General features: G+C 58.6%; 92 protein-coding genes and 7 pseudogenes (1 of these 99 running past the window's edge). 50 read left to right on the forward strand and 49 right to left on the reverse strand.

Annotated elements, in window-relative coordinates; all coding sequences use genetic code 11:
• Positions 1–57: 57 nt before the first annotated feature.
• The 4 genes from QK293_RS14350 to QK293_RS14365 all read right to left on the reverse strand — a co-directional run bounded on the left by QK293_RS14350 (position 58) and on the right by QK293_RS14365 (position 4,381).
• Positions 58–1,368 (reverse strand): sugar ABC transporter substrate-binding protein, encoded by a 1,311-nt coding sequence (locus QK293_RS14350; RefSeq protein WP_282377917.1) that lies wholly within the window; start codon positions 1,366–1,368, stop codon positions 58–60.
• A 228-nt stretch (positions 1,369–1,596) separates the two neighbouring features.
• A complete protein-coding gene (locus QK293_RS14355; protein WP_282377919.1) occupies positions 1,597–2,502 on the reverse strand; it encodes an AraC family transcriptional regulator in 906 nt (301 codons plus the stop codon).
• Between the two features lie 157 nt (positions 2,503–2,659).
• A complete protein-coding gene (locus tag QK293_RS14360) occupies positions 2,660–3,955 on the reverse strand; it encodes a glycosyltransferase (protein ID WP_282377923.1) in 1,296 nt (431 codons plus the stop codon).
• A 66-nt stretch (positions 3,956–4,021) separates the two neighbouring features.
• Entirely contained in the window at positions 4,022–4,381 is a 360-nt protein-coding gene (locus tag QK293_RS14365) for a response regulator (protein ID WP_282377925.1), read from the reverse strand.
• Between the two features lie 259 nt (positions 4,382–4,640).
• On the opposite strand from QK293_RS14365, the gene QK293_RS14370 reads away from it, so the two are divergent.
• The 5 genes and pseudogenes from QK293_RS14370 (at position 4,641) to QK293_RS14390 (ending at position 10,941) form a co-directional block, all read left to right on the forward strand.
• Entirely contained in the window at positions 4,641–8,132 is a 3,492-nt protein-coding gene (locus QK293_RS14370; protein ID WP_282377927.1) for a response regulator, read from the forward strand.
• Entirely contained in the window at positions 8,132–8,965 is an 834-nt protein-coding gene (locus QK293_RS14375; protein WP_282377929.1) for a protein-glutamate O-methyltransferase CheR, read from the forward strand. The genes QK293_RS14370 and QK293_RS14375 overlap by 1 nt, the downstream gene beginning before the upstream one ends.
• A pseudogene (locus QK293_RS14380) lies at positions 8,962–9,311 on the forward strand (chemotaxis protein CheB). The gene QK293_RS14375 and the pseudogene QK293_RS14380 overlap by 4 nt, the downstream one beginning before the upstream one ends.
• Complete coding sequence (locus QK293_RS14385) at positions 9,305–10,486, forward strand: hybrid sensor histidine kinase/response regulator (protein ID WP_282377931.1); 1,182 nt, start codon at positions 9,305–9,307, stop codon at positions 10,484–10,486. Before QK293_RS14380 ends, QK293_RS14385 begins: the two are co-directional and overlap by 7 nt.
• 77 nt (positions 10,487–10,563) lie before the next feature.
• Positions 10,564–10,941, forward strand: a complete 378-nt coding sequence (locus QK293_RS14390) for a response regulator (protein ID WP_008146959.1) — start codon at positions 10,564–10,566, stop codon at positions 10,939–10,941.
• Between the two features lie 35 nt (positions 10,942–10,976).
• On the opposite strand, the gene QK293_RS14395 is transcribed toward QK293_RS14390, so the two are convergent.
• The 7 genes from QK293_RS14395 to mexE form a co-directional block, all read right to left on the reverse strand.
• Complete coding sequence (locus tag QK293_RS14395) at positions 10,977–11,891, reverse strand: halovibrin HvnA (RefSeq protein WP_282377948.1); 915 nt, start codon at positions 11,889–11,891, stop codon at positions 10,977–10,979.
• A gap of 205 nt (positions 11,892–12,096) precedes the next feature.
• Positions 12,097–13,767 (reverse strand): ATP-binding protein, encoded by a 1,671-nt coding sequence (locus QK293_RS14400; RefSeq protein WP_282377949.1) that lies wholly within the window; start codon positions 13,765–13,767, stop codon positions 12,097–12,099.
• Positions 13,764–15,266 carry an ATPase domain-containing protein gene (locus tag QK293_RS14405; RefSeq protein WP_282377950.1) on the reverse strand — a complete coding sequence of 501 codons (1,503 nt, stop codon included), beginning with the start codon at positions 15,264–15,266 and terminating at the stop codon, positions 13,764–13,766. Before QK293_RS14405 ends, QK293_RS14400 begins: the two co-directional genes overlap by 4 nt.
• Positions 15,267–15,381: 115 nt before the next feature.
• The gene (locus tag QK293_RS14410; protein ID WP_282377952.1) at positions 15,382–16,437 is read right to left on the reverse strand and encodes a tetratricopeptide repeat protein; all 1,056 of its coding nucleotides are present in this window, start codon (positions 16,435–16,437) and stop codon (positions 15,382–15,384) included.
• A 179-nt stretch (positions 16,438–16,616) separates the two neighbouring features.
• Positions 16,617–18,038: an efflux transporter outer membrane subunit gene (locus QK293_RS14415; RefSeq protein ID WP_282377954.1), complete on the reverse strand. Its 1,422-nt coding sequence runs from the start codon at positions 18,036–18,038 to the stop codon at positions 16,617–16,619.
• Positions 18,035–21,214, reverse strand: a complete 3,180-nt coding sequence (locus QK293_RS14420; RefSeq protein ID WP_282377957.1) for an efflux RND transporter permease subunit — start codon at positions 21,212–21,214, stop codon at positions 18,035–18,037. Before QK293_RS14420 ends, QK293_RS14415 begins: the two co-directional genes overlap by 4 nt.
• A 15-nt stretch (positions 21,215–21,229) precedes the next feature.
• Positions 21,230–22,483, reverse strand: coding sequence for a multidrug efflux RND transporter periplasmic adaptor subunit MexE (gene mexE, locus QK293_RS14425; RefSeq protein ID WP_282377959.1), 1,254 nt, complete (start codon positions 22,481–22,483; stop codon positions 21,230–21,232).
• Between the two features lie 368 nt (positions 22,484–22,851).
• Here mexE and QK293_RS14430 point away from each other — a divergent pair, with 368 nt between their 5' ends.
• Positions 22,852–23,169: a helix-turn-helix transcriptional regulator gene (locus tag QK293_RS14430; protein ID WP_282377961.1), complete on the forward strand. Its 318-nt coding sequence runs from the start codon at positions 22,852–22,854 to the stop codon at positions 23,167–23,169.
• Positions 23,162–24,421 (forward strand): type II toxin-antitoxin system HipA family toxin, encoded by a 1,260-nt coding sequence (locus QK293_RS14435; RefSeq protein WP_282377963.1) that lies wholly within the window; start codon positions 23,162–23,164, stop codon positions 24,419–24,421. The genes QK293_RS14430 and QK293_RS14435 overlap by 8 nt, the downstream gene beginning before the upstream one ends.
• A 105-nt stretch (positions 24,422–24,526) precedes the next feature.
• On the opposite strand, the gene QK293_RS14440 is transcribed toward QK293_RS14435, so the two are convergent.
• Entirely contained in the window at positions 24,527–24,670 is a 144-nt protein-coding gene (locus tag QK293_RS14440) for a hypothetical protein (RefSeq protein WP_282377965.1), read from the reverse strand.
• 253 nt (positions 24,671–24,923) lie between these two features.
• On the opposite strand from QK293_RS14440, the pseudogene QK293_RS14445 reads away from it, so the two are divergent.
• Positions 24,924–25,055, forward strand: a pseudogene (locus QK293_RS14445) (Arm DNA-binding domain-containing protein); the annotation flags it as partial.
• 244 nt (positions 25,056–25,299) lie between these two features.
• Here the strand turns inward: QK293_RS14445 and QK293_RS14450 are convergent.
• A complete protein-coding gene (locus tag QK293_RS14450; RefSeq protein ID WP_282377967.1) occupies positions 25,300–26,214 on the reverse strand; it encodes a LysR family transcriptional regulator in 915 nt (304 codons plus the stop codon).
• Between the two features lie 267 nt (positions 26,215–26,481).
• Between QK293_RS14450 and QK293_RS14455 the strand changes: the two genes are divergently transcribed.
• The 4 genes from QK293_RS14455 to pgm all read left to right on the forward strand — a co-directional run bounded on the left by QK293_RS14455 (position 26,482) and on the right by pgm (position 32,797).
• A complete protein-coding gene (locus QK293_RS14455; protein WP_282377969.1) occupies positions 26,482–27,513 on the forward strand; it encodes a zinc-dependent alcohol dehydrogenase family protein in 1,032 nt (343 codons plus the stop codon).
• Positions 27,514–28,081: 568 nt separating this feature from the next.
• Positions 28,082–29,572, forward strand: a complete 1,491-nt coding sequence (locus QK293_RS14460; protein WP_282377971.1) for a hypothetical protein — start codon at positions 28,082–28,084, stop codon at positions 29,570–29,572.
• A gap of 67 nt (positions 29,573–29,639) precedes the next feature.
• Positions 29,640–31,040: a PLP-dependent aminotransferase family protein gene (locus QK293_RS14465; protein WP_282377972.1), complete on the forward strand. Its 1,401-nt coding sequence runs from the start codon at positions 29,640–29,642 to the stop codon at positions 31,038–31,040.
• A 110-nt stretch (positions 31,041–31,150) separates the two neighbouring features.
• Complete coding sequence (pgm, locus tag QK293_RS14470) at positions 31,151–32,797, forward strand: phosphoglucomutase (alpha-D-glucose-1,6-bisphosphate-dependent) (protein WP_282377975.1); 1,647 nt, start codon at positions 31,151–31,153, stop codon at positions 32,795–32,797.
• A gap of 69 nt (positions 32,798–32,866) precedes the next feature.
• Here the strand turns inward: pgm and QK293_RS14475 are convergent, their stop codons facing one another.
• Positions 32,867–33,562, reverse strand: coding sequence for a pirin family protein (locus QK293_RS14475; RefSeq protein ID WP_282377977.1), 696 nt, complete (start codon positions 33,560–33,562; stop codon positions 32,867–32,869).
• Between the two features lie 279 nt (positions 33,563–33,841).
• Between QK293_RS14475 and QK293_RS14480 the strand changes: the two genes are divergently transcribed.
• The gene (locus tag QK293_RS14480) at positions 33,842–36,316 is read left to right on the forward strand and encodes a UvrD-helicase domain-containing protein (RefSeq protein ID WP_282377979.1); all 2,475 of its coding nucleotides are present in this window, start codon (positions 33,842–33,844) and stop codon (positions 36,314–36,316) included.
• A gap of 64 nt (positions 36,317–36,380) precedes the next feature.
• Here the strand turns inward: QK293_RS14480 and QK293_RS14485 are convergent, their stop codons facing one another.
• Complete coding sequence (locus QK293_RS14485) at positions 36,381–36,653, reverse strand: DUF1652 domain-containing protein (RefSeq protein WP_033054957.1); 273 nt, start codon at positions 36,651–36,653, stop codon at positions 36,381–36,383.
• A gap of 264 nt (positions 36,654–36,917) precedes the next feature.
• Here QK293_RS14485 and QK293_RS14490 point away from each other — a divergent pair, with 264 nt between their 5' ends.
• The 14 genes from QK293_RS14490 to QK293_RS14555 all read left to right on the forward strand — a co-directional run bounded on the left by QK293_RS14490 (position 36,918) and on the right by QK293_RS14555 (position 58,436).
• A complete protein-coding gene (locus QK293_RS14490) occupies positions 36,918–37,733 on the forward strand; it encodes a helix-turn-helix domain-containing protein (RefSeq protein WP_282378179.1) in 816 nt (271 codons plus the stop codon).
• A gap of 50 nt (positions 37,734–37,783) precedes the next feature.
• Positions 37,784–39,187: an FAD-dependent oxidoreductase gene (locus QK293_RS14495; protein ID WP_282377988.1), complete on the forward strand. Its 1,404-nt coding sequence runs from the start codon at positions 37,784–37,786 to the stop codon at positions 39,185–39,187.
• A gap of 43 nt (positions 39,188–39,230) precedes the next feature.
• Positions 39,231–39,572: a cupin domain-containing protein gene (locus QK293_RS14500; RefSeq protein ID WP_282377990.1), complete on the forward strand. Its 342-nt coding sequence runs from the start codon at positions 39,231–39,233 to the stop codon at positions 39,570–39,572.
• Between the two features lie 60 nt (positions 39,573–39,632).
• Complete coding sequence (locus QK293_RS14505) at positions 39,633–40,718, forward strand: polyamine ABC transporter substrate-binding protein (RefSeq protein WP_282377992.1); 1,086 nt, start codon at positions 39,633–39,635, stop codon at positions 40,716–40,718.
• Between the two features lie 92 nt (positions 40,719–40,810).
• A complete protein-coding gene (locus tag QK293_RS14510; protein WP_282377994.1) occupies positions 40,811–41,269 on the forward strand; it encodes a transposase in 459 nt (152 codons plus the stop codon).
• 481 nt (positions 41,270–41,750) lie between these two features.
• Entirely contained in the window at positions 41,751–43,208 is a 1,458-nt protein-coding gene (locus QK293_RS14515) for a serralysin family metalloprotease (protein WP_282377996.1), read from the forward strand.
• A 68-nt stretch (positions 43,209–43,276) separates the two neighbouring features.
• A complete protein-coding gene (locus QK293_RS14520; RefSeq protein ID WP_282377998.1) occupies positions 43,277–43,699 on the forward strand; it encodes an AprI/Inh family metalloprotease inhibitor in 423 nt (140 codons plus the stop codon).
• Between the two features lie 157 nt (positions 43,700–43,856).
• A complete protein-coding gene (locus QK293_RS14525; RefSeq protein WP_282378000.1) occupies positions 43,857–45,632 on the forward strand; it encodes a type I secretion system permease/ATPase in 1,776 nt (591 codons plus the stop codon).
• Entirely contained in the window at positions 45,629–46,978 is a 1,350-nt protein-coding gene (locus tag QK293_RS14530) for an HlyD family type I secretion periplasmic adaptor subunit (RefSeq protein WP_282378002.1), read from the forward strand. Before QK293_RS14525 ends, QK293_RS14530 begins: the two co-directional genes overlap by 4 nt.
• A 2-nt stretch (positions 46,979–46,980) precedes the next feature.
• Positions 46,981–48,345: a TolC family outer membrane protein gene (locus QK293_RS14535; RefSeq protein ID WP_282378006.1), complete on the forward strand. Its 1,365-nt coding sequence runs from the start codon at positions 46,981–46,983 to the stop codon at positions 48,343–48,345.
• 195 nt (positions 48,346–48,540) lie between these two features.
• Positions 48,541–51,504, forward strand: coding sequence for an autotransporter serine protease (locus QK293_RS14540; RefSeq protein ID WP_282378008.1), 2,964 nt, complete (start codon positions 48,541–48,543; stop codon positions 51,502–51,504).
• Positions 51,505–51,726: 222 nt separating this feature from the next.
• Complete coding sequence (locus QK293_RS14545) at positions 51,727–54,774, forward strand: autotransporter serine protease (protein ID WP_282378010.1); 3,048 nt, start codon at positions 51,727–51,729, stop codon at positions 54,772–54,774.
• Positions 54,775–54,797: 23 nt separating this feature from the next.
• Entirely contained in the window at positions 54,798–56,486 is a 1,689-nt protein-coding gene (locus QK293_RS14550; protein WP_282378012.1) for a polyurethanase, read from the forward strand.
• Between the two features lie 96 nt (positions 56,487–56,582).
• On the forward strand, positions 56,583–58,436 hold the full coding sequence (locus tag QK293_RS14555; RefSeq protein ID WP_282378014.1) for a polyurethanase: 1,854 nt from the start codon (positions 56,583–56,585) through the stop codon (positions 58,434–58,436).
• A gap of 53 nt (positions 58,437–58,489) precedes the next feature.
• Here the strand turns inward: QK293_RS14555 and QK293_RS14560 are convergent, their stop codons facing one another.
• A complete protein-coding gene (locus tag QK293_RS14560; protein WP_282378016.1) occupies positions 58,490–58,714 on the reverse strand; it encodes a YgdI/YgdR family lipoprotein in 225 nt (74 codons plus the stop codon).
• A gap of 207 nt (positions 58,715–58,921) precedes the next feature.
• Between QK293_RS14560 and QK293_RS14565 the strand changes: the two genes are divergently transcribed.
• The 5 genes and pseudogenes from QK293_RS14565 to QK293_RS14585 all read left to right on the forward strand — a co-directional run.
• Positions 58,922–60,589, forward strand: a complete 1,668-nt coding sequence (locus QK293_RS14565; protein ID WP_282378018.1) for a VRR-NUC domain-containing protein — start codon at positions 58,922–58,924, stop codon at positions 60,587–60,589.
• Positions 60,586–62,865 carry an ATP-dependent DNA helicase gene (locus QK293_RS14570; protein ID WP_282378020.1) on the forward strand — a complete coding sequence of 760 codons (2,280 nt, stop codon included), beginning with the start codon at positions 60,586–60,588 and terminating at the stop codon, positions 62,863–62,865. The genes QK293_RS14565 and QK293_RS14570 overlap by 4 nt, the downstream gene beginning before the upstream one ends.
• Positions 62,866–62,991: 126 nt before the next feature.
• Positions 62,992–63,900 (forward strand): zeta toxin family protein, encoded by a 909-nt coding sequence (locus tag QK293_RS14575; RefSeq protein WP_282378024.1) that lies wholly within the window; start codon positions 62,992–62,994, stop codon positions 63,898–63,900.
• Positions 63,901–63,982: 82 nt separating this feature from the next.
• Positions 63,983–65,003, forward strand: a pseudogene (locus QK293_RS14580) (PAS domain S-box protein); the annotation flags it as partial.
• A 2-nt stretch (positions 65,004–65,005) separates the two neighbouring features.
• Positions 65,006–65,278, forward strand: a pseudogene (locus QK293_RS14585) (hypothetical protein); the annotation flags it as partial.
• A 58-nt stretch (positions 65,279–65,336) separates the two neighbouring features.
• On the opposite strand, the gene QK293_RS14590 reads toward QK293_RS14585, so the two are convergent.
• The 4 genes from QK293_RS14590 to QK293_RS14605 all read right to left on the reverse strand — a co-directional run bounded on the left by QK293_RS14590 (position 65,337) and on the right by QK293_RS14605 (position 68,554).
• Positions 65,337–65,813, reverse strand: a complete 477-nt coding sequence (locus tag QK293_RS14590; RefSeq protein WP_282378026.1) for a hemerythrin domain-containing protein — start codon at positions 65,811–65,813, stop codon at positions 65,337–65,339.
• A 254-nt stretch (positions 65,814–66,067) separates the two neighbouring features.
• Positions 66,068–66,364, reverse strand: a complete 297-nt coding sequence (locus QK293_RS14595) for a hypothetical protein (protein WP_282378182.1) — start codon at positions 66,362–66,364, stop codon at positions 66,068–66,070.
• A gap of 188 nt (positions 66,365–66,552) precedes the next feature.
• Complete coding sequence (locus QK293_RS14600) at positions 66,553–67,896, reverse strand: sodium:proton antiporter (protein WP_282378027.1); 1,344 nt, start codon at positions 67,894–67,896, stop codon at positions 66,553–66,555.
• Positions 67,897–67,942: 46 nt separating this feature from the next.
• Positions 67,943–68,554: a Yip1 family protein gene (locus tag QK293_RS14605; protein WP_282378029.1), complete on the reverse strand. Its 612-nt coding sequence runs from the start codon at positions 68,552–68,554 to the stop codon at positions 67,943–67,945.
• Positions 68,555–68,723: 169 nt separating this feature from the next.
• Between QK293_RS14605 and QK293_RS14610 the strand changes: the two genes are divergently transcribed.
• From QK293_RS14610 to QK293_RS14620, 3 genes are read left to right on the forward strand one after another with little or no spacing between them, the layout of a single operon-like run.
• On the forward strand, positions 68,724–68,876 hold the full coding sequence (locus QK293_RS14610; protein ID WP_282378031.1) for a CinA family protein: 153 nt from the start codon (positions 68,724–68,726) through the stop codon (positions 68,874–68,876).
• Positions 68,866–69,384 carry a hypothetical protein gene (locus tag QK293_RS14615; protein ID WP_282378033.1) on the forward strand — a complete coding sequence of 173 codons (519 nt, stop codon included), beginning with the start codon at positions 68,866–68,868 and terminating at the stop codon, positions 69,382–69,384. The genes QK293_RS14610 and QK293_RS14615 overlap by 11 nt, the downstream gene beginning before the upstream one ends.
• Positions 69,385–69,391: 7 nt before the next feature.
• Positions 69,392–69,841 (forward strand): YetF domain-containing protein, encoded by a 450-nt coding sequence (locus QK293_RS14620; protein WP_282378035.1) that lies wholly within the window; start codon positions 69,392–69,394, stop codon positions 69,839–69,841.
• Here QK293_RS14620 and QK293_RS14625 read toward each other — a convergent pair.
• From QK293_RS14625 to phbB, 7 genes and pseudogenes are all read right to left on the reverse strand, one after another.
• A pseudogene (locus tag QK293_RS14625) lies at positions 69,837–69,932 on the reverse strand (NAD(P)-dependent oxidoreductase); the annotation flags it as partial. The gene QK293_RS14620 and the pseudogene QK293_RS14625 sit on opposite strands and share 5 nt — an antisense overlap.
• Positions 69,933–69,973: 41 nt before the next feature.
• Positions 69,974–71,128: a PatB family C-S lyase gene (locus tag QK293_RS14630; RefSeq protein WP_282378037.1), complete on the reverse strand. Its 1,155-nt coding sequence runs from the start codon at positions 71,126–71,128 to the stop codon at positions 69,974–69,976.
• Positions 71,129–71,508: 380 nt separating this feature from the next.
• Positions 71,509–71,851, reverse strand: a pseudogene (locus QK293_RS14635) (RES family NAD+ phosphorylase); the annotation flags it as partial.
• The gene (locus QK293_RS14640) at positions 71,848–72,258 is read right to left on the reverse strand and encodes an antitoxin Xre/MbcA/ParS toxin-binding domain-containing protein (protein ID WP_282378185.1); all 411 of its coding nucleotides are present in this window, start codon (positions 72,256–72,258) and stop codon (positions 71,848–71,850) included. The gene QK293_RS14640 and the pseudogene QK293_RS14635, both read right to left, overlap by 4 nt.
• A 332-nt stretch (positions 72,259–72,590) precedes the next feature.
• Positions 72,591–74,294, reverse strand: coding sequence for a class I poly(R)-hydroxyalkanoic acid synthase (phaC, locus tag QK293_RS14645; RefSeq protein WP_282378039.1), 1,704 nt, complete (start codon positions 74,292–74,294; stop codon positions 72,591–72,593).
• Positions 74,295–74,389: 95 nt separating this feature from the next.
• Positions 74,390–75,568 carry an acetyl-CoA C-acetyltransferase gene (locus tag QK293_RS14650; RefSeq protein WP_282378041.1) on the reverse strand — a complete coding sequence of 393 codons (1,179 nt, stop codon included), beginning with the start codon at positions 75,566–75,568 and terminating at the stop codon, positions 74,390–74,392.
• Positions 75,569–75,632: 64 nt separating this feature from the next.
• A complete protein-coding gene (gene phbB, locus QK293_RS14655) occupies positions 75,633–76,379 on the reverse strand; it encodes an acetoacetyl-CoA reductase (RefSeq protein ID WP_282378043.1) in 747 nt (248 codons plus the stop codon).
• Positions 76,380–76,698: 319 nt separating this feature from the next.
• Between phbB and QK293_RS14660 the strand changes: the two genes are divergently transcribed.
• Positions 76,699–77,736, forward strand: coding sequence for an AraC family transcriptional regulator (locus QK293_RS14660; protein ID WP_348775352.1), 1,038 nt, complete (start codon positions 76,699–76,701; stop codon positions 77,734–77,736).
• Positions 77,737–77,759: 23 nt separating this feature from the next.
• On the opposite strand, the gene QK293_RS14665 is transcribed toward QK293_RS14660, so the two are convergent.
• Entirely contained in the window at positions 77,760–80,189 is a 2,430-nt protein-coding gene (locus QK293_RS14665; protein ID WP_282378047.1) for a DUF3141 domain-containing protein, read from the reverse strand.
• Positions 80,190–80,443: 254 nt separating this feature from the next.
• Between QK293_RS14665 and phaP the strand changes: the two genes are divergently transcribed.
• Complete coding sequence (phaP, locus tag QK293_RS14670; RefSeq protein ID WP_282378049.1) at positions 80,444–81,010, forward strand: TIGR01841 family phasin; 567 nt, start codon at positions 80,444–80,446, stop codon at positions 81,008–81,010.
• 93 nt (positions 81,011–81,103) lie between these two features.
• Here the strand turns inward: phaP and QK293_RS14675 are convergent, their stop codons facing one another.
• The 10 genes and pseudogenes from QK293_RS14675 to QK293_RS14720 all read right to left on the reverse strand — a co-directional run bounded on the left by QK293_RS14675 (position 81,104) and on the right by QK293_RS14720 (position 94,181).
• Positions 81,104–83,125: a VWA domain-containing protein gene (locus QK293_RS14675; RefSeq protein WP_282378052.1), complete on the reverse strand. Its 2,022-nt coding sequence runs from the start codon at positions 83,123–83,125 to the stop codon at positions 81,104–81,106.
• Entirely contained in the window at positions 83,126–83,941 is an 816-nt protein-coding gene (locus QK293_RS14680; RefSeq protein ID WP_282378054.1) for a CbbQ/NirQ/NorQ/GpvN family protein, read from the reverse strand. It lies immediately after the preceding gene.
• Positions 83,941–85,311: a cbb3-type cytochrome c oxidase subunit I gene (locus tag QK293_RS14685; protein WP_282378056.1), complete on the reverse strand. Its 1,371-nt coding sequence runs from the start codon at positions 85,309–85,311 to the stop codon at positions 83,941–83,943. Before QK293_RS14685 ends, QK293_RS14680 begins: the two co-directional genes overlap by 1 nt.
• Positions 85,312–85,326: 15 nt before the next feature.
• Positions 85,327–86,184, reverse strand: coding sequence for a cytochrome c (locus tag QK293_RS14690; protein WP_282378059.1), 858 nt, complete (start codon positions 86,182–86,184; stop codon positions 85,327–85,329).
• Positions 86,185–86,562: 378 nt separating this feature from the next.
• Positions 86,563–87,078, reverse strand: a complete 516-nt coding sequence (gene phaR / locus QK293_RS14695) for a polyhydroxyalkanoate synthesis repressor PhaR (protein WP_282378061.1) — start codon at positions 87,076–87,078, stop codon at positions 86,563–86,565.
• 112 nt (positions 87,079–87,190) lie between these two features.
• The gene (locus QK293_RS14700; protein WP_282378064.1) at positions 87,191–88,459 is read right to left on the reverse strand and encodes an OprD family porin; all 1,269 of its coding nucleotides are present in this window, start codon (positions 88,457–88,459) and stop codon (positions 87,191–87,193) included.
• Positions 88,460–88,587: 128 nt separating this feature from the next.
• Positions 88,588–90,360: an acyl-CoA dehydrogenase C-terminal domain-containing protein gene (locus tag QK293_RS14705; RefSeq protein WP_282378066.1), complete on the reverse strand. Its 1,773-nt coding sequence runs from the start codon at positions 90,358–90,360 to the stop codon at positions 88,588–88,590.
• A 70-nt stretch (positions 90,361–90,430) separates the two neighbouring features.
• Complete coding sequence (locus tag QK293_RS14710) at positions 90,431–92,101, reverse strand: cation acetate symporter (protein ID WP_282378071.1); 1,671 nt, start codon at positions 92,099–92,101, stop codon at positions 90,431–90,433.
• Positions 92,101–92,427 (reverse strand): annotated as a pseudogene (locus tag QK293_RS14715) (DUF485 domain-containing protein). Before QK293_RS14715 ends, QK293_RS14710 begins: the two are co-directional and overlap by 1 nt.
• A gap of 131 nt (positions 92,428–92,558) precedes the next feature.
• Positions 92,559–94,181, reverse strand: coding sequence for an acyl-CoA synthetase (locus QK293_RS14720; protein ID WP_282378074.1), 1,623 nt, complete (start codon positions 94,179–94,181; stop codon positions 92,559–92,561).
• A gap of 230 nt (positions 94,182–94,411) precedes the next feature.
• Here QK293_RS14720 and QK293_RS14725 point away from each other — a divergent pair, with 230 nt between their 5' ends.
• The 6 genes from QK293_RS14725 to QK293_RS14750 all read left to right on the forward strand — a co-directional run bounded on the left by QK293_RS14725 (position 94,412) and on the right by QK293_RS14750 (position 101,052).
• On the forward strand, positions 94,412–96,688 hold the full coding sequence (locus QK293_RS14725) for a PAS domain S-box protein (RefSeq protein ID WP_282378077.1): 2,277 nt from the start codon (positions 94,412–94,414) through the stop codon (positions 96,686–96,688).
• A gap of 4 nt (positions 96,689–96,692) precedes the next feature.
• Complete coding sequence (locus QK293_RS14730; protein WP_282378080.1) at positions 96,693–97,328, forward strand: response regulator transcription factor; 636 nt, start codon at positions 96,693–96,695, stop codon at positions 97,326–97,328.
• Between the two features lie 78 nt (positions 97,329–97,406).
• On the forward strand, positions 97,407–98,507 hold the full coding sequence (locus tag QK293_RS14735) for an AI-2E family transporter (RefSeq protein WP_282378082.1): 1,101 nt from the start codon (positions 97,407–97,409) through the stop codon (positions 98,505–98,507).
• A 66-nt stretch (positions 98,508–98,573) separates the two neighbouring features.
• The gene (locus tag QK293_RS14740; RefSeq protein WP_282378085.1) at positions 98,574–99,038 is read left to right on the forward strand and encodes a MaoC family dehydratase; all 465 of its coding nucleotides are present in this window, start codon (positions 98,574–98,576) and stop codon (positions 99,036–99,038) included.
• 102 nt (positions 99,039–99,140) lie between these two features.
• On the forward strand, positions 99,141–100,325 hold the full coding sequence (locus tag QK293_RS14745; protein WP_282378088.1) for a patatin-like phospholipase family protein: 1,185 nt from the start codon (positions 99,141–99,143) through the stop codon (positions 100,323–100,325).
• 130 nt (positions 100,326–100,455) lie between these two features.
• Positions 100,456–101,052 (forward strand): flavin reductase family protein, encoded by a 597-nt coding sequence (locus QK293_RS14750; protein ID WP_282378090.1) that lies wholly within the window; start codon positions 100,456–100,458, stop codon positions 101,050–101,052.
• Here the strand turns inward: QK293_RS14750 and QK293_RS14755 are convergent.
• Positions 101,036–101,905 (reverse strand): LysR substrate-binding domain-containing protein, encoded by an 870-nt coding sequence (locus tag QK293_RS14755; protein WP_282378094.1) that lies wholly within the window; start codon positions 101,903–101,905, stop codon positions 101,036–101,038. The two genes, QK293_RS14750 and QK293_RS14755, sit on opposite strands and share 17 nt — an antisense overlap.
• 132 nt (positions 101,906–102,037) lie before the next feature.
• On the opposite strand from QK293_RS14755, the gene QK293_RS14760 reads away from it, so the two are divergent.
• Both QK293_RS14760 and QK293_RS14765 read left to right on the forward strand, forming a co-directional pair.
• On the forward strand, positions 102,038–102,652 hold the full coding sequence (locus QK293_RS14760) for an urea carboxylase-associated family protein (protein ID WP_282378097.1): 615 nt from the start codon (positions 102,038–102,040) through the stop codon (positions 102,650–102,652).
• Positions 102,653–102,737: 85 nt separating this feature from the next.
• A complete protein-coding gene (locus QK293_RS14765; RefSeq protein ID WP_282378099.1) occupies positions 102,738–103,679 on the forward strand; it encodes a LysR family transcriptional regulator in 942 nt (313 codons plus the stop codon).
• On the opposite strand, the gene QK293_RS14770 is transcribed toward QK293_RS14765, so the two are convergent.
• Both QK293_RS14770 and QK293_RS14775 read right to left on the reverse strand, forming a co-directional pair.
• The gene (locus QK293_RS14770) at positions 103,650–105,011 is read right to left on the reverse strand and encodes an amidase family protein (protein WP_282378102.1); all 1,362 of its coding nucleotides are present in this window, start codon (positions 105,009–105,011) and stop codon (positions 103,650–103,652) included. The genes QK293_RS14765 and QK293_RS14770 overlap by 30 nt on opposite strands.
• A gap of 36 nt (positions 105,012–105,047) precedes the next feature.
• Positions 105,048–105,716, reverse strand: coding sequence for an NAD(P)H-dependent oxidoreductase (locus QK293_RS14775; RefSeq protein ID WP_282378104.1), 669 nt, complete (start codon positions 105,714–105,716; stop codon positions 105,048–105,050).
• A 332-nt stretch (positions 105,717–106,048) separates the two neighbouring features.
• Between QK293_RS14775 and QK293_RS14780 the strand changes: the two genes are divergently transcribed.
• From QK293_RS14780 to QK293_RS14790, 3 genes are all read left to right on the forward strand, one after another.
• The gene (locus QK293_RS14780) at positions 106,049–107,479 is read left to right on the forward strand and encodes a cytosine permease (protein ID WP_282378107.1); all 1,431 of its coding nucleotides are present in this window, start codon (positions 106,049–106,051) and stop codon (positions 107,477–107,479) included.
• A 52-nt stretch (positions 107,480–107,531) separates the two neighbouring features.
• Positions 107,532–108,083: a VOC family protein gene (locus QK293_RS14785; RefSeq protein ID WP_282378109.1), complete on the forward strand. Its 552-nt coding sequence runs from the start codon at positions 107,532–107,534 to the stop codon at positions 108,081–108,083.
• A gap of 89 nt (positions 108,084–108,172) precedes the next feature.
• On the forward strand, positions 108,173–108,952 hold the full coding sequence (locus QK293_RS14790) for a creatininase (protein ID WP_282378111.1): 780 nt from the start codon (positions 108,173–108,175) through the stop codon (positions 108,950–108,952).
• Positions 108,953–108,964: 12 nt separating this feature from the next.
• On the opposite strand, the gene QK293_RS14795 is transcribed toward QK293_RS14790, so the two are convergent.
• Positions 108,965–109,597 carry a LysR substrate-binding domain-containing protein gene (locus QK293_RS14795; RefSeq protein WP_282378113.1) on the reverse strand — a complete coding sequence of 211 codons (633 nt, stop codon included), beginning with the start codon at positions 109,595–109,597 and terminating at the stop codon, positions 108,965–108,967.
• A gap of 80 nt (positions 109,598–109,677) precedes the next feature.
• Complete coding sequence (locus QK293_RS14800) at positions 109,678–109,809, reverse strand: LysR family transcriptional regulator (protein ID WP_282378114.1); 132 nt, start codon at positions 109,807–109,809, stop codon at positions 109,678–109,680.
• A 106-nt stretch (positions 109,810–109,915) separates the two neighbouring features.
• Between QK293_RS14800 and QK293_RS14805 the strand changes: the two genes are divergently transcribed.
• Positions 109,916–110,743 carry a DMT family transporter gene (locus QK293_RS14805; RefSeq protein ID WP_282378116.1) on the forward strand — a complete coding sequence of 276 codons (828 nt, stop codon included), beginning with the start codon at positions 109,916–109,918 and terminating at the stop codon, positions 110,741–110,743.
• 1 nt (position 110,744) lies between these two features.
• Here QK293_RS14805 and QK293_RS14810 read toward each other — a convergent pair whose 3' ends face one another.
• A complete protein-coding gene (locus tag QK293_RS14810; RefSeq protein ID WP_282378118.1) occupies positions 110,745–111,158 on the reverse strand; it encodes a nuclear transport factor 2 family protein in 414 nt (137 codons plus the stop codon).
• A gap of 225 nt (positions 111,159–111,383) precedes the next feature.
• Between QK293_RS14810 and QK293_RS14815 the strand changes: the two genes are divergently transcribed.
• The gene (locus QK293_RS14815) at positions 111,384–111,656 is read left to right on the forward strand and encodes a hypothetical protein (protein ID WP_282378120.1); all 273 of its coding nucleotides are present in this window, start codon (positions 111,384–111,386) and stop codon (positions 111,654–111,656) included.
• Between the two features lie 36 nt (positions 111,657–111,692).
• Here QK293_RS14815 and QK293_RS14820 read toward each other — a convergent pair whose 3' ends face one another.
• From QK293_RS14820 to QK293_RS14840, 5 genes are all read right to left on the reverse strand, one after another.
• A complete protein-coding gene (locus QK293_RS14820; protein ID WP_282378122.1) occupies positions 111,693–112,340 on the reverse strand; it encodes an MliC family protein in 648 nt (215 codons plus the stop codon).
• A 130-nt stretch (positions 112,341–112,470) separates the two neighbouring features.
• Entirely contained in the window at positions 112,471–113,334 is an 864-nt protein-coding gene (locus tag QK293_RS14825; RefSeq protein WP_282378124.1) for a hypothetical protein, read from the reverse strand.
• Positions 113,331–114,320 (reverse strand): twin-arginine translocation pathway signal, encoded by a 990-nt coding sequence (locus QK293_RS14830; RefSeq protein ID WP_282378126.1) that lies wholly within the window; start codon positions 114,318–114,320, stop codon positions 113,331–113,333. The genes QK293_RS14825 and QK293_RS14830 overlap by 4 nt, the downstream gene beginning before the upstream one ends.
• Positions 114,317–114,970, reverse strand: coding sequence for an alginate O-acetyltransferase AlgF (locus QK293_RS14835; protein ID WP_282378128.1), 654 nt, complete (start codon positions 114,968–114,970; stop codon positions 114,317–114,319). The genes QK293_RS14830 and QK293_RS14835 overlap by 4 nt, the downstream gene beginning before the upstream one ends.
• Before the next feature lie 8 nt (positions 114,971–114,978).
• Positions 114,979–115,343, reverse strand: partial view of a bacteriophage N4 adsorption protein A gene (locus QK293_RS14840; protein WP_282378130.1) — the 3' end only. The gene runs 2,179 nt beyond the window's last position; 365 of the gene's 2,544 nt are visible here — the last part of the coding sequence; its start codon lies off the right edge, out of view — the gene reads right to left on this strand; it ends in the stop codon at positions 114,979–114,981.

Consider the following 115,343-nt stretch of genomic DNA (forward strand, 5'->3'; position numbering starts at 1 on the left):
AACACGCATCAAAAACAGTATTGCAGAAAAGGGGGTAACCATAGATGTGGGAGCGGGTTACTTGGGATAACCGGCGCGCTTCATTTCACGTTCGGTGGAGATCTGTGCGGCGGCGAGTGCTTGATCGACCGACATCTGTCCAGTAAGCGCCGCCGAAAACAGCTTCCCGACGGAAGTGCCGATCGCCTGGAACTCCGGAATGGTCACCAACTGGATGCCGATGTAGGGCACGGGTTTGAGGGTCGGTTTGCTCGGGTCCGCAGCTTTCAGCGACTCAAGGGTCACCTTGGCGAACGGCGCAGCCTTCATGTACTCATCGCTGTACGTCGAAGCGCGGGTACCTGGTGGTACGTTGGCAATGCCGTCTTTCTCTGCAACCAACGCTCCATACTCCTTGGAAGTGGCCCAGGCGCTGAAGGTTTTCGCGGCGTCCTTGGCCTTGGAACTGGTCGGAATCGCCAGCGCCCAGGAATACAACCAGGCTGAGCCCTTGTCGGTGGTTTCGTGCGGTGCGTAGGTGAAGCCGACGTGGTCGCTGACCTTGCTTTGGGTCTTGTCGGTGACTAAGGAGCCAGCGACGCTGGCATCCACCCAAATTGCGCATTTGCCACTGTTGAACAGCGCCAGGTTTTCGTTGAAACCGTTGCTGGAGGCGCCGGGTGGACCCGAGTCTTTCATGGTCTTGACGTAGAAGTTCAGCGCATTTTTCCACTCGGGGCCGGTGAATTCCGGTTGCCACTTCTCATCGAACCAGCGCGCACCATAGGCATTGGCGACGGTGGTGATCAGCGCCATGTTCTCGCCCCAGCCGGCCTTGCCGCGCAGGCAGATGCCGTACTGTTCTTTATCCTTATGGGTGAGTTTGCTGGCGAATTCGCTGATCTGGGTCCAGGTCGGGTGCTCGGGCATGGTCAGCCCGGCATCCTTGAACAGATCGGTGCGGTAATAGGTGATGGAACTTTCGGCGTAGAACGGCAACGCATACAGCGAACCCTTGACCGACAGGCCTTCACGCACCGACGGGAACACGTCGTCGAGGGCGTAGCTGGCCGGCAAGTCCTTCATCGGCTCCAGCCAACCCTTGGCACCCCAGAGTGCGGCTTCGTACATGCCGATGGTCAGCACATCGAACTGTCCGCCCTGAGTGGCGATGTCAGTGGTCAGGCGTTGGCGCAAGACATTTTCTTCCAGCACCACCCAATTGAGCTTGATGTCCGGATGCTCGGTCTCGAAGGTTTTCGAGAGTTTTTGCATGCGGATCATGTCGCTGTTGTTGACGGTGGCGATGGTCAGGGTTTGGGCGCCGAGGCTGACGCTGCTAAGGGTCATGCAGGTGAGGGCAAGCAGAGCTTTTACAGAAGGTTGCATCGTGCACTCCTTTTCTGCACCCCGCGGGTTACAGAAGGACAGTTATTGTTTTTGTGTCTTCCTGCGGAGGGAAGAATGTGCACTGATTACAGCCTTCTATTGATGACGTGACAAATCATCCATCGCACTTCGATCGATACTAATTTGCACTAATGTTTGGAGGGAGAGGTGCAGGGAACGGCTTTTCAGCAGTTGCACCCTATGGAATCCGTATAGGTTTTCAGGCGTTTAACCCAGGTTCTGCTCAGTCAGCCGCTGCACGGCCAATCGCCGGTAATGCGACGGCGTCATGCCCTTGAGCTGCTGAAAACGCCGATTGAAGTTGGAAATATTGTTGAAGCCCGATTCGAAACACACATCGGTCACCGGTTTGTCGCCATCGGCCAGCAGCTCACAGGATTTACTGATGCGCAGGCGATTGACGAACTCGATGAAACAGCGGCCGGTGGCTTGCTTGAACACTCGACTGAAATAAGTCGGCTTCATGCCAAGGTGCTCGGCGACTTCCTCCAGCGGCAGGTCCCGGGCGTAATGCGCGAAGATGTAATCCACCGCCCGATTGGTGCGATCGATGTTGTGCTCGTCGGCCAATTGCGGCGTCGTGGCCCCGGACAGCAGCTGATAGTCGTCAGAGGCCGCCAGCAACTCCAGCAAAATGAAAAAGTGCCCGAGGCGGGTCACGCCTTTGGTGTCGGCAATACGTTGCATCAACGTCATGGCCTGGCGAATGGTGCGCTTGCAGCGAAACTCGATACCGTACTGGGCGCGCTCCGACAGCGGCGCCAGCGTCTTGAGCTCGGCAAATACCAAGTGGCCGCTGTCGAACAACTCGTCCGTAAAGTTGACCAACATGTCGCGTTTGGGCACCACTTCGTTTTCGGCCACCTGGCTGATCCAGTTGTGGGGCAGGTTGGGGCCGGTGAGGAACAGCGTTTCAGGATAGAAGTTGCCGATGTAGTCGCCGATGAACACTTTGCCGGCGCTGGCGACGATCAGGTGCAGCTCGTATTCCTTGTGAAAATGCCAGCGCACCAACGGGCAGGGAAAACCGTGCTGACGATAGATGATGGACAACCCGTTATGGTCGTCCATCAGTTCGTAAGAGGGGTCTGTCACGCGGGCTGTTCGAGTCATGTCAGGGCGCTTTTCTTGTTTTCGCTATCGGATCATGCCTCTTTTGGCGACTGCTGTGCCAGCCTGCCACGATTTTCGCTTATGCCGTCTCATGCAATCTGCGCCCGTAAACCGCCTTCATGCTGGTGGCGCTCCAGCAGTAGCGGACTAGTCAGTTCTATAGCGGGTTTCGATTTTTAGCTTCAATCCATTGCGCCATGTATTGCGTACTTTTGTGGTGGTGATGACGCAACATGCTGCCGGTAAAGTTATCGCTTCTAAGGTGTGCCAAGTGTTGTTGGCAGTGCAGCAACTTTTCAATCAATGCCGGGCCATGTACAGACTGTCGATAACGATCGGCCAGCAACGTCTGTCCCAAGGATTGGGCGTCGGTCCAAAGTGCTTCATCCTTGTACAGCCGAACCGCGCAATCGGCGAACGCCTGTGCTGTCCGGGCCACGGCGCCGGGCCAGAGATGTTCGCCGTGCATCGCTTCGGCGCCGATGGGCGTTGTGATCGTGGGTGTGCCACACAACATGGCGTCGACAATCTTGCCTTTGATACCGGCACCGAAACGGAGAGGCGCCAGACAAATCCGCGCGCCAGACATGACGTCTAACGCATCTTCCGCCCAATTCATGACATGGAACCCCTGGCCGGGATTGTGCAATGCAGTCGCCTTGGGCGGTGTGTACGCGCCGTAAATGTGTAACTGAGCGTCGGGCAGTTGCGCACGGATCAGCGGCCAGATCGCGGTTTTCATCCAGAGCACCGCATCCCAGTTCGGCGCATGTCGAAAGTTACCGATACTGAGAAAGTGCGCCCGGTCTTCAAAAGCCGCCGGCGGCACGCTCGGTAGATCGACCATGAGTGGACACCAGTGCAGCAAATTACGCGGCAGCTTGAATTGTTCGACCAGCAATTCGATCTCCACTTCGGAGATCATCAGATTCAAGTCGCAACGATAAATCGCTGCGATTTCCCGTTTGGCCAGATCGGTCTCGGCCATGTGCTCAAACTCTTCACGCAACGCCGAGGCGAACACTTCATTGAAGTCATTGGCGTCGTCGCTGGCCTTCAAACGCTCCTTGAGGCGTTGATGGCGGGCATCTCGCAGGCTTCGCAGATCGGAGGTCTCAAGCACGCGCAAGGCAGCGGGGCAGTATTGTTCAACGCGCCAGCCGAACTGTTCTTCCATCATGAACTGATCGAACAGAACGATATCCGGGGCCAGTTCACTGATAAAGGTGTCGAAACGGCTGTTGTTCAATTCGATCGGGACTTCGCGAATGCCCAAAGTGCCGAGATCTGCCCGGTGTTCGCCGGTGCCGGCCGGGCTACTGAATGTAATGTCCCAGCCCTGCTGCAAAAAAGTCTCGAGAATTTGCATCATGTGCCCGCCGGCCGCAGAAGAGCGGGGCTCGGGCCAGACGTAACCAATAACCAGGACTTTGGTTGCGTGGGGCTGAGTCATGAACGGGTATTCCTTGGTGCGGGTAGAGGGCCGGGGGGAGAAAACGGGGGAGCGAAGATACCAGTCTCAGGCAAGCATGCCTTTGACCTTGTCGCGCAGCTGATCAATGGAAAACGGCTTGCCGATCACCTGCATGCCTTCAGGCACATCGATGCTCTCGGCATAGCCGCTGGCGAACAGGATCAGCAATTTAGGGCGAACCATTCGGGCCTGGGTGGCCAGTTCACGGCCATCCATCACCGGCAACCCGACGTCGGTCATCATCAGATCGATGTATTGATCCTCGTCGTTGAGAAACTCCAGCGCCTGCTCGCACCCGTCGGCCTCCAACACCTTGAATTCCAGCTCCTCAAGGACATCGACTATCAGCATACGCACGATGTCGTCGTCTTCGACTACCAGGATGATGGATTTTTCGGCGGACATAGTGGGCTCTCAAAGGTTGAATTCACGGTTGCCGGTCGATCGAAATCGCCGGGTTCTTGCTTGAGTAAGTGACGGAACCCGACAAGTTCCCACGCGGTAGAAAAAAGAATAGCCGCACGCGTGCCGGCAAGGATAACCGCTCCTTCGCGCCGGAGCAGTGGAATGTAGGATTTTGCGCGAAAAGGTGTCAGAAAATTGGATCAATGTGCCACTTTTGGGGCAAACTCCGTGGTTTTCGACAGTTCGACAAGGCTCCCCCATGACATCCGCGTCTTCGGTTGATGAGCAACGATTCCGTAAACTCCTGAGCCGCAACGTCAGCCTGCCGTTGGGTGTCGGCGTGCTCAGTGCAGTGTTCTTTGTCTCGCTGATCACTTACCTGTTGTCGGTGATCCAGTGGGTCGAGCACACCGACCGGGTGATCAATAACGCCAATGAAGCGATCAAGCTGACCGTCGATCTGGAAACCGGTATGCGCGGCTTCCTGCTCACAGGCAACGAGCAGTTCCTTGAACCTTACGAGACGGCCAAGCCGCGAATCATTGTCTCCCTCAACACCTTGCTCGAACTGACTGCGGACAACCCGGTGCAGACCGACCGCCTGCACCGACTCCAGGCCTTGCAGGATGAGTGGGCCACTTACGCAATAACAATGATCGATTTGCAACGTGCCAGCGGCGATTACCGCGGCGCGGTCAAGGCTGGGCGCGGCAAGCGGCTGACCGATGAGATCCGCAAGCAATTCGAAGACGTGATCGCCATGGAGCAGCAGTTGCGCACCACACGTAACGAGGACGTGCGCCGCACCACGATCTGGAGCATCAGCCTTTATCTGTTGTTCATCGCCGGTATCAGCGCATTGCTGGCCTACATTGGCCGTCGGGATTTGCTCAACCTTTCGCAGATTTACAGCGCCAACCTCACTGCGCAAGAGGCCAGCGCCCATCGTCTGGAACAGCAGGCCTGGTTGCGCAATGGCCAGACCGAACTGGCCGAGCAAGTGTTGGGGCAACTGTCGCTTAATCTGCTGGGCCGCAACATTTTGCAATTTTGTGCGCAGTACCTTGGCACGGCCGTGGCGGCTATGTATGTTCGTGAAGAACACGGTGGCCTCAAACGCATTGCATCCTACGGTTTCTCCCGCGAGCAGGAAGCACTTGATCAGCAGATTTACAGCGATGAAGGCATTGTCGGCCAGGTAGCGAGCCAGGCGCGCTTGATCCGTCTCGATAACGTACCGAGCGATTACTTCAAGGTCAGCTCCGGCCTGGGCGAAGGTCTGCCGCATAGCGTGCTGGTCGTGCCGACCAGTGACGACGATCGGGTCAACGGTGTGATCGAACTGGGCTTCTTGCGCCCGCTGACTGACCGCGATGTCGAATTGCTTGAACTGATTGCCGGCAACATCGGCACGTCCATCGAGGCCGCTCGCTATCGCCAGCGCTTACAGGAGGTGCTGGCCGAAACCCAGCAGCTCAATGAAGAGCTGCAAGTTCAGCAGGAAGAACTCAAGACCGCCAACGAAGAGCTGGAAGAACAGTCGCGGATTCTCAAGGAGTCCCAGGCGAATCTGGAAACCCAACAGGTAGAGCTTGAACAAACCAATGAACAGCTCGCCGAGCAGGCCGGGATCCTGGCCGAGCAGCGCGACGCGATGGACCTGAAGAACACCGAGCTCAATCAGGCCCAGACCCAGCTCGAAGAACGCGCCGAAGAGTTGCAGCGCTCGAGCAAGTACAAGTCTGAATTCCTCGCCAACATGTCCCACGAGTTGCGCACGCCGCTGAACAGCTCGTTGATCCTGGCCAAGTTACTGGCGGAAAACCCTCAGGAAAACCTCAGCGCCGAGCAGGTCAAGTTTGCCGAGTCGATCTACTCTGCCGGCAATGATTTGCTCAACTTGATCAACGACATTCTCGACATTTCCAAGGTCGAGGCCGGCAAGCTTGAGATACGACCGGAGAACACCAGTGTCGCGCGTCTGGTGGATGGCTTGCGCGGGATGTTCCAGCCATTGGCTGCCGACAAGAAGCTGGATTTCCAGGTCGAGGTGCAGGCCGGTGCGCCGATTATGATCTTCACCGACCGCCAGCGCCTGGAGCAGGTCATCAAGAACCTGCTGTCCAACGCGGTGAAATTCACCGAAAAAGGCACCGTCAGCCTGACAGTCGCCAGCCAGCCCGGCGACGGTATCGCTTTCATCATTCGCGATTCGGGGATTGGCATTGCCGAGGATCAGCAGGACAGCATTTTCGAAGCCTTCCGCCAGGCCGATGGCACCACCAATCGCCGTTACGGCGGTACCGGCCTGGGCTTGTCGATTTCCCGTGACTTGGCCACCTTGCTGGGCGGTTCCATCAGTGTCACCAGCGAGCCTGGGCAGGGCAGTGTGTTCACGCTGGTTTTGCCGCAGCAATACGTTGAACCGGGCGAAGAGCCGGTCGAGCCGATGAGAGCCACGCCGGTGGCCATTGCGCCGAGAATGCCGACCGCCGCGCGGGTGCCGCTGATTGCCGACGTTGATATCCCGCGTTTCGACGACGATCGCACCCAGGCGCCATTCGCCACTCGGTGCATTCTGGTGGTGGAAGACGAGCCGAACTTTGCGCATATCCTTTACGACCTGGCGCATGAACTGGGTTATCAGTGCCTGGTGGCCCACGGTGCCGACGAAGGCTACGACCTGGCCGTAGAGTTCATCCCCGACGCCATTCTGCTGGACATGCGTCTGCCGGATCATTCCGGGTTGACTGTGTTGCAACGCCTGAAGGAACACGCTGAAACCCGGCACATTCCGGTGCATGTGATTTCGGTGGAAGACCGGGTCGAGGCCGCGATGCACATGGGCGCCATCGGGTATGCAGTCAAGCCGACCACTCGCGAAGAACTCAAAGATGTGTTTGCCCGTCTTGAAGCCAAGCTGACCCAGAAGGTCAAACGCATCCTGCTGGTCGAAGACGATGATTTGCAGCGCGACAGCATTGCCCGGCTGATCGGCGACGATGATATCGAGATCACTGCCGTTGGCTTGGCACAGGATGCCCTGAACTTGCTGCGAACGACGATTTTCGACTGCATGATCATCGACTTGAAGCTGCCGGACATGCTCGGCAACGACCTGCTCAAGCGCATGTCCACCGAAGATATCTGCTCGTTCCCACCGGTGATCGTCTACACCGCACGCAACCTGACCCGAGACGAAGAGGCCGAGCTGCGCAAGTATTCGCGCTCGATCATCATCAAGGGGGCGCGCTCGCCCGAGCGTTTGCTGGATGAGGTGACACTCTTTCTGCACAAAGTCGAATCCAGGTTGTCCCATGAGCGGCAGAGGATGCTCAAGACCGCGCGCAGCCGCGACAAGGTTTTCGAGGGGCGCAAGGTATTGCTGGTGGACGACGATGTACGCAACATCTTCGCCCTCACCAGTGCCCTGGAGCAAAAGGGTGCAGTCGTGGTCATTGGTCGAAACGGCCGTGAAGCGATTGAAAAGCTTAATGAAGTCGAGGACATCGATCTGGTGTTGATGGACGTGATGATGCCGGAGATGGATGGCTACGAAGCCACCATCGAGATCCGCAAGGACCCGCGCTGGCGCAAGCTGCCGATCATTGCGGTGACGGCCAAGGCCATGAAGGACGATCAGGAGCGCTGCCTGCAAGCGGGCTCCAATGATTACCTGGCCAAGCCCATCGACCTGGATCGCCTGTTCTCGCTAATTCGCGTGTGGTTGCCGAAGATGGAACGCATTTAATGGAACGCATTTATTCAGTGGAGCGAAATAGCGAAATCGAATTGCGCTTGTTGATCGAGGCGATCTACCTCAAATACAGCTATGACTTTCGCGACTACTCCGGCGCTTCGATCAAGCGTCGTGTCAATCACGCGTTGAGCCAGTTCGAGTGCGCCACTATTTCGGCGTTGCAGGAAAAGGTCCTGCACGACCCGACGGCGTTCATGCAATTGCTGCAATTGCTGACGATCCCGGTCAGCGAAATGTTTCGCGACCCTTCGCATTTCCTGGCGATCCGTCAGGAAGTGGTGCCACTGCTCAAGACTTACCCCTCGATCAAGATCTGGATCGCCGGTTGCAGCACGGGGGAAGAGGTCTATTCGATGGCCATTCTGCTGCGCGAAGAAGGCTTGCTCGATCGCACCATCATCTACGCCACCGACATCAATCCACGCTCGCTGGATAAAGCCAAGCAAGGGATTTTCTCCATGGAGAATGTCCGCGCCTACACTCATAACTACCAGCAGGCAGGTGGCCAGCGTTCGTTCGCCGACTACTACACGGCGGCCTACGGTTACGCCATTTTCGACAAGACGTTGTGTGAGAACGTGACCTTCGCCGATCACAGCCTGGCGACCGACAGTGTTTTCTCAGAAACTCAATTAATTTCGTGTCGTAATGTTTTGATTTATTTCAATAAAAAGCTTCAGGATCGTGCTTTTGGTTTGTTCCGGGAATCCCTTTGCCATCGTGGAATTCTGGTGCTGGGCAGCAAGGAAACACCGGATTTTTCTGCCTACGGGAGCCAGTTCGAACCGTTGGTCAAACAAGAACGGATTTACCGCAAATCATGAACAGTGCAGCGGATTTGCCTTCTATAGAGGCTATCGTGATCGGCGCCTCGGCCGGCGGTGTAGAGGCGCTGCTGAATATTCTCAGCCCACTGCGAGAAGGCTTCACGCTGCCGATGCCTACGGTTCAGCCCTGGCCGCAGTGTTGTTGACCGGCGCCAACCGCGATGGCGCCAGCGGTCTGGCCCAGGTCAAATACCGTGGCGGCATGGCCATCGTCCAGGACCCGGACGAAGCTCAGGTTGCAACCATGCCCCAAGCTGCACTGGATATGCACCAGCCAGACCCTATCCTCCCTTTACGCGGCATCGGCCGTCTGCTTGTCGAGCTGGAACGAATCGCATGTTAAGTACTATCCAAGCCAAACTGCTGATCGTCGACGATCTGCCGGAGAACCTGTTGGCGCTCGAAGCGCTGATCAGGCGCGAAGACCGTATCGTCTACAAAGCCTTGTCCGCCGACGAAGCCTTGTCGCTGTTGCTGCAACACGAATTCGCCATGGCCATTCTCGACGTGCAGATGCCCGGGATGAACGGCTTTGAGCTGGCCGAGCTGATGCGCGGCACGGAAAAGACCAAGAACATCCCGATCGTGTTCGTCAGTGCGGCCGGCCGTGAGCTGAACTACTCGTTCAAGGGCTACGAAAGCGGTGCCGTGGATTTCCTCTACAAGCCGCTGGATATCCACGCGGTCAAGAGCAAGGTCAATGTGTTCGTCGAACTGTTTCGCCAAAGCAAGGCGATGAAACAGCAGGTCGAAGAGCTGGAGCAGAGTCGCCGTGAGCAGGAAGCGCTGCTCACGCAGTTACAAAGTACCCGGCTGGAACTGGAGCAAGCGGTGCGCATGCGCGATGACTTCATGTCCATCGTTGCTCATGAAGTCCGCACGCCGCTCAATGGCCTGATCCTCGAAACCCAGTTGCGCAAGATGCACCTGGCTCGGGATAACGCTGCGGCGTTCGCTCTGGACAAAATGCACGCGATGGTCGATCGCGACGAGCGGCAGATCAAAAGCCTGATTCGCCTGATCGAAGACATGCTCGATGTGTCGCGAATTCGTACCGGCAAGTTGTCGATACGACCGACGCGCTTCGATCTGTCGGCGCTGGTTCGCGGCTTGTTGCAGAACTTCGCCCCGCAGATCACTGCTGCCGAGTGCTCGGTAACGCTCGACGCCGAGCAACCGGTGGTGGGCAACTGGGACGAATTTCGCATTGAACAGGTGATCTCCAACTTGATGACCAATGCTCTACGATACGGCGCCAAGAGTCCGATCACCGTTAAGGTGTACAGTGAGAGCGGTCAGGGTCGGGTGGACGTGCGCGATCTTGGGATCGGCATCAGCGAAGAGAACCAGAAGCGTATTTTCCAGCAGTTCGAACGAGTCACGGCCAAACACGCTGTCGCGGGGTTGGGCCTTGGATTGTTTATTTCCGAGCAGATTGTGGCCGCCCATGCCGGTTCCATTACCGTCGAAAGCCGGATTGGCGAAGGCGCCTTGTTTCGCGTTTGTCTGCCGCTGTAGGAAAACAGCCCGATAAACGCAACCTCTGATCGACCCCACGGTCGTATCAGCAGCTATTGACCGAACAAAGGCTTCCCATGAGTGAAGATGCACAAGACGTCGTATTGATCGTCGAAGATGACCCCTCGATTTTGATGGTGCTGTCGGCCTATCTGTCGGGTGAGGGCTACCGGGTATTGCAAGCCGAAAACGGCGAGCAGGCCTTCGAAATTCTGTCGAGCAAACCCCACCTGGACATGATGATCACCGACTTCCGCCTGCCGGGCGGAATTTCTGGCGTCCAGATTGCTGAACCTGCCGTGAAGCTGCGACCGGAGCTCAAGGTGATCTTTATCAGCGGTTATCCGCAGGAGATCCGCGAGACGGACAGCCCGATCACCCGTAAGGCGCCGATCCTGGCCAAGCCGTTCGATCTGGATGTACTGCAAGAGCTTATGCAGGAAATGCTGTCTTGATTCTAGGCGTTGATCAACAGTCAACGTTCTCGCCGTCAGGGCACGACTTGATCTCCGGGTACATACGTGAACGTCGCATCGGCAGCAGGCTTCGCGGGCAGTATAAGCTGCACGATCGGTTTCACTATGCCGCCACTTTTATTGTAGAAATCCCTCTGATCATGTTGTGCACCTGCCAGGCCGCCCGGGGTGTAGAGATAGAAGAACGCCTCGATGGGCAATTCTTGAGGGATATTCTGCGGCCAGGTCGCCAGGATCAGTTCGTTTTGTTGAGGGAACCAACTTGCGCCGAGCATATTCCTCGTGCGTATGGATTGGTAAAAGGAGTCGGCCGCCAGGTGGTTCATGGCGTCACGCACGTCAAAACTGCATTGATAAGCCTGGGCATTCGACGGAACAGGGGCGCTTTTCCAATGTGCCATCCATCGTTCGGCCGTCGTGATGCTCAAAGTTTGGCAACGCCGGCTTTCCAAAGGGTAATAGGGGTGACCGCCGCACCCCGGCTTGTCTCGAAGCTGACTCCAGCCGTCGATGGGGTAGCTGCACAGCACCTCGATCTGCCGGATGCCAGGCGGGTAGGAAAGAACCGGATAGAAAATAAGCCCGTTGATCTGGCCCAACACCAGATCCCTGAATTTCGAATCCTTGCGCAGAAACGAGAACGACACACCACCACTCTGCTGCGAATGCGGGCTGGGATTCCAACTTGAGTATTGCGTGGATGGCACCGTCGAGCGCAGCACAATGCCTGAGCACAGAAACGCCGGCATCGAGGCCTGGCCGCAATCGGCGCGGGTGTCTTGATAACGTCTGGTCAGTTCGCCCGCAACCGCCGCGCCATTGGCGGTAGCGCTGCGGGTTGGCAAAGTGCTCCCCGCACCTTGTTGTTCCTCTCGAACCTGACAGCCAGCCAAAGCAACCATCAGTATCAGCGCGATGATTTCCTTCATTGCCTATCCCTCCCTTGTGACCTGCGCGTGGCAATCGGGCGCAGAGCACCTCAACAGAGGCCTTGCTGCGGACTTCAGAGGAGATTTAATCAAGGAAGAACTACACTGAATAGCTGACAGAGTTGACAGCTGACAGGCTTAAAGTCGCGGTCTATGCTGAGCGGTTGTGCCGTTTGGTCAGTAGCGTGATTTTCCGGATAACGCATTAGACCCGAATCATCTCCCTTACCTTCGCCGTCAACAGGTCGAAGGTGAAAGGCTTGGTAATCATCTGCATGCCTGGGTCAAGGAACCCGCCGCGCACCGCCGCGTGCTCGGCATACCCGGTGATGAACAACACCTTGAGCTCGGGCCGGTACTGCCGGCCGATTTCCGCCAGTTGCCGGCCATTCATGCCCGGTAACCCGACGTCGCTGATCAACAGATCAATACGCTGCGCGGAATCAAGAATCGGCACCGCGCTGTCGGCATCGCCTGCCTCGACGAGGGCATAACCCAGCTCACTCAAGACCGTGCTGACCAACACGCGCACCGCCGGATCATCCTCGACGATCAGCACCGTTTCGCCGTTCTGTGCGACGGGGGCGTGCTGAACGCCTATAGGGCTGTCCGGGGGCACGTCACCGCCGAAACGTGGCAGAAACAGACTCACCGTGGTGCCTTCGCCCACTTCACTGTGAATGGCGACGTGGCCGCGCGATTGTTTGCTGAAACCATAAATCATCGACAGTCCAAGGCCTGTGCCTTGACCGATTGGCTTGGTGGTAAAGAACGGGTCAAAGGCTCGGTTGATGGTGCTTTGCGGCATGCCACACCCGGTGTCCGTGACGCTCAGCACCACATAATCACCCGGTTGAAGGTTGCTCTGGGCCTCGGTGAACTCAATATCAAGATGTTGATTGCTGGTCTTTACCACCAGTTTGCCGCCGTCGGGCATCGCATCCCGGGCATTGATCACCAGATTGAGCAGGGCGCTTTCCAGTTGGTTGGGGTCGGCCTCGGCCACCCAGAGTTGCTCGTTCAGTTGCATGTCCAGCTGAATGCTTTCGTTGATGCTGCGTTGCAGCAGTTCGCCCATGGAAACCACCAGTGCGTTCATCTCCACGGGTTTGGAGTCCAGCGACTGACGCCGGGAAAACGCCAGCAGGCGGTGGGTCAGGCCTGCCGCGCGGTTGGCTGAAGTCACACCCAGGTCGATAAGGCTGTCCAGATCGTCGGTGCGCCCACGGGCCAGACGCCGGCGTAACAGCTCAAGGCTGCCGATGATGCCGGTCAGCATGTTGTTGAAGTCGTGGGCAATACCGCCGGTGAGCTGGCCGACCGCTTCCATTTTCTGCGATTGGCGCAGGGCTTCTTCATTGTGTCGTAGCTGGGCGGTGCGTTCCTCGACCTGCTGTTCAAGCGTTTCGAGGGTGTTTTGCAATCGCAGCTCGCTTTGACTCAAATCGATCAGCCGGTCCCTGGCTTCGTACTGTCGTCGGCGTCCGCGCAACGCGGTGGTCACCAGGCTGATCAATGTAACCGGGTGAAAAGGGCGCTCAAGAAAGGTCACGTTCCCCAACTGAGGGCCGTAGCGCGACGCCGGGTTTTGTTCCGGGCCGCCATGGTAGGTCATCAAAACAATGGGAAGGTCGGACCAGGCCGGCTGTTGCTCGATCAGACCGAACAGCGGTTCAAGATCACCGCCCGACAAGGCCTCGGAAGAGATCAGGAGCAATCCTGCTCCTTGCTCCAGTTCGCGGCACAACGCCACCAGATCTCGAGTAATCACCCCGTCGTAACCCGCTTCGTTGAGCATCATCAGCGCAATTTGGCTGTCGCGACCCAGCGGCGCGAGAATGATCGCGCGCTCGGACATTGCTTCCTTGGCAATCACGGGTTTTCTTCCTGAAGCAAGGGTTTGCTGGCACCCAGATAAGTAGGGACGCCGCTCAACACCCCCTGAAACGCATCCAGTGGTTCACCAATGGTGATGCCCTGAGCGCTGATGCGGTATTCACGAATGGTTGACTCATGGCTGCCCGTGCGTTTCTTGATGATCGAGATCGCCCGGCGAACCTTGCCCAGTGCCTCGAAGTAGCGCAACAGGATGACCGTATCGGCCAGATAAGTGATGTCGACGGGGGCTTGCATGTCACCGACCAGTCCATGCTGAGCGACCGTCATGAAGGTCGCGGCACCCTGGCGATTGAGGTACAGCAGTAGCTCGTGCATGTGCAGCACCAGCGCGCTTTCTTCGGGCATCGCCGCCTGATAGCCGTTGATGCTGTCGATCACCACGGTCTTGATATTGCCCTCATCGACGCAGCGACGAACCCGGTAGGAAAACTCTCCGGGAGACAACTCGGCCGCGTCGACTTGCTCGATCAGCAGGTTGCCAGTGTCTTGCAGCGCCTTGAGGTCGATGCCGATGTTCTTCATGCGCTCGATCAGTAACCCGAGCTCTTCGTCGAAAATGAACAGCGCGGCTTTTTCGCCACGGGCCACGGCGGCAGCGGCGAAGATCATCGAGATCAGCGATTTGCCGGTACCGGCCGGGCCAAGGATCAGCGTGCTGGACCCGGTCTCGATACCGCCGCCGAGCAGGGCGTCCATTGCTGTGATGCCGCTGGACAATTGCTGGCGGACATAGCAACCGCGATGTTCGGCGGCCACCAGGCGCGGAAATACATGCACGCCATCACCCATGATGGTGAAGTCGTGATAACCGCCACGGTATTTCTGGCCGCGGTATTTCAACACGCGCATCCGTCGACGCTCGGCGCCATAGTGGGGGGTCAGTTCCTCAAGGCGAATGACGCCGTGGGCCACACTGTGTACGGTTTTATCGAGGGATTCGGTGGTCAGGTCGTCCAGCAACACCACCGTGGCGTCATAGTGCACGAAGTAATGTTTGATCGCGAGGATCTGGCGACGGTAGCGCAGCGAGCTTTGGGCCAGCAGACGGATCTCGGAAAGACTGTCGAGCACCACGCGGGTAGGCTTGACCCGTTCGACCACTTCGAAAATCTGCTGGGTGGCTTCGCCCAGTTCAAGGTCCGAGGAATACAACAAACTCTGTTGATGCTCGGCATTGAGCAGGTTTTCCGGGGGTGTCAGTTCGAAGATGTGGATGTTCTCATCCAACTCCCAGCCGTGGGACAACGCTCCCTGCCGCAGCTCGCGCTCGGTTTCCGACAAGGTGATGTACAACGAGCGTTCGCCGGCACGAGCGCCGGCCAACAGGAAATGCAAAGCGACGGTGGTTTTGCCGGTTCCGGGCTCACCCTCCAGTAAAAACACATGGCCGCGGGACAATCCACCGGCCAGGATGTCATCCAGACCTTCGATGCCGGTGGCGGCTTTTGCACTGATCAACTCGTTAGATGTAGACAAAAAATGCCCTCTCATGACTAGGGGAAGCGAGGCAGCAGGCCGTAAGCCTGAATGGACTGCCTGCTCACTTGACCCTTGGCCGAGACGACGAGTTCAACGAGATTTTTTGCTGTTGTTAAAGCCCTTGCTGCAACGCAGGGTCGTCGGGATTGAGTTGTTCAAGTTGCGCCAACAGAATCTGCACGTTTTGCAGCTGTCCGCTTTCCTTCCAGTAGTTGATCAGCAATACCCGGGCCTTGCGGTCGGCCGGGTGGCGCTGGACGATCTCCTGCAACTGTTTTTGCGCCGCTTCCAGCTCCTGTTCATCGTGAAGCGTGGTAGCCAGGTCGTAACGGTATTCCTTGTTATCCGGCTCCAGCTCCACGGCTTTGGAAAGGCCGAGCAGGGCGAATTCACTTTGCCCGTGATGCAGCAACCAGAGCCCCAGGGCATGTTGCAGGTAGGCTGAATCGGGTTGAGCCTTCAGCTGCTTGGCCAACAGCTGCCGGGCGGCATCGTTTTGGCCCTGTCGATCCAGCACTTCGATCTGCATCACCAGCGCCGGCAGATTGCCGGGCGCAAGACGCAAGGTGTTCTCCAGTGCTTGCCGCGCCTCTTTCAATTCGGCGTTGTGCAGATGCAGTCGAGCCAATTGATAGTGGTTGTCGGCGCTCTCCGGCTGACGCTTCAGATCCTGTTCCCAGGCATCGATGGCTTGCTCCAGCGGCCCGAAATACAAACCGAGATCGTCCGGAGAAAGCCCCAACAAGGCGTTGACGGCGGCATAGCGGACGCGCTGTTCGCTGTCATCGAGTAACGGGCCCAGCAGCAGACTGCGTTGACCGCTGGGCACCAGACCGCTGATGCTTTTGATCGCCGCAATGCGCACGTCTGGCGATTCATGCTGCAAGTCCGCATCGGCCAGTTTCAGCGCCACGGAGCTGGGGTAGTTGGGCAGTTCGGCATGCAACCAGACGCGGCGTTTGGCCGATATATCAGAGCGGCCCAGTTGCTGGTAGAGAACCCGCGCTGCACCCGGTTGGCCTGCGCGCGCCTGGTTCAGCGCTTCGCTGTAGCCACGCTTGATCGCCTCCGGCACTGCGGGGGTGGTGCTGCGCAGGAAAAACCAGGCAAGGCCTATGGCAAACAGGACACAGAGGCTGATGAGCAGGTAGCGACGGGACTGGGGCATGCAGGAATCCAGGAGCTGGCAAGCTGTTGCAAGGTTGCCAGCTTCGGTCAGGCAGGGCTGTGAGTCAAACCCGGTGTTGGGGGGACGTGGCGAGCAGACAAAAAAAGCCCCGCGACCGAATGAGGCGCAGGGCAAAGGAATTGGTTGGTTGCGGCCAACCAAAGGAGCTCGTTAAAACATTACTGGCTGGCGACCGTCTCTGGTTGCCAGCCACCGCCGAGGGCTTTGTAAATCGCGACAATGCCGCGGAAAAGATCGACTTCGGCCTGGGCCTGGGTGTCTTCAGCCGCCAAACGCTCGCGCTGGGCGTCGAGCAGGACGAGGAAGTCCGCCGTGCCTTCGCGGTAGCGAATGTCGGCCAGGTCGGCCGCGGCGCGGCTGGATTCACTCTGACGAATCAGCGAGATCAGGCGTTGTTGACGTTTGCCGTAGTCGCTAAAGGCGTTTTCTGACTCTTCCAACGCCAACAGTACTTGTTGCTCGTAGGTCGCCAGGGCGCCTTCGGCATCAGCATCGGCGCCACGTAAACGGGCGCGCACGCTGCCAAGGTCAAACGCAGCCCAGGTAATACTTGGGCCCAGCGCCCAGGCGTTGGCCGCCGAGGAGCCGATTTGCGAACCGCGCCCGGCAGTGAAGCCAAGGAAGCCGCTGAGGCTAACCCGTGGGAACAAATCAGCCTTGGCCACGCCGATACGGGCAGTGGCGGAAGCCAGTTTGCGCTCGGCGCTGAGAATGTCCGGGCGACGTTGCAGCAGTTCACCCGGATCACCGATCGGCAGGGCCTTGGCGATCGCCGGCAACTCTTTTGGACTCAGGTCGACGGTCAGCCTGTCCGGACGTTCACCCAGCAGGGTGGCGATGCGGTTGCGTTGACGAACCTGTTCGGCCTGCAACTGCGGCACGCTGGCTTCGACGGAGGCCAGGCGTGCATCGGCGCGGACCACATCGAGCTGATCGCCGACGCCGGCATCACGCAGACTTTCGGTGATCTTGCGCGATTCCTGTTGGTTGTTCAGGTTGGCCAGGGCGATCTTTTCCCGCAGCTGCGCTCCGCGCAGTTGACCGTAGGCGTCCACCAGTTCGGCAATCATGGAGACTTGCAGCTGGTACAGATCGGCTTCGAGCGCCTGCTGTTCGGCGTCGGCGGACTCCAGGTTGCGCTGGATACGGCCAAACAGGTCGATCTCCCACGCCATGTCCAGGCCCAGGTCGTAGCGTTCGCTGTTAACCCGTTTCGTGGTCTGGCCCGGGATCTGACCCTTGGCCAGGTCACTGCTGGCCCGGCTGGTGATGGTCGGCATGGCGTCATTGCTGACGTCGTCGCGAATCGCCCGCGCCGCTTTCCAGCGGGCGAAGGCCACGCGCAAATCACGGTTGCCTTGCAACGATTGAGTCACCAAGTGGTTGAGCGTCGGGTCTTCAAACTGCTGCCACCAGATGCCTTCGAAACGCGCGCGGTCGAAGTTCTTCTGACCGGCGCTGCCATCGGTGGCGGTCGTGATGTTGGCCGGCTCAGTGGCTGGAGTCTTGTAGTCCGGGCCGACGGCACAGGCACTCAGGGCCAGTACCAGAAGGCTCGGCAGGAAGGCTTTCAGGCTCATTGTTGCGCCTCCAGTTTCAGGGCCTTGGCCGCTTTGCGCGCTTCACCGCGCTCCACAAAGTTACGAATCAATACGTAGAACACTGGCGTCAGCAACAGACCGAAGAAGGTCACCCCGAGCATCCCGGAGAACACCGCCACACCCATGGCATGACGCATTTCGGCACCGGCACCGCTGGAGAAGACCAGAGGCACAACACCCATGATGAACGCGAAGGAGGTCATCAGGATCGGCCGCAGACGCAGACGGCAAGCTTCGAGCACCGCCGCCAGCGGGCTCATGCCTTCTTCCTGTTTATCCTTGGCAAACTCGACGATCAGAATCGCGTTCTTACAGGCAAGTCCCACCAGTACGATCAAGCCGATCTGGGTGAAGATGTTGTTGTCGCCACCCGAGGCAATCACACCGGTGATGGCCGACAGCAGGGTCATCGGTACGATCAGAATCACCGCCAGTGGCAGGCTCCAGCTTTCGTACTGTGCCGCGAGTACCAGGAACGCCAGCAGTACGCAGAGCGGGAACACGAACAGTGCAGTGTTGCCGGACAGAATCTGCTGGTAGGTCAGGTCGGTCCACTCGTAGGTCATGCCGTTTGGAAGTTCTTCCTTGAGCAGTTTCTCGATGGCTTTTTCGGCCTGGCCGGAGCTGTAGCCGGGGGCGGCTGCACCGTTGATTTCAGCGGTGATGAAACCGTTGTAGTGCATCACGCGATCCGGGCCCGAGGTGTCGCTGACCTTGATGAAGGTCGCCAGCGGGATCATCTCGCCTTTGTTGTTACGCACTTTCAGCTGACCGATCTGGTCCGGTTCGAGACGGAACTGCTGCTCGGCCTGAACGTTGACCTGATAGGTACGACCAAAGCGGTTGAAGTCGTTGGCATACAGCGACCCCAGATAGATCTGCAGGGTGTCGAAGATGTCGCTGACGGCCACGCCGTGGGTCTTGGCTTTTTCCCGGTCGATTGCCGCATCGACCTGTGGCACGTTCACGGTGTAGCTGGTGAACAGGGCGGCCAGTTCCGGCACGTTGTGGCTTTTGTTAATGATGTTCATGGTTTCTTTGTACAGCTCGTCATAACCCAGGTTGCCCCGGTCTTCGATCTGCAGGCGGAAACCACCGATGGTGCCCAGGCCTTGTACGGGCGGCGGCGGGAAGATTGCCATGTAGGCTTCCTGAATCCCGGCGAACTGGCCGTTCAATGCACCGGCAATCGCACCGGCGGACATGCTCGGGTCTTTACGCTCATCGAACGGTTTGAGGGTCACGAAGACGATGCCGGCGTTAGGGCTGTTGGTGAAGCCGTTGATCGACAGGCCTGGGAACGCGACGGCACTGTCCACGCCAGGCTGTTTCAGGGCCAGGTCGGACATGCGTTTGATCACGTCTTCGGTACGGTCCAGGCTCGAGGCATCCGGCAGTTGAGCGAAGGCCACCAGGTATTGCTTGTCCTGGCCAGGTACGAAACCGGTCGGGGTGTTGGCGAAACCGAAGAAGGTCAACACCATCAGGCCTGCGTACACCAGCAGGGCGATACCGCTGCTGCGGATAACCCGGCCCACGGTGCCGACATAGCCGTGGCTGGCCTTGTCAAAGAAGCGGTTGAACGGGCGGAACAGCCAGACACCAAAGATCTTGTCGAGGACCTTGGAGAAACGGTCCTTCGGCGCGTCATGGCTTTTGAGCAACACAGCAGCCAGGGCAGGCGACAGGGTCAGCGAGTTGAACGCCGAGATCACGGTCGAGATCGCAATGGTCAGGGCGAATTGCTTGTAGAACTGCCCAGTCAAACCGGAGATGAAGGCCGCCGGGATAAACACCGCACACAGCACCAGCGCCGTCGCGATGATCGGGCCGGTCACTTCACGCATGGCTCGTTTGGTGGCTTCGACCGGTGTGAGCCCCAATCCGATATTTCGCTCGACGTTTTCCACCACCACGATGGCGTCGTCCACCACGATACCGATGGCCAACACCAGGCCGAACAGTGACAGGGCGTTCAGCGAGAAGCCAAACAGGTGCATCACGGCAAACGTACCGATCAGCGAAACCGGCACCGCCACCAACGGAATGATCGAGGCGCGCCAGGTCTGCAGGAACAGGATCACCACCAGAACTACGAGAATCAGCGCTTCGAAGAGGGTGTGAACCACCGCTTCGATGGAGCCGCGCACGAAAATCGTCGGGTCATAGACGATGCTGAAGTCCATGCCTTCCGGGAAGTTCTTCTTCAGCTCGGCCATCTTGCCGCGCACTTCGTTGGAGATTTCGATCGCGTTGGAGCCAGGGCGCTGGAAGATCGGGATCGCCACGGCCGGCTGGTTATTCAGCAGCGAGCGCAGGGCGTACTGGCTGGAACCCAATTCAATCCGAGCGATGTCTTTCAGGCGCGTGATTTCACCGTTGTCGCCGGAGCGAATGATGATGTTCTCGAACTCTTCTTCAGAAACCAGACGGCCTTGCGTGTTGACCGACAGCTGGAACGCGGTGGCATTCGGTGCAGGAGGTGCACCCAACGCACCGGCAGCCACCTGACGGTTCTGTTCACGGATGGCGGTCACGACGTCGGTGGCGGTCAGGTTACGCGAAGCAGTCTTGTTCGGATCGAGCCAGACACGCAACGAGTAATCGCCCATGCCGAACAACTGCACGTCACCGACACCGCCCAGTCGCGCCAGCTCATCTTTGATGTTGAGCAAGGCGTAGTTGGACAGGTAGAGCATGTCGTAGCGTTTGTCCGGCGAGGTCAAGTGCACAACCATCGTCAGGTCGGGCGAAGCCTTGTCCACGGTGATACCGATTCGCGTCACTTCTTCTGGAAGCTTCGGCTCGGTCCGGGTCACGCGGTTCTGAACTTGCACCTGAGCGTTGTCCAGGTCAGTGCCCAGCGCAAAGGTGATGGTCAGGGTGATCTTGCCGTCCGCTGTGGACTGCGAAGACATGTACAGCATGTTCTCGACGCCGGTGATGGCTTGCTCCAGCGGAGCTGCCACGGTTTCACCGATGACTTTTGGGTTGGCGCCCGGGAAGTTGGCACGGACCACAACGGTCGGCGGAACCACCTCCGGGTATTCGCTGATCGGCAACTGGAACAGCGAGATGGCGCCGGCGATCAGGATCAGCAACGAAAGCACCGCTGCGAAGATCGGTCGCGAAATGAAGAATTGGGAAAAATTCATCGGAGTTATCGTCCCTTAACCGCGTGGAGTCGCAGCAGCCAGTTTCACAACCGAACCCGGCGCGACCTTGGCAGGTGCGACTTGGGGCAGGTTGCTGGCTTCCAGCGCTTGTCGTTGTTGAGCCAGAGCGGCGAGGGTTTCCTTGGTGGCCATCGGGATCACTTCAGGGGTGACCGGCGAACCAGGACGAACCCGTTGCAGCCCCTTGACGATGACGGTGTCATCCTTGTTCAGGCCGCTGCGCACGATGCGTAGGCCTTCGATCTTCGGACCCAGCTCGACCGAGCGATACGCCGTCTTGTTGTCGGCATCCATCACCAGCACGAACTTTTTACCCAAATCGGTACCGACCGCTTCGTCGTTGATCAGCACGGCGGAATAGGTGCCGCTGCCGACCAGTTTCAGACGGGCATACAGGCCGGGGGTGTAGGTGCCGTCGCTGTTATCGAACACCGCACGACCGCGGATGGTGCCGGTTTTCGGGTTGACCTGGTTGTCGACGAAGTTCATCACGCCTTGGTGCGGGTTGCCGTCTTCATTGGACAGGCCAAGATAAACCGGGGTGGTTGCTCCGCGTTTGCCTTGGCGAGCGAGCGCGGTGTACTTGAGGAATACACGCTCGTCGGCGTCGAAGTAGGCGTAGACCTTGTCAGTGGAAACCACACTGGTCAGCGCGGTGGTGTCGGCGGTCACCAGATTGCCGGCGGTGATTTCCGCACGGCTGACACGGCCGCTAATTGGCGCAGTAACACGGGTGAAACTCAGGTTTAGTTTGGCCAGGTCCAGTTGCGCCTGGAGGGCACCAACCGCGGCGCGGGCTTCTTGCGAAGCGCTGGTGCGCGAATCGGCCAGTTCGGCGGAAATAGCATTGCTGGTGCGCAGACGCTCACCGCGCTGGGCTTCATTTTCGCTGCGGGTGGCGTTGGCGCGCGACTGGGCAACCAGGGCTTCGAGGCGGCGAACCTCGGCCTGGAATGGACGCGGGTCAATCTGGAACAGCAGGTCGCCTTTTTTGACCAATGCGCCTTCAGTGAAGGCCACTTCGTCGATCTGGCCGGAGACCCGTGGACGAATTTCTACGGTTTCCGGCGCTTCGAGGCGCCCGGTGAATTCGTCCCATTCATTGACCGGTTGTTCAATCACCTTGGCCACGCTGACTTTGGCTGCGGGCATAGTGGCGGCCGTGTCCGGAGTCTTGCCGCAGGCGCTCATCACCAGCACGGCCAACAGGGCCAACGGGAAGCGCAAATGTTTGAGTGATTGTTCCATGGATGCATCCGCCAATGTATTGAGAATGGACGGATGATGCTCGGCGAGGATGTATCGCACGAATCGAATGAGGCAAAGGTAACTATCATTCGGAATGATATAAGGCCCAAGCAGGCTCTCTAGCCTGCACCTTTCGTTAGGCGGCTATCAATTAGAGTGATCGGCCGCGGTTGCTCATCGTTTAGGCCGGAAAGGTGCTGCCAGCAGGGCGAATCTTCCCAAAAATAGAATTAATTCCAATAAGTTGTGGGTGCAACAGGAAATACCCAAATAAAGCACAAAATTAGGGAATTACGCGCCTTGAACAGAATTGTGGTTAATTCTATAATTTTGGGTATTAAGCGGTGTGCAGCGACGGGAGACACGTTATGTTGGATTTAAGTTTCAGTAAGCCGAGTGAGATCCTCAAGCGACTCTGCGATCGCCTGCGCACGGAGCGGCTGGCTCTGCAGATGACGCAAGCCGATGTGGCCGGTCGCGCCGGTGTCGGGACCAATACCGTGTCCAACCTCGAAGCTGGGCGCAATGTCGGGTTCGAGAATGTGGTCCGTGTGGCTATGGTTCTTGGACGAACCAAGGAGCTCGAAGGACTGTTCTTGCCAAAGCTGGACAGCCTCGAAGACATTCGCCGATACGAAAACAGTGTCAATCGTCATCGTACCAAGAGGAAGTCCGACAATGCTTGAGCAAGTTGACGTCTACTACGATGGTTGGGGTGAGCGTTGGCTGTGGGGCACGCTGGTGTCTACGACCGCCATCACCGGTCGTCCGCAGATTGTGTTTGAGTACAGCAATGAAGCAAAGAGTAGAGGCCTGGAGCTGTCGTCCTACACACTTCCATTGGAGGGACCCCAGTTACGTCGAGGCTTTCCGTCCCACCAGTTAGGCCTGCCAGGGCCTGTCTATGACTCGTTACCTGACGGTTGGGGCATGCTGCTGATGGACCGGTTGTTCAGGCGCCGCGGCCTCAACACAGCACGCATAGGACCTCTGGAGCGGCTGGCCTATATTGGCAACAATGCCATGGGGGCACTGTCGTTCGAGCCCATGGCGCCCGAGGGGCAGGAGCCGCAAACGCATATCCCCCTTGAGCTGCTTGCGGCTGAGATTCAGGAAGTTCTCAATGGTGAAGGTGGGGAATTCCTGCAGACGTTGCTGCTGGTGGGGGGCTCGCCTCAAGGCGCCAGGCCAAAGGCGTTGGTCTATCGCGATCCTCAAACTGGAGCCTTTACCACCGCCGCCAAGCCGGGCTTTGAAGCCTGGCTGATTAAATTCCCGGCAAAAGAAGAACATCCTGAGGTGTGTGCTATCGAAATGGTCTATGCCAAGTGCTTGCGCATGTGCGGCATCCAGACCCCGGACACGCAGCACTTTAGTCTGCCCAACGGGCTGGCAGCCTTCGCGAGTAAACGCTTTGATCGTATAGACGGTAAGCGCGTGCCCATGCAAAGCCTTGCAACCTTTACCGGGGCCGACTACAAGTCACCAGGGTCCTTGGACTATGTCAACTTCTTGCGTGCGACACAGATGTGCACCAACGATGTACGAGAGAAAGCTATCGCCTTCGAGCGTGCCGTTTTCAATGTCGCGTTCAACAACCGAGACGACCATCCCAAAAACTTCGCCTACGTCATGTCGCCGTCCGGTGTATGGCAGCTGGCGCCGGCCTACGACGTGACTTTCTGCGAGGGACCGGGCGGTTATCACCAGATGGACGTGATGGGCGAGGCCTTGGAGATTGACCGAGATGTGATGCTCAGACTTGCAGACGAAGCAGAGGTCTCAGTGGCGACTGCTGGCGGCATCATTGACAGAATTTGCCACGTCGCTAGCCAGTTTGCGGCCTTCGCCGAGAACATGTACCCACGCGTGATCACCCAAAACACTCTGGATACCATTCAGGGCCGAATCGACGAGAACATCAATCTGCTGCGCTAACGCCACTGCTCGCCTACAACTTCAAACGGGGTGTTGAACCTGCTGGGCGGTAACGCCCTGATGGCGGCGATGAAGGTCTGAGGCGCAGTTGATGGTCCTCTGTACTCATCGCAGGGGATGACGGAAATCTTCATCGAGAGCAAGCTTATCGCTGGAGTTGCTGCCCGGGTCTGCCGCAAAAAAAACCACCGTGATTTTTTCTGGAAGTGCTTTCAATCGCTCGATTTCAAGTGCTGTTTCATCATGCATCCTTTCACGTCTAGATAGCCCTTCATCCAAGTCGCGAAGCCGCCCAGTCTGTTCATCGGTAGCCCGCTGCTGCTCTATCCACTGCATCTGGGGGCATAATCAGGGCTGATTTCTTTTTTTCGAAGAAGGATGCTCCAACTATGATTGAGAATCTTGAAGCCTTTGCGAGACGTAAGCTTAGCGACGCTCGCGTGAGGTCGGTATCAGAGCCAGGCAGTGCACTGATGGCGAGGTGCCTGGGCTGTATCTCGAAGTGGGCAAACCGCGGAAAGGTAGGAAACCTGGCTCCAAGCTATGGCGTTTGAAGTACCGCCTGCATGGAAAGGAGAACCGTTTTGCGATCGGTGCTTATCCTGTGGTCGGTTTGAAGGAGGCTCGCGAGATCGCTTGGGCAGCCAAGAGAGATATCGCCAACTGCATTGCCCCGTTGAAAGCCAAGACGGCAAAAATCGAGGCGCAACGCCTCGACGAGTCTCGAACATTCCAGCGAGCAGCTGAGCTTACCGAGGCGGAGCGTCGCCTAAGCAGTGAGATTAAACATAAAGCAGATGTTGACGGATGGCACTGGAATGTTGGAAGGGATAATACCGAGCAATTCCGGGCCTCTAAGTGGCTTTTCCCAAGCATCCTCAGAGGCTATCCGGATCCCCAAAAAACATCTGAATCCGCGATCTTAACCACCGTTCACCCGGATCATTATCCTGCGACCCGCGCCAGGCCATGTGCAGCTCGAAGCTGCGCGTCGGCAACGGTGGATCTTCAGCCCGCACACCGCCGGCCGCCGTCAACGCTTCAGCCGTGTAATCAGGCACCGTCGCGACAATATCGGTCCCGCTGATGAGCGTGCTGAGTCCGTTGAACTGCGGCACCGCGAGCACCACATGTCGTTTGCGCCCGAGCTTTTGCAGCTCTTCATCTATAAAGCCACTGAGGTCGCCCGCGAAGGACACCAGCGCATGAGGCCGCGCGCAGAAATCATCCAGGCTCAACGGCCCTGGTACCGTATCGGCCCGCAACAGCTTCGGCATGCTGCGGCGCAGCACCTTGCGTTTGGCGTTGGCCGGCAGGTCGGCGGTATAGCTGACACCGATGGAAATCTCGCCCGAGGCCAGCAGGCTTGGCATCAGGATGTAGTTGGCCCGACGCACCACCAGCACGATCCCCGGTGATTCGGCGCGCAGACGCTTGAGCAGCATCGGCAGCAGGGCAAATTCGACATCGTCCGACAGACCGATGCGAAACACTGCCGTGCTGGTGGCTGGGTCAAATTCCGCGGCACGGCTGACCGCGGTGGAAATCGAATCCAGTGCAGGCGAGAGCAGGGCGAAGATTTCCACCGCTCGGGCGGACGGTTCCATGCTGCGGCCGGTACGCACGAACAACGGATCATCGAACAACCCGCGCAGGCGCGAGAGTGCCGCACTGATGGCCGGCTGGCCGAGGAACAATTTCTCCGCAGCGCGGGTCACGCTGCGTTCGTGCATCAATGTTTCGAAAACGATTAACAGGTTCAGGTCGACACGACGCAGGTCATTACGATTCATCTGGAGTCCTGGCAGAGTCATCAAGCTTGACGAAAGCGGCCATATGGGAACAATGGCCGGCATGAATACTAAGGGGAAAGGCTGCTACTCTGCACCGAGTAATTCAGTTTTACTGAAAAGGCTGCTTCGGTATCACGGCATTTGACGATGTCGCCGGCGCTGCGGAATCAATGACAGGCATGTCGACTATTAATAGCCACTGATAGTCTTGGGTAGAAAGCCCAGATAGAGTTCAGGGCATTAGAGGTTTCTTTGACGAGGTTTGCGATGTCCCGCACGATCCGTTTTCACAAGTTTGGTCCAGCCGAGGTGCTCAAATGCGAAGAGCATGCGGCCGCTCTCCCTGCGCCGGGCGAAGTGCAGGTGCGCGTCGAGGCGATTGGCATCAGCTGGTACGACATTCTCTGGCGCCAGAACCTGGCCTCGTCCCACGCTCGTCTGCCTTCAGGCCTTGGCCATGAAATGTCCGGCGTCGTCACGGCGGTCGGCGAGGGCGTCGATGATCTGGCGGTCGGCGACAAGGTTGCCAGCTTCCCGGCTGAAAGCCCGAACGACTATCCGGTCTACGGTGAGCAGATTGTTCTGCCGCGCACGGCACTCACCCGTTACCCGGACGTGCTCAGCCCGATCGAAGCCAGTGTGCATTACACGCCGCTGCTGATCGCCTACTTTGCTTATGTCGATCTGGCACGGGTCAAACCGGGGCAATTCGCGCTGGTGACCGACGCCAGTCACTGTGCCGGTCCGTCCTTCGTCCAACTGGGCAAGGCGCTGGGCATTCGGGTGATTGCCGCCACCAAAACCGCGGAAGAACGTGAATACCTGCTGTCCCTCGGCGCCGAGAAAGTCATCGTCACCGAAGAACAGGACCTGCTGATGCAGATCAACAAGATCACCGACAATCGCGGCGTGGACGTGGTGTTCGATGGTCTCGGCGGTCCACAGATGTCGTTGCTCGGCGATGTGCTTGCACCTCGCGGTAGTCTGGTACTGTACGGCCTGCAAGGTGGCAACCAGACGCCATTCCCGGCCTGTGCAGCGTTCCAGAAGAACATTCAGTTCTTTGTGCACTGCATCGGCAACTTCACCGGCAAGCCGGAGCTGGGCATCATCCAGGACCAGGTCGCACTGCAACGTGCCTTGCGCGACATCAACCAGCTGACCGCCGACCGCGTGCTGCTGCCGCTCAAGACTCGGGTCTTCCCGTTTGCCGAGTTTGTCGAAGCTCACCGCTACATGGACGAATGCCCATGCCGCGAACGGGTCGCCCTCCAGGTCCAACCTGCATCAGCCCTTTAGATAAGCCCCTCTGCAAGAGTCCGTGCCCCACGGACTCTTCTGTATGCGTCATCTGCCATAAATGAGACCTTCCATTGACCGGTCAATGGGGCAGTTCAGCAACTGAACTGGTTTTTGCTTTCAATCTGTATCTTCTAATCATCATATAAGCCTTGATAATTGAATGATTAATTTCATCTCAAGGAATGAGTCATGGCTGGGTATCTGATTGATACTTTTCAATACACACTGTTAATACATATCCGACAAATAGCGCATCGTTGCGCAGTTGCCGACACAACATGGGCGACTTCTTTCTTTATTTCTTGTGCTAAATGTCTGTGGGACGCTGTCGGACATTTCCTAGGATGTTGCGCGCAGTCGCAAGAGGCTGACTCTGCAGGGGCTCGCGGCAACCTGTCTCTGGCCGGAGCAGGGGTGGCGTCCAAACATTTCAAATAATTACCAAAAACTTAAGTGTTAGCATTTGGCAATAGCGTCCAGTACTTCAAACGTGGCAGGCAACCCATTGCGCAGTGCATGCCGTTGTTAGTGCGATATCGAACTTACAAGCATCAGGTAAATAAAGATGACCAATATCCATGATCAAGCGATGAACTATGTCTATCAGCAAGTGCTGCAGCGATTGTTGAGTTTCTTCTCTCGCGCCGAACGCACGGCATTGCAGCTTATGATTCAGCGCTTGGTGGTCGCCGCCGGGGGCATGGAGCGTATTGGCGAGTACAAGGTCCTGGCGATTCAGTCCGGGTCCCGCGACAGTTGCTACACTTTGGCGCTGCTGCGTGCTGCACAACTGAGCATCGCCGGCCGGGCGCCTGCGACGTTCCGGTTGCGAGTGGCTTCCTTGCGTTTGAACGGCACAAGCTCTACGGTCCTGGAAAATATCCATCGCAGCTACAGTGCCTTGTTCCTCTACGACGATCCTCGGGTCGAAGTGTTGATGGTCGATAACCGGGAAGTCCTGCCGTTCAACCACCTGACACCGATCTCCGAAGCCGGCCGCGAGTCGAATCGGCTCAATCTATTGATGGTTGGTCATCGCCGCGCCTGGAATGGGCTGCTTGATCTGTGGGACGACGGGTACCTGGCCACCGGCGAGTTCTATGGGCAAATCGCTCGTTGGAACAGCGGTGTCGATGCATTGGTCAGTAGCGACACACCTCGCCAGCAGAAACAGTTTCTCGACGGATTGAAACGTGCCGCCGCCAAAGCCGGGCTCAAGGCCTCCAATCACCACGAAAGCGGTTACGAGGAGCTATTCGCGCTGCTCGATGAGTTGGGCAGCGACTGCTACCGCGCTTTTAATGCTGAGCATGACCAGGCAGTGTGGCGTCCGGCCGAACAATTTGAGGCGTGTCGCCGCGCCACCTACATCGACATTCACGACATGCTGGTCAGCAACCTCGAAGAGCGCTGGCCACTGCTCACCGAGTTTCTTGGATTTCAATCTGATGAGCCGGCAACACAGCTCAGCGACAACGAATACGTCAGCTTTTCTATCTGCGCACACGTTCGGGGTTTGCAGTCGTGCTTCGTGTACGGCCGGAGCTACGAGAGGGGTGTCGCCGAGTACCTGCAACGGGCATTGGTGATGATGCGCCGCAAAAGATTGGCTGAACGTTTGTGCGTACAAGCGGTGGAGGTGTTTGGCAACCCGGCAACGTGGGCCGAGCAGCGAGTTCTGGCAGCGGCCGAGGCGCAAAAAGACCTTGGCCTGAGCGAGGCGCAACTGGTGTGCCTGCTCTATTCACCGTTTGTCGAGAATGGCGCGGCGCTTGAGCGTTTTCTGCGTCAGTGCCACCCCGGCATGCTCGTGGCGATGCCTGATTTGCACCGGGCAATGCAGGGCAATCCGGTGCCGGAGCAGGTTCTGCAATGGATGACCGACGTCAGTGGGTTGCCTGTCGCCCTGATCGGTAGGCTTTACTGCATGGGGCCGGTGTCTGTGGGTGAGGGTAGGGCAGGCGTCCCGGAAATCGTCGGCGCAGGTTTGCAAGCCGAAGCAGCCGACTATGACGACGACACGGCTGTGGCAGATGAATGGTCTGCGGGGCGCTGAATGTGCCTGGTTTGACGGACTTATTGACGATGCATGATCACGTTTACATGGCATTCGGCCTTTGCCCATGAAAGGGCCACGAGAAACCGACTTTGCGTATCAGGCGGTGTACCGATACCTGACCAATCTGATCAATGAGCCGGTGGGTGACACGCGCATCCGTCTGCCTTCGTTACGACAGTTGGCGGACCGTCTGAGTGTATCGATCTCGACCATTCAGTACGCTTACTCGCTGCTGGAGAAGGAAGGGCGCGTTTACTCGGTCGCCAAGTCCGGCTATTACGCGTTACCGGTGTCCTCCATCAGCGCACTCAGCAGCGGCAATGACCTGCTTGAAACCGTCTATGTCAACGCCAGGCGCCCAGGAATGCTGGTCTTGAGCGCCGATGAGCCGGCGCTGCTACAGCCGCTCGACAGCCCGCTGTTACTGCTGGAGCGAGAACTGCTGCGCCAGTATCCGCGTCAGCCGCAACCGTCATCGCAACCGTGTGGTGAGCTGGAGCTGCGCATCGCCCTGGCGGCGCGCTACACCACCTCGCCGCAGCGCTGCTGGCACGCTGACGATGTCTATATTGGCGCCGACCTGCGCGGCGTGCTGGAAATACTGATCGCGGTGCTGAGTCTCAAGGACGCCACGGTGCTGGTCGAGTCGCCGTGCGACTGGGCGATTCTGCGGTTGCTCCAGGCTGCGCAGGTGCGAGTGATTGAGCTGGCGGTGCAATCCAGCGGCGGCCTGGACGTCGAGTGGCTCAAGGAGTTGCTGGAGACCGAGCCGGTGCGGCTGGTGATGGTTTCATCCGGGCTGAACATGCCGCGAGGCAGCCTGGCACCCGAGGCCAACCGACAAGCTGTTGCGCAATTGCTGGAGCGACATGGCAGCTGGGTGTTGGAAAACGACTGCTACGGCGAACTCGGATTCGAACCGGACAACCAGCGGTTTCGCGACCTGCTGGACCCCGATCGGCTGATCGTGTTTTCCACGTTCGAGAAAATCATCGGGCCTGAGGCGCCATTCGGCTATCTGCTTTCGCGGCATTTCAGCGCTGAACTGCAACGGCAATTTCTTCTGCGTTCGTTTCGCCTGTCACCAATTCGTCAGAAAGCCATCGCTCGCTTGTACAGCAACGGACGTGTCGATCAGCACCTTCAGGTATTACGGCGAATGCTCAAGGATCGCAAGGCGCAGATGACTCAGCTGTTGCAGGAGCGTCTGGGCGATGCCTTGCGCTACGTCGAGCCTCAGGGTGGCGCAACCATCTGGGTCCGTTCGCTGCGCCGGGTCGATGTACGTCGGGTGTTCCATCGCCTGCTCAAGCACCAAGTGGTGATCGCACCGGGAGAGCTGTTCAGTCTCCAGGGTTTGCACGCGCAACACTTGCGCCTCAGTCACACCTTCGTCGGCGACCACGACTTGGCCGCGGCACTGGGCCTGTTAGGGGATGCCTTGCGTCTGGAGTCGATCGATTGAACGGGGCCATAAAACATCCCTGACACTCGTGGATTGATCCCATCGCGTTGCGGTCAAACTGCCAGTAAACTGCGTCCTATTCCTGAACCACTCTCTTTCAGAGGTTTTGCATGACACTCAGTCCTTTTGCGGGCAAACCGGCACCGGTAGAACTGTTGGTCGACATCCCGCGACTGGTAACGGCCTATTACACCGGCCAGCCCGATGCCGCCCTCTCGACCCAGCGCGTTGCCTTCGGCACGTCCGGGCACCGAGGCAGCTCGTTCGACTTGAGTTTCAACGAATGGCACGTTCTGGCGATCAGCCAGGCGATCTGCCTGTACCGCGAAGCCCAGGGCATTGACGGCCCTCTGTTCGTCGGCATCGACACCCACGCGCTGTCCACCCCGGCCGGCGCCAGCGCCCTTGAAGTGCTGGCTGCCAACGGCGTGACGGTGATGATTGCCGAAGGTGACGAGTACACCCCGACACCGGCCATTTCCCACGCGATTCTCTGCTACAACCGCGGACGCAGTTCGGGCCTGGCGGACGGCATCGTCATCACGCCGTCGCACAACCCGCCGCAAAGCGGTGGCTACAAATACAACCCTACCAACGGTGGCCCAGCCGATACTCACATCACCAAGTGGATCGAAGCCAAGGCCAACGAGCTGCTCGGCAACAAGCTCGCCGGCGTCAAGCGCATCAGCTATGAGCAGGCGCTGAAGGCCAGCACGACCCATCGTCACGATTACCTCAATACTTATGTCGCTGACCTGATCAACGTGATCGACTTCGACGCTATCCGCGATGCCAAGCTGCATCTGGGTGTCGATCCGCTGGGCGGAGCAGGCGTGCGCTACTGGTCAGCGATCGCCGAGCATTACCGACTGGATCTGGAAGTGGTCAACAAACAGGTCGATCCGACCTTCCGCTTCATGACGGTCGACTGGGACGGCCAAATCCGCATGGACCCATCGTCCAGCCACGCGATGCAGGGCCTGATCGGTCTGAAAGAGCGTTTCGACGTAGCGTTTGCCTGCGACCCGGACCACGATCGCCATGGCATTGTGACGCCGTCCGGTGGATTGCTCGCGCCGAACAGCTACCTCGCGGTATCGATCGACTACCTGTTCCAAAACCGTCCGCAGTGGCGCGCCGATGCCGCCGTGGGTAAAACCGTGGTCAGTAGTGGCTTGATCGATCGCGTTGCAAAACGTCTGGGTCGTCGCCTGTACGAAGTGCCGGTCGGTTTCAAGTGGTTTGCCGAAGGTCTGTTCGACGGCTCTTTGGGTTTTGGCGGCGAAGAAAGTGCCGGCGCTTCGTTCCTGCGCAAGGATGGCGGCGTCTGGTGCACCGACAAGGACGGCTTGATCCCGGCACTGCTGGCTGCAGAAATGACCGCCCGCACCGGCCGTGACCCAAGTCAGGCCTATCGCGCCTTGACCGACGAACTGGGCGAACCGTTCTCGGTACGGGTCGATGCCAAGGCCAACCCTGAGCAGAAGGCACTGCTGAGCAAATTGTCGCCGGACCAAGTCACCTCAACCCAACTGGCGGGCGAAGCGATCCAGAGCATCCTCAGTCATGCACCGGGCAACGACCAGGCGATCGGAGGGCTGAAAGTCATGACCGAGAACGGCTGGTTCGCGGCACGTCCGTCGGGCACTGAAGACATCTACAAGATCTACGCTGAAAGCTTCGTCAGTGACGACCACCTCAAGCAATTGGTGGCAGAAGCGCAAACACTGGTGGATGGTGCAATTGCTGCGAAGTGATTGAGTGCAGCAGAAAATAAAATGGGCGGCCATGACGGTCGCCCCTTTTTTTGTCCCGCGTTTACACGATCAGGCCAAGTCCACCAGAACAATTTCACTGTCCTCGATGGCGGTCACCCGCAACACCTGCTCATTGGCAACGGCGATACCGTCTCGAGCGTGTGCACGCAAGCCATTGACTTCAATGACACCGGTGGCCGGAACCAGATAGGCGCGACGGCCATTGTCCAGACGATACTCGACGGACTCACCGGCCTTCAGGTTCGCCGCCACCAGTCGCGCATCGGCTCGGATCCGCAAGCTTTGATCGTCGCCGGCCTTGCCGCTGGCGAGGGTCACGAAACCTTCGCGCTGGCCTTTGGGAAAAGGCTTGGCGCCCCAGGACGGTGCTAAACCGGACTCGTTCGGGATGATCCAGATCTGGAAGATCCTGGTCTCGGTCGCTTCCAGGTTGTATTCGCTGTGGGCGATCCCGGTGCCGGCGCTCATGACCTGAACGTCACCTGCTTCGGTGCGGCCCTTGTTGCCCAGGTTATCTTCGTGAGTGATTGCGCCTTCACGCACATAAGTGATGATTTCCATGTCCCGGTGCGGGTGTTTGGGGAATCCGGTGCCAGAGGCAATCACGTCGTCGTTCCACACCCGCAGGTTGCCCCAGTTCATGCGTTTTGGGTCATGGTACTCGGCGAACGAAAAGTGGTGATGAGCATCCAACCAGCCATGGTGGGCGCCGCCCAGGGAGTTGAAAGGTCTGAGTTCAAGCATGATCGTCTCCTGAAAAGGTTCGTCATGGGGCAGAGCGCCTGAGCCACGAAACGTGAACCGGTGGTTGATGGCAAGCATCATCTATCAGGTATCAATCGATAAAAAGTGTAAAAAATGCCTCAATACAATCGAATAAACTGATATCGAATAACCTCGAAAGATTCTCATCGAACCTTCACTTCACTGCATAAGGCAATGACCTGTAAGCATTTCACTAGAACTGAACGGCAAATGCAGACACCATAGCCGCAACAGCCTCACACCCTGGAGTCAGCCCGCGTGCCGCAACACACCCCCGATCTTCCTCCTGAACTTCGTCCGTTGGCCGAGATGCCACTGCTCAAGCGTCTGGCCGCCCGTTTTTTTGGCCATGGCCTGACGCGGCTGCGTGCACAGCATCGTGCGTCCTGGCTGCACGGCCAGGCGGATGGCTTTCGCAGTGGTCACAGCGCCGGCGTGGATTACGGCTATAAAGAAGGCAAGCTCGAAGGGTTGGAACAAGGCCGGCAAGTGTTGCTGATTCGCGACTCGCGCTCCACCGCGCACCGGCCGCCCAACGTTGACGACCATCTGTTCGACGATTGGCGTCTGCCGTTGAGCGCTGAGTTGAAAAAGCGCATGAATACGGATGTCGCTCGACTGCTGCCACCGCACGCGCAGCCCAGCGCCGCGCAGTGGAAAATGATCTTCAGCGACACACCCTCGACCTCGGTGATTGCCGGGGCGGGGGCGGGCAAGTCGACCACGTTGGTGTTGCGGATTTTGCTGCTGACCCATTATCTGGGGTTCGAGCTGAGTTCGATGACGGTGGTGACCTTTACCCGTGAATCGCGCAAAGACTTCATCAACAAACTGATTGAGCTGTTTGCACTCTGGGGCCGGGTGCTCAGTTTCAAAGAGGCGCGTGATCTGGTGCGCACCTTCCATTCGCGAATCCTGCCGATGGTTCGCAGTCTGCCGGGCTTCGAGCGACTGCAAGCCTTCGAAAGCCTCAGTCACCGTCCGCAGAACGGCGATGAGGAGGCTGACAGCAATCCTTTCGACTTGCGCATCAACGATGCCCAGCGCCAACAACTTAACGCTTGCTATCACAGCCTGCACACTCGCAATGAACGCCTCCGCGAATTGATCAAGCCATTGTCCCGTCACGCGCTACAGCTCAAGGAATTGGAACGCGATCACCCTGACGTGCAGAAGCGCATGGCCGTGACCGAACTGGCCGCCAAGCGTGATGAAGAGCTCTGCGATGCTGTTGAAGATCTGTGGTTTCGGGCGGGGGCCTGGCCGATCACAGGCATCGAGCCGAATCGCCAGACGTTCGATATCAACGGCTCAACGTTTCATTGTCATGGCTATATTCCGAGCCTTGACGCTTGGGTGGTGCTGGGGTTCGATCCTCGGGAGAACCCGCAGGTCAGCCGCCCGAATGCCAAACTGACCGTCCGGGCAGAATGGGCGGTAAAACGCACCCTGTTTCAAGCTTTCTGTCGTAAGTCATTGATATGGATAGATAGTTACGAATCTTCAAAGCGTGTACTGGCTTCTCTTGCCGGTGATGCCAGTGCTGGTCCGGGTTTCGATTACAAGGTCAAGGGCGAACTCGGTTCTGCGCCGTTGCTGGACTGTTTTGTCGCGGCGGCGGGGTTTATCGAGAACCTCGGCCTGGATGTGCCCAATGCCGTGGGTCAGATGAGTTTTGCCAAGGACGACCCGGATCGGTTTTTCTTCGAGGCCTTGAGTTTGTACTGGCGAGCGCTGGAAGATCATCTGCTCGATCAGAAGCCACCGGTGATGACCTACAACCGGATGTTCGCCTTGTTCAGCGAACATTCTCCAGAAAACCTGAAGCTGCTGAGCGATGAGCTGCTCAGGCCAGTGTCACACTTGATGATCGACGAATTTCAGGACGTATCGCCGCAGATCGTGTCCTGGATCCGCGCGAGCCTGACCGAAATCCGCAGTCGCGGACCGGCCATGCACGTGGGGCGCGGCGCACAACGTTCGTCATTGCTCTGTGTGGGTGATGACTGGCAGTCCATCTATGGCTGGCGGGGCAGTTCACCGACGTATTTCATGGAATTCAACAAGGAATTCCCTTCACCGAGCACGACCAAAGTCATGCTCAGTGACAACTACCGCAGTCACCAGCACATCATCGATGCCGCCGAACATATCGTTCGTGCGGCGCCCGCGATCGCTGGCAAGAAAGCCAGGGCAAGTGGCGAGCCGAAGGCGTTACTGCCGGTGAACGTTCTCGATCGCGACGATCAAGGCATGGCCGAACGCCTGATGGAGCATTACAGAAAGGGCGATTCAATCTTGATGCTTTATCGAAAAAGTAGCGATAAGTCATTGATAGAAGAGCATATCCAGTCTGTAGTTAATGTGGATTCTAGCTTGCCGTACGAAGCACGACGGCTGAAGCAACTGACTTATCACAGCGCCAAGGGGCTGCAGGCTGACGCCGTTTTCCTGCTGGGTGATTGTCAGCACTTGACCCGTTCACCTTACAAAAATCAGGTCTACCGCATGGCAGGTCTGGGAAAGGCTGGCGACAACGAAGCGTACGACAACGCACAGAAAGACGAGACCCTGCGGCTGGCATACGTCGGCATTACTCGGGCGGTGAGTCATTGCTACTGGTATGTCGATGGGCAAGACACCCAGGCGGCCAACCTGCCTAAAGCTTCCGATCGGATTGGCAAGGGCAAGGCGTTCTTTGCCGATCACCGACAGGGCAAGACATTGGCGTGAGCCATAAAATCTTGCGCCACAAAAAAGCCCACTTAACGTGGGCTTGTTATTGAGTGTTCTGCCTTCAGGCATAGCTCCTGAGGGCGACTGGCGGAATGAAAGCCTCAAGCTCATCTTCCACCGCTTCGATAATTCGCTCTACATCAGCAGCATTCATGACCGTCGCGCAAGGAATACCCGCGATGGCGATCATGGTCTCGCCACTGGCACGGTCAAATAGACGGGCAATCATGCTGCCCGGCGCGTCCATGCTCGCCTCGAAACCCATAGGATGAAAATGCCAGCGCATCAGCTGGCAGGCGTTTGGGAAGGTGACTTTACTGAACCCTTTATTCATGTGTTGCCCGCCTTATTCATCGAGCGCTTCCTTTAGCTCATGTTAGGAGGGAAGAGCCTTCAATGGCTCAACCGGTGACTGCCTTTAAAAGTAGCATCCAGATGTGAAACTAATGTGGATTTTTCAGTCCGTTTAGCGATTGCTTCAGTTTTTTTGATGCAGGTCACGAGAACGGTGGGTTTCCGGCAGTTGGTTACCACTGGTTGGCCATTGAAGCTGACGCAGAACTTCGGCAAGCTCGGCTTTTTTCTCGCCGAGTCCTTTATGCAAGCCGATGATGATGGTCCGCTGCAAACCCAGGCCACGGGCGACACAGTGATGCGTTATCACTTGCGTTGGAAACACCGGGATCTGGACGGGGTCATGGCGCTCTATCACCCAGAGATTCAGTACAGCGATTTTTTCCAGAACCGTGTGATGGGCCTGCCTGAATTACGTGAGTACGTGCGCAGCAGCATGCCTCGAGATCCCGATGAAGCCCTGGAGCACTCGGACCGTATTCGCCTGGACGGCAACACGGCGTTCATTCAGTACCGCATCACCCTTCGCGGCGGTGAAGGCCTGGTGTCGTTCCGGGCCAGCGAGGCGATTACCGTCCGTGACGGACTGATCTGGCGGGTCAACGAGTACGCCTCGCTGGTGCATGAGCAGCCCGTCAGCAAAGCCGCCAGCAGCCAACGCCCAGCGGTCAGTCGGCTCGGGCTGTCTGCGCGCCAGCTGAGTTTCATGGCTGAAGACTTGCAGCAGTATTTTCAGCGCCAGCAGCCTTATCTCGATCCCGAACTTGACCTGCAACGGGTGGCGAACGAGTGCGGGTACAGCCGCAATCAGATTTCCTATTTGCTGAATCAGGTGCTTGGCCAGAGCTTTTATCGATACGTCAACCAGGCGCGCCTGCAGCATTTGCTCGCGGCACTGGAGAGCGCCACGCTGCCACTGCGTATTGACGAACTGGCGTTTGCCGCCGGGTTCAATTCGCTGTCGGCGTTCTATAGCTGCTTCCGTCAGCACACCGGCCAGTCGCCCAAGGCCTACGTAAAACAAATTTCTTTGCGTGCACGCGCGCAAGACAGCCTCTAAGTCCACGCACTAGGATCGACGCCATCGAAGTTTGAGTGGCGGAGTCTTGCATGCCGGCGTGGCGCACTATCAGTTTGTGGATGGATCAACTCGACGAGCCATTATTGGCGCGTCCCTCGTTGGAACAGGATCTGGACGTCGACGTCGCCATTATTGGCGCGGGGTACACCGGGCTCTGGACCGCGTACTACCTCAAGCGCCTGGCGCCTGACCTGAGCATCGCCATCGTTGAAGCGCAAACCGCCGGTTTCGGAGCCTCGGGGCGTAACGGCGGCTGGCTGATGGGCAATGTGCTGGGCGAAGACCGCTTGCTCGCCGACTTGCCGCCCGAACAGCGCCGAGCTTCTTTCGATCTGCTGCACGGCATCCCGGATGAAGTAGGGACAGTCCTCGAACGTGAAGGTATCGACTGCGATTACCGCAAAGGCGGGGCGCTGTATTGCGCCGCACGCTATCCAGAGCAGGAAGCCAGTCTTCGGCACTCTCTCGACAAGCTCTACAGCCAGGGATTGACCGAAAGCGATTACCGCTGGCTCAGCCCCGAGCAGTTGGCGCAACAGATCAGAATCGCCAAACCTTATGGCGGTATCTATGCACCGCACGTCGCGACCATTCACCCGGCAAAGTTGGTGCGAGGTCTGGCTCGGACGGTGGAGAAAATGGGTGTCAGGATTTACGAGAACAGCCCGGTCACCCAATGGCAATCGGGTGGCCTGCGCACGGCGAAAGCCTCGGTTCGCAGCCGCTGGATCGTACCGGCGGTAGAAGGTTACTCGGTCACCTTGCCGCCTTTGGGACGTTATCAGTTGCCGGTGCAAAGCTTGATAGTGGCCACCGAGCCGCTATCCGCTGCCACGTGGGATGAAATCGGCCTGAGTCGCGGCCAGGCCTTCAGCGAAAGTAGCCGCCAAGTCACTTATGGTCAGCGCACGGCTGACAACCGTTTGGTGTTTGGTGCCCGGGGCGGTTATCAGTTCGCTGGCAAGTTACGCCATGACTTTGACCTGAGCACCAGCGAAGTGGAGCTGCGGCGTTATCTGTTTGGCGAGCTCTTCCCGCAACTCAAGAACGTGCGGATTACCCATGCCTGGGGCGGCAATCTGGGGATGTCCCGGCGTTTCAAGCCGCACATGCTTTGCGATCAAGCGAGCGGCATCGCGATTTCCGGCGGCTATGGCGGGGAGGGCGTTGGTGCCAGCAACTTGGGCAGCCGGACCCTGGCGGATCTGATTCTGCAGCGCGACACCGAGCGGGTTCGCCAGCCGTGGGTCATCCAGGGTGGTCTCGACGCGCTCAGGGCGTGGGAGCCGGAGCCCTGTCGCTGGCTTGGTTACAACGCGATCATCCGCAGCTTCGTCCACGAAGACCAGACCCTGGCCAACCCGGCCACCGCACCCTGGCGTCGCAAACTGGCCAGCGGTATTGCCGGCTTCATGGAAGGTTTCATGCAGTAAAGGGCGCGCTCTTCATCTATAGGCTCAATCGACAGGTACTCCCATGAGCATCACGCAATTCAAGAACACCGCAACCCTGAAGCTGGACGCGTCAAACCCGGTCGCCGTCCCGCTGGGCATACCCGTGGCGGTGGCCTCGACCACCAGCGTTGAGCGCGACGATGGCGTCGAAACCGGCATCTGGGAATGCACACCCGGACGCTGGCGGCGACAGATCGTCGCCCAGGAGTTCTGTCACGTCATCCAGGGACGCTGCACCTTTACCCCGGATGACGGTGAAACCCTGCACATAGAAGCCGGCGATGCACTGATGTTGCCAGCCAACAGCCTCGGCATCTGGGATATCCAGGAAACCGTGCGCAAGACCTACGTTTTGATTTTTTGATCCTCTGATTGCCTGCCAGCTCTCCAATAAAAAGAATACAAACCAAACAGGAATCGACTCATGATCCGAAAGACACTGACTTTGGCTCCACTGGCGCTCATCGCGTCCCTCAGCCACGCGGCCGAGACCGTCAAGATCTACAACTGGTCGGACTACATCGCCCCGGACACCACCAAAAACTTCCAGAAAGAAACCGGCATCGCGTTCAGCTACGACGTCTTCGACAGCAACGAAACCCTCGACGGCAAGTTGATGACCGGCAAATCCGGGTACGACGTGGTATTTCCGTCCAATCACTTCATGGCGCGGCAGATTCAGGGTGTGGCGCTGAAGAAACTCGACAAGAGCCAACTGCCGAACTGGAAAAACCTCAACCCGGCGCTGCTCAAAGCGTTACAGACCAACGATCCGGGCAACGAACACGGCTTCCCGTACCTTTGGGGCAGTACCGGCATCGGTTACAACATCGCCAAGGTCAAGGCGGTGTTGGGTGATAACGCGCCGGTGGATTCCTGGGACTTGATTTTCAAACCCGAGAACATGAAAAAGCTGCAGAAGTGCGGCGTGGCGATCCTCGACAACGGCCCCGAGCTGTTGCCGGCAGCACTGAACTACCTGGGCCTGCCGCATCACAGCAAAAGCCCTGAAGACTACAAAAAAGCTGAAGCGCTGCTGATGAAAGTCCGCCCGTATATCAGCTATTTCCACTCGTCCAAGTACACCAGCGATCTGGCCAACGGCGACATCTGCGTGGCCGTCGGCTTCTCCGGTGACATTCTGCAAGCTGAAAACCGCGCGAAAGAAGCTAAGAACGGCGTCGACATCGGCTATTCGATTCCCAGGGAAGGCGCCGCCATCTGGTTCGACATGGTGGCCATGCCGGTAGACGCCCCGGACGAAAAGGCCGGCTACGCCTTCATGAACTACCTGCTGCGCCCGGACGTCATGGCCAGCATCAGCAACTACGTGCACTACGCCAACGGTAACGAACAGGCCGACAGCTTGATCGACCCGGCGATCAAGAATGACACCAAGGTCTACCCGAGCCCGGAAATGATGGGGAAATTGTTTGCGCTGGAGGCGATGCCGCTGAACATTGACCGAGTGCGCACACGGGTGTGGAACAAGATCCGGACCGGGAGTTAAGGGTTCATATTTTGTAGTCATTGGGTGCCCGTCGGGTCGACTGGCACGCTGTAGATTCCAGGCCTCCTTTCGATGGATCAGGAGGCAATGGAATGCCTGTTTATACAAACGCGGGCCAGCTACGCGTTGGTCGCTTCTCTGAGTCAGGGCGTATTTATCTGCTAACGGTTGTCGTTGATCAGCGACAGCCGTTTTTTGCTGATTACCGATTGGGGAGGTTGGTTATTCAGCAATTGCGTATGGCGCAGGAGGAAGGTTGGGCCGATTTTTTGACGTGGGTTGTGATGCCGGATCATATGCACTGCCTGGTACAGCTGCACGACAAGACGCTGGCGGAGCTGATGTGCCGAATAAAATCCCGGAGCAGCTTGGCGGTCAATCAGGCGTTAGGGCGGCGAGGGCGCCTCTGGCAAAAGGGGTATCACGATCGTGCTGTTCGACGGGAGGAGGACGTGAAGGATCTTGCTCGATATGTCGTGGCCAACCCAATACGAGCAGGACTGGTGACACGCGTTCATGACTACCCACTTTGGGATGCGTGTTGGTTGTGAGTATCTGACGACTGCTTCGCAGCCGAACGCAGCCTCGCGGGCTCGGCAGCTGCTACAGGTTTCGCGTACGCCGCAATCCTTGTAGCAGCTGGCGCAGCCTGCGTTCGGCTGCGAAGCAGTCGCCAAGATTTCAAGCCTTCTACAAATCCGTCTGATATCAATCCACTGGCACTCATATTGATAAGTCCGAAAAAGTGAGACGCCCTCGTCAAAAAAAACTTACCCATATTTAATATTTAAATACGTAATTGTCAGACAACTAGTCCGAAACCCTCAACTTAAAACAATATTTCGACAGCACAGTCATTGTTTCCGGGTACTTGCTGGAACATCACAATTTGACGTCAAAAAAAATGTAGACGTTTGATTTCAAATTGTGTCAGTTTTCTTTCGCCTTCATTGGGCGAGTGATAGGACGATCTCGCCAGAGATTGTCGCTATCTAAAAAAACTGTTCCATAGCAAAACAAGGAAGTGTGTTTATGTCGAAAGTAAAAAACAACGCTATTGATTCCGCCGAACAGGCGTTTCAGCCACTGCACGCATTGGCGGCCTCCAGTTCTGCGTTCAACCAGATCAATAGCTTCAGCCATCAATATGATCGGGGTGGCAACCTCACGGTCAATGGCAAACCCTCCTTCTCCGTCGACCAGGCAGCGACCCAATTGCTGCGCGATGGCGCTGCCTACCAGGACAAGGACGGCAGCGGCAAAATCGAACTCACCTACACGTTCCTGACCTCGGCCTCGTCGAGCACCATGAACAAGCACGGGATTACCGGGTTCAGCCAGTTCAGTACCCAGCAGAAAGGCCAGGCGGTGCTGGCCATGCAATCCTGGGCCGACGTGGCCAATGTCACATTCACCGATAAGGCCACGGGCGGCGACGGTCACATGACTTTCGGCAACTACAGCGGCGGCCAGGATGGTGCGGCGGCCTTCGCCTATCTGCCTGGCACGGGCGCGGGTTATGACGGTACTTCCTGGTACCTGACCAACAGCAGCTACACGCCAAACAAGACGCCGGACCTGAACAATTACGGCCGGCAGACCCTGACCCACGAAATCGGTCACACCCTGGGCCTGGCCCACCCTGGCGACTACAACGCCGGCGAGGGCGCTCCGACCTACAACGACGCTTCCTACGGGCAAGACACCCGCGGTTACAGCGTCATGAGCTACTGGAGTGAAAGCAATACCAATCAGAACTTCAGCAAGGGCGGCGTCGAAGCCTATTCGTCAGGTCCGCTGATGGACGATATCGCGGCCATCCAGAAGCTCTACGGTGCCAACACCACCACCCGTACCGGTGACACCACTTACGGCTTCAACTCCAACGCCGGTCGCGACTTCCTGAGCGCGTCTTCGTCGTCGGACAAGGTTGTGTTTTCGGTGTGGGATGCGGGCGGCAAGGACACGCTGGACTTCTCCGGTTTTACCCAAAACCAGAAGATCAACCTCAATGAAGCCTCGTTTTCCGACGTTGGCGGCTTGGTGGGTAACGTGTCCATCGCCAAGGGCGTCACCCTCGAGAATGCCATCGGCGGTTCGGGCAACGACCTGCTGATCGGCAACAGCGTGTCCAACGAACTGAAAGGCGGTGCCGGTAACGACATCCTCTTCGGCGCGGGCGGTGCGGACAAACTGTGGGGTGGCGCCGGTTCGGACACCTTCGTGTTCGCGGCCAGCAGCGATTCCAAACCGGGTGCCGTTGACCAGATCCTCGATTTTGTCAGCGGCCTGGACAAGATCGACCTGACCGGCATCACCAAAGGCGCAGGCCTGCACTTCGTGAACTCGTTCACTGGTGCCGCAGGCGATGCGGTGTTGACCTCTTCGGGCGGCAACAGCCTGTTGTCGGTGGACTTCTCCGGGCACGGCGTGGCTGATTTCCTGGTCAGCACTGTGGGCCAGGCGGCTTACTCCGACATCGCTGCGTGATGTGAGGTGAAAAAGGAGGGCAGCGCAGATGCGCTGCTCTCTGCCCCTTGAGATGAGTAAAGCGCCTTATGATCCATAACGGCTTCACCTGCAGAGCAACCGTGTGGCTACTGGCGACGTTCATGATGATTTTTGGAGATTTAGCCATGGCGAGCAGCCTGAAATTAGCAGACCCCTCGGAACTGGCCGGCAAATGGCTGGCGACCCTGATCGCCAAAGAGGACGCGCCAGCGTCCCAAGCGTTGCAGGACAAACCGTCTAACGTCTGCACCCTCGACCTTCAAGCGAACCAGACCCTGGGTGAGGGCGCCGAGTGCCTGAGCGCCTGGCTGGGCGAGCAAACAATCGGGTGGTTTACGGAGCCTGACGGCATCGCAATCACTGGGCCTGAAGGCTCAAAAGTGCTGTTTTTAAGCCGGCATCGTGATGGGTTTTATCAAAGCACGTTGAAATCCGGGTTGACCATTACGCTCCAGCGAGAAGTGCATTAAGTCCAACGACCGTCAACAGCGTTATATGCCGCAGATCAATAATCGAAGCGCTTTGTCGACGACAAAGAGTTGTTATTGAAGTGCAAGCGGCACTTGCAAAAAAAGATTAAACAGACCTCGCCAGGTATGGCGAGGGATAACACCTCAGGAAGAACCCATGAAGATGGCAAAGAGCCCGGCCACCGCACCTTTAATCAAGGCCCTGGGCGACTATAAGAGCATCCTGATCAGCGTCGGTTGTTTTACCGCATTGATTAACGTGCTGATGCTGGTTCCGTCGATTTACATGCTCCAGGTCTATGACCGCGTATTGTCGTCGCAAAACGAAACAACGCTGGCCATGTTGTCATTAATGGTCGTCGGGTTCTTTGCCTTCATTGGCTTGCTGGAGATTGTGCGCAGCTTCATCGTCATTCGCATCGGCAGCCAATTGGAGCGCCGCTTCAATTTGCGGGTCTATCAGGCCGCCTTCGAGCGCAACCTGTTCAAGGGCGAAGGCAACGCCGGACAGTCGTTGGGGGACCTGACCCATATTCGTCAGTTCGTTACCGGCCCGGCATTGTTTGCCTTCTTCGATGCGCCGTGGTTTCCGGTCTATCTGTTCGTGATCTACCTGTTCGATGTCTGGCTCGGCGTGTTCGCGACGGTGGGCGCGGTGCTGTTGATTGGCCTTGCTTGCCTCAACGAGACCCTGACCAAAAAGCCCTTGGGCGAAGCGGCAGGGTTTTCCCAGAAATCCAGCCAACTGGCCACCAGTCACCTGCACAATGCCGAAACCATTCAAGCCATGGGCATGCTCGGGGCGTTGCGTAAACGTTGGTTCCAGGTTCATTCACGTTTCCTCGGCCTGCAGAATCAGGCCAGTGACACCGGTGCCGTCATCAGCTCCCTGAGCAAAACCCTGCGGCTGTGCCTGCAATCGCTGGTGCTGGGTCTTGGCGCCTTGCTGGTGATCAAGGGTGATATGACAGCCGGGATGATGATCGCCGGTTCCATCCTGATGGGACGCGTCCTGAGCCCTATCGATCAGTTGATCGCCGTGTGGAAACAGTGGAGCGGCGCCAAACTTGCCTACCGTCGTCTCGACGCCTTGCTGCAAGCCTATCCGCCCAGTGACGAAGCCATGGCGCTACCCGCGCCCAAAGGCCAGATCAGCTTCGAGCAAGTCAGTGCCGGCCCGCCGGGGCAACGCGCGGCGACCCTGCACCTAGTCAATTTCAGCCTCAGCGCGGGAGAAGTGATGGGGGTGCTCGGCGCTTCCGGTTCCGGTAAGTCGACGCTGGCCCGGGTGCTGGTTGGCGTCTGGCCAACGCTTGGCGGGACGGTGCGGCTCGACGGCGCGGACATTCATCGCTGGAACCGCGACGACCTCGGCCCCTACATCGGTTATCTGCCGCAAGACATCGAACTGTTCAGTGGCAGCATCGCCGAAAACATCGCCCGGTTTCGCGCGGCGGATCCGCAAAAAGTCGTTGAAGCAGCGCAGCAGGCCGGCGTTCACGAACTGATCCTGCGCATGCCTCAGGGCTATGACACTGTGCTCGGCGAGGACGGCAGTGGACTGTCCGGTGGTCAAAAACAGCGTGTGGCCCTGGCGCGCGCCCTGTATGGCAATCCGAGTCTGGTGGTGCTGGATGAACCCAACTCCAACCTCGACACCGTAGGCGAATCGGCACTGGCTGGCGCCATTGCACACCTGAAAGCCCGGGGCACCAGCGTGATTCTGGTCACCCATCGCTCTTCGGCGCTGGCCCAAGCCGACAAATTGCTGGTGCTCAGCGAAGGGCGTTTGCAGGCCTTCGGCCCGAGCCAAGAGGTGCTCAAGGCACTCTCTGGTGCCCAGGAACAACAACGTGAAAAAGCGGCGCCGGCACCGGGCGGGCTTAGCATGAGTCGGCAGTATCAGGCCTCCACAGGGAATTCGGGTGTATGAGCAGCGCACAGATGGACAGTCAAAACGAAGCGACCATGGAGCACGACTACATCGCTGAACGCCCTGAACGCGACGCGGGATTTTTCGCGCGCATGGGCTGGATACTGGCGATCGTCGGCGCCGGAAGTTTCTTCACGTGGGCCAGTCTCGCGCCTCTTGACCAAGGCATTCCCGTGCAAGGCACGGTCGTGGTGTCGGGCAAACGCAAAGCCGTGCAATCGATGAGCAGTGGCGTGGTCAGCCAGATTCTGGTGCGCGAGGGCCAAGTGGTAAAGCAGGGCCAGCCTTTGTTCCAGCTCGACCAGACGCAAGTCGCCGCTGACGTGCAATCACTGCAAGCGCAATACCGCATGGCCTGGGCCAGTCTGGCACGGTGGCAGAGTGAACGGGACAACCTCAAGCAGGTGAGTTTCCCCACTGAACTGAGCAACGATCCCGACCCACGCCTGGCACTGGTCCTCGAAGGCCAGCGGCAGTTGTTCAGCAGTCGCCGTGAAGCGTTTTCCCGCGAACAGGCCGCCTTGCGCGCCAGCATCGAAGGCGCCAGCGCGCAACTGGCGGGCATGCGCCGCGCCCGCACTGACCTGACTGCCCAGGCCAGCTCTCTGCAACAACAACTGAGTAACCTTCAGCCCTTGGCAGATAACGGCTACATCCCGCGCAATCGGTTGATGGAGTACCAGCGTCAGCTGTCGCAAGTTCAGCAACAATTGGCGGAAAACACCGGCGAAAGCGGCCAGGTAGAGCAGGGCATTCTCGAATCGCGGCTGAAACTGCAGCAGCACATCGAGGAATACCAGAAAGAAGTCCGCACCCAACTGGCCGATGCGCAATTGAAAAGCGTGACGCTGGAAGAGCAACTGACCTCCGCCGGGTTCGACCTGCAACACAGCGAGATCATCGCCACGGCCGATGGCATCGCGGTCAACCTCGGGGTTCACACCGTGGGCGCGGTGGTGCGTCAGGGCGAAACCCTGCTGGAGATCGTGCCTCAGGGGACGAGTCTGGAGGTGGAAGGGCACCTGCCAGTCAACCTGGTCGACAAGGTCGGCACGCACTTGCCGGTGGACATTCTGTTCACGGCGTTCAACCAGAGCCGCACGCCGCGCGTGCCCGGCGAAGTCAGCCTGATCTCCGCCGACCAGATGATCGACGAAAAAACCGGTGCGCCGTATTACGTGCTGCGCAGCAGCGTCAGCGATCAGGCCATGGAAAAACTCAACGGCCTTGTGATCAAGCCCGGCATGCCAGCGGAAATGTTCGTGCGCACCGGTGAACGTTCACTCCTCAACTATTTGTTCAAACCGCTGCTCGACCGGGCAGGCTCCGCGTTGACCGAGGAATAAGGATGTTCGGCTGTATGAATAAGCTTTCCATGCTCGCCTCGACCCTGGCGTTGCTGACGTGCAACAGTGTGCTGGCCATGGGGCCGTTCGACGTCTACGAACAAGCGTTGCGCAACGATCCGGTGTTCCTCGGCGCCATCAAAGAACGCGATGCTGGCCTTGAAAACCGCGTCATTGGCCGCGCCGGGCTGTTACCCCGGATCGGTTACAACTACAACAAGGGGCGCAACTCCTCCAAGGTCACCTCCCTCAACGAGCGCGGGCAAAACCGCACCGATGACCGCAACTACAGCAGTTACGGCTCGACCCTGACCCTGCAACAACCGCTGCTCGACTACGAGGCTTACGCGTCGTATCGCAAAGGCGTGGCGCAGTCGCTGTTCGCCGATGAGAACTTTCGCGGCAAAAGCCAAGAGCTGCTGGTTCGGGTGCTGGAGAACTACACCAAAGCATTGTTCGCTCAGGATCAGATCGACATTGCCTTGGCCAAGAAAAAAGCTTTTGAGCAGCAGTTCCAGCAGAACGAGCAGATGTTTCGTCAGGGCGAGGGCACGCGCACCGACATTCTTGAGGCCGAGTCGCGCTATGAGCTGGCCACCGCCGAGGAAATCGAGGCCCGCAACGAACAGGATGCGTCCTTGCGGGAACTGGGGGCGCTGATCGGCGTGCCGGCCATCGACATCGCCGATTTGACGCCACTGGACCCGCATTTCCAGACGTTCACCCTGCAACCGGCCAACTACGACACTTGGCACGAGATCGCGGTGGCCAACAACCCGAACCTGGCCTCCCAGCGCCAGGCGCTGGAGGTGGCGCGCTACGAGGTTGAACGCAATCGCGCCGGGCACCTGCCGAAAGTCAGCGCTTACGCCTCCGTGAGGCAGAACGAGTCGGAAAGCGGCAACACCTACAACCAGCGTTACGACACCAACACCATCGGCATCGAAGTCAACGTGCCGCTGTATGCCGGTGGCGGGGTCTCGGCCTCGACGCGCCAGGCCAGCCGCGCGATGGAGCAGGCCGAATACGAACTGGACGGCAAGACCCGGGAAACGCTGATTGAGCTGCGTCGGCAGTTCAGCGCTTGCCTGTCGGGCGTGAGCAAACTGAGGGCCTACCAGAAAGCCCTGGCCTCCGCCGAAGCGCTGGTGGTGTCGACCCGGCAAAGCATCCTTGGCGGTGAACGCGTCAATCTCGATGCGCTGAACGCCGAACAACAACTTTTTACCACCCGCCGGGATCTGGCCCAGACACGTTATGACTACTTGATGGCCTGGACCAAGTTGCATTACTACGCCGGAACCTTGAGCGAGCAGGACCTCGCCAAGGTTGACGAGGCGTTCGGCCAAGGCCCAAGGATCCAATGATGAACTTGTAGCAGCTGGCGAAGCCTGCGTTCGGCTGCGAAGCAGTCGTAAAACCTGACAACGTGGTTTGTCAGACAGACCGAATGGCGACTGCTCCGCAGCCGAACGCAGGCTTCGCCAGCTGCTACAGGGAGATGTGTTGCTGCCCCTAATGGGGGAACCAGCATTCTAAAAACGCCAAAAAAGCGAGAAGTCATGAACACGGACGTACAGATCAAGCCGAGTTCGGTCGGCACGTTACTGCTCTGGATTTCATTAGCGCCAGGTTCGGCCCAAGCGCTTTATCAGGAAACCGGCACCCTCGGCGATGCCGCCAGTTGGCGCACCGCAGAATTTCAGCGCGACTGGGGCCTTGCCCGCATGCAGGCCGATCAAGCCTATGCCGCCGGCATCACGGGCAAAGGCGTGAAAATCGGCGAGCTTGATTCAGGCTTCGATGCTTCCCATCCAGAATTCGCTACCGACCGTTACCACGCGGTGCTGGCCAGCGGCAGTTACGTCGATGGTTCGTCGTTCAACGTCGACGGCACGCTCAACCCCAACAACGATTCCCACGGCACGCATGTCGCCGGCACCATCGGTGCCTCGCGCGACGGCATTGGTATGCACGGCGTGGCCTACAACGCGCAGGTCTACGTCGGTAACACCAACAAGAACGACAGCTTCCTGTTCGGCCCCAATCCTGATCCACGCTACTTCAAAGCGGTCTATAACGCGTTGGCGGATGCCGGTGTGCGAGCGATCAACAACAGCTGGGGCAGCCAACCACCGGATGTCAGCTATCGGACCCTCGACGATCTGCATGCGGCCTATGCCCAGCACTGGAACAAAGGTACCTGGCTCGACGAGGCAGCCGACGTTTCCCGACGCGGCGTGATCAACGTGTTCAGCGCCGGTAACAGCGGTTACCCCAACGCCAGCGTGCGTTCAGCCTTGCCCTATTTTGAGCCGGACCTGGAAGGCCACTGGCTGGCGGTGTCAGGGCTGGATCAAAGCAATCAGCAGAAGTACAACCAGTGCGGGATCGCCAAGTATTGGTGCATCACCACCCCCGGCGCGAAAATCGACAGCACCGTTCCCGGCGCAGGCTATGCGATCAAGTCCGGCACCTCCATGTCCGCGCCACATGCCACCGGTGCCTTGGCGCTGGTGATGGAACGCTATCCGTACATGAGCAACCAGCAAGCGCTGGAAACCCTGCTGACCACCGCTACCCAACTCGACGGTTCGATCACCGAGGCGCCGAATACCCGCGTCGGTTGGGGTGTGGCCAACCTTGATCGGGCGATGCGCGGGCCGGGGCAATTACTCGGGCGTTTCGACGCCAATCTGGGGGCAGGGCAGAGCGATGTCTGGAGCAATGACCTCTCGGACAAAGCGCTGATCCAGCGTCAGAGCGAAGACGCGGCGGAGCACAGTGCCTGGCAACAGACACTGAAGACCAAGGGTTGGGAGAATGGTGTGCCGGTCGGTGCCAGCCAGCAGGATCAGACCGACTATGCGGTGGGCATGGCACGCAATCTCGCCGCCACCACTCGGGTCTACGAAGGCAGCCTGATCAAGTCCGGTGCCGGACGCCTGATGCTGACCGGCGACAATACCTGGCGCGGGCCGACCACGGTGAATGGCGGTCTGCTGTCGGTCAACGGTTCGTTGGCATCGAAGGTGACCGTCAATGACAGCGCCACGCTGGGTGGTTCGGGACGCGTCGGCGCACTGACCGCCAACCGCGGCGCTACGGTTGCGCCCGGCAATTCCATTGGCACCTTGCAGGTCAGCGGCGATGTCACCTTTGCGCCGGGTTCGACCTACGCAGTGGAGCTATCGCCGACCGAGAGTGACCGGATCATCGCGGGCGGCCCGGCCACGGTCGGCGGCGCGACCGTCAGCCTGTCACTGGAAAACAGCCCGACCTTGCTCAGCGCTCAACACGTGCAAAGTCTGCTCGGTCATCAGTACAACATCCTGCAAGCGGCCGGCGGCATTCAAGGTCAGTTCGGCGCCGTGCTGCCCAACTATCTGTTCATCGGTGGCAGCCTTGATTACGCCGCCACCGGCATTCAACTGAGTGTCGAACGCAACGACACGACCTTCGCCAGCGTCGGCCAAACGCCGAACCAGCGCTCCGTTGCCTCCGCCGTGGAAGGGCTTGGGGCGGGTAATCCGGTTTACGAAAGCCTGCTGCTGTCGCCCACCGCAACGTCCGCCCAACAGGCGTTTCAGCAGTTGTCGGGGGAAATCTATCCGGCGCTAGGGTCGGTACTGATCAACGACAGTCGTTACCTGCGTGATGCCGTCGGTGAGCGACTGGTTGACGCCCGAGGTGCTCAAAGCAATGGCTGGATCAAGGCACTGGGCGCTTGGGGCAAGACCGATGACCGCCATGACACCGCCGGTTACACCACGTCGATTGGCGGCTTGCTCGCCGGTGTCGACGGGTCGCTCGATGAGCAAACCCGGATCGGTCTGGTCACCGGTTATAGCGACAGTTCGGTGAGCATGGGCTCCGGCACGCATTCATCGGCCAAGGTCGACAGCTATCACCTGGGCGCTTATGCCGGCCGCGAGTCAGGTGCCTGGCGCCTGAGTGCCGGCGGTGCCTACAGCTGGCATCGCGCCGACGTCAAACGCGACCTGCAATACGGCGACGTCAGCGCCAAACAGAAAGCCAAGGTCGATGCCGGGACCACCCAAGTGTTCGGTGAAGCGGCGTATCGCCTGAACCTGCAACCTCTGGCGCTCGAGCCTTTCGCGAACCTGGCTTACGTGCACCTCAACACCGAAGGTTTCACCGAGAAAGGTGACGCCGCCGCACTGAAAAGCAGTGGCGACCCGCGTGACGCAGTGCTCAGCACGTTGGGCGTGCGCGCGTTGAAAACCGTGAACCTGTCCGGCCAGCAACGACTGGACCTGAGCGGCAGCCTCGGCTGGCAGCACAACCTGAGCAACACCGACTCCGAGGAACATCTGGCGTTTGCCAGCGGCAGCACAGCGTTTTCCGTAGAAAGTTCGCCCATGGTGCGTGATGCGGCGCTGGTGGGCGCCCATGCCAGCCTGGCCCTGAGCCGGGACATTCGCTTGAACCTCGATTACACCGGGCAACTGGCCAGCCGCGAGAAGAGCCATGGCGTCGGGCTCAGCCTCAATTGGCAGTTTTAACGCGAACCCTTTAGCAGCTGGCGCAGCCTGCGTTCGGCTGCGCAGCAGTCGCAAGATCAGACTCTGCGGTCCGTCAGTTACACCGTGCATTCAGGGTTTACGACTGCTGCGCAGCCGAACGCAGGCTTCGCCAGCTGCTACAGGGATCGTGCTTCACAAATATAAAAACAGGTGCTTTCAAGGCCCAGGAATTTTGGCAACACAACTAAGGACGGTAGCTGGATGAATAACAAGTACAACAACCTTGCCTTTCTCTGCGCATTGGCCACCCTCGGTACCGCGCAAGCGGCGCCCTACGTGGAAAACGGCAGAGCGGGTGATCCCAACAGTTGGCGCAGCGCTGAATTCAATGCCGATTGGGGACTGGGAGCGGTCAACGCACAAGAGGCCTACGCCGCCGGTTACACCGGTAAAGGCGTGAAACTGGGGATCTTCGACCAACCGGTCTACGCCGCGCATCCGGAGTTTTCCGGTCCCAACAAAGTGATCACTCTGGTCACCAGCGGCATCCGCGAATACACCGACCCGTACATCCCGGTCAAAGCGGGAGACGCTTTTCGCTACGACGGTTCGCCCTCGATCGGTTCCGACGGCAAGCTCGGTGCCCACGGTACCCACGTTGGAGGGATCGCTGCCGGCACTCGAGATGGCGGCCCGATGCATGGCGTGGCGTTTGGCTCGCAGATCATCAGTGCGGACAACGGAGATCCGGGCCCAGAGGACGGCATTATTCGCGGCAACGACGGAGCGGTTTACAAGGCCGGTTGGGATGCCTTGATCGCCAGCGGCGCGCGGATCATCAACAACAGTTGGGGCATCGGCATCACCGATCGCTTCGACCTCGGCGGACGCAACCCCGCATACCCGCATTTCACCGTGCAAGACGCGCAATTGCAGTTCAACGAGATCCGTCCGTTGCTCGGGACCAAACCGGGCGGAGCCTACGACGGCGCCATCGCGGCGGCTCGCAGCGGTATCGTGACGATCTTCGCGGCCGGCAACGACTACAACCTCAACAACCCGGACGCCATCGCGGGCCTGGGTTATTTCGTCCCGGACATCGCGCCGAACTGGGTCACCGTGGCGGCCTTGCAAAAGAACCCGGACCTCAACAGCCCGGACCTCTACAACATCAGCACCTTCTCTTCACGCTGCGGCTATACCGCAAGCTTTTGCGTGTCTGCACCGGGCAGCAAGATCTACAGCTCGATCATCAGCGGTACCAACGCCGGCAACCTGACCACCGGCTACGCCAACTACAACGGCACCTCGATGGCGGCGCCGCATGTCGCCGGTTCCATGGCAGTGCTGATGGAGCGCTTCCCGTACATGACCGGCGCCCAGGTCGCCAGCGTGTTGCGCACCACAGCCACCGACCTCGGTGCGTCGGGTGTCGATTCGCTGTATGGCTGGGGCATGATCAACCTGCGCAAAGGCATCGATGGCCCGGCGATGTTCGTCACCGAGCAGGACATTCCCGAAGAATTTCGCATTCAGGGGGCCTACGGTTCGAGTCAGTTTGTCGCGGATTTGCCAGGCATCGGCGCGATCATCGACGCGGGTAAACCGACCGAACGCGTCTGCAATGACGTGCACTGCGGCCTCGACACGTGGCGCAACGACATTTCCGGGCACGGCGGTTTGACCAAGCAAGGCATCGGCACGTTGGTCATGACTGGCGCCAACACCTACACCGGCCCGACGCGGGTCAATCAGGGCCGCCTGGCCATCAACGGTTCGCTCGCATCAGCCGTCACGGTCAATGACAGCGGCATCCTCGGGGGTAACGGTCGCATCAGTGCGCTGACCGCCAAAAGCGGCGGCACCGTGGCGCCGGGCAATTCCATCGGCACCTTGCAGGTGGCGGGCGACGTAACCTTCGAGCGCGGGTCGACCTATGCCGTGGAATTGTCGCCCACCCGCAGCGACCAGATCGTGGCGGGCGGTAAAGCCGTGATCGACGGCGCTACCGTCAGCCTGTCCCTGGAAAACAGCCCGACCTTGCTGACCACCGGCGAAGTGAAATCCCTGCTCGGCAATCAATACAACATTCTGCAAGCGGCCGGCGGGATCGAAGGGCGTTTCGGCGCGGTGCTACCGGATTACCTGTTCATCGGAGGCACACTCGACTACTCGGCCAATGGCATCCAACTGGCGGTAGAGCGCAACGCAGCGTCCTTCACCAGCGTCGGCCAAACTCCGAATCAACGCGCCGTCGCCGCGGCCGCCGAGCAATTGGGCGCCGGCAATTCACTCTATGAAACCTTGCTGTTGTCGCCGACCGCGGCGGTCGCTCAGCAAGCCTTCCAGCAGCTCTCCGGTGAGATTCACCCGGCGATCGGCACACTGCTGATCAACGACAGCCGCCACCTGCGCGATGCCGTCGGCGAACGCCTGCGCGAGCGTGATCTGTTCAATGCTGCGGCACCGACGGATGACCGTAGCAACGCCTGGGTCAAAGTCCTCGGCGCCTGGGGCAAGAGCGATGGCGGGCATGACAACGCCAGTTCCAACAGCTCCATTGGCGGCTTGCTGGCCGGTGTCGACGGTCTGATCACTGAAGATACGCGGCTGGGTTTCGTGACCGGTTACAGCGACAGTTCGTTGAGCATGGGCGATGGCACGCATTCGTCAGCCTCCGTCGACAGCTACCACTTGGGCGCCTATCTGGGCCATGAAATCGATGCGCTTCGTCTGAGCGTCGGCGGCGCCTACAGCTGGCATCGCATCGACGTGAAGCGTGATCTGCAATTCGGCGACGTCAGCGGCAAACAGAAATCCAAACGCGACGCGACAACCGCACAACTGTTTACCGAAGCGGCGTATCGCCTGGACCTGCAACCGCTGGCACTGGAGCCGTTCGCCAATCTGGCTTACGTGCACCTCAACAGTGACAGCTTCACCGAGAAAGGTGATGCCGCAGCGCTCAAGGGTGGCGAAGACAACCGCGACGCCGTGCTCTCGACCCTCGGGATTCGGGCGAGCAAAGCGATTGCCCTGTCGGACAAACAGCAGCTGGAACTGTCCGGCACCCTGGGCTGGCAGCACAACCTGAGCAACACCCGTTCCGAAGATCACCTGGCCTTCGCCAACGGCAACACCGGGTTCAGCGTGCAGAGCGTTTCCATGGATCGCAACGCCGCCGTTGTGGGTGCGCGGGCCGGTCTGGCGGTAGCGCAGGATGTGCGGGTGAGCCTGGATTACAACGGACTGCTGGGCTCCCACGAGAAAGACCATGGTGTGGGTCTGACGCTCGACTGGCAGTTTTGATTTAACGCAAAGGAAGCAAGCATATGGGACTTTTTGACTACAAAAATGCCGACGGCAAGGCGCTGTACTCCGATGCCATCGCGCTGACGCTGTATGCGTACACGCCAACGGGGCAGCCGCTGCCGGCGACCGGATGGGCGCCGATTGGCGCTACGCAGTTGGGTTATCAGGGCAAGGTCGGCGCTCTGGGCACCTTTTATGGCGAGAAGGATGGCTTCACCAGCGCCGAAGCCGAAGTACTCGGCAAGTACGACGCCGCGGGCAAGCTGATCGGTATCGGTATTGCCTTGCGTGGGACCGGCGGCCTGGGTTACAGCGACACCTTCGGCGACATGAAAAACAACCTGCTGGCTGCTGTCGGCCCGGTGGATTACGCGACGAATTACGCGAAAAACGCCTTCGACAGTTTGCTCAAGGACGTCGCTGCGTTTGCGATCGCCCATCACCTGAGCGCCAGAGACGTAATGGTCAGTGGTCATAGCCTGGGCGGGCTGGGGGTCAACAGCCTCGCGCAATTGAGCGGCAGCCACTGGGGCGGCTTCTTCAAGGACGCCAACTACATCGCCTTCGCCTCACCGACCCAGAGCGCCACCGGCAGCAATGTGTTGAACATCGGCTACGAGAACGACCCGGTGTTTCGGGCACTCGACGGCACCACGTTCAGCAGCGGTTCCCTGGGCAAACACGATGGTCATCAGGACTCGGCGACCAACAACATCGTCAACTTCAATGACCAGTACGCGTCCACCTCGCAGAACCTGGTGCCGTTCAGCATCCTCAACCCGTTGAACTGGTCGGCTCACGGCTCGCTGGGTTATGCCGAGGGGTTGAACCGGGTGATCGACTCGCGTTTCTACGACCTCACCGACAAGGACTCGACGCTGATCGTTTCCAACCTGGCGGAATCGTCCCGGGGCAAAACCTGGGTCGAAGACCTTGGTCGCAGCGGCGAACCTCACACCGGCAGCACCTTCATCATCGGCACCGACAGCAACGATCTGCTCAAGGGCAGTACCGGTAATGACTTCATCGAAGGCCGCGACGGCAACGACCGGTTCCGCGATGACGGCGGCTTCAACATCCTGCTGGGCGGCAAGGGCAGCAACACCTTCGAATTGCAGAAGCCGTTGCAGAACTTCAGCTTTGCCAATGACGGCGACGGCACGCTGTACGTGCGTGATGCCTATGGCGGCATCAGCATGACCCGCGACATCGGCGCGCTGGTCAGTAAAGAGTCGGGTTCATGGTGGGGGAGCAAGGAGGTGACTTACAGCGTCATCGCCAACGGTTTGCTCAACGGCAGTGAACTGACTCAGTACAACCACTCGCTCAACGGTGACGCCTACGGCAACACCCTGGCCGCCAGCGTCGACGGCGACTGGTTGTTCGGCAATGCCGGCGATGACCTGCTGCGCAGCGACAAAAGCCAGGTGACGTTTGTCGGTGGCGCGGGCAATGACGTGATGCAGGCCTCGGGTGGCAACAACACGTTCCTGTTCAGCGGCGCCTTTGGTTTCGACGCGATCAATGGCTACCAGGGCGGCGACAAACTGCTGTTCATGGGCGTTCAGGGCGCGGGGCAGGGGTATGACTACCAGCAACACGCTTCGCAGTCGGGCCATGACACGGTGCTGAAGGTTGGCGACTTTGCCGTGACCCTGGTGGGGGTGGGACTGGATACCCTGTCGGCTTCAGGCATTACGTTTGCCTAAAGGCTGCATGCACTAGATGCTCCGGGGCGCCTTGTGATTGAGGCGTCCTGGTTGTGAGCTATCTCTGACAATTCCAACAAAAAGAGAGGCAATACCATGGGTGTGTACGACTACAAAAACTTCGGTACAGCAGATTCCAAAGCGTTGTTCAACGACGCCATGGCAATCACGCTGTATTCCTATCACAACCTCGATAACGGCTTTGCCACCGGCTACCAGCACAACGGCTTCGGCCTTGGATTGCCGGCGACACTGGTCACGGCGCTGATCGGCGGCACCGACTCCCAGGGTGTCATCCCCGGCGTTCCGTGGAACCCCGATTCGGAAAAAGCCGCGCTGGACGCGGTGCAGAACGCCGGCTGGACGCCCATCACCGCCACACAACTGGGCTATGACGGTAAGGTCGACGCACGCGGAACGTTTTTCGGCGAAAAGGACGGCTACACCAGCGCTCAGGTAGAAATCCTCGGCAAGTACGACGCGCAGGGTCATCTCAGCGAAATCGGTATCGCCTTTCGCGGCACCAGCGGCCCCCGGGAAACCCTGGTCAGTGATTCAATCGCAGACGTGATCAACGATCTGATGGCGGCGTTGGGGCCGAAAGATTACGCCAAGAACTACGTCGGCGAAGCCTTCGGCGACCTGCTCAGTGACGTTGCGGCATTTGCCCGGGCCAATGGCCTGTCGGGCAAGGACGTGCTGGTCAGCGGCCATAGCCTCGGTGGGTTGGCGGTCAATAGCCTGGCGGACTTGAGCAACGACAAATGGGCCGGGTTCTACCAGGATTCCAACTACATCGCCTACGCCTCGCCGACCCAAAGCGGCACGGACAAAGTGCTCAACGTCGGATACGAAAACGACCCGGTGTTCCGTGCCCTCGACGGCTCATCGTTCAATCTGTCGTCGGTGGGCGTACACGACGCCGCCAAAGACTCGGCGACCGATAACATCGTCAGCTTCAACGACCACTACGCCTCGACAGCGTGGAATGTGCTGCCGTTTTCCATCCTTAACATCCCGACCTGGATCTCGCACTTGCCCACCGCCTATGGCAACGGCATGAACCGGGTGATCGAATCGACGTTCTACAACCTCACCAGTAAAGACTCGACGATCATCGTCGCCAACCTGTCGGACCCGGCGCGCGCCAACACGTGGGTTCAGGATCTGAATCGCAACGCTGAAACCCATAAGGGCAGCACCTTCATTATCGGCAGCGACGGCAACGATCTGATCCAGGGTGGCAAGGGCAACGACTACCTGGAAGGCCGCGATGGCAACGACACCTTCCGCGACGGTGGTGGCTACAACATCCTGTTGGGCGGCAAGGGCAACAACGTGCTGGACGTGCAACAGTCGGTGAAAAACATCGACTTCGCCAATGACGGTGCCGGCAATCTGTACCTCCGCGACGCCAAGGGTGGCATCAGCATCACCCGCGACATCGGCAGCCTCGTGACCAAGGAACAGGGGTTCCTATGGGGACTGTTCAAGGATGACGTAACCCACAGCGTCACTGCCGAGGGCCTTAAGGCGGGCAACAACCTGATTCAGTACGCCTCAACGGTGAAGGGTGGCGCTGGCGCCGATACGCTCAAGGCTCACGCTGGCGGCGATTGGTTGTTGGGGCTGGGCGACAACGATCATTTGATCGGCGGCAAGGGTAACGACGTGTTTGTCGGCGGGGTGGGAAATGACCTGCTGGAGTCGGGAGGCGGGATCGATACCTTTTTGTTTAGCGGCGCGTTTGGTCAGGACCGGGTGGTTGGCTACCAGGCTGACGACAAACTGGTGTTTCTCGGGGTTCAAGGGGTGACGCCAAATGACGACTATCGGGCGCATGCCACGGCGGTGGGGCACGACACGGTGCTGACGTTCGGGGGGGATTCGGTGACATTGGTCGGGGTGGGATTGGATAGTTTGTCGGGTGCGGGGATTGTTATTGCCTGAGGGTGATGTGACGCTTCATCGCGAGCGAGCTCGCGATGAACGATACGCGCAATTCAGTCTTCCTGCCGAATCGTGGTCACTTCATCGACCTTGACCTTCACTTTTGCCCCGGAAATATCTTCGAACTCGAAGAAGCCATCCTTGGTCTTGGTTTTCGGTATGTCCTTGGTCAAATACTGGGTGCCGTTCTGCAGCGTCACTACCGTTGGCGTCGAGCAACCGGCCAGGACCAGAAAGGCCGCTACCGCCAGGGGCAAGCCCAGAGTCTTGATATTCATAACCACCTCTTATACTTCAAAAAATCAGCGCGACTGTCGCGAACGAAATCAATCGTCACTGCACCTCTAACGCGGTTGGTGCGATGGATCGGCAGAAAGTTCATAGGCACCCGAAAAATTACCGAAAAGCGCCGCCGCTTATCCTTTTCCGTTTGCGCCGGACAGGGCACAGCTGGTATCTGTACGCATAACCAGTACTCGCTCGCCATGGCCTTTTTTCCTGTGACTGCAAATCCTCTCGACGATCCGTTCTACTACTTGAACAACTTCATGCAAGTGCTTGATTGGCTTGAGCATCGCTATGCCGATGTGTTGAGTGTCGAAGAGCAACACTTCATCCGCGAGTTCAATCGGTTGCCCCTTGAGTCCAGGGCGCTGTTGGTCAGGATGGTAATGCGCAAGGGGAATCACTTCAGGGCGAGCAAGCTGCACTACCTCGAAATCGGCGACACCGCCATTGCCGCCGGCCCATTGCTGGCGCTGGGCTGGATCGATGAGCAATTACCGTTGTCGATCGATGCGCTGTTCGAGGTGTTGCTCAAGGCAGAAATCCTCCAGTGTTTTAGCACCAGCATCGACCAGCCCAAGGGAAAAAAGACCGATTGGCTGCCGGTACTGAGCGAGCGGTTTCTCCAGGCTCAACGCTTCGGCCAGTGGTGCCCGTTGCTGGATGACCGATTGTTCAGCCTGACCATCATGGGCCTGTGCGACCGGCTGCGTTTGATGTTTTTCGGCAATCTTTACCAGGATTGGTCCGAGTTCGTGCTGGCTGACTTGGGCATCTTCACCTATGAAAAAGTCGAGTTCTGCGCCGATTCCCGAGGCCTGCGCAGCCGTGACGACGTGGATGCCTGCCTCTTCCTTCATGAGTGTCAGCAGCATTTCGAGGCCGGCGTGCCCGTGGAAGGCATTGTCGAGCAGATCAACGGACTGGCGCTGAGCAATCCCTGGCTGCAACGACGTCGCGGCAAATTGTTGTTCCAGATCGGTCAGCATTGCGAGCGCATGGCGGATTTCTCGACTGCCCTGATGATCTACCGCGAGTGTGCCTATCCCGGCGCGCGCCTGCGGTTGATTCGGGTGTTGGAGCGCTGCGGTGAATACCAGTTGGCCATGGACCTGGCCGTCGCGGTGGAGCATTCGCCGGAAAGTGCCGCCGAGCAGCAACAATTGCTGCGTGTGCTGCCCAGACTGCGGCGCAAGCTTGGCGGGCCGGTGACCAAGCGCGTATCAACACGGGAGATGCTGCGCCTGGACCTGCAACTGCCCAGAACCGACCCGGCGTTGTCCGTGGAGTATTACGTTCAGGCGCATTTGGCGGAAGATTCGGCACCGGTGCATTACGTCGAGAACAGCCTGGTCAACTCGCTGTTCGGTCTGCTGTGCTGGCCGGCGATCTTCGCACCGTTACCGGGGGCATTTTTCCACCCGTTCCAGCGTGGGCCGGTGGATCTGCTCAATGAAGACTTTCACGCGCGCCGCGCGGGGCTGTTCCAGGACTGCCTGGCTGAACTCGATGACGGGCGTTACCTGCAGACGATTCGTGAACGCTATGCCAGCAAGTGGGGCGTGCAGTCGCCCTTTGTGTTCTGGGGTGTGCTGAGCGAAGAGTTGCTGGATCAGGCACTCGATTGCCTGCCGGCCGAACACCTCAAGCACTGGTTCAATCGACTGTTGTTGGACATCAAGGCCAATCGCGCGGGGATGCCGGACCTGATCCAGTTCTGGCCGCAGGACAAAACCTACCGGATGATCGAAGTCAAAGGGCCCGGTGATCGCCTGCAAGACAATCAATTGCGCTGGCTCGAGTTCTGCCATGAACACCAGATGCCGATTGCCGTCTGTTACGTGCAATGGGCGGAGCAGAGCGTGTGAGCTACAGCATCGCGGTGCGGGCGCTGTGTGAATTCACCGCCAAGGTCGGTGACCTCGACCTGCGTTTTACGCCCTCGCCGACGGCGCTGGAAGGGATTGTCGGGCACCGTACGGTGGCGTCCCGACGTAACGAGGGCTACCAGAGTGAAGTCGCGCTTGAAGGCTTGTATCAAACGTTGAAGGTGAAGGGCCGGGCCGACGGCTACGACCCCGTGCAAAATTGCCTGGAAGAAGTCAAAACCTATCGCGGAGACTTGAGCAGGCAACCCGCCAATCACCGTCAATTGCACTGGGCGCAGGCGAAGATTTACGGCTGGTTGATGTGTCAGAAACTGGAGCTGGCGCAGATCAATCTGGCCCTGGTCTACTTCGACATCGTCAGCGAAAAGGAAACCTGTCTGGTCGAGGCGTTCAACGCCGCGGAACTGGGGCTGTTCTTCAAAGACCATTGCGCAGTGTTCCTGCACTGGGCCGAACAGGAAATGGCTCATCGCGCAGGGCGTAATCGGGCCGCGCAGCACCTGGCGTTTCCCCATGCCGACTTTCGCCCCGGGCAACGGCATCTGGCAGAATCGGTGTTCAAGGCCGTCAGCACCGGTCGTTGCTTGATGGCCCAGGCGCCCACGGGAATCGGCAAGACGGTCGGCACGTTGTTCCCGATGCTCAAGGCCCTGGCGCCGCAGCAACTGGACAAGGTGTTCTTCCTCACGGCGAAAACCCCGGGGCGCAAACTGGCGCTGGACGCCGCGCAGGTGATCCTTGAGAGCGCCGACGCGCCGCCCTTGCGGGTGCTCGAAATGATTGCCCGGGACAAGGCCTGCGAGCATCCGGACAAAGCCTGTCACGGCGAATCCTGCCCGCTGGCCCAGGGGTTTTATGATCGCTTGCCTGCCGCTCGCCAGGCAGCCAGCGAATTGAGCCTGTTGAACCAGAGCGCATTGCGCCAGGTCGCTCTGGAACACGACGTCTGTCCCTACTACCTGAGCCAGGAAATGGCCCGCTGGGCAGACGTGGTGGTCGCCGACTACAACTACTATTTCGATTTCAGCGCGCTGCTGTTCGGGCTCGCCCAGGCCAATAACTGGAAAGTCGCAGTGCTGGTGGACGAAGCCCACAACCTGGTAGAGCGCGGCCGGCAGATGTACAGCGCCAGCCTCGACCAATCCACCCTCAACGGCGTACGAAAAACCGCGCCTGAGGCGCTGAAAAAAACCTTGCAGCGGGTCAACCGTGAGTGGAATGCCTTGCATAATCTGCAACTCGGCGCCTATCAGGCCTATGACAAGGCTCCGGAAAAACTGCTCCAGGCGTTGTCGTCGTGCAGTGCGAGCATCGGCGATTACCTGAACGATCATCCTCAAGGCCTGGACGGGGCGTTACAGACCTTCTATTTCGACATGCTGCAATTTTGCCGCGTGGCCGAACTCTTCGATGAACAGTTCCTGTTCGACATCAGCAAGCGCGACCTCGACCGCAAGCGCAACCTGTCGCAGCTGTGCCTGCGCAACGTGGTGCCCGCCGGCTTCATCCGCCCGCGCTTGACGGCTGCACGCAGTACCGTGCTGTTTTCCGCGACCCTGAGCCCTCGCCACTACTATGCCGATCTGTTGGGTACGCCAGCGAACACGGTGTGGATAGACGTCGAATCGCCGTTTCATGCCGACCAGTTGCAAGTGCACATCGTCAGTCAGATCTCTACGCGGTTCGTCCATCGCCAGTCATCTCTCGCGCCGATCGTCGAGCTGATTGCCCGGCAGTTCAGACAACGTCCCGGCAACTACCTGGCGTTTTTCAGCAGCTTCGATTATTTGCAGCAAGTGGCGCAGTTGCTGGCCCAGAGGCATCCCGACATCAATCTGTGGTCGCAGTCCCGGGGCATGGGGGAAGGGCAGCGTCAGGACTTTCTCGATCAGTTCACCGCCGACAGTCAGGGCGTTGGTTTTGCGGTGCTGGGTGGGGCTTTCGGCGAAGGCATCGACTTGCCCGGTGCACGCCTGATCGGTGCGTTCATCGCCACCCTTGGGCTGGCGCAACTCAACCCGATCAACGAGCAGTTGAAACAGCGCATGGCGGCGATTTTCGGCGCCGGTTATGACTACACCTACCTGTTTCCCGGTGTGCAGAAAGTGGTGCAGGCGGCGGGGAGGGTGATTCGTACCCAGCAGGATCAAGGGGTGGTGATGTTGATCGACGACCGGTTTGACGATAGCAAGGTCAAGCAGTTACTGCCGCGCTGGTGGTCAATTGCCCCGAGGCTTTTTCACTCAGTCGAGTAGGATTTTTACTTTAAAAACATCGACATATCTTGAAAGACACGCCTATTTGAAAAAACAGCGAATGCCCGCTTTATTCAAAGGGCGAGTCATCACATTCAAACCAATCTTTGATAAGGAAATCAAGGTATGTCAGCAGCACCGAAATACACGTACACCCCTGAGCAGGTCACCGCAGCATTCGATGAAATAAAAGCGAGGCTGTTCTGCGGCATCACGGTCGAGGCAATCCCCAAAATGCTGGTCGTTGCCGGGCTGCAAGGGTCAGGTAAAACCTATCTGCTGGAAAAGAATCTGCTGCCTTCAAAACGCTACGACAACTATGTTCGTCTGTACCTGCCCGACTACCGCAAAAAACACCCCCAATACCCAGAGATGATCAGACTCGGCGTCTTGCATGCGTATGAGCATACCGAGGCATTCGTCCGAGAACTCAGCGCGAAGATCTTTACGCAGGTCTTCACCGGCAAATACAACATCATTATGGAATGTGCGTTCGACAGTATCGAATTCGCGGCTTTTCCACCGACGGCAACAGCCCAGGGTTATCAGTTCGAGACTCACATCGTTGGCTGCACTCAAGAGTTTGCTCATGTGTCGAGTATTAAACGAGCACTCAAAAGCCTTGAAAATCAAGAAATGGAAAGGTTTCTCACGGTGTCAAAACTGAATACCAGCATGGGTTACGCACAAGCGATCATCCTGGCTTTCGAGACGGCTGCAAAGGCAGTCAGCGGTTCGCAAATCACTGTGTACGAACGTGGGTTCGGTGTGTTGAACGAGCGGACGGTGCGTGCTCAGAGCACCTACACCAAAGCTGCCGACGGCTCGGTGACTACAACGACGACCCTGAGGCCTTTTGAGTACATCGTTTACTCGCGCATTACGGATAACCACGTTTTCGCGGTGAACGGCCACTACGAAATTGTCAAAGAATGCCATCTGGCATTGCTCAAGGCCGGGACGCATGCCTCCTATGTCCCAGCCTTTGTCTACAACGACCTGTACACCTACATCGCCAAATACGTGATCCGATAACACTTTACGTCGAGAGGTGCTTTGGGGCTTTCCAAAATCCCGGCTTGTCGCATACTCCAGAAAAACAACAGTGACGTGAGGGATCAATGAGCGCGGCCGGACCAAAGCCAGCGCCATCGAGGACAGTCGTTTTCGCCTGTTGATCGATGCTGTGATTGACTACGCGATCTACATGATTGATCCCGATGGAATCATCACCAGCTGGAACGCTGGCGCCAAGCGTTTCAGGGGGTATGAGGAGGCCGAGATTCTCGGCCAACACTTCTCGCGCTTCTATACCGAAGAGGACCGCCGTGCCGGTTTACCCCATCGAGCACTGGACACGGCGATCAGGAAGGGGCGTTTTGAGGGGGAAGGCTGGCGGGTTCGCAAGGACGGCACGCATTTCTGGTGCCATGTGGTTATCGATCCGATTCTCGACCCGTCGGGCACGTTACTCGGGTTTGCCAAGATCACCCGTGATATCACCGAAGTCACACAAGCCCAGCAGGCCCTGGAACAAACCCGCGAAGCGCTGTTTCAGGCGCAGAAGATGCAGGTCATCGGGCAACTCGGTGGCGGTATTGCCACGACTTCAACAATTTGCTGACTGTCATCCTCGGCAATCTGAAAATCATCCGCAAACGCGTCGGGGGCATTCGAGAATTACCCGATTGGTGGACAACGCCACTCAAGGTGCCTTGCGTGGCGTCACCCTGACTCAGCGCATGCTGGCGTTTGCCAGGCGCCAGGCGCCAGGCGCTCAAAGCCGAACCCGTCGAGATCCCGGCGCGGGTGCAAGGGATCACAGGACCGTTGCGCAGCTCCCTCGGACCTTCCGTGGTGCTCGAAACGTGTTTTTCACCAGAACCCAAACCGGTTGTCTGTGCGTGTTGGTGGTGGACGACGACAGCCTGGTTTTGACGAGTACCTGCCTGTTGCTCGAGGACCTGGGGCATCGAGTGATCAGTGCAGCGTCCGGTGCACAGGCGCTGGCAATGTTCGACAGCAAACAGGCGATTGATCTGGTTATCACGGACATGGCCATGCCGCAGATGAATGGCGCGCAACTGGCGCAGGCTATCCGGGTCATGAAGCCGAGCCTGCCGATCATTCTTGCCACCGACTGCTCAGTTCGCTCAACGCCTGGCCGGGGATTCGCGCGGCATACGACATCATCGATCATTGGCATTTCAAGCAGAGTCAATTGCTGCGCAGTGAGCCCTTGATGGGGCTTGCTTACGATGATTCGCCGCTGTTCAGTGAGATGGAATCGTCCCATAAGGGATATCGCAAGTCGTTGTTATTTTCCGTGCGTACGCCGTGGGTTTTCGCCACGTTCTGGGTGCTGCTGGGCAGCTATGCGTTTTACATCCAGGTGACCAACCCCGGCGCGTGAACCGAACAACCAAGAAGGCCCGGCATATGCCAGGCCATTTGCTGTCCCGCCACCTGCATCAAGCCGCCAGATTGGCTGCACTCATTTCTTTCTTGTACTGGGCCTTCAAACTTTCCATTTGCGCGCCCAATTCTTCCAGGGTGGCTTTACCCAGCAGTTTTTTGGCCTGAGGAAACATTTCCGTTTCCTCTTCTTCGATGTGGTGCTCCAGCAGTTCCTTGACCACTTTCACGCGACCGGCGAATTCCGGGGTGGACGGGTCGGTGACTTTCAGGTCTGGTAGCACCAGCGAATCAACGGTGCGATGTTCTTCCTTGGCTTCGTAATACATGATGTCCTGCTCCTTACCCCCGGCTTTCTTGTACGCCGGGTACAAGACTTCTTCTTCGAGACGGGTGTGAATGGCAATCTCCATTTCGAGCTTGGCCAGCAACTCGCTGCGCTTTTTCACACCACGTTCGGTGGATTCGCTTAACTGGGTCAGGATGCCTTTTACACGTTCATGGTCGGCTTTCAACAGGTCAATGGCGTTCATGGTCGAATCTCTCCAACGAGTCAGGGGTGAGCGCGAACGGTCTCAAGGCCGAAAGTCGCTCATAGTCCTTGAGCATTTGTCGTGCCGATTATCCGGTGCGATAACTTGCTTATAAAACAATAGTTTGAAGTGACTAATGGCAATCTGCGGTCATGCAGCCTGCATGAGTCTGGACATTGACTCATGCAGTTCGCAGTGGAGCATTGATGTCCCAGACAATAAAAAGCCCGGCGACTATGCCGGGCTTTTCAGGTTCATGTTCTGGGTTCGAGCGGCGGGTGCAAACGATGAGCGTTTTGTGTGGACAGCGAGACAGGTGGGAAATCCTCGTTGAGCACCCGCAAGTGCTCGATCGCCTCCTGGAACGTAAAGTCGGCTTTTCTGCGCATGGCCTGATAACGATCAAACAGCTCCACGTCCATGTCACTGCCCTCGAGTAATGCAAAAGCGCTGCGGCTCAGCGCCTGGGCCTCTTCAAACATTTGACGATTACGTTCCAGGGCGAATGCCCGGCAGGCTTTGATTTCATCGGAGGTGGAATAGTGAATCATGACCAGCACCTGATTTTCTCGAGGTCTCTTTTGATAGGCATCGACGCCACAGGGGAACCGAACCTGGCAAGTCCCGCCGTGCAAAAGCCGGGAGGGATTAAGGTTGTGACCTCCAGGATCGCAAAAGGATTTCAATTTTATGAGCGTTAAAATTCGATAGTTCCGGCCCTAAACGCACAGACATAAAATCAAACATCCTGTTTTTTTTGCCGTTCATATCGAATCAGGAGCGGTTGAGTGCTGAGCCCGTGGATGAGGATGCTTAGGGCGACCACCGACAAGGTCAGGTCGATACAGAGCGTTGACATCGACTGGCCCAACCCATGATTAAGGGCATAAAACAAGTAATACAGACTGCCGATGCCGCGTATGCCGAACCAGCCAATCAGCATTCGCTGGCGACTGTTGAGCAACCCCCCCCAGGGCATGGCGACGACGCACAGCGGTCGAATCAGGCAAAACAACACGCCGGCGATCGGCAACGCGCGCCAGTCCCAGTGCGCCATCAGCACTACGCCGAGCAGTGTCACCAGAAATACTTCCATGGCCCGTTCCACCAGGCTGCCGAAGGCGAGCATGTCGCCCATCATGATGCCCGCGGCGACCTGAGTGTCTTCAAGGCTTGCGGTATCACCATGAACGGCATGCTGCGGCTCGACGTTCTGATGACCCACAACAGGCTGAACCAGATGCTCGGCGGGAAGCTCGTCATCGCCCGTGGATTTGACTTCTTCGTGGCGCAAACCCAGTCCGGCGGCGAACACCGACAGAAAGCCGTAACCGTGAATCGACTCGGCCCCGACATACGCCAGGGCGATCAAGGCGAGGGCGAGGTAATCATTAGGGGACAGGGTGCTGTCGTCATTCTTGATGCGCATTAACAAGGTCAGGCGGCCAATACCGCGCCCCATCCAGTAGCCAGTGAGCAAGCCGGCCGGGACTGCCCACAACAGACTGCGCAGCACCCAATCGCTCAGCCAGCCGGGGTTGCCGTCGTGTTGCACCAGGAGCAGTCCGAGGATCACAAACGGGAAGGCTATCCCGTCATTGAGCCCGGCTTCACCCGACAGCCCGAAGCGCACGCTGTCATCATCCCGGGCATCGTTGACTTGCACCAGGGCGGCGAGTACCGGGTCGGTGGGCGCCAGAATCGAGCCGATCAACACGGAGGCGCCCCAGGACAGTTGGAAGCCGTAATGCAGCAACAGGCTGACGCCAGCAATGGTCAGTACCATGACCGGGCCGGCCAAGCCGTAGGCGATGCGCCAGGTTTTATCCTTGAGCGGCAAGCGCAACTTCAAACCGCAGACAAACAACGAAAAGAGCACCGCGACTTCCGTCAGGTGCTCCATCCAGGTGGACGCATTATCGGTGTCCAGTTTCAACAGCCCAAGCCCCGCGGGCCCGATGGCCACACCCAGCACCAGACACACCGCCGACGTGGTCACCGGCATCCAGCGCAGGTACGACGACGTCAGCGCCAGCGTCATCAGCACCGCACCCAACACCGCCACCCATACAATAAAACTCATGCTCTGTACTCGCCGGGTGCGTGCCGCGATGAAGGGCCTTTGGCAATCAACCGACGGTCGCGCGCAGGTATTCCGGTGTCAGTACGTTGAACCACAGCAGGATCATTGAAATCAGCATGGTGGCCAGCACCAGCAATCCGACGCCCCAGACGCAAGCAGCATTCAGCAGGCCTTGTTCCTTGCGCTCGTGCATAAAGGTCGGCAAGCCGACAAACAGCAGAAACGTGGAATAGATCGCCGCCGCCCCCAGCACCAGGATCGCCAGCCAGCGGCTCGGGTATAAACCAGCGAAGCCTGCAAGGAAAAACGGCGTCACGGTGTAGGCCACAAATCCGATGCATTGATTGACGGTCGGTCGCGTGTCAAAGGTGCGCGACATCCAGCGGATGAACAGCCCCATCAGCGCAACGCCAGCGACGATGGTCACGTACAGCAACACGCAAAGTTGCAATGCGCTGGCGGTGCTGAGCTTGACTGTTTCATTCGCGGCCAGGCTCCAACCAACATAGGTGGTCCCGACAAACAGGCACACGGCGGGGATCAAGGCGAGCAGCAGTAAATGAGCGAGGTAGTGGCGTGGATGCGCTTCCTCTTCCTTGCGGATATCCGTCCACGCGAAGTTCGGTTGGGTAAACAGCTTGATGATAGGTGCGGACATGATGACCTCCTGATCTGGAGCGGCCCATAGCAGGTGGCCCTAAACGTATTGAGGAGCGAGTTCTGACAGGGTTCACTTTTTTATCCCTGAACCGAGCGTGGTCCGATAAAGGGAATGTTTGGAGACGACGAAGGTCAACCGAGCAGCTCTCCTTTCTGGATGATTTGCCATGAGCATCAGCCAATCCGTGGTCGAGTACTTGCGTCAAAACAACTTGCTGCTGACCACCGCCGAGTCTTGTACGGCGGGGGCATTCCGGCCGGCACCATTTGTTTCGTCTGGGCCTGTCAGACCGGGCAGGGGTGCATCCGATGAACGATGAATCCGGCCATACCGATTACCACAGCCGCGACTATCCGGTGCGCGAAGACATGACGCATCAGGTCAAGGTCTGGCGATTCGAGCGTTGGGGCTGGTACACCCTGGTGCTGTTGGTGTTGCTGGCGCTGCTCGGGCTGTTTTCACGCGGGCCGCTGAGCACCCGGGATGTTCACGGTGACGACGGCAAGGTCCGGGTGCAATACGAGATGTTCCACCGCCACGGATCGTCCAACCCGATGCAGATCAGCGTGAGCGGTGCGCCCAATGCCACCGTTGAGCTGGAACTGACCGGGGCACTGCTGGACGGTTTCAACATCGAAACCCTGCAACCGCAACCCCTGCGCGCCATCAGTGGCGGGCAGGGCATGACGCTATGGGTGCAGACCGACGCTCAGGGCCAGGCAACCCTTTATCTGACGTTGCGCGGCGATGGGCTGGGACTGTTTCGCAGCCGCATTGCATCGCCCGGCGCCATGCCCGTGAACCTCGATCAATTCATTTTCCCTTAGGTGACCTATGGACTCGGTATTGCGCGCGGCCGCGATGTATCTGGCGCTGATGGTGCTGTTCAAGATTGCTGGCCGGCGTTCTTTGGCCGAGTTGACGACATTCGATTTTTTGCTGTTGATGATCATCGGTGAGGCGACGCAACAGGCGTTGCTGGGCGATGACTTTTCCCTGACCAATTCGATGTTGGTGATCGTCACGCTGATTGTCATCGACGTCGGCCTGTCGCTGCTCAAACAGCGTTCGCAATGGATATCACAGCTGATCGATGGTGGGCCGACGATCATCGTCGAGAATGGCAAATTTCTACACAAACGCCTGCACCACGCGCGATTGATCGAGGCCGACATCATGGAAGCCGCACGCTCCAGTCAGGGCATCGAGACTCTTGATCAAATCAAGTTTGCGATCCTGGAGCGCAACGGCAAGATATCGGTGATTGCTCAAGAGCGGTCGTGAAGTTGGCAATCGCGCCCTTGGTGGTGGCGTAAGGCAGGAGGGTAGGTTTGGGCATGTCCGAATTGACCGAGCGGGTGTTGATGATCGAACTTGATTGTTCCCACGCGGGAGTGGGAACAATCAATCAAAAGGTTAGGCCTTTCGATTGAGCAAACTGCGCTCCATCCGCGCGATGCCTTCTTCCAGCAACGACCGTGGGCAGCCGAAATTCAGGCGAACGAACTGTTTGCTGTCGTCGCCGAATTCCAGGCCCGCGCTCAACCCGACTTTGGCGTGTTCAAGGAAGAACTGCTGTGGGTTGTCCAGCTCCAGCGCCGAGCAATCGAGCCACGCCAGATAGGTACTTTGGGGCACGTTCATAGTGACACCCGGCAATCGGGTGCGAACGGCGTCGACCAGGTAATCGCGGTTGCTTTGCAGGTAGGCCATCAGCTCGACCAGCCATGGCCCGGCTTCGCGGTAGGCGACGCGGGTGGCTTCCAGGCCCAGCGGGTTGACGCTGTCGACCAGTCCGCAGCGCGCGTGGTTGACCCGCTCGCGGATGGCCCTGTCCTGAATGATCATGAACGACGTTTTCAGCCCGGCGATGTTGTACGCTTTGCTCGCCGACATCAGCGTGATGGTGCGCTTGGCGATTTCCGGGCTCAACGTTGCGATCGGCACATGCCTGCGTCCGTCGAAGCACAGTTCGGCGTGAATCTCGTCGGAGATAATCCAGGCGTCCTGTTCCAGGCAGATGTCAGCCACCGCTTGCAGTTCTTCCCTCGGGAAGACCTTGCCCAGCGGGTTGTGTGGGTTGCTCAGCAGCAGGGCGCCGCCACCTTCCAGGGACTGGTGCAAGGCGTCGAGCAGCGAGGCATACGTACCGTCCGCCAGCGCGTCGAAATTCAGTTCGACCTTGTTCAGCCCCCAATGGCCCGGCGCATGGCGCAGCGGCGGGTAGTTGGGCGTCTGGACCACGACGTTCTGCTGCGGCTGGACCAGCGCATGCAGGGCCATATTGAAACCCGACTCCACGCCTGGCAGAAAAATCAGCGCCTGAGGCTCGACGCGCCAGGCGTACTTGTTCCAGAGGTCGGCGACGATGGCATCGCGCAAGTCATCCTGGGCCACGCTGTAGCCGAGCATCGGGTGCTCCAGACGTTTTTGCAGGGCCTGGATGATCACCGGCGGTGCGGAGAAGTCCATGTCGGCCACCCACATCGGCAACACGTCAGCCGGGTAACGGCTCCATTTGGTACTGCCGGTGTTGTGGCGGTCGAACACCTGGTCAAAATCGAAAGTCATGCTCAGTCTCATAAAAGGCGTGGTTGAACGTGGGGCAATGATAAGCGCCAGTTTGATCCGTGGCGACAGAATGAGCCGCAGCACCGCCGACGGTCGGTTTTCACACAATACGCTGATGCAGTGTCTACAGCTTTAAGTGTCGGCAGCCAGACTGCCGCCACCGTGATTGTCCAGAAGAACCCGATAAAAGCACCGGGTTTCCACCTGACAGAAGTGCACGATGGACCTCAACCGTCGTCAGTTCTTCAAGGTCGCCGGTATCGGCCTTGCGGGCTCGAGCCTCGGCGTGCTGGGCATGGGCCCCGGCGCCAGCCTTCGCCGAGCAGGTGCGCCCCTCAAGGAAGGCAATAGCGCCCGGTGGCGCGGCCGGGCTTCAAACCCGGGATGAGCAGAAAGGGATGCTCGGCCAGCAGCTCATCAGCAAACAGCTGCTGATTGGGCGAGAGTTGAGACGGGATGAGCCAATTCGGGTTCGACGCATCTTCGGGCTGAACAATCTTGATGAAATTCGAATCCAGCACTTCGAAGCACGTCAACACGTGAGGCACCCTATCGAGCGTATCGAAGCCTGCGTGGGCCGCGACTTCCAAAATGGCAGTGGACGGGAGGGTTCCATCGACCACTGGATTGCTGCGCACCAATGCCACTGTCCCACGTGTCCTTGAAGACCTCGTGGTCAAGGCGCCAAGCGTGCCGCTTCCCATCCCAGGGCAAAGGATTCATTGATAAACCCCGTGTCCAATCCGGGTCAAATAGTCCTCGACTACCTGGAAGCCAAGCGAGTTGTCGATCAGCTCCAGCGGGATATTTCCGTCCAGGTATTTGCAGGGTTTCTTCAACCAGTCCTCAGCCAACAGCTGATTGCCAAACACGTTGATGGCGTGCTCCAGGGCCTGCGCATACTGGAAGGCGACTGTACTTTGTTGTTGGTTTAGCCGCACTGGTTTGGTCTCCTTCGCTAAGCGCTGGACGGTCCTGAGGGACTTCCCTGTAATGCGCTGAACAAGGCCGTGCGCCATGTAAAGATCGGATATAGAAAGCATGTCCCTGACGTCGCTCTGGTCAAAGCCTTCCTGTGTGTATCGGATGATCAACAGGCGCGTATCACCTTTGCGGCCATGTAACAGCACCTCAGTCGGCTTTCGGGTAACACTCTTTGTCTCCGTCGCTACGACTGCTTTCCCTGTGGATTTGACGGCAGGCTTGTCTGCTTGATGGCACTGGATCAACTCGACCCGTCTGAGTAGCCACTGCCTCTGTGGCGAGGGGGCTTGTCGGAACGCCGCACCGCCCCTTTCGGCCCTGTAGCAGCTGTCGAGCTTGCGTTCGGTTGCGCAGCCGGATGCAGGCTTCGCCAGCTGCTACAAGGTATGCGTTACTACTGAAATGGCATTACCACAACGCCCAAGTTTTTCGCGCTCGGCATCAGCACGCAATAGAAGTTATGGCGCGGGGCTGCCTGTCATTGCATCACATAACGCCCCGGTGCCGACTCTATCGCCGGGTATTGCGTGTTACCGGTGTGCAGCACGGAAGGCTGGCGTTCGCCGGACTGTTCAGCCAGCCAGACGAACCAGTCATTCCACCAGCTACCGGCATGTTGCTCGGCATTCTTGAACCAGGTTTCAGGGTTTTTAGTGACCCGATTGTTGGTCCAATAGTGGCGCTTTTCCTTGGCCGGTGGGTTGATCACTCCGGCGATATGCCCCGAAGCGCCCAGCACAAAACGCTTGGTCCCGGAGAGCAACTCGGTGCTGGCGTAAGCGCTTCTCCACGGCACGATGTGATCGTCATGGGTGGCGAGGATGTACGCCGGAGCATCGATGGCGCGCAGGTCCAGCTTGACCCCGCAACAGTCCAGCTCACCGGATTTCAAGTCGTTCTGCAGATAGGTGTGACGCAGATACCAGCAGTACATCGGGCCTGGAAGGTTAGTGCTGTCGTTGTTCCAGAACAGCAGGTCAAGGGGGATCGGTTTCTGGCCCTTGAGGTATTTGTCGACGTTGTAGTTCCACCACAAGTCGTTGGGGCGCAGCAGCGAGAAGGTGTTGCCCATGTCCTCGCCCTTGAACAGGCCGATGGGACCATCCAGGCCGCCGATGGTGCGCTCGCGGTAGGCCACCAATTGTTCGTCGACGAAGATGTCGATGGGGCCGGTATCGAGGTAGTCGAGGAAGGTGGTTAATAGGCTCACGCTGCCGATCTCGCGGTCGCCGCGCGCCGCCAGGACGGCCAGCGCCGAGCTCAACAAGGTGCCGCCGATGCAGAAACCGACGCAATTGGGCCGCTGCTCGCCGCTAATCTCGCGGGTCACTTGCAGGCCTTTGAGGATGCCGGTTTCGATCAGGTCATCCCAGGTGGTGCCTGCGTGTTCCTGGTCGAAGTTGCGCCACGACATCAGAAACACCGGGTGTCCTTGTTTCAACAGATGGCCCACCATCGAGTTGTCCGGGCGCAAGTCGAGAATGTAGTACTTGTTGATTGACGGCGGCACGACAAACACCGGGCGCCGATACTGGGTTTCGGTTTGCGGGTAATACTGAATCAGCTGGAAGAGTTCGTTCTCGAAGACCACTTCGCCGGGGGTGTTGGCGAGGTCGACGCCCACTTTGAAAGCGCCGGCGTCGCACTGGCGCATCTTGCCTTCTTGCAGGTCGCTGGCCAAGTGCAACAGGCCAGTGAGGAGGCTGCTTCCCTGAGTATCGACGACCCGTTGCAGCGCATCGGGATTACTGGCCAGAAAGTTACTCGGCGCCCCGGCAGCAATGGCTTGTTCCACCAGATACAGCAGACGCTGGCGCGGTTTTTTGTCCGGGATCGCTAACTTTTCCAGCAGCTTGAGCAGAAACCCGGCGTTGAGCAGGTAAAAGGCGGCGAGGGAGCCGAACAGTGGCTGGCTCCAGTTGCCGCTGGCGAAACGTCGATCGTCGAAGGTGAAGGGCTGACCGGTCAGCAGACGTTGGCCGAGTTCGCCCCATTGCTGCTGGTAATCCGATTGAAGGCTGTCCAGGGTACCGCGCGGCAGGTCAAACCACTCGTTGTATTCTTGTCCGGTAAACCACGGATTGGTGCTGACCCAGAGACGTAATTGTTGCACTGCATAGGAGGCAATGAACGGTACCTGGCCTGACCAGAAAGTGTTGAAGGTATGCGCGTTGTTGTCCATGGAACTCCTTGCCCACTTACGTAAACCGAGCGAAAAAAAGCCGCGGCGCCGGACTTCGGCGCCGCGTCAGCCACTTAAACGAACACTCCTGTGTTCTAGCGCTCGATCACCAGGCTGACGCCCTGGCCGCCACCGATGCACAACGTGGCCAGGCCTTTTTTGCCGTCGCGACGAATCAGTTCGTGCAACAGCGACACCAGAATCCGCGCGCCCGATGCGCCGATCGGATGACCGAGGGCAATCGCGCCGCCGTTGACGTTGACCTTGCTGGTGTCCCAACCCAGTTCTTTACCGACCGCCAGTGATTGCGCAGCGAACGCTTCATTGGCTTCAATCAGGTCGAGGTCGTCCAGGGTCCAGCCGGCTTTCGCCAGTACCAGGCGGGTGGCCGGTACCGGGCCGATACCCATGATCGAGGGGTCCACACCGGCACTGGCGTAGGCCGTGATGCGTGCCAGCACCGGCAAGCCGAGGGCCTTGGCCTTGGCGGCGCTGGCCAGCAACAGCACGGCGGCACCATCGTTGAGGGTCGACGAGTTGCCGGCCGTCACGCTGCCGTCTTTCTGGAACGCGGGTTTGAGGTTGCTTAATGCTTGCAGCGTGCTGTTCGGGCGCGGCTGTTCATCGGTGTCGAAGGCCAGCGGCTCACCCTTGCGCTGAGGGATCAGGATCGGGGTGATTTCACGCTTGAAGTAACCCGCTTCGATGGCCGCAGCGGCTTTCTGTTGCGAGGCGGCGGCGAAAGCGTCCTGCTCTTCGCGACTGAGGTCGTACTTCTGCGCCAGGTTCTCTGCGGTAATGCCCATGTGGTAGTCGTTGAAGGCATCCCACAAACCGTCCTGAATCACGCTGTCTTGCAATTGCGCATGACCCAGACGCAAACCGGTGCGTGCCTTGGGCAGAACATAGGGCGCCAGGCTCATGTTTTCCTGACCGCCGGCAATCACCAGTTCGGCGTCGCCACAACGGATGGCCTGGACCGCAAGCTGGACCGCCTTGAGTCCCGAACCACAGACCTTGTTCAGGGTCAGGGCAGGGGTGGTATGGGGCAGGCCGGCCTTGATGGCCGCCTGGCGTGCGGGGTTTTGCCCCGAGCCTGCGGTGAGTACCTGACCGAGGATCACTTCATCGATCTGCGAGCCGTCCAGACCTGTCTCTTCCAGCAGGCGGCGAATGACCGCCGCGCCCAGTTCGGTGGCTGGAATCGCGGACAAGGCGCCTTGAAAACTGCCAACGGCGGTACGTGTAGCGGCAACGATTACGACTTCGTTCATGCGTGACCTCATAAAAAAGACAACATTCGTCTAGCGCGAGCAGGGCGCCCTTGCCCTGGCCGGTCTACTGCATGTTCATGCCGCCGTTGACCGAGAAGTCCGCGCCGGTGCTGTAGCCCGATTCATCGGAAGCCAGCCAGGCCACGATGGAGGCGATTTCTTCGGGTTGGCCAAGGCGCCCGACCGGTGTGGCTGCGATCATGGCGTCGAGAATGTCTGGACGGATGGCCGCGGTCATACTGGTCTGGATGTAGCCTGGGGAGACGGTGTTGGCGGTCACGCCCTTGCCGGACACTTCCCGGGCCAGAGCCATGGTGAAGCCATGGATGCCGGCCTTGGCCGCGCTGTAGTTGGTCTGGCCGAACTGGCCGCGCTGACCGTTGATCGACGAGATGTTGATAACCCGTCCCCAACCTTTGGCCAACATCCCTTCAATCACCTGTTTAGTGGTGTTGAACAGGCCAGTCAGGTTGGTGCCGATGACTGCATTCCAGTCTTCCGGAGTCAGTTTGCGAAAGGACGCATCGCGAGTGATGCCGGCGTTGTTGACCAATACATCGATGGGGCCGAATTGCTCACGTGCCATCTCGAACGCTTTGCGCGTTGATTCCCAATCGGTGATGTCGCCATAGATGCATTCGAATTGATAACCCGCCTCCAGTTGGCTCGCCATCCATTCGTTCTTGCGGGCGGAGTCAGAGCTGCAGCCCACGATGACCTTGAATCCTTCCTTGTACAGGCGTTGGCTTATCGCAGTGCCAATCCCACCCATACCACCCGTGACCAACGCAATACGACTAAGCGACTTCATACACTCTCTTCCTTTTTGTGTTTTGCGCTGCAAGATGGGTGGATTGTTCGGTATTGGCGGGGTGTGCGGAAGTGTTGAGAGGTGACTGTGTGGTGTCCAACGGTGCCATGCATGGAATGAAACTGAACTGTTCACTGCTGTTGGCATCGCCAAGCGGCTGCTACAGGGCGACGAATGGCGTGAAATAGTGGCTAAAAATCAGGACTACCTATACTGGGATCAATATTGGCCACTAAACACCCCGTTAGCATTTCGATTCAACGCAGATCAGTTATGGCTCCGGACAGGATGTTCGGTTCCACAGGTCATTGAGGACGCCATGTATAGAATGAGTTCAGGCTATGCCAGCGTGCTGGTAAATACGCTCTCGGCTCAAGGACTGGATGTTGCCAGTCTGTGTCGGGAAGCTGGACTAGACATTAATCTCGCGAACACACCAGGAGCGTTTTGCGAGCGAAGGAATATCTATCGATTATGGGAGCTGGCCGCTCAGGCCTCGGGCGATCCGGACATCGGCTTGAAGGCCTATGGAAGTTTCCACCCCGGCAGCTTTCAGATCGTCGGCTACACCATGATGTCCAGCCTGAATCTGAAAAAAGCCCTTGAGCGCCTGGTCCGTTTCAGTCCGTTGATTGGCACCGGTTTCAGCCTTTTCTTTACATCGGAACAGCAGAATTACCGGCTGTCCGGGCTCGATCATCAACAAAAAGGTTCGGTCAAACCTCGCCAATACACCGATGCAGCGCTGGCTTCATTGCTGGGTTTCTGCCGTAAGCTGGCGGGCGGCAATTCACCGCACCCCTTGAGCGTGGGTTTCACTTATCCCGAACCTGAAGACACCTCCGAGCATCGACGGCTGTTTGGCTGCGACCTGCATTTCGACGCGCCTTACGACAGCATTTTGTTTGACGAGCAGGAGCTGCTACGTCCGTTGAGCATGGCCAACGAAGCGTTGGCGGTGCTGCACGACAGTTTTGCCGAGGCTCAACTGGATCTGCTGTTTGGTTTCTGCATTGTCGGCACGGTTCGCGCGTTGATTACCGAGCGCTTGAGTCAGGACCAGGGGCAGTGCGATATGGAGTCGATCGCGACAGCATTGAACATGAGCAAGCGGACGCTGCAACGCGCGCTGGAAAAGGAAGGGACGCAATTCAAGGACGTGCAGAACGATGTGCGCCGGCAATTGGCCGATTTCTACCTGCGCCATTCTCACTTCAACATGAAGCATGTCGCGTATCTCCTTGGTTTTCATGATCACAGCAGTTTCAATAAAGCCTGTAGCCGCTGGTTTGGCATGACACCCGGTCGGTACAGGGCCGATGAACCGTTTGAAATCGAGGAGGCCGCGCCGGTGTGACGCAGTTCTCCTCAACGTAAACGTTATTTCACCGGAGGTTTTTTTACGCCTTTCTTGCCCTTGGCAGGTTTGCGCGTTGGACTCGCAACTTTGGCCATGGGGTGAGGGGTCACTGCTGGGGTTTTCTGCTTGATCGGCTCTGGGGTTGCCGTCGGGATTTTCTCCTCGATGGCATCGGCCTCACCGGGTGGTTGGGTCAGGCTGAAACCTGGCAGGGGGACGTCGAGCAGCGTGTGCAGCTCACTCCAGAATGGGTTGTCTGCGCCGCTGGTCAGCAGTTCCGGCAGCAAATTGGCGACGGCCGCCAGCACTTGTTGACGCTCTTCGACCTCAACCAGCATCAAGGGCAGGCTGTGCAGGCTTTCTTGCGGGTGGGTGGCGACCAGCAGCTTTTGCAGGCGCAGGGTTTCGCGCAGATCAAGTGGCTCGGCACTGTCGTCCTGGAGCAGCACCTGCAGTTGCAGGATCAATTTTTCCACGCTTTCCTTGCCCGACTTGTCGCTGTCACGGCCCAGCAGGAACAGAATCCGTATCAAGGCTTCCATCAGACCGCCAAGGGGCAGGGCATCCTGCAGCCGCTCGATCAGGACCTTGTCGTGTTGCTTGGCATGTTCCTGGAGATTTCGCCCGGGTGCATTGCCGGCGAGGCTGTTGAGTACGCCATACACGCCGTAGAAACACATTTCCTGGGCCGCATCACGCAGATCCCGATAGCCGTTCAAGGCGTCCTGCATCTGGTTGGAAAACAGTTCCTGCCAGGCCAGCAACGGGTTGTTTTGGCTGGCGGGGTGACGATCCTTGCTCACTAGGGCCGCGCTTCCTGCCAGCCACCACAACGCCGGGTTCAAACTGCTCCAGGCCACTTGCTGCTGATGGAAAGGGTGTGCCCGGCGCAGCAGTTCTGCGCTGGGTTCGTTGATCAGCTGGCGCAACCATGGGCGTATGAATTCGTCGTACACACTGTTGTTGATGTCCGACGCGCGCTGGACCAGCGCGAATTCGCGATCGTCATCACGAGGCTTCTGCACTTCGCCATGGATGTCGGCGATACGCCGGGGCTCGAAACGCACGTCATAGGGCGTAGCCGAGTTCTCCGGCAGGTCTTCGATCAGCATTTCATACAGCCCGGCTGGCAGCGCATTGATTGCATCGACCGCACCGAGTAACTCTCGATGTTCACGCCGCGCCACTTCACCGGACACGAAGATGCCCAGATGACCAATGCTCGCGTGCCGTAAGTAAACGATGGTGCGTCCGGCATTGTGCAACGCGAGATCGCTGGGATAGACGTCGGTGATCCAGTCCAATGCCTGCTGCGGGGAGGTGATGTTGTCGCCATACGAGCAGAACACCACCACCGGCACTTCAATCAGTTTGAGGTCAAGCCCGCTGCTCTTGCGACCGAGGCCGCCGGACAGCTGATTACCGATGAACAGGTCGTCGACAATCATCTCGATCTCTTCGCCATTGAGCAGGGTCGGGCTGCCCCACCAGCGTTCGAAATCCAGAAAACGTGCGGCCTCGCTGTCGACTTCACTGAACAGGTGGTAGTACTTGCCCCAATAGGTGTTGGCCGGGTCTAGGCTTTCGAAATTGCTGACCAGCCAGGTGCCGTCGAAACGGTCATTACCCAGGTCGCTACCGAGGCGTGCCATCCAGCCACCGCCCAGCAAACCGCCGGTGTAGCGCATCGGATTGCGGCCATTGACGCCGGCCCAGTACGACAGCGGCGCACCATTGACGATGATCAACCCTGGCAACTTCGGCCGGGTGGCGGCCAGGCCCATTAACGCCCAGCCCGCCTGGCAGTTGCCAATGACGACAGGTTTGGCGCTGTCTGGATGCCGGGCGCTGACGACTTCGATGAACCGCGCCTGGGCTTCTGTGATATCGGCGAGGGTTTGCCCAGGGCGTGGCGAGTGACTGAAGGAGATGAAGTAGGTCGGGTGGCCGGCTCTCAGGCTTTCGCCGATGACTGAATCCTGTTTGAAACCGCCGATGCCCGAGCCGTGACCGCCGCGTGGGTCAATGATGATCACCGGCTGTTTTTTGCTGTCGAGCTGCTGCCCGGGGCCCGCGAGGATTTGCAACAACGAATAGTTGACCGGGCGAGGCAGGTCTTCACCGGCGACCAGCGTTGCATGATTGAACTTGAGCAGCAGCGGATACCCGGCGCGTTCGTGGGACAGGGTGTTGTCGCCGCGTTGGCGCAAGGTGTCCCAGAACAACACGCTGCGCTGGCCAAGGTCCGTGAAGTATTCCTGCCAGTCAGCGGGCGTCGGCTGCCTGAGCTGCCCAAGGCTTAAAGGCGCGAAGGTTTTTGCCTGGCGCTTCTGCACGGCGTCGAGGACGTTGCGGGTATTGAGGCGTTGCAGATGATTCAGGTGTTCAAACAAACCGACGGGTTCGAAGAGCTCTTCATCTTGCAGCGCAATATTCACTTCCTGACCCATCGTGATCTCCTGACGCTCTACATGGGAACCTGCGCATCTGAACCCTTCGTTAAAGAGGGTTAGGCTGGTCGTTCGACAGACTGGAGTTTATAGCGAATAGGGAGGGCTTGAGCAAAGTTTATTTTGCACCGCACAAAAATAGACGTTGCCAAATGATTTTGTGCACTGCAATATCAAGGCTAACGCGATGACTGGCCGGATCGCTATCGCGTCTTCAGGTCCATCAGGGCCTTCCAGTACCAGGAGATTCAAGCATGTCTTTTTTCAATTCGGAAAAACTGCAAACCGCTCAGAAAGCCAATCTCGATCTTTTGCAGCAAATCAGCGGCAAAGTCTTCGCCAGCGTTGAACAGCTCAGCCAGTTGCAGTTCAAGGCACTGCGCGACTCCACCGAAGAGCACTTCGAAGGTGTTCGCAAGCTGCTGGCCGTCCGTGATCCACAAGGTTTTGCTGAGCTGCAGGCTTCTTTCACCCAGCCGAGCGCGCAAACCGAACGTCTGGCCGAGTTCAACCGTCAGGTTCAAGCACTGATCGTCGGTACTCAGTCGGACATCGCCAAACTGACCTCGAGTCAGGTCGAGGCTGGCACCCAACAGGTGCAAGAGTTCGTTGAAGCGATCAGCAAGAATGCACCGGCCGGCTCCGAGCCTGTTGTGGCAGCGTTCAAGTCGAGCCTGGCGAATGCCGGTACTGTGTTCGAAAGTGCACAGAAAGCCGTAAAACAGGCTTCCGATGTGGCTCAGAGTAGTTTCGACGCAGCGACTGCCGCGGCCACGAAAGCTGCCCCAGCAAGCGCCAAGGCTACCAGCGGTAACAAGTAAGTCACGTCAAACAAGCGGCACTCATGGCGGTGGGATCATTCCCCATCGCCATTTTTTGTGTGCCGCGAAAAACCTTGGCAGGAAGGCTCTGGTTCACGCTGATACCAGTCGTCTGATCCAGTCCAGCAGTACGCTGGGTAACAGTTCTGGTCTGTGCAGCAAGGCGTATTGCCGCGATCCGAATACCGCCGGCAGGTAATTCGCCGCCTGACGGTCGATGGTCAAACAGAATGGATAGATGCCTTGGAGCTTGGCTTCGGTCACGGCCTGACGCATGTCTTCGACACCATAGCGGCCTGCGTACTGGTCAACATCGTTCGGCTTGCCATCGGAGAGCAATAATAGGAGGCGGTGGGTGGAGGCTTCGCGCATCAGCAACGTGCTGGCGTGGCGCAGGGCAGCGCCGGCCCGGGTATAGCGTTCCGGTTCGAGTGCGGCAATGCGCCGACCGACTTCATTGCTGTAACGCTCATCGAATGCTTTCAGGGTGCGGATCGTGACCCGCTGCGGCCCTTCGCCGGAAAACGCCAGCACGCTATAGGGCTCGCCCAGGCTCTCAAGCGCCACACAAACCAGCAGCAACGCCTCGCGCTCGACATCAATGACCCGGCGATGGTGGGACAGCCAGCTGTCAGTGGAGCCGCTGACGTCGATCAGCAACATGATCGCCATGTCGCGTCGGCTACGGCGCTGGGTTTGATACAGCGCCTGCGGCATGCTCAGGCCGGCCCGGGCCTCGGCGCAACCGTCGATATACGCCTCCAGATCGATATCGTCGCCCTCCCATTGTTTGCGCAGCCTGACACGCTGCGCCCGCAGGCATTCGAATTGCCGGCGGATGGCATCGAGCACTGGGCGGTGAGCCTCAAGGGTTCGCTCGACCCACTGCTGCGGGCCTTCCTGGGCGGGACACAGTTGCAGGGTTGTACCCGGAACACGGTAGATCTGGCTGCGGTAATCCCACTCGGGGTAGCTGACTGCGTTGCTGGGAATGTCCTGTGCACCGCGCTGGACGCGGGTCTGTGGCGGGTCGTCAGACAGCAGCACTTCGTTCGGGCGGCCTGCCGTGACCACCAGTCGCGCTTCGTTGAGTTCGGACAATGACTCTGCAAAATCAGCGGCCGGGGTATCGGTATCCCGGTCGGCAGGGCGCTGCATCCCCATGGGGTCTTCGGCCTTTTCCAACGGTTCGGCGGGTTGCACCATCCACAAACCTTGATCCTGATCGTCGTCTTCATCGGTACGGGCCTCGCGCGCAGTGGGCTGGCGTACGAGGCGGGCGCTACGTGGCAGGGTATCGGTGGTGTCGATTTCGCCAGGCAGGGGCGGCGTCTTCACGCCCGCCAACGGCTCGCGCAGGTCGCCGGTCCAGGCATCGAGCAGCAGCAGATGAGCGTCGAGCCTGGGCAGTTTTTCGACGGACATGAGACGTTGTGCGAGGGTTTCTGATTGTTGCAGCGAGTCGGCCGTTTTGGCGGGTATCTCCAGCCCTTCCAGAGGTTTGCCGCATTCGCTGCGCAGCAGTAAACGCAGCAAGTTTTCCAGGGGCTGTCTCTGAATTGGAAAGGCGTGAAGAGGCGGGCGGGTCATCAAGGCATGATGGCGCAAGCCATGGATCGATGGCGCCAACCCCGGCAACAGTCGTACCAAGTCCGAATCAGCAGCCCAGGCTTCGAGGAGCCGATAGACACTGCGCTGCATCGGGTTGTCGAGGGCTGATAGCGCGGTGGCACTGCCTCGCTGGGCGCGCATCGCCTGTTGCAAAGCCAGGGTTTTATAACGTTCCAGCGTGAGCGGACCCTCGTCGCCGCCCAAGTTCTCCGGCAGCCATATAGACACGCCATCGGTCGCCGGGACGGCGCTTTGCCGACACGGCTTTTCGTGACGCAGCAAGAGCTTTTTCAGTAGCGTGGGGGGCGAGGGTGGTTGCGCGACGCGCAGCGAATAGTGGGTGTCGAACACCGCCTTGATCAGCAAATCGAGGTGTTGTGCGACATCCCCGAGGGTAACGATTTTTGCAGTGTCCGAGGGGCCCTGGTGACGCCGCCACAACGCCTGTGCATACACCGTTGCGTGGCGTGCGACATCGGTGATGAGGTCCTCCGCTTCGGCCATTTAGATAAACGTCAGGTCAACGAGGTCGCGCATGGCAGCCACCAGCACGACGTCATCGGAGAGCGGCGAGATCAACGCGACCCGGCACGCGATGGGCGCAGCAATGCCGCGGGTGATCAGCCGTGCAGTGGCGATCAGCAGACGGGTACTGGGGACTTCCGCCAGGCCCCGGTCTTGCAAGGCGCGTAGCCGCTGGGCGAGGGTGACCAGCGCATGGGCGGTGGCGTAGTCGGTTCCACCCTCATGGATGACGATGGCGATTTCGCGCTCGGCCGGCGGGAAGTCAAAATCCAGCGCCACGAAGCGCTGTCGGGTACTCGGCTTTAAATCCTTGAGTATTCGTTGGTAGCCGGGGTTGTAGGACACCACCAGTTGAAAGTGTGGTGAGGCTTCGAGGATTTCGCCGATTTTGTCCAGAGGTAGAATGCGTCGGTGGTCGGTCAGTGGGTGCAGGACGACAATCGTGTCTTGCCGCGCTTCGACCACCTCGTCCAGGTAACAGATAGCGCCTTCGCGCACCGCACGGGTCAGCGGGCCTTCCGTCCAATGGGTGCCCTGGTGACCGATCAGGAAACGCCCGACCAGGTCGCTGGCGCTCAGATCGTCATGGCAGGAAATGGTGATCAACGGGCGCTTGAGACGCCAAGCCATGTGTTCGACAAAACGGGTTTTGCCACAACCGGTGGGTCCTTTCAGCATGATTGCCAGTTGCTGTGCATGGCATTGCTCGAAAATCGCTACCTCGTCGCCGCAGGGTTGGTAATAAGGCTCAGCTTGCAGCGTCGCAGGTTCGGCGTGCATCAGCGAACGTTCCATCACAACGTCGCGCTTGAGGCTTGAGGTGTGGCCAGGACCGGATCGGCTTCATCGACATTGAAGTCCGGTGCATGGCGGAAAAAATCGTAGATGAACAGCCCCGCACCCAGGCTGAACATCGACGCCGTTGCCACCAGCATCAGGAAGTGCACCTGAATCTTCAGCTGCACGTCCAGGTAGCCCAAACCGAGAATGCGCTCCAGGTACACCTGACCAATGCCCGCCGTGGCAAATGACAGGGTCATGCCGAACATGCCTCCCAACTGCAGCCAGAATGCCCAATAACCGATGCTGCTTTCCTCAACGGGACGACGGGTTATGCCGGGTAGCGCATAAGTGATCATCGCCAGGACAATCATGGCATAGGCTCCATAAAAGGCCGCATGGCCATGCATGGCGGTGATCAGGGTGCCATGGGTCCATTTGTTGACGTCGGGAAAGGTGTGGGCCAGCCCCAGGAGGCCGGCGCCAAACATGGTGAACAGGGCGCTGCCCATCGTCCAGTGTAAGGCCAGTTTGTTGGGGTGAGAGAGGCCGGAGCGGCGCATCGCGTTGTAGGCATAGATCGCCATGCCGACCAGCGCCAGGGGCTCAAGTGCACTAAAGAAGCCGCCCAATGGAAGCCAGTAATAGGGGACACCGATCCAGTAATAATGGTGGGCGGTGCCAAGGATGCCGGCAATGAAAACCAAGCCGACAATCACGTACAGCCACTTCTCCATGACCTCGCGATCGGCACCGGACAGTCTGATCAGCAGATAGGCAAGAAAGCCGCCCTGGATCATTTCCCAGACACCTTCGACCCACAGGTGAATCGTCCACCAGCGGTAGTAGATCGACACCACGTAGTTTTCATAATGCAGCAGCGCCGGCAGATAAAGCACAGCGGCACTGGCCAGACCCAACAGAAGAACGCCCTCGGTGGCAGTGAAACGCCCGGCTTTCTTGATCGTCATGCCGATGTTGTAGAGGAACATCAGCATGCAAATCACGATCACGATCTTGTGCGGCAGCGGTTGTTCGAGCAGCTTGTTCCCGGTGCCATAACCGAACAGGTAACCCAGAACGGCGGTGACACCCATGGCCGTCCACAACCCGAGCTGAATGTAGGCCAGTCGGGTGCTGTGCAACTCACCACGGGACTCATCCGGCACCATCCAATAGGTCGCCCCCATAAACCCGGTCAGCACCCAGACGATCAACAGATTGGTGTGAATAGACTTGGTGACATCGAATGGCAAAAGGTCCAGCAGCGGATCCGGCCCGAGGTATTTGGCCGCCGACAGTAGGCCGAACACCAGTTGCAGGCCGAACAGCACCATGGCAACGGCGAAATACCAGTAGGCGACGGATTGAGATCTGTAGCGCATGGTCATCCCCTGCGGTTACTGGAACGACGCCAGATAGGCGACCAGTTGATCGATCTGTTCAGGCGTAAGCGATTTGGCGAAGGTGTCCGGCATGAAGGACATGCCGTTGGCGGAAAACATGTCGCCCGGATGCAGGTAGGCACTCGGCGTGACGATGGATTCGCGGATAAAGTCTTCGGCGTCCTTGGCCTTGCCCTTGTAGTCAGGCGAGGCGATGACCTGCTTGGCCCGGCTGGCCAACCCGGCCAGGGACGGCCCGGCGAGGTTGACGCCCGGCGCAATCGAGTGGCAAGCGCTGCACACCGGGGTGGCGGTTGTTCGAAACAGCGCCTCGCCCAAGGCGATCGGGTCTTCCTTGCCGGACACTGGGCGTGCGGCGGGTGGCTGGTTGCCGCCGGCGACGTTCTGTTGCGCAACGGTGAGGTCCATGCCGGGAATCGACGTGCCGGTCACCAGAATTGGACGCGGTGGCCAGCCTTGGTTGTCGACCTTGCTCACCCAATCCATAAAGGCGATCAAGGCAGCGATTTCTTCGTCAGAAAGATTCAGGTTCGGCATCAACCGGCGATGGCGTTGCTCGTCATAGAACTTTGAAGGGTCTTTGAGAAACGCAGTGAGATAAGGGGCGCCGCGCTGTTGGGTGATTTTCGTCAGGTCTGGGGCGTAATAAGCACCCTCGCCGAACAAGGTGTGACAATTAATGCAATTGTATTGGTGCCAGACATCTTTGCCGCGAGTGACCTGGGGCGTGATCTGTTGGGCATTGGTCAGTGTGGGAAACTGCCGGTGACTATCAACGGTCATGCCCAGAAACACCACGGCAGCAATAGCCGTTGATATCAGCGCGAACGAGCGTGTCTGGCGTTTGTTCATTGCGAACTCCCTATACGCCGATGCCGGTCCAATAGGTGATGCCGATCACTCCGGCATAGACGACCGCGCTGGCCATCAGCACGAGCACCGCATAGCTGACGAGCTTCAAGACTGTTTGCACGACTGCCTCCCAATGTGAAAGTGCAGGTGGAAAGTGCCTGGTCATTCGCGTTGCACATTGAGTATGAGTGCGCGCGAAAGAGCGTTAGCCCGCTGCACTGACGATTGCTTGAGGTCTGCATTCGAACAGCTGCGAGCAGGCGCTAAATATTGACGACTTCACCACGCCTTGCATTCAAGTGCTGTGGTTCAGTGGGGGCGTCAGGATGACTGTGAGCCTAGTACACGTCGCGCTACTGTCAATGACTCGGGAGTACTTCATTCACCGTCTTTTTTCTTTGCACCATCAGCGTCAGGCTTGCCGCCAAACATGCCAAACAGGTTCTGGGTGTTCAGATAAAGCGCCTTTGACTGGTCGACATATTGGCGCATCAGATCCTGCATCACCGGGGCCTGTTGATGCATAAAGTCGCTCCAGGCCTCGGACGACTGCGCGCCGGTTTGGGACTGAATGTCGATGACGGTCTGAATGCTCTTGTCCAGGTAGCTGCCGAGTACGCCCTGATAAGGGCCGTAGAACTGGATAATCCCCATCAGCATCTCGGTGGTGAAAATGGGCTCACCACCGCTTTCGGCTTCCAGAATCACTTGCAGCAGGATGCTGCGCGTCAGATCCTCGCCGCTCTTGGCATCGACCACCTGAAAGGCAATTTTGTCGACCACCAACTGGCGTATGTCCGCCAGCGTCAAATGACTGCTGGTGTGGGTGTCATACAGTCGGCGATTGGGGTACTTCTTGATCAGGCGGGGAGTGTTCCGACTGTTATCTGGCATACGGGGCATCTCGTGGCAAGCCTGGTTTGCAGGCATCTTATCCTACTCTGGCCACTGCCGCGGATGATCGTTCCCACACTCTGCGTGGGAATGATCTGCGGGAAGGTTTTGCTTACCAGATCGGCAAGGTGTAGCTGACGATCAGGCGGTTTTCATCCAGATCGCTGCCGAAGTTAGTCGAGCGCACCGTCGCGTTCCGCCACTTCACCCCGACATTTTTCAGCGGGCCGCTCTGCACGATATAACCGATGTCGGTATCACGTTCCCATTCCTTGCCTTCCGGGCGGTTGTTGCCCAGATCGATATCGGAGCCGGTGATGTAGCGGGTCATGAAGGTCAGACCCGGAACGCCGATGGCCGCAAAGTTGTAGTCGTAGCGAGCCTGCCAGGACTTTTCATCTTTGCTGGCGAAGTCGCCGATCTGCACGAAGTTCACCAGAAATGCATCGGTGCCGTTGACGTAGGCGTAGCCGGTGTCGCCGCTCATGCCTTGATAACCCAGGCCCAACGCATGCCCACCGAGGTTGTAGGTGAACATCGCGCCAATGGCATTGTTATCGACATTACTGCCACCATCATCCGTGGAGCGGGCGAAGCGCAGATCCGTCTTCAGCGACTGGCCGGTTGTGACCGGCAACACGTAGGTCAGGTTGACCAAGTGCTGGCTGTAGAAGTTGTCGAGATGGCCGTAGCTGTAGCCGGTGGCGAGGTTGCTGGTCCATTTGTAGTTCAGGCTGGCGAAATCGAAGCTGTCGCTGTCGACATGACGCGTGGTGATGCCCTTGGCACCGGTCCGGGTGATGCCCATGTCCTCGTAGTCCGAGGAGTCACGCTGATTGACCTGCGTCAGTCGCCCGGCATCCACGGTCAGGTCTTCGATTTCCAGCGACGTCAACTGACCGCCCTTGAAGGTTTGTGGCAACAGCCGTGAATCGTTGGCCAATACCGTGGGCAGCTTCGGCAGCAGGGTGCCGAGTTTCAGCGTACTTTTCGAGGCCCGCACTTTGGCGGTCAGGCCCAGTTCGCCGTACTCGTCCTGAGCACCTTTGCGGGTATCGCTATGGCGTCTGAGCAGACCGGAACCCGCGCGATCAGGGCTTGAATCCAGCTTGACGCCGACCAGTCCAATGGCATCGAAGCCGACACCGATCAACCCTTCGGTAAATCCCGACTCATAGCGCAGCAGGAAACCCTGCGCCCATTCCTCTTGTTTGGATTGGGGGGCGTTGTCCTGGCGATAGTCTCGATTGAAATAGAAGTTGCGCAGCTCAAGGCTGGCCTTGCTGTCTTTGACAAAGTCAGCGGCGGCGGGGGCCGAGAGGCTGATGACGCCGCCGGCCAGCAACAGTCGGGTAGCGCGGGTGTGGGTGTTGCGGTCCATGGTGAAGCCCCTTTGTTTTTATTATGGAAAGACAGGTCCCGCGGCCCTCGCCAGATGGGCGAGGGCTTATCAATAAAAAACGCGAACGCCGAAGAGATAGGAGCGTGGCGCCGCGTGCGGTTCAATCGTTAGAACTGTTCGGCGCTCAGGCCAAACAAGGAGGCACTGCCCGCGCGAATGGATTGCTCCAGACTCAAAATGCGTGGCAACAGGCGGTGGATGTAGAAGTCGGCGGTGGCGATCTTCGCGCCATAAAACCCTTCATCTTCACCGCGCTTTTGTTGGGCAACCTGTGCCATGCGCGCCCAAAGCCAGGCGTAGGCGACATAACCGAACAGGTGCAAATACTCCACCGAAGCGGCACCGACTTCGTTGCGATGGGTCGCGGCCTGATCCTGCAACCAGTCGCTCAGGTCCTCCAGACGCTGCACGGCATCGAACAGTTGAGTGGAGTAGGGCGCACCGGGCTGATGGGCGAAGCGGCGAATCTCGCCGGTGAACTGGCGCAGCGCGATCCCCTTATCGGCGAGCACTTTGCGTCCGAGCAAATCCAGGGCCTGAATGCCGTTGGTGCCTTCGTAGATCTGCGCGATGCGCACATCACGGACCAATTGTTCCTGGCCCCACTCGCGGATGTAGCCATGGCCGCCGAACACTTGCTGGCCGTTGATGCAGCTTTCCAGACCGGTATCGGTGAAAAACGCCTTGGCCACGGGGGTGAGCAGCGCGACCAGGGTTTGGGCGTTGTCCCGTTCTTTGGCGTCATCGGAAAACTTCGCCAGATCGAGTTGCTGACCGACATAACTGGCGAACGCGCGACCGCCTTCGGTCATGGCTTTCATGCTGAGCAGCATGCGCCGCACATCGGGGTGGACGATGATCGGGTCGGCCACTTTGTCCGGGGCGATGGCACCGGTCGGCGCGCGGCTCTGCACACGTTCGCGGGCATAGGCGACGGCGCTCTGATAGGACGCTTCGGCGCAGCCAATGCCCTGAATGCCGATGGACAAGCGCTCGTAGTTCATCATGGTGAACATCGCTGCCAAGCCTTTGTTGGCTTCGCCGACCAACCAACCGTTGGCGCCGTCGAAGTTCATCACGCAGGTGGCCGAGGCCTTGATGCCCATCTTGTGTTCGATCGAACCGCAACTCACGGCGTTGGCCTGGCCGAGGGAACCGTCGACATTGACCAGCACTTTGGGGACGACAAACAGCGAGATGCCTTTGGGCCCCGCAGGCGCGTCCGGCAGTTTGGCCAACACCAGATGGACAATGTTTTCGGTCAGGTCCTGATCACCCCCGGTGATGAAGATCTTGCTGCCGGAAATGCTGAAGCTGCCATCGGCCTGAGGTTCGGCACGGGTGCGGATAATCCCCAGGTCGGTGCCGGCGTGGGCTTCGGTCAGGCACATGGAACCGGCCCAGCGGCCTTCGTACATCGGCGGCAGGTAGAGGTTTTTCAGGGTGTCGCTGGCGTGGGCATCCAGCGCCAGACAGGCACCGGAACTCAACGCGGAATAGAGTGCAAAACTTGAGTTGGCGCCGTAGAGCATTTCTTCGAATTGCACGGCGAGCATCTTCGGCATGCCCATGCCGCCGAAATCAGCGTTACCGGACAGACCCACCCAGCCGCCTTCAATGTAGGTGGCATAAGCCTGTTTGAACCCGATCGGCGTGCTGACCTGGCCATCGGCCCACTGGGCACCTTCCTCATCGCCGCTGCGGTTCAACGGCGCAATCAGGTACGAGGTGACTTTCGCCGCCTCTTCAAGAATGGCGTCAGCGGTGGCGGCGTCGACACTGTCGGCCAGGGCCGGCAAGCGTGCCCACAGGGCCGGGGCGTCGAACACTTCATGCAGCACAAAGCGCATGTCGCGCAGCGGGGCGTTGAATTCGGGCATAACGTGAACCTCAAAGGGACGGTTGTACAGTGGGCACGGCGCCGCAACGGCGGGCCGTGCCCTTTTTCAATCAATGGCTGGAAGCGCTGGCGGCGCCGAGGCCGGTCTGGGCGCGAACGAACTGGTCGGCGTAAGCGTCACGCTCCTTGTCGGCCCGCACGCTGCGGTCGAGTTTCGACACCATGACGATCACGAAGAACGCCAGCGGCATGGAGAACAGCGCAGGGTGGTCGTACGGGAAAATCGCGTGAGCATGGCCGAGCACAGTGACCCAGACCGCTGGCGAGAGGATCACCAGCACCAGCGCGCAGAGCAGGCCGGCGAAACCGCCGATGATCGCGCCTTTGGTGGTCAAGCCTTTCCAGTACATGGCCATGATCAACACCGGGAAGTTGGTCGACGCGGCGATGCCGAACGTCAGGCCCACCAGGAACGCGACGTTCATTTTCTCGAACAGAATGCCCAGCAGAATCGCGATGATGCCCAGGCCAACCGTGGCCATGCGGGTCACGCGCATTTCCTGTTTCTCGCTGGCTTTGCCCTTCTTGAACACCGTGGCGTAGAGGTCATGGGAAATCGCCGAAGCACCGGCCAGGGTTAGCCCGGAGACCACCGCGAGGATGGTGGCGAAGGCTACGGCCGAGAGGAAACCGAAGAACAGGTTGCCACCGACCGCTTTGGCCAGGTGCATGGCGACCATGTTGCCGCCACCCATCAAGGTGCCGCCGACTTCGCCATTGACGTAGTACTGCGGGTCGGTGCCGATGATCACCATCGCGGCGAAGCCCAGGGTGCACACCACCAGGAAGAAGAAGCCGATGAAACCGGTGGCGTAGAACACCGATTTGCGAGCCTCTTTGGCGTTAGGCACGGTGAAGAAACGCATCAGAATGTGCGGCAGGCCGGCAATCCCGAACACCAGGCCCAGCGACATCGACGCGGTGTTGATCGGGTCGGCGAGCATCGAGCCGGGGCCCATGATGTTCCAGCCACTGGCATGAGCCTCGACGGCTTTGGTGGCCAGGGCTTCGTAGCTGAAACCGAATTGCGACATGGCCATGACCGCCAGGGTCGTACCGCCGGCAAGCAGCAGCACGGCCTTGATGATCTGTACCCAGGTGGTCGCGATCATGCCGCCGAAAATCACATACACCAGCATCAGTGCGCCGACGATCACCACCGCAACCGGGTAGTCGAGACCAAACAGCAGCTTGATCAATTGACCCGCACCGACCATCTGCACGATCAGGTAGCAGCACACCACCGTCAACGAACCGAAGGCGGCAAAAATCCGCACTTTGTTCTGGTCCAGTCGATAGGACACGATGTCGGCAAAGGTGTAGCGCCCCAGGTTGCGCAGGCGCTCGGCCATCAGGAAGGTGATGATCGGCCAGCCGACGAAGAAGCCGATGGTATAGATGAAGCCGTCGTAGCCCTTGGCAAACACCAGGCTGGACAGCCCCAGCAAGGTGGCGGCGGACATGTAGTCACCGGCAATCGCCAAACCGTTCTGGAACCCGGTGATGCCACCGCCCGCGGTGTAGAAGTCTGAAGTGGATTTGGTTTGCCGCGCGGCCCACCAGGTGATGGCCAGCGTGCCTAAAACGAACACAAAGAACATGCCGATCGCATGCAGGTTGAGCGGTTGTTTTTCCACCGCACCCAGCGCGGGCGCAGCCAGCACAACGGAGGCCGGCAACAGTCCGGCAGCGGCGAGGATAAGTTTACGGAGCAGGTTCATTACTTGCTCTCCTCGAGAATAGCGGCGCCCAGGGCATCGAAGCGCGTGTTGGCGCGGTAGACATACCAGCCGGTGAGTAACCAGGAAAACACGATGATCGCCGCGCCAACCGGCATGCCCAGGGTCAACATCCGATGCTCGGCGATTGGCGCATGCAGCCATTGCGGGGCAAACGCCACTACCAGCATGAACGCGTAGTAAGTGACTAGCACCGCAGCACTCAGCGACCAGGCCAGGCGCTAACGGCTGCTCACCAGTTGAAGGAATTTCGGGTTGGACCGAATGCGTTCACAGCGTTGGGTATCGGTTGAATGGATGTCGATCATGGTGGCTCCACCTTGTTTTTGTTATCGATGCTTTTGGTATTCAAGGGCGGGGCAGGGCCGATTTCGGCCTGCACGAGCCCGAAGCGGCCAGTAAAAACACCGGCCGCTTGACGGGTACAACGTCGATTCGGTTAGAGCGCTTTGGCCCTGTCGCGCAGAACGTACTTCTGGATCTTGCCGGTCGAAGTCTTCGGCAGCAGGGTGAAAATCACCGTGCGCGGGACTTTGAAGCCGGCCAAATGTTCGCGGCAGAAACTGATGATGTCGGCCTCGCGAACGTCCTGGTGATCAGCTTTCAATGTAATAAAGGCGCAGGGCGTTTCGCCCCACTTCTCATCGGGACGGGCGACGACGGCTGCTTCCATCACACCCGGATGGCGATAGAGCACACCTTCCAGTTCGATGGTGGAGATGTTCTCGCCGCCAGAAATGATGATGTCCTTGAGTCGGTCCTTGATCTCCACATAACCGTTCGGATGACACACCGCCAGGTCGCCGGTGTGGAACCAGCCGCCTTCGAACGCTTCGGCCGTGGCGGTCGGGTTCTTCAGGTAGCCCTTCATCACGGTATTGCCGCGCATGAAGATCTCACCGATGGTCTGACCGTCACGCGGGGTGGGTTCCAGCGTCTTCGAGTCGCCGACCATCACGCCTTCGAGCGTCGGGTAACGCACACCCTGACGGGATTTGATTTGCGCTCGCTCTTCCAGCGGCAACTCATCCCATTCGGCATGCCAGGCGCAGAGCGTCACCGGACCATAGGTTTCGGTCAGGCCATAAACGTGAGTGACCTTGATGCCCATTTCTTCCACGGCACCGATCACTTTGGCCGGCGGCGCGGCGCCGGCGACCATGGCGTTGACCGGGTGATCGATCGCCGCTTTTGCCGACGCCGGCATGTTGACCAGCGCGTTGAGCACGATCGGTGCAGCGCACAGGTGAGTGATCTGATGCTCGCGGATCAACGTGAGGATTTTCTGTGGATCGACACGGCGCAGGAACACATGCACACCGGCCAGCGCGGTGATGATCCACGGGTAACACCAACCGTTACAGTGGAACATCGGCAGGGTCCAGAGGTAGACCGGATGGTTGCCCATGGCCCAGGTCATCTGGTTGCCCAACGAGTTCAGGTAAGCACCGCGATGGTGGTAGACCACGCCTTTCGGGTTGCCGGTGGTGCCTGAGGTGTAATTCAGCGAAATGGCGTCCCATTCGTTCGTCGGCCATTGCCAGGCGTAGGCCGGATCGCCTTCGGCCAACAGCGCTTCATAGTCCAGATCGCTGACAGCCTGGCCTTCGCCGTATTCCGGATCATTAACGTCGATGACCAGTGGCGGGTGATCCAGCATGCCAATCGCTGCGTGAATCACATCATGGAACTCACGGTCGGTAATCAGCACCTTGGCTTCGCCATGCTGCAGCATGAAGGCAATGGCTTCGGCATCCAGACGCACGTTGAGTGGGTTAAGCACCGCGCCAATCATCGGCACGCCGAAATGCACTTCAAGCATCTCTGGAATGTTGGGCAGCATCACCGCCACCGTGTCGTTCTTGCCGATACCACGACCGGCCAGTGCCGAAGCCAAGCGTCGGCAGCGGGTGTAGGTCTGCGCCCACGTGCGGCGGATAGAGCCATGGATGACGGCGGGGTAGTCCGGATAAACGCTGGCGGTACGCTCGATGAAGCTGAGCGGAGACAAGGCAATATGATTGACAGCCGCAGGGCCTAGCCCTTGTTCATAGATCGACATGTACGGGTACTCGGTGGCTGATTGTTAGCTCTATAGGTGACCTTGCAGCGTAGCCGCTGAGGTCGCCTTTTATGTCCGGTCTGCTTTATATAACATTCAGCTGCACATATGGAAGTACAACCTATGTCATATAGGACATGTACTATATTTTATTCTGGCAGGTCTAAATGAATACAGTGACACCGCCGAGGCCGGTATATCCTTGGCTTCCCCAACGAAGCGGACCTGTGATGACCCTGACTCCCGTTCGATTGCACAGCTGGTTGCGCCTGCAGCGCGAGGGTGTGTCGCTGGCCGCCCGGGCTGATGCGTTGTGCCGTGCATTGCAGGAATGTCCCGAGGTGCGCCGGGCGGTTTATTTGAGTTGGCAACCCACTGCGCGGATTTACAGCCACGAGGGCGCCGCCCAGCATTTCCCTCCGGGCCTGGGTGACCCGTCGCTGGCCAGCGATCAGTTGCTGTTTGATCGATTGGTCGAGGCGGGGCGCCTGGATCTGGCGCAAGTACGGCAACTCGATTGCTGGTTGTCCGGTCGATTGCGTCGGGCCGCCATCAGCCATGGCCAGGTGTTTGATCTGGCCTTGCAACCGGGGCAGCCGGGGTTATTGCTGGTGGAAGTGTGCGAGGGCGTGAGTCTTGATTGGCTGGGTTGGGTGCAGGACTTGCTGACGACGTTGCTGAGCAGCGTCAACGGTATGCTGCGCGGCTCGCCGCTGTTGGGCCACGATCCGCAACCGAGTCTGTTGCTCGATGCGCAGGGCCGGCCGCTGGAGTTCAATGCCGCGCTGTTGGCACTGCTCGCCGAAAAGCCGCTGACCGATGTGCTGGGTTTTTTGCCGGTCAATCACCGGGTGCTGGTGCGCGCCTGCCTTGACCAGCAACGCGCTATCGAGGTGGTCGAGGCCCAGTTCGAAGCGCAGATATTGATCTGGACGTTTATCCCCGATCCCCAGGACAACCGCGTGCTCGCCCGTTGCCGCGATGCCACGGCACAAGTGCTGGCCAAGCGTGAAGCGGCCACGGCACGGCGGCTGTACCGGCTGATCATCGAGAACACCACCGACCTGATTTCCAGGCATACACCCGATGGGCGCTTTCTCGATGCTTCCCCGGCGTCCTGGACATTGCTCGGCTACTGGCCGGAGGAGTTGCGCGGGCAAATGGCCCAGGGCTTGTTCCATGGTCAGGACCTGGCCAGCCTGGTGCAGCGTGCGCGGGATGCCCTGGAGCAGGACGGTTATCACACGATGACATACCGCATTCGCCATCGAGACGGGCATTACCTGTGGTTCGAAACCGCGAGCCGGGCGATTCGTGAAACCTACACCGGGACGGTGGTCGAAGTGGTCAGCGTCTCCCGGGACATTACCGCCAGGGTGCAAGCCGAGGAGAACAAACGGCGGCTGGCGGAAGTCGTCGAAGCCAACACCGATCCGGTGTTGTTCATCGACCCTGAAGGGCAGGTCACTTACCTCAATCCAGCGGCACGACGCATCCTCGGGATCGACGAGCAACAACCGATGCCAGCCCTGGCGCAATTGTTCGCCAGCAGCGACCTGGCACGTCTACAGCGAGATGGCTGGAGCAGCGCCGAACGCGACGGTGTCTGGAGCACCGAGGCGCGGTTGCAGCCACCGGGTGGCGGCACTTCCGTGCCGGTATCGCTGGTGCTGCTGGCGCACCGTTCGGCCGGCGGTGAGCGCTATTACTCCTTGGTCGCACGGGACATGACCGAGCGTGAACTGCGTGAGGTGCAACAGCGCCGTCATCAGGACGAACTGGCACACACCGCGCGGTTGGTCACCCTGGGTGAATTGGCCTCGGGCATCGCTCACGAAATCAACCAGCCGTTAGCGGCGGTGGTCAATTACGCCAACGCCAGCCAGCGCTACTTACAGACGCTGGATTCCAATCCCCAGGCCGCCGAAAGAGTGGCGCAAGGGCTGGAACGCATTACCCATCACGCCACGCATGCCTCGGAAGTGATCAGACGTTTGCGGGCGTTTCTGCGCAAGGGACAACGCCGGATGCAGGCCCTGAACTTCACCGACGTCGCCCGCGAGGCCGTGCGTTTGTGTGCCTGGGAGGCGAGCAATTGCCAAGTGACAATCGAGGATCGACTGCCGGATAATCTGCCGCCGATTTACGCCGACCGGGTGCTGCTGGAGCAGGTCCTGCTCAATCTGTTGCGCAATGCCATCGATGCCAACCGCGAACGACACCCGGGGCAGCCGTCATTGATCGTGATGGCTGCGGGGCAGGGCGGTGGTGCAACCGTGGAAATCAGTGTGCAAGACCAGGGGCCAGGCGTCAGCGAGCCGGAACTGGAGCAGATATTTACCCCGTTCTATACCAGCAAGGCCGATGGTCTGGGACTTGGCTTGTCCATGAGCCGCAGCATCATCGAAGGTTTCGGTGGCGAGTTGCAGGCCCGACGCCAACCTGTCGGGCTGCTGATGTGTTGCCGTTTGCCGCTGGCCGGCCCAACAAAACAACAACAGGAATAACGTAATGGCAGGTGTGACGGAGCACGTGGTGTATGTGGTCGACGATGACCAAGGCATGCTCGATTCAACGGTCTGGTTATTGGAGTCGGTAGGGCTCAAAGCCTTGCCGTTTACCAGTGGCGTAGCGTTTCTCAGTGCCTGTGATGCCACGCTCGATGCCTGCGTGCTGCTCGATGTTCGCATGCCCGGCATGGGCGGTTTGAACGTGCAGGAAGAAATGCGCGTACGTGAGCTGAACCTGCCGATCATTTTCGTCAGCGGGCACGCCGATGTGCCGATCGTGGTCCGCGCTTTCAAGGCAGGCGCCCATGACTTCATCGAGAAACCCTACAACGAGCAATTGCTGCTGGACAGCGTGCAACAGGCGCTCAGCAACTGCGCGGCCAGCCGCTCAGGCAATCAGGGACACGAAGAACTGCAGGCGCGTTTGCTCACACTGACCCCACGGGAGCGCGATGTCTTGCTGCCACTGGTGCAGGGTTACACCACCCGTGAAATCGCAGAACAACTGGGCGTGAGCGCAAAAACCGTCGACCTGTATCGCTCGCGGGTGATGAAACGCATGCAGGCCAATACCTTGCCGGATCTGGTGGGCATGGCCATCGCCGCTGAACTGGTCGATCCGCTCAAGCTGCGGTGATTTCTCGCGTTTTCTATTGAGCGTCTATGCCGGGCTAACCGATCTCATACCTTTGCAGCGATCTGCAGGGAGGCAGCAATGGTGCCCACGTCCAGCTCCGAGAAGGCGTTCACTCGCAGCCTGCTTGACGTCCTGATTCGTGCCGGGCTGATCGCCATTCTGGTGCTTTTCTGCTTCGAGATATTCAGCCCGTTCCGCGACCTGATGCTGTGGTCGCTGATCCTGGCGATCACCCTTTATCCCCTGCAAGAGCGGCTCAAGGGGCCGTTGGGTCAGAAAGAGGGGCGTATTGCGACGCTGATTGTGCTGGTCGCCATCGTTATTCTCATGGTGCCGATCTATCTGTTGGGCACCTCGATTGCCGACTCGGTCGAGCACGCGATAAGCGTGGTCAAGGACGGCGGTTTCCATATTCCGCCACCGGCCGATTCAGTCGCCGATTGGCCATTGGTCGGCAAACCCCTATCAGGCTTCTGGCTGCAGGCTTCAACCGATCTTCCCGGTCTGACGGAGAAGTACGTACCGCAGATCAAAGGCGTCAGCCTGACATTGTTGGGCAAGCTTGCCGGCGTCGGCATGGGCTTCCTCACCTTTATCTTTGCGCTGATCATCGCCGGCATTTTCATGGCCCATGGCGCGAGCGGCAGCCGCAGTGCGGTCGAGATCGCGACCCGCGTCAGTGGTCCGGGCAAGGGGCCGAAAATCGCCGAGCTGTGTACCGCGACGATCCGTGCGGTCGCGCTGGGGGTGGTCGGCATTGCCTTCATCCAGATGCTGCTGGTGGGCCTCGGTTTCGTGCTCAAGGGTGTTTCAGGTGCCGGTCTGCTTGCCTTGGGGGTGCTGCTGCTCGGCATCATGCAATTACCGGCAACGCTGATTACGCTGCCCGTGATTGCGATTGTATTCGCCACCGAGGGTGCCAGCACGGCGACCATCGTCTTCGCCATCTATGTCTTCGTTGCCGGCCTGGTGGATAACGTACTTAAACCGTTGCTGTTGGGGCGCGGTGTCGATGTGCCGATGCCGGTGGTGTTGATCGGTGCCTTGGGCGGCATGGTCACCAGCAGCATCATCGGACTGTTCATCGGCCCGGTGGTGCTTGCGGTCGGCTATCGGTTGTTCTGGCAATGGGTGCGGGATCAGCCGCAGGACACACCGAACGTCCCGCCGACGTTATGACTGCCTGGGCTTGCGCTAGCATGAAAGATGTTCAGGCCGCTCGCCCTGACGAGAGAGGGTTGAATCATGACCATCCATGCCTGGGAAAAACTCTACCTCGATGACCTGAGCCTGGGTCAGGTGTTCGAAAGCGACACCGTTCGAGTCGAACGAGCGGCGATGTTGGCCTTTGCTCAAGCGTACGATCCGCAACCTTTTCACCTTGATCCCGAGGCCGCCGGCTTGAGCCTGTTCGGTGCGCTGGCCGCCAGTGGCTGGAACACGGCGGCGTTGACCATGAAACTGCTGGTTGCCAGCGTACCGCTGGCGGACGGGATCATCGGCCTGGGCATCGAGTTGAGCTGGCCGACGCCGACGTACCCGGACGATCTATTGCGTCTGCAATGCACCGTGCAGGCCATCGAACCGTCCAGCTCCAAGCCAGACCGGGGCGTGGTAACCCTGTTCATGGAAACACTCAATCAGAATGACAAGGTCGTGCAGCGAGCAACCGGCAAACTGCTGGTATTCAGAACACCGCCGCCTGATTGAGAGGCTAATCATGGGTGTGTGGAGCGCGCATGATGGGTGAGGCCATCTCACTGAATAGATGAGCGCGTTCTCTGTCGATTGCAGGGACCCGGAGGAGGCGTCTTGAAACCATTCCTGCTCAGACCTAGTGCCTCAACGCTGAACATGTTGCGTCAAGCGTGCCTGCAACGCCGTGATGCTGTGCCGCCGACGTTAACCGAAAAAGCGCTCATCCCCGGCATTCCAGATGCTCGCTACTGGCTGGACCAGGACCTGACTCCGTTCATTCGGGATGTGAGTCAGGCCAATCTGCGAGAGGCCGAGGCGCTCGCCAGCGCAGGGCTGCCGAACGATACCCTGCCGCTGGCAAATATGCTGGCCGTTTCGGGGGGCGGTGACGCAGGCACATTCGCGGCGGGAGTAATTACGGGATGGACCGTGCATGGGACTCGACCCGTGTTCAAGATCGTCACGGGCATTAGCGCTGGTGCCCTGGTTGCCCCGTTCGCGTATCTGGGGCCTGAGTATGACGGCTTCATTCTGCGTATCTGCCACGCAATCGGTCCAAAAGACGTTTTCCGTTCGCGCAATGTGCTGACCCGTCTTGCCAGCGACGGCATAGCGGACAGCAAGCCCCTGTCGCGACTCATTGCAAAGTACGTCACTGCCGAGACGCTGGCGGCGATCGCGCTGGAATACGCCAAAGGACGACTCCTGATGATCGGCACAACCGACCTTGATTCAGCGCGGCCCGTCACGTGGAACATGGGCGCTATTGCCGCAAGCGAAGCACCAGGAGCGCTTCACCTGTTTCGCAACATCATGGTCGCGTCGATGAGTATTCCCGGCGCCGTCTCACCGGTCATGATCGATGTGGACGTTGACGGCCAACAGTTTCAGGAAATGCACGTGGACGGAGGCGTCCTTACTCAGGTGTTCCTTTACCCTCCAGGCACCGTGATGGCGCTGAACCGCGTGACCGGGGCGCGTTTGCGTGATGAACGGCATTTCTATGTCATTCGCAACGGCAAACTGGAGCCGCAGTGGTCTGGAACGAAGCGCCGCACCTTGAGCATCGGCGGTCGAGCCATCAGCGCATTGATCCAGACTCAGGGGATCAGCGATCTGGATCGTATTTACCGAATTGCGCAGCAGGATGGGGCGGACTTCAATTTGGCGTACATCGGCGCCGATTTTGATATTTCTCGCAATCATAAATTTGATGGCGAATACATGAAGCGCTTATTCGATTACGCCTTTCAACTCAGCGCGAAAGGCTATCCGTGGCATAAATCGCCGAATACGTGAGAGAGGCGCAGTCCGACTTCTAAGCCGAACGCGTATAGATTTCACTTATAGCCACAGCAAGATTCAGTATTATTTTTTCGCAAAGGAAGGTGTTCCACTCCCGCTATCAGTACACGCGGGAGGGCGATTTATGTTTCTTGTGACGGGGCAGGATGATGAGAAAATCAACAAACACTGGATGAGTTGTGTGGTACCGAGACCGATCGGCTGGATTTCCACACTCAGCAAGGACGGCGTACCGAACCTGGCGCCGTACAGCTTCTTCAATGCGCTGTCGGAGAACCCGCCGATTGTCGTTTTTGGCTCCAATGGTCGACATGCTCACGGCGCAAAAGATACGGCCAGAAACATTCTCGATACCGGTGAGTTCGTCGTCAACATGGCCACCTATGACCTGCGCGTTGAAGTACGGGCATCCAGTGAAGCAGCACTGCCTGAGGTCAATGAGTTTGATCGGGTGGGACTCGAATGTGAGGCGTCTTCGCTGGTAATGCCTCCGCGCGTTAAAGCATCGCCTATACACATTGAGTGCGTGTTGCTGAAGGCTATCGAGCTACCCTCGGAGATTGAGGAAAACCTGCTGATCATCGGCCGGGTTGTCGGCCTCCATATCAACAAAACCTGCCTCACCGAAGGACGTATCGATCTCTCCAAAGTCCGACCATTGGCCCGGCTCGGTTACGGCCAGTTCTCAACGATCGGCGAGCCTGTTAAAGGCGTTGCCTGAGGAAGTGGGCAAATTCTCGCGCCAGCTGCGAGGGCTCTTCCTGGGTGGGAAGCAGTAGGGCGATCTCGTATTTGATCACCGGCGAGAATGGCTTCAGGACCAGATTCCTGGTGAAGGGCAGGCTGACTACCGGGTCGATGATCCCGACGCCCACTCCGGCGCAGACCAGTTCGCAGGCCGTGGAGAAGAACTCTGTCTCGGCCACCACGTTCCAGGATGCCCCGCACGCCGAAAAAGCCATGGCCAACTGCTGGTAGATCGGGTCACCCTTGAACAGCGAAACGAAAGGCATGCCATCCAGGTCAGCAGGCGTAATCACGTCCAGTTCTGCGAGGGGGTGGCCGATCGGCACCATGCACTGACATTCGTATGAAATCACCTCCATGTTCGAGGACGGGTAGTCGAGGGGCAGTTCGGCGATGGCCAGGTCGAATTGCTGCGTCGACATCAGCTCACGAACAGACTGGGAGTTGCGAGTGATGATTTTGAGCTCAAGCCCCGGACGCTCTTTCGCGAATTCGGCCATCAAGCGTGGCAACAGGTTGATCGAGATACTGGCGTAGGCGGCAATTGCCAGGTGACCGCGTTTCCCGGTCCGAATCTCCTTGGCGATGCGATTGGTTTTCTCCACCGCCTCCAGCGCTCGTTCCGCCTCGACAAAAAATAGCCGGGCTTCGGGGGTGGGTTGCAGTCGACCGCCTTTGCGCACGAAGAGTTTCAGGCTGGTCTCGTGCTCCAGATTGGCAATGGTGCTGCTAATGGCCGGTTGAGAAATGCCCAAAAGCTCCGCAGCACGGGTCATCGTCCCGTGGATCATCAAGGTTCTGAAGCACTCAAGTTGCCGAATTCGCATGGGTCACCCTATAGATTTCACTTATACAGGGGCGACTTTATATTATTGGTTTGAGGTTTTCCTCTGTGTTTTCCTTTACGGCAGGTACCCGGCCTGTAGGCCATCAGCCCTGCAAGAGGAGAACAACACAACATGACTGCAATTACGTCCGTTTACCCTGGTGAACTGGTCCGCTTGCCTGCCCGGCGTGGTGTAGCGATCCAGTTGAAACGGGGTCAAACCATCAAGCTTATCAACACCCATGGCAAGCAGGTCGTCGACACCTGGGCATTCAACCCGGACGACCTCTGCGAGGCCATGTCGATGGAGCACAGTCGTCCCTTCTGGTTGAAGCTCAATCCTCGGCAAGGTGACAGCCTCGTCACCAACAAGCGCCGGAAAATCCTGACACTCATCGAGGACACCTCACCGGGTATCCACGACACGCTGGTGGCCGCTTGCGATCCGACGCGCTATGAGCAACTGGGCGTTATCGGTCATCATGACAGCTGCAACGAAAACCTGTTTCTGGCCCTGGATGCCATCGGCCTGGTGACGCCTGAAACGCCGAGCCCGCTGAACCTGTTCATGAATGTGCCGGTGCATCAGGATGGGCGCATTGAGTTCGCGGCGCCGGTCAGTGAACCTGGGCAATACGTATCCCTCAAGGCTGAAATGGATGCGATCGTGGTCTTTTCCGCCTGTCCGCAGGACATTACTGCTGTCAATGGAATGCGGCCCCAGGACGTTCACTACAGCGTCACCTGACGCCAGACAACGCCTGCCGGTGGATCGTGTCTGCCGGCAGGACACTGAATCCGTCGCTATCAAAGACGGGTACCCGGAGTAAGCCATGCGCAAAATACCCCCATTGAATTCCGTGCGCGCGTTTGAGGCGGTCGCACGGCACCAGAGTTTTTCTGCGGCGGCCAACGAACTCTCTGTGACGGTCGCTGCGGTCAGTCATCAGGTCCGGCAGTTGGAAGAGGGGCTGGGACAGAAGCTCCTTGAGAGGGGCCGGACGGTGACTCTCACCCCTGCCGGTAAAACGATCTATCCGCTATTGCGCGACGGCTTTGACCAGATTGCCCAGGCGTTTGCCCTGATAGGTGCGCCCAAGGAGGGGAATGCCATTCAGGTCTCCACCACGCGCGCGTTTGCCGAGCGATGGCTGATGCCTCGCCTGGCTAAGTTCAACGGGATTTATCCAAACATCGTGGTGCATATTCATGCCTCGGAGAAGATCGTGGATCTGCGATCCGAGACGGTCGATCTGGCCATTCGGTACGGGCCGAGCGAGGCAGACAGGCAGGGGCCGGTGTTGTTCGACGATGAGTACATCGCCGTGGCGGATCAAAGCATTTGTCCCGTCGACCGCCATCCAACGATCAGCGACTTTTACAACCGCTCCTTGCTGGCGTTCAAATGGAAGAATCAGGCGCTGCAGGCACCTTCCTGGTCCGCGTGGCTGGCCCGGGTCGAGCACGATACAACCCGGGATTTCCGCATCTCCTGGTACAGCGAAGAAACACTGGCCCTGCATGCGGTAGAGCGGGGATTGGGGCCGCTGCTGTGCAGCAATGTGTTGATTGACGATGAGCTTCGCTCGGGTCGTATGCGTCGAGTGGCGGGACCGACCTTGCCAGGTTTCACTTACCACCTGATAGAGGACACAAGGACCAATCCGCGCCGCAGTCTTTCGTTGTTTCGGGACTGGCTCCTGAGTGAAGCGAAATCGTTTAGGGAAACGGCTCTGAATGACCATTCAGGCAGTCGGCTGGCGCTCACTTCCTGACAGGGCCGCCTCTATCGCCAGACAGGCACTGAGCAGTTTATCGTCGCGACCTCGCGTTGTGGAAAACAGGGTTGAGGTGGCAAGACCGACGCTATCCTTGCCAGACGGAATGGCCACCCCCGGCATGTCCAGCAAACTGCCAATCATGGTGAGCGACAGAGTCTCGAGATTGACGGCAGCAAACAACTCGTCATCGTTTTCCAGAGGAGCCATCGGCGGCGCGACGTGTTTCACCGTTGGCATGACCAGGATGGCGCCCTCAAGCTCATGCTCCATCGCAGACATCAACTCAAGGCGCAGACTTCGAATCCTGGCTTCGGCCTCAGTATCGATAAGCTTGGCCGAGCGAAGACGAGCACGCACGCGTCTGTCCATCCGGGAACCCAATGGGCCTTCCACGACCTCGCCCAAGAGACGCCAGGCTTCTATCGCCCCCAACCAACCCGTTCGGGCAATCAGCTCGCGTGTGCGAGTGACGGCGGCGACCGGACGGCGCTCGACATGTGCTCCAATTACACGAAGCAGCGACATCATCGATTGCAGATTTTGTCGTACCGCTGGCTGTAACGCTGGATCAGACATCACGCCGTCGTCGACGACAAAGCGCAGGCCGGTAAGGTTGGCGGACTGGATGGCCGCTTCTTTGAGACCCCGCATCGCTGCGTCGAACGCCACGCAATCCGCCACGGTATGGGCAAAAGGACCCAGACTATCGAGCGTAATAGCGAGAGGGTGCACACCCGCCATGCTGTAACGTCCCGTCGATGCCCTGTAGCCAACAAGGCCATTGAATGCCGCCGGGATACGAATGGAACCCGCTGTGTCAGTGCCGATGGCGCTGGTGACGATACCCCTCTGAACCGCGATCGCCGAACCTGAGGAGGAACCACCTGGAACCCGGGCGTCGTCGACCTGAATGTCAGCGGTTGGCGTACCGAAATGAGGGTTCAACCCCAGGCCCGAATACGCGAACTCAGTGAGGTTGGTTTTACCGATCGGAATCATCCCCAGTGACGCCAGCGCGCCGATGACCACGGCATCCTCAAGCACGATCGGCGCGTCGATCCGGGTGATGGAGCCTGCGGTTGTCCGGCTACCGGCAACATCCAGCAGATCCTTGGCGGCGTAGGGTATGCCGTCAAAAGGGCTCAGGGTCGCACCTTGACGCCAGCGCTCGGTCGACGCTTTGGCTTCACTGATTGCCCGTTGATCGATGACGGAAATGAACACGTGTTCCGAGGCCCTGGCCGCGGCCAACGCGGCCTCGATCAACTCATCAGGTGTCGTGAGGCCTTGTTTCAATCGCTTGGCGGTTTCCAGCATCGTGATCATGGTTGCTCCGATTGGGTGGGCGACTGTACCTGGCAGTCAAGCGGGCGACAGCTCGCTTTGACGCTCTTCAATCAACTGCTTGACCAGCACTGGAACGGCATCGAACGCATCGGCGATGGAGGCCTCATGGCGAGCGTCACCAAACTCTTGGTAGTCGATGGAGATGACGTGGGTCTCATTCACGCCAAGATAATGCGCGCAGGTCTGGATGTGCGTGTCCAGGTGGTTCATCTTTTCGCGAACGCCGCCCGGGCCAAATCCAAACTCGCCCCGAGAAGACAAAATCACCAGTTTCTTGCCGCTCATGATGGGTTCCAGGGGGTAGTCGCCGCGAGCCAGATCAAACGTGAAGGTCTTGCCGATACGAATCACTTTGTCGAACCACGACTTGAGGGAGGCTGGCATACCGTAGTTGTACATCGGGGCGCCCATCACGATGACATCGGCCCGATCGATCTCATCGATCAACTCGTCCGAGAGCCGGGTCTCCTCGCGCTTTTCGGGCGTCATGTGCGCCTCGGGTGTAAAGACCGCGGCAATCCAGGCCTCAGTCACGAAAGGGGGAGGGTTGTGCCCTACGTCGCGGACAATGACTTGGCTCTTGTCATCTTGTTCAATCCAGGCCTCGACAAATGCTGTCGACAGTTTGCGGCTCAGGGATCGATCGGTTCGTGCGCTGGCATCAATGTGAAGAATAGTGGTCATGGGGCGCTTCCTGTTAAGCCAGAGGCGGGATTACCTCGGCGACTGAAACAAGTGGGCCACGAGCACCGATGATTCAGCTATTGATATTTATTTGAGCTGTGTCAAATAAAACTCAACAAGCGAGTTTTATTTGTTAATGAGACTTTAAAGTTGTTTTGTTTGATGTTCGGGGAGGATGTTACATGTCTCGGCAAGCTGCACAATTTATGTTTTCTCAACATCACAATATTTCTAAAACGTCTTTTAGTTATTATCAATTACGTAAAAGTACGTAGCTCGCTTTAATGGTTCGGGGCGATACAAGTGGTCGCCGCTCAGCGAGGAAAATAATAATGTCAACGCGTCGTGATTCTGAAAATAGCGTAATGAACGAGGTCAATTATGATGCATTGGGCATTGAGCCAGTGCCTGATAGCCATCGTACTTCAAGCCCGTTGGACCAGTTCTGGATCTGGGCTGGAGCGAATGTGGCGCCCATCAATTGGGTGCTGGGTGCCATTGGTATCCAGTTGGGCTTGAGCCTGATTGAAACCCTGCTGGTAATAGCGGTCGGCAATCTGTTGGGCGCCGCATTGTTTGGCGGCATCTGCCTCATGGGGCACCGCACGGGGGTGCCGCAAATGGTGCTCTCGCGGTTGGCGTTCGGTCGGCGCGGCGCCTACCTGCCCACTATCATGCAAGTGCTGATGCCCATGGGATGGGTGGCCACAAACACCTGGATCGTCCTTGATCTTGCGGTTGCCGCCCTGGAAAAAATCGGTATTAGTGGTGGGATGGAGCTCAAGTACGGCATTGCGTTGGTCGTGATGTTTATCCAGGTCGGCATCGCTGCCTGGGGCTTCAACGCCATCAAGTGCTTCGAGCGCTACACCATGCCGGTGATACTGCTGATCATGGTCGTAATGACCGTGCTGGCCTTCACCCACGTGGACATCCAATGGCACGCCTCGACTACCGCAGGCATCAGCAAACTTTCGGCAATGAGCAGCCTCATGACCGCGATAGGCATTGGATGGGGCATTTCGTGGCTGGTATACGCTTCGGATTACACCCGTTTTACCCAGAGCAAACTGTCTGACGGCCAGGTATTCCGGTCGACCTTCCTTGGCATGTTCCTGCCCACCGTCTGGTTGGCATTTCTCGGCGCTACCATCGCTTCTGCGGGTGGCGGCTCGGACCCTGCGCAACTCATCATTGCGGTGTTTGGCACGATGGCGCTGCCGGTACTCCTTGTGCTGTTACATGGCCCGGTCGCTACGAACATCGTTGTCATCTATTCGGCAGCACTGGCAACGCTGTCTCTGGATATCCGCGTTCCACGCTGGGTTGTTTCGATGGTCTCCGGGGTGGTCGCACTGTTCATCCTCTACCTGTTCCTGCAATCCGGCGAGTTTGTGCATGCCTTTGAAAACCTGATGGTCTTCTTTGTGGTGTGGATCAGTCCGTGGGCCGGTATCACTCTGGTCGATTTCTTCCTGATTCGTCGTGGTCAAGTCGATCTGAAATCGCTTTATTGCCATCACTCTGAAAGTGCCTGCAGCGACGTCAATTGGCGAGGCGTGTTTGCACTTGCAATAGGTGTGCTGGCGGCGTGGTTGTTTCAAGTGGGAACCATTAAATCGCTGCAAGGGCCACTTGCCATGGCACTGGGTGGGATTGATTTGTCATGGTTGGCGGGATTTGCTGTGGGAGGTGGCGTTTACTACCTGTTGCACCGCTCACGGCGAATAGAAGTTACCCAGTCATCAGTCCTGGTGAAGTAAAAATAATTGATGTGTTGGTTAACTTTTAATTAATTTAAAGAGGTCACAGCAAATGTCTCATCTTGAACAATTAAATGTCCTGACGGCGTTGAACGCTGGAGCTGAAGTCGATGCGTTCCTGGGTAACGTCGTCGAGATTGCGATTGTGACGCGTGATCACAAACGGACCATGGATGGTTTGCTCAAGTTGGGTATCGGTCCATGGCGTGTCTACACCTTCAGCCCGGAAAACACCCAAAACCAGACCTATCGTGGCGAGCCTGCCGATTTTGTTCTGAAAGTTTGCTTCGCCCAGTCGGGAAACATGGTCTGGGAGTTGATGGAGCCCGTTTCGGGACCGACGATTTTCGCTGATTTCCTGGACAAGCATGGCGAAGGCATTCAGCACGTCGCTTATGACTGCAACAACATCCCGTTTGAAGAGCGTATCGCCGAGCTGGAACGACGCGGCTATCAGTGCGTGCAGTCAGGCTCCTGGATGGGCGTGAATCATTTCGCGTTCTTCGGCACCGAGGCTGATACCACCACCGTGTTTGAAACCTATGCATTTCCCGCGGATTGGGATTACCCGGAACCGGAGCAGTGGTATCCGCCGCGGGCATAAAGCAACGGCGGCAATGTCTCAGCGCCTGCGGTATGCAAGCCTGGCGCTGAGGCCTTCACCACAGAGAACGACGCCCGGAGTACAACATCATGAACACCGTTCGTATGGATAACATCAGTTGGGTCGACTACGAGCGCCGAGTGCAATCAGGCGCCGTGGTTTTTCTGCCGATTGGCGCGACCGAACAACACGGCCCTCACTTGCCCCTTGGAACCGATGCATTGCTTGCCAGTGCAATCAGTGAAGACGTGGCCAGAGAAATCGACGGGATCGTCGCGCCAGCCCTATCCTATGGGTATAAATCCCAGCCGAAGTGTGGAGGAGGGCAGCACTTTTGCGGAACAACCAGTGTGGATGGTGCGACCCTGATCGCGATGGTCCGGGACGCCGTACGTGAGTTTCATCGCCATGGCGTGAAGCGTCTGGTGCTGGTGATTGGTCACTACGAAAATCAGTGGTTCGTGACCGAAGGCATTGAGCTGGCAATGCGTGATATTGGCGAGAACTCCGGTTTGGAAGTCATGCGTCTCGAGCATTGGGAGTTCGTAAAGTCACCGACGCTCGACAAGATCTTTCCCGACGGTTTTCCGGGTATCGCGCTGGAACATGCCGCGGTCATCGAGACGTCGATGATGCTGCACTATCACCCACAGATGGTTTCTCTGGACAAGATCCCGGATCACGGGCCCGCTGAGTTTCCGGTTTACGACATGTATCCGACCCGGACCGAATGGGTGCCGGTGAGTGGCGTGCTGTCCTCTGCACGGGGATCCAGCGCAGACAAGGGGAAACTGCTGGTGAATGATGTCATCAGCGGGATCGTCCAGGCAGTACGGTTCGAGTTCAGGCTCGATCACACCTTGCGGTAATCCACGTCTGATTCAGCTTTCAAAGCAGGACACCCGGAAATTCATCACCGCCTGGACGGACGGGGTATGGCGGATGTCGCTGTGAACCACCAGCCACACATCCCGCGCAAGGTCCGCGCTGACGCTTTCCATCGCCTGCAAGCCGTAGCGGTCGCCCAGAAAGTAGGGCAGCGCAGCGACACCGCCGCCTGCTTGAGCAATGGTGGCCTGGATATTCAACTCATTGCTGCGCAGCAGGATCGGTCGATCACCCGCTTGCGCCTTGAGCCAGACCTGTTGCGGGCTCTGTTCCATGGTCTCGTCGTAAGCGATGAACGCCAGATCTTCCGGTGCCGTTTTGGACACATAGTCCGCCGAGCCATACAGGTAAAACGGTATCGTTTCGACCTTGCGGGCCACCAGGTCCGGCTCCTTGGGGCGACTGAGGCGCACGGCAATATCGGCTTCGCGCCGCGACAACGAGGCGCTGCCCAGGCTGCCAATCAACTGCAAGGACAGCTGCGGATGTTGCGCCCGCAATACATTGATTCGGGGCGCTATCAACGCACACGCCAACGCCGGCGGGGCACTGACGGTGACTTCGCCGGTGTAGCTTTCCTGCCCGGCCAGCGCTGTGCGTTGCACCGCGAACGACTCGCTTTCCATGCGCCGTCCTAACTGGGCGATACGTTCCCCGTCTTCGGTCATGACATACGAGCGAGGGCGCCTGTCCACCAATTTGAGGTTCAGCGAACCTCCAGGGCGCTGATGCGTCGCGCCACGGTGGCATGGTCGACCTTGAGCTTGCGTGCCGCCCCCGATAAAGACTGTTCGTGGGCGAAAACGATGAAGTAGCGCAGATCCTCCCAATCAAACATGGGCGTTTTCTCATAGATGAGGTGAATAAATAGGGAATTTTTCCCCAACGGCAAGCCTGCAAGAATCGTTCAAAACCTGACAAGCAGGTTGGAAGCATTCAGCGGTTTGATCAGCGCTTCTATTGAGCGTTTTGCCATTTCTACCCTGTTGCTCGTACTGATTTTTGGTCTGGCCGGCAAGTTACGGCTCAGTACCCTCAAGAACAATCTGGTGGCCTTTATCGGCCTGGGCCTGCTGGGATTTACCGCGTTCAACCTCGCTACATTCTTTGGCCTGCAAACCACCACGCCCATCAACGGCGCGCTGATCCTGGCGACCACGTTGTGGACGATGATCTTCGCGGTGTTGCTTGAAGGAGAACGCATTGATCGCGGCCTTGCCATCGGCCTGGTGTTGGGCTTGCTGGGTGTTGGCCTGGTGATCAATCGCGGGGATATCCAAGTGTTGCTCGGGCTGAAAGTGGCCACCGGTGACGCGATGATTCTGGCTGGCAGCATGGCCTGGGCGGCCGACATGGTCGGCACCCGACGCTTCGTCAAAGACGCAACCCCGTTGGAAACCACCAGCTTTTCCATGTTGTTCGGTGTCATTGGCCTGATCGTGCTGGGCTTCCTCTTTGAAGACCCGATAGCCAACATCCGTAACGCTTCACTGTCCGTACACGGAGCCGTCGTCTACCTGGTGGTCTTTGGTTCATTGATCGCTTACTTGCTGTGGTTCAAAGGCATCCATGCCATTGGCGCGGCGCGGACATCGATCTTCTTCAACCTGGCGCCGGTATTCACCATGCTGGTTTCTTCGATACTGGGTGTGCTACCCAATGTCTGGCAACTGCTCGGTGCCGGCGGTGTCATCCTTGGGGTGGTGTTCGCATCGGGACTGGTGTTCAGCCCGGCTCGACCTTCGCAGGTCCAAGGCGCACAGGCCAGGTAGATCATAGACCGATCATGTCGCGGTGAACTTCCAGGGAATTACGCTCCACCCAATTGTGCGCCAGCAGACCGTCTGGACGAACTTCCCAAACCGCGGTACCGAGCATTTCAAAAGCGCTGTTGCAGGATCGGCCACCGATGAAACCGTTGTTCTTTCCGGACAGTTTCCAGCGTGAAGCGACCCGAGAGCCTTCTGCATTCTGAAACGTTTCGATGCTGGCGAACTCGAAGTCTTCGATTTTCGACAGGAACACACCTATCCAGTGAATGAAGGCTTCTCGGCCGACAGTATGGATGCCGCCGGACGTGATAACGAAGTCTTCGGCCACGAAGCGCGCCGCCGCTTGCGGGTCTTTTGCCTGCCACACTTCGCGCCAGAAGCGTTCGACAATCTCTACTGCTGTGTTGCCTGACATTTGGAACTCCTCGCATTCAAGGGCTTTCAAGGCCCGCTCATCACGATGTTCGGAGTTTGCGATCCAGAACTCAAACGCATAAATTTAATGGCATCCAGTTGATAGGTGAATTGATCATGCAAGCCAGCGACCTCGAGATGGATCTGCTGCGAGCGTTTATTGCGGAGGCGGAGACAGGCAGTTTCACGGCTGCCCTGCGCGTACCGGGCAATCATGATCGAGGCCTTGGCTACCGTCCGGCGGGAATGGACTTCAGCGTGCCTGGCCAGCAATTTGATTGGCGTTCAGGCTGCAGTCGTCGGCGGGCTGGGCATTACCGCATTGGGAACGTCGTTTCTGCAGGAAGGCATGCGGATTCTGGAACCGTCTGAAAAGTTGCCGACGTTACCGAGCACTGAAGTGGCGGTGATGGGTGACGACGTCCGCACTCAGCATCTCGTCCAGCCGTTGGTATCGCTGCTGACGGAAGGGCTTATGTCGGGCACCCGTCTGACCTGAGAAGAATGAAGTTATGCCGTACTTGTGCCTGAGCAATCAGCCGACCGGCTCGGCCGTACAACTCATTTCTCCTGAGCCCGGCTTCTGGAAAAGGACAACGTTGCCGTCTTGCCAGAACCGGTAGTTCCCCTGGTAATCCTTGCCAGTGTATTGGGTTCCCGAATCACTCGGCACCTGGCTCAGGGTGATCGAGGTGTTCGCCCATTTCAGGTACACGACACCCGGCTGCGTGGTAAAGAAGGTGGCAGCAATCAGCGCGTCAAACCCAATACAACGAAAAGCCAGGGGGCCTTCGGTGAGTCGGTATGGATCCTTGGTTCTCACAATGGCCGAGCCTTGGCGCAACTGGTGCGCGCGTTCGGCATAACTTCGGATCGTGCACATCTTGGGGTCCGGCTCGGAGGCACACTGATTGCGGGCGTCGATCCAGAACTGCTGGTCGATCATGACTTGGTCTGGACGCGGTACTGAATGTTCATCGGTGAGCGCCAGGCGATAAAGACGCGTCAGTTCGATATCCATCTGCGCCAGTTGCGGATCGCGACAGATAAGCTTTTCGACGGATACCCTTGCCTTGGAGCAGTCGAAGCTGGTCTCGAACGACGCAGCATTTGCGCAGGTGCTCGTCGCCGCGCACACACTGGCAGCGAGCAAACAGGTGAAAAGGGCCGTAACCGTTTTCATATTGGCTTCACCCAGATCATTACGTGATGCCCGGATTGCCGTGGGACCTATTGGTCCGTTGAACAGTCATTCATTCGCATTGGGTGTATCGCAGTGTAAGTCAGCGTTCAAAACTTGCCACGATTTCGCTTTATCGCAGCAATTCCTCGACCAACTCAGGCGTCACGTAGTGCGGCCCGTCGAACAGGTAGAGCGGATAACCGTCATAGGCCGCCAGTTGCGGTTTGAGCTCGGCAGCGGTCGCGGGGCGGAAGCCGCCGCCGAAGTTGGGGCGGAAGGCTTCGACGATGATCCGCACACGATCTTTGCCCAGACGCTGGCGCATGGCGTCGGCGTAGGTTCGGGCGACCGGTGCGGTGCGGGCGTAAACGCCGACGCCGTCCTGGAAGAACACACCGATGTCGTCCGGCAGCCATTGCTTGAGCCATTCGGCCGTGGCGACGGGGCCGATATTGGCGCCATCATAAACGCTGATCCACAACGGTCGCGGCAGCTTGGCCAGCAGGGCGGGCAGCTCTTTGGCGCGGGTCCAGCTGGGGTCGACTTCGGCCGGGAAATACCATCCCGTCACGTGTAATGGCGTAGGCAATTTGGCGATCCGTTCCGAGACCTTGGCCAGTTCCTCGATGTTGTCCCGTGAGCGGTTCTCGCTGAAATAACCTGCCAACCCAAGGATGACATCCTGCGCCCAGGGTTCCTTGGCGATGCGCGCCCAATCGGGCAGGACCGGTACGCCGGGCAGGCCGGTGCCGGGAACGAAGGCCTGATCGTCCACGACGGTCCATTGGACCAGCAGCTCTCGCGCTCCCAGTTTTTCCCAGTGTCCGCTGATACCGACGGTCTTGTTGTCCGGCTGCCAGACGATGCCGACAATCCCCGGGTCCAGGGCCTTGGTCTTCGTCACGTAGAGCATGCCGGTACCTGCGCCGACGGTGACGGCAAGCAACAGAGCAACAACGGTCGCGCGACTGGCGGTGTAGCCGAAAATTTTCACGGCAGTGCCTTTTTGATGCGTTGATGCCATTGGCTCAGCGAGGTGACACCTTTTGCGTTCCAGTTGGCTGCCGCGTCAGGGCCAAGGTGGAACTGGCCCTCGTTGAATTGCCAGACAATCACTTGTGGCTTGTGTTCGGCAAAATCCGCCGACTCCAAGTATTGCAGCAGCGTCGCCCACGGACCGACGTCACCGGGGTTCCATGTCAGTGCGACGGGACGGTCCAGGGCATTTGAGAGCTTCTGCGTAAAACCCAGGTAAGGCTGGACAAAGCTGTTGCCGATCACCTGAACCGGCGCCGGCGTGTCATCGATCAGCAAGTCTTTCTCTACCTGATGGCGAACGGTGTAGAGGTCGCGACCAATCACCTTGCGCTTGATCGCTGGCAGGAAATTACTGGCCAGGTCGCCGAACGCGCGCCTGTCGAACCATTGGCCCAGCACCGAGCCCCCACCGGGGTCACCTTGCAGGCGGTAGCGCTCGGTAATGAGTTGCGCCGTGGAGTCGGCGGTGTTTTCGGCGCTCCAGGCTGTCCAGTGGTAGTCGGCGCGATAAAAGGCGGTCTGTTTGCCTTGCTCGGTCCGTTGCAGGATCGGCTTGATGTTCAGCGTGGTCAGGCCTGCTTGGCTCAGGTCGCGCTGCAAATGGTCGTAGCGCTGCATGACGGCCGCGCTCAAGGGTTGATCGGCGGGCAGGCGCTGAGCATAAAACGGCGCTTTCATCGGCACCATCAGCACGACCAGCCCGATGTGTTCGCGTTCAAGTTGCTGCTGGAGTTCTTTGACCAGCGCAATGTTGCGGGCAGTGCCGGTGTTGTCGACCTTGCTCAGGCTTTCCCAGGCAGGGAATAACCAGCCGCCGTTGCCGGTGATCACCGCCGAAGCCGCTTGAACGACGGTGCCTGACAGGCTCGCCAACAGGACGGCGATCATGGCGGGCATCGACAATCGACGGATAAACCGTTCGGGTTTGAATTGAAGGTTCATGGGGCGCTCTGGTCGACAAGGCCGATCAGGCGTGGCGCCTGTCGAGAGCCGATCAGGAATAGGCTATAGCGATCACCGGCCTTGAAGGGCGCCAGTTTCAGCGGCGGGCTGGCGATTTCATTGCAGCTGACAACCAGCGTCGCTTGCACCGGGTTGATCGTGCGTTGGGCTTGTCCATTGAACGGCAGCTGGCTGAATACCGGGGCGCCATTGGCCAGTTTGACTTCAGCCTTTTCGCAACCGTTGCTCAGGTTATAAATATTGAGTTCGGCGCGCAGGTCTTTACCGCGCAGCGGCGGGTCGATGACCAGGCGTGGCGCCCGTGCCGGGTCACTGTCCAGAATCAGGGTCACCCACGCACTTTTCGGTGCGCTCAGGCCCTTTATCTCGCGGCCATTCACGGTCACCTGTAGTGGCTGTCGCGAGTCCACGACCTGGAAGGGGCTGGCCACCGTGCTCTGGGCGGAAAGGCTGAAGCTTGCGCTTTGGCCCACCTGGACCTGCATCGCGGTGTCGGCCGGATTGACCACCCGCACATACGCGGAGCCTTCGGGCAATTTTGGTGCGTACAGCTGGGCGATTTCCGGGGCGGCTTGTGCGCCTGTCGAGAGCAGGCCAAGACCCAGCCACACACAGATTCGAACGTTCATGTAAGTCCTCAATAGGAATAGGTCAGGCGAGCGAAAACGCCTTCGGCACGGTCATCGCCCAGCACCTTGACGCGGTACTGCAGGGAAAAGTCGACGTAGGAGCGGGGCGCGTTGTACGCGTCTTCGCGGAACCAGTACCGGACGTTGTTACCGACACCCACCCCGCCGGCCTTGCCGGATGATGAGTCCGAACTGCCGTCGGCATCTGTGCCGCTGTTCATCTTCGAGTCGTAGTCGAACGCGGCCACGACATGCGGGAAGCTCACCCATCGTGAGCCCGCGCCACCAATCGCATAGCTGCGACCGACCTGCCATTCGCTGTTGAAGTAGTTGCGCGAGTCGTTGACGTAATGACCCGCTTCCGCGAACAACT

Origin of the sequence: Pseudomonas sp. AL03 (assembly GCF_029960815.1) — a bacterium.
Classification (GTDB): Bacteria; Pseudomonadota; Gammaproteobacteria; order Pseudomonadales; family Pseudomonadaceae; genus Aquipseudomonas.

Coding starts and splice junctions, on each gene's coding strand:
- QK293_RS14350 (WP_282377917.1), bottom strand. CDS start 1,368: ATGCAACCTTCTGTAAAAGCTCTGCTTGCCCTCACCTGCATGACCCTT.
- QK293_RS14355 (WP_282377919.1), bottom strand. CDS start 2,502: ATGACTCGAACAGCCCGCGTGACAGACCCCTCTTACGAACTGATGGAC.
- QK293_RS14360 (WP_282377923.1), bottom strand. CDS start 3,955: ATGACTCAGCCCCACGCAACCAAAGTCCTGGTTATTGGTTACGTCTGG.
- QK293_RS14365 (WP_282377925.1), bottom strand. CDS start 4,381: ATGTCCGCCGAAAAATCCATCATCCTGGTAGTCGAAGACGACGACATC.
- QK293_RS14370 (WP_282377927.1), top strand. CDS start 4,641: ATGACATCCGCGTCTTCGGTTGATGAGCAACGATTCCGTAAACTCCTG.
- QK293_RS14375 (WP_282377929.1), top strand. CDS start 8,132: ATGGAACGCATTTATTCAGTGGAGCGAAATAGCGAAATCGAATTGCGC.
- QK293_RS14385 (WP_282377931.1), top strand. CDS start 9,305: ATGTTAAGTACTATCCAAGCCAAACTGCTGATCGTCGACGATCTGCCG.
- QK293_RS14390 (WP_008146959.1), top strand. CDS start 10,564: ATGAGTGAAGATGCACAAGACGTCGTATTGATCGTCGAAGATGACCCC.
- QK293_RS14395 (WP_282377948.1), bottom strand. CDS start 11,891: ATGAAGGAAATCATCGCGCTGATACTGATGGTTGCTTTGGCTGGCTGT.
- QK293_RS14410 (WP_282377952.1), bottom strand. CDS start 16,437: ATGCCCCAGTCCCGTCGCTACCTGCTCATCAGCCTCTGTGTCCTGTTT.
- QK293_RS14415 (WP_282377954.1), bottom strand. CDS start 18,038: ATGAGCCTGAAAGCCTTCCTGCCGAGCCTTCTGGTACTGGCCCTGAGT.
- QK293_RS14420 (WP_282377957.1), bottom strand. CDS start 21,214: ATGAATTTTTCCCAATTCTTCATTTCGCGACCGATCTTCGCAGCGGTG.
- mexE (WP_282377959.1), bottom strand. CDS start 22,483: ATGGAACAATCACTCAAACATTTGCGCTTCCCGTTGGCCCTGTTGGCC.
- QK293_RS14430 (WP_282377961.1), top strand. CDS start 22,852: ATGTTGGATTTAAGTTTCAGTAAGCCGAGTGAGATCCTCAAGCGACTC.
- QK293_RS14435 (WP_282377963.1), top strand. CDS start 23,162: ATGCTTGAGCAAGTTGACGTCTACTACGATGGTTGGGGTGAGCGTTGG.
- QK293_RS14440 (WP_282377965.1), bottom strand. CDS start 24,670: ATGCATGATGAAACAGCACTTGAAATCGAGCGATTGAAAGCACTTCCA.
- QK293_RS14450 (WP_282377967.1), bottom strand. CDS start 26,214: ATGAATCGTAATGACCTGCGTCGTGTCGACCTGAACCTGTTAATCGTT.
- QK293_RS14455 (WP_282377969.1), top strand. CDS start 26,482: ATGTCCCGCACGATCCGTTTTCACAAGTTTGGTCCAGCCGAGGTGCTC.
- QK293_RS14460 (WP_282377971.1), top strand. CDS start 28,082: ATGACCAATATCCATGATCAAGCGATGAACTATGTCTATCAGCAAGTG.
- QK293_RS14465 (WP_282377972.1), top strand. CDS start 29,640: ATGAAAGGGCCACGAGAAACCGACTTTGCGTATCAGGCGGTGTACCGA.
- pgm (WP_282377975.1), top strand. CDS start 31,151: ATGACACTCAGTCCTTTTGCGGGCAAACCGGCACCGGTAGAACTGTTG.
- QK293_RS14475 (WP_282377977.1), bottom strand. CDS start 33,562: ATGCTTGAACTCAGACCTTTCAACTCCCTGGGCGGCGCCCACCATGGC.
- QK293_RS14485 (WP_033054957.1), bottom strand. CDS start 36,653: ATGAATAAAGGGTTCAGTAAAGTCACCTTCCCAAACGCCTGCCAGCTG.
- QK293_RS14490 (WP_282378179.1), top strand. CDS start 36,918: ATGCAAGCCGATGATGATGGTCCGCTGCAAACCCAGGCCACGGGCGAC.
- QK293_RS14495 (WP_282377988.1), top strand. CDS start 37,784: ATGCCGGCGTGGCGCACTATCAGTTTGTGGATGGATCAACTCGACGAG.
- QK293_RS14500 (WP_282377990.1), top strand. CDS start 39,231: ATGAGCATCACGCAATTCAAGAACACCGCAACCCTGAAGCTGGACGCG.
- QK293_RS14505 (WP_282377992.1), top strand. CDS start 39,633: ATGATCCGAAAGACACTGACTTTGGCTCCACTGGCGCTCATCGCGTCC.
- QK293_RS14510 (WP_282377994.1), top strand. CDS start 40,811: ATGCCTGTTTATACAAACGCGGGCCAGCTACGCGTTGGTCGCTTCTCT.
- QK293_RS14515 (WP_282377996.1), top strand. CDS start 41,751: ATGTCGAAAGTAAAAAACAACGCTATTGATTCCGCCGAACAGGCGTTT.
- QK293_RS14520 (WP_282377998.1), top strand. CDS start 43,277: ATGATCCATAACGGCTTCACCTGCAGAGCAACCGTGTGGCTACTGGCG.
- QK293_RS14525 (WP_282378000.1), top strand. CDS start 43,857: ATGAAGATGGCAAAGAGCCCGGCCACCGCACCTTTAATCAAGGCCCTG.
- QK293_RS14530 (WP_282378002.1), top strand. CDS start 45,629: ATGAGCAGCGCACAGATGGACAGTCAAAACGAAGCGACCATGGAGCAC.
- QK293_RS14535 (WP_282378006.1), top strand. CDS start 46,981: ATGTTCGGCTGTATGAATAAGCTTTCCATGCTCGCCTCGACCCTGGCG.
- QK293_RS14540 (WP_282378008.1), top strand. CDS start 48,541: ATGAACACGGACGTACAGATCAAGCCGAGTTCGGTCGGCACGTTACTG.
- QK293_RS14545 (WP_282378010.1), top strand. CDS start 51,727: ATGAATAACAAGTACAACAACCTTGCCTTTCTCTGCGCATTGGCCACC.
- QK293_RS14550 (WP_282378012.1), top strand. CDS start 54,798: ATGGGACTTTTTGACTACAAAAATGCCGACGGCAAGGCGCTGTACTCC.
- QK293_RS14555 (WP_282378014.1), top strand. CDS start 56,583: ATGGGTGTGTACGACTACAAAAACTTCGGTACAGCAGATTCCAAAGCG.
- QK293_RS14560 (WP_282378016.1), bottom strand. CDS start 58,714: ATGAATATCAAGACTCTGGGCTTGCCCCTGGCGGTAGCGGCCTTTCTG.
- QK293_RS14565 (WP_282378018.1), top strand. CDS start 58,922: ATGGCCTTTTTTCCTGTGACTGCAAATCCTCTCGACGATCCGTTCTAC.
- QK293_RS14575 (WP_282378024.1), top strand. CDS start 62,992: ATGTCAGCAGCACCGAAATACACGTACACCCCTGAGCAGGTCACCGCA.
- QK293_RS14590 (WP_282378026.1), bottom strand. CDS start 65,813: ATGAACGCCATTGACCTGTTGAAAGCCGACCATGAACGTGTAAAAGGC.
- QK293_RS14595 (WP_282378182.1), bottom strand. CDS start 66,364: ATGATTCACTATTCCACCTCCGATGAAATCAAAGCCTGCCGGGCATTC.
- QK293_RS14600 (WP_282378027.1), bottom strand. CDS start 67,896: ATGAGTTTTATTGTATGGGTGGCGGTGTTGGGTGCGGTGCTGATGACG.
- QK293_RS14605 (WP_282378029.1), bottom strand. CDS start 68,554: ATGTCCGCACCTATCATCAAGCTGTTTACCCAACCGAACTTCGCGTGG.
- QK293_RS14610 (WP_282378031.1), top strand. CDS start 68,724: ATGAGCATCAGCCAATCCGTGGTCGAGTACTTGCGTCAAAACAACTTG.
- QK293_RS14615 (WP_282378033.1), top strand. CDS start 68,866: ATGAACGATGAATCCGGCCATACCGATTACCACAGCCGCGACTATCCG.
- QK293_RS14620 (WP_282378035.1), top strand. CDS start 69,392: ATGGACTCGGTATTGCGCGCGGCCGCGATGTATCTGGCGCTGATGGTG.
- QK293_RS14630 (WP_282378037.1), bottom strand. CDS start 71,128: ATGACTTTCGATTTTGACCAGGTGTTCGACCGCCACAACACCGGCAGT.
- phaC (WP_282378039.1), bottom strand. CDS start 74,294: ATGGACAACAACGCGCATACCTTCAACACTTTCTGGTCAGGCCAGGTA.
- QK293_RS14650 (WP_282378041.1), bottom strand. CDS start 75,568: ATGAACGAAGTCGTAATCGTTGCCGCTACACGTACCGCCGTTGGCAGT.
- phbB (WP_282378043.1), bottom strand. CDS start 76,379: ATGAAGTCGCTTAGTCGTATTGCGTTGGTCACGGGTGGTATGGGTGGG.
- QK293_RS14660 (WP_348775352.1), top strand. CDS start 76,699: ATGTATAGAATGAGTTCAGGCTATGCCAGCGTGCTGGTAAATACGCTC.
- QK293_RS14665 (WP_282378047.1), bottom strand. CDS start 80,189: ATGGGTCAGGAAGTGAATATTGCGCTGCAAGATGAAGAGCTCTTCGAA.
- phaP (WP_282378049.1), top strand. CDS start 80,444: ATGTCTTTTTTCAATTCGGAAAAACTGCAAACCGCTCAGAAAGCCAAT.
- QK293_RS14675 (WP_282378052.1), bottom strand. CDS start 83,125: ATGGCCGAAGCGGAGGACCTCATCACCGATGTCGCACGCCACGCAACG.
- QK293_RS14680 (WP_282378054.1), bottom strand. CDS start 83,941: ATGGAACGTTCGCTGATGCACGCCGAACCTGCGACGCTGCAAGCTGAG.
- QK293_RS14685 (WP_282378056.1), bottom strand. CDS start 85,311: ATGCGCTACAGATCTCAATCCGTCGCCTACTGGTATTTCGCCGTTGCC.
- QK293_RS14690 (WP_282378059.1), bottom strand. CDS start 86,184: ATGAACAAACGCCAGACACGCTCGTTCGCGCTGATATCAACGGCTATT.
- phaR (WP_282378061.1), bottom strand. CDS start 87,078: ATGCCAGATAACAGTCGGAACACTCCCCGCCTGATCAAGAAGTACCCC.
- QK293_RS14700 (WP_282378064.1), bottom strand. CDS start 88,459: ATGGACCGCAACACCCACACCCGCGCTACCCGACTGTTGCTGGCCGGC.
- QK293_RS14705 (WP_282378066.1), bottom strand. CDS start 90,360: ATGCCCGAATTCAACGCCCCGCTGCGCGACATGCGCTTTGTGCTGCAT.
- QK293_RS14710 (WP_282378071.1), bottom strand. CDS start 92,101: ATGAACCTGCTCCGTAAACTTATCCTCGCCGCTGCCGGACTGTTGCCG.
- QK293_RS14720 (WP_282378074.1), bottom strand. CDS start 94,181: ATGTCGATCTATGAACAAGGGCTAGGCCCTGCGGCTGTCAATCATATT.
- QK293_RS14725 (WP_282378077.1), top strand. CDS start 94,412: ATGACCCTGACTCCCGTTCGATTGCACAGCTGGTTGCGCCTGCAGCGC.
- QK293_RS14730 (WP_282378080.1), top strand. CDS start 96,693: ATGGCAGGTGTGACGGAGCACGTGGTGTATGTGGTCGACGATGACCAA.
- QK293_RS14735 (WP_282378082.1), top strand. CDS start 97,407: ATGGTGCCCACGTCCAGCTCCGAGAAGGCGTTCACTCGCAGCCTGCTT.
- QK293_RS14740 (WP_282378085.1), top strand. CDS start 98,574: ATGACCATCCATGCCTGGGAAAAACTCTACCTCGATGACCTGAGCCTG.
- QK293_RS14750 (WP_282378090.1), top strand. CDS start 100,456: ATGTTTCTTGTGACGGGGCAGGATGATGAGAAAATCAACAAACACTGG.
- QK293_RS14755 (WP_282378094.1), bottom strand. CDS start 101,905: ATGCGAATTCGGCAACTTGAGTGCTTCAGAACCTTGATGATCCACGGG.
- QK293_RS14760 (WP_282378097.1), top strand. CDS start 102,038: ATGACTGCAATTACGTCCGTTTACCCTGGTGAACTGGTCCGCTTGCCT.
- QK293_RS14765 (WP_282378099.1), top strand. CDS start 102,738: ATGCGCAAAATACCCCCATTGAATTCCGTGCGCGCGTTTGAGGCGGTC.
- QK293_RS14770 (WP_282378102.1), bottom strand. CDS start 105,011: ATGATCACGATGCTGGAAACCGCCAAGCGATTGAAACAAGGCCTCACG.
- QK293_RS14775 (WP_282378104.1), bottom strand. CDS start 105,716: ATGACCACTATTCTTCACATTGATGCCAGCGCACGAACCGATCGATCC.
- QK293_RS14780 (WP_282378107.1), top strand. CDS start 106,049: ATGTCAACGCGTCGTGATTCTGAAAATAGCGTAATGAACGAGGTCAAT.
- QK293_RS14785 (WP_282378109.1), top strand. CDS start 107,532: ATGTCTCATCTTGAACAATTAAATGTCCTGACGGCGTTGAACGCTGGA.
- QK293_RS14790 (WP_282378111.1), top strand. CDS start 108,173: ATGAACACCGTTCGTATGGATAACATCAGTTGGGTCGACTACGAGCGC.
- QK293_RS14795 (WP_282378113.1), bottom strand. CDS start 109,597: ATGGAAAGCGAGTCGTTCGCGGTGCAACGCACAGCGCTGGCCGGGCAG.
- QK293_RS14800 (WP_282378114.1), bottom strand. CDS start 109,809: ATGTTTGATTGGGAGGATCTGCGCTACTTCATCGTTTTCGCCCACGAA.
- QK293_RS14810 (WP_282378118.1), bottom strand. CDS start 111,158: ATGTCAGGCAACACAGCAGTAGAGATTGTCGAACGCTTCTGGCGCGAA.
- QK293_RS14820 (WP_282378122.1), bottom strand. CDS start 112,340: ATGAAAACGGTTACGGCCCTTTTCACCTGTTTGCTCGCTGCCAGTGTG.
- QK293_RS14830 (WP_282378126.1), bottom strand. CDS start 114,320: ATGAACCTTCAATTCAAACCCGAACGGTTTATCCGTCGATTGTCGATG.
- QK293_RS14835 (WP_282378128.1), bottom strand. CDS start 114,970: ATGAACGTTCGAATCTGTGTGTGGCTGGGTCTTGGCCTGCTCTCGACA.